The sequence below is a fragment of the Proteiniclasticum sp. C24MP genome (assembly GCF_043951855.1).
Lineage (GTDB): Bacteria > Bacillota > Clostridia > Clostridiales > Clostridiaceae > Proteiniclasticum.
Genome location: NZ_JBINJW010000001.1, coordinates 1 through 115,343, shown reverse-complemented (window position 1 = coordinate 115,343; position 115,343 = coordinate 1). Strand labels below are relative to the sequence as shown.

The window sequence follows — 115,343 nt, the reverse complement described above, 5'->3', positions numbered from 1 at the left end:
GTGCAGGTCCATGGCAAGCGATCTCGGTCTCACGATCACATCCAGGGCGAAATTAGTGGTGCCAAAGACCGAACCTCCGAAGGAAAATAAGTTCTTGGCGAAGTTCGGTGGTGGTTCAGCTGGATAGAGTAACAGAACATGCCTTATCTGTGGTAAGGGGCGAAACTCCTTCTGGAATTCTTCATAAACTTGCCTGTAAAAGGCATCTGAACGACCTGGACAGACAGAAGACGACTAAATTTCCATTTTATTGGGATGTTGAAGCTGCTGAAAGGGTACTTGAATACGCGGAAACCCTGACAATCGCTGAAGGTGATGAGCCCAGACCGGTAAAATTGATTCCGGAGCAGTGTTTTGACATCGGGAGCAGGTTCGGATGGAAAAAATTAAACGGGTATCGTCGATTCAGGCGATCTTATAAGTCTGTAGCAAGGCAGAACGGTAAAACATTTGAGAATGGAATCATGGGGACCTATGTAGCAGGATTTTCAGGATACAATTACGGAAAGCTGTTCACGGTGGCCACGAAGAAACGACAGGCACGACTGGCCTGGGAAGAAATGTCGAAATTCATTAACGTGGATGAAGATCTTGGTCAGATATTTGACGTGAAAGACTATAAGTCACTGATTGAGTGCAGCACGACAAAGTGCACTATAGAGGCACTATCGAAGGAATCTGGACTGGATGACGGTTTCAGATCTTTATTTTCCAGCATAGATGAGCTGCATCAGCACCGAGATAACAGAGTATATAAAGCCATTTATAACGGAACCAGGGCCCTAAATGAAACTTTAGTCTCCATGATCACGACTCGAGGAGACAAACTTAACTCCTTCTGCAAAGATATGGACGATTATTGTGTAAAGATCCTCAAAGGTGTAGCAACCGCAGAGGATTTTTTTGTTGACATTTATTCCCTCGACCCGGAGGACAACCCCTGGGAAGAGGAGAACTGGATCAAAGCCAATCCGTATCTTGCAAGGACAGAACAAGGACTTGAAACTCTACGTACCGATGCGGAAACAGCGAAAGACATGGGAGGAACAGATCTTAGAGACTTTCTTACGAAGGCTTTAAATGTATGGGTCAACAATCCAGAGAATGGATTCATCGATGTGGAAAAATGGGCCGAAAACGGAACCGAGAGGACACTCGAAAGCTTCCGATGCAGACCGTGCTGGGTAGGACTAGACCTCTCCTCCGGAGGGGATTTAACCACTCTTCACCTCGAATTTGAGGAAGAGGGGGAGAAGACATGGAACTACTCGCACAGCTTCATGCCGAGAGGCAGATTGGAAGAACACATTGGAACAGATCTGGCACCTTATGATATCTGGGAATCCATGGAGCTCATTACAGTTACAGGAGGATCCAGTGACTATAAAAATGACTACAAGTTCATAATCAAGCATCTTCGGGATTTACAGAAAGAGTATGATCTCACATTCCTGGGAATCGGAGTCGACCCTCACAATGCCGATGGGATACTAAGCGATCTAGAGGACTTCGGATGTCCTGTGCTGATTGTTACGCAGTCAGCAAGAAATCTGAACGATGCGACGGTAGACATACAGCTTCTGGTCAAATCCAAACAGTACGAATACAACCAGAATAACGAGCTCTTAACCTGGAGCTTCACAAATGCGCGGGTAGTAAAGAACAGCTTTGATGAAATCAAGGTAGACAAAGAGCCACGCGCTAAATTCAAGAGAATTGACCCTGTCGATGCAGCCATTGACGCACACGCCGTGAAACTTAAATTCAAGGAAAAGGAAGTGGTGGATGTTGGAACGGAACTCGACAACTATCTCAAAAAGATGGGATGGGCATAGCCCCAGGAGGTGATCAATTATCTCCCAGTCGCCGGGTGGAGCGACCATCTGTATAACAAGAAACGAGGTGAAACATGAATATTTTTAAAAGATTAAACAAGGCATTCAAGGCTCTCACGACATCCACGGATGACATGACCATGGAACAGCTTCTGGATTTCCTGGGGCTGGCAGACACGCCATCCGACGCTCTGTCAGAGGCCACATACTTCGCCTGCCTCAAAGTATTAGGAGAAGGAGTCGGAAAGCTGCCATTAAAGCTTCTGACATACACCGATAGAAACGGCGTAAGAACCGCCCGTGAACATCCTTTATACAGCGTCCTCAACAGACGACCGAACCCCTATATGACCAGTTCCACTTTCTGGAGCACAGTCGAATACAACCGAAATCACCACGGGAATGCTTATGTTCTGATTTCAGGAGCAGGAAGCAAAACGCAGCTCTGGATACTGGAGAGTGAGAAGGTTACGGTCTGGTATGACGACGCTAAGCTTTTAAACAAAGTCCCTGATATCTACTACGTATACACCAAAGGCGGAAAGAGATACACCTTCTCATCTGAGGAGATTCTCCATTTCAAGACTTCCAACACCTTCGATGGAGTGGTCGGAATATCCGTCAAGGATCAGCTGAAAGCGACAATCTCCGGAAATGCCAAGGCGCAGGAGCTGGTCAATAAAATGTACGACAGTGGATTCACCGCGAAAGCCGTGCTGCAGTATACCGGTTCTCTTTCCGATGACAATGCCAAGAAATTCAGTAAGGGCATTGAGGAATATATGACCGGAAAACTAAGCGCAGAAGGCATCGAGAATATCATCCCTGTTCCTTTAGGTTCCACCCTTACGCCTCTCAACATCAAGCTTGCGGATAACCAGTTCATAGAGGTGAAGCAGTACAGCGCACTGCAGATCGCATCTGCTTTTGGGATAAAGCCATATCAGATTGGCGACTACACCAAAGCGAGTTATGCTTCAGCCGAAGCGCAGCAGCTCTCATTCTATGTTGATACCCTTCTCTTCATCATCAAGCAGTATGAAGAGGAAATCACATACAAGCTTCTCAGCAATGATGAAATCGGTGATGGCTATCACTTTAAATTCAATACAGCTGTCATTTTGAGAGCTGACCAGGAGACTCAGATCAACACATTAAGTACAGCTGTAAACAGCTTTATTTATACACCGAACGAGGCCCGAAATCTGCTCGACCTGGAAGACAGGGACGGCGGCGATCAGCTTCTCGGAAACGGCGCAAGCATACCGATACAGTTTGCAGGCGCTCAATATACAAATATTGATGGAAAGGAGGAAACAAAGGAATGGATAAGGAAAATTCTGAAAGAGATGGCATCGGAATCGAGCACGGCGTAATCATGAAAGCAGCTCAAGTCTCCACACTGGCTGTGACGGACAAAGAGCTGAACAAGATCAATAAGCTGACTCTCGAGCCCCTCAAGGCCGAGGATGTCTTTATTTTCAAAGTGGCCATGTGTGACAACGAAATCGACCGCACAAGTGAAGTCTTTCCACTGGCCAGCCTGAAGAAGATGCAGAAGCTTTTCATCGGAAAGACGATGATCAAGGACCACATGCGAAGATCTGACAACCAAGTCGCACGAATCTACGATACCGAGCTGCAGGCCAGTGACAACGAAGTCACAAAAATCAATGAGGTCTACACTCAGCTCGTGGCCCACTGCTACATGCTCGACAGCGACGCAAACAAAGGACTCATAGCCGACATCAAAGGCGGCATCAAGAAAGAAGTCTCGGTAGGACTTAGAGTCAATAAGGCCCTCTGCTCCATCTGTGGAACGGATAACGCGAAACAGTGGTGTAAGCATTACCCTGGCCAGGAATATGACAAACAGATCTGTCATTTCAGCCTGGAGGACCCTAATGATGCGTATGAGGTTTCATTTGTTGCAGTCCCAGCCCAGCAGAGAGCCGGAACCACTAAAAACTATGGTGGAAAGCCTGTAAAAGAAGCCCCTTCCGACACGTTACCCGAACAGAATACCGACGCTGACGCAGTGGATATCAGGTTCAAGGACCTCGATATCTTTTTATTTATAAATAAAACCACACAAGTGGAAGGAGAGAATGAGTAAATGAACAAGAAAATGAGAGAATTACTTGCAAAAATGGAGCAGAAAAGAACTCTGGCTAAGGCTTTCAGTGAGGGCGAAAACAAAGATCTCGAGAAAGCGAAAGGAGTCTTAGATGAAATCGATGAGCTCAAGAAGGAATACGAGATCGAGAAGCGTCTATTCGAGTCCGAAAAGGCCGACAATGAACCGGATGAAGAAGCGGTTAAAAATTCCACCGTAGATAAATCCAAGGGTGAGCCTGACAAGAAAGACGCCGTGAAGGAATTCGCAGAGGCGGCCAGAATGGGATTCAAGGTCAAAAAGACCATGACCGAAGGCACTCCTGCTGATGGTGGATACACCGTACCCGACGACATCCAGACCAAGATCAACGAGTATAAGACTGCAAAGTCTTCCCTGCTTGACCTGGTAACCGTCGAAAAGGTTTCAACTCCAACCGGATCCAGGACTTTCAAGGCAAGAGCTAATCAGACAGGATTCGCCAAGGTCGGAGAAGGCGGAAAGATCGGTGCTAAGGCAACACCTCAGTTCACCAGACTGTCCTATGAGATTGAAAAGTACGCTGGATACTTCCCAGTAACCAACGAACTTCTGGCGGATTCCGACGCAAATATCGCAAACGCAATCGTGGCATGGATCGGTGATGAATCCAGAGTAACAGCCAACCAGCTGATTCTGGCTGAAATCAACACCAAGGCCGCAGTAGAGCTGGATGGAATCGACGACATCAAGAAGGCTCTGAATGTGACTCTAGGGTCCGCTTTCAAGGCGACTTCCGTAATCGTGACAAACGACGACGGTCTGCAGTACCTTGACACCCTGAAGGATCTGGAAGGAAACTACCTGCTTTCTGCAAACCCATCCAATCCTATGGACCTGAGACTTTCAGCCGGAGCAACGTCCGTACCGGTTAAGGTTTATCCAAATGCGGATCTGCCAACTGCCATCGAGGATGTCACTCTGAACCAGCTGATCCCATTCATCATCGGTGACCTTAAGGAAGGTATCGTGTACTGGGACAGAGCACAGGTATCCATCGCAAGTTCTAATGTTGCAGTAGTCGGAGCAGACGCAACTGCACTGAACGCATTCGAAGAAGATATTACAATCTTCAGAGCAATCGAGCGTGAGGACGTAACCAAGAGAGACGAGGCCGCATATGTAAACGGCTATATCTCCATCGCTCCTGCTCAGGGCTAGTATTTTGAAAGGAGGGATCCGATAAATGCCAACTTTACAAGACGTTAAGGATTACCTCGGGATAGATTACACGGATGCAGCCACGGACCGAAGGCTGACAAAAACCATAAGCGTGGCCGGAAAGTTCCTGGAAGGATCCTTGGGAGTCGGATACCCCCTCGACGACCCTCGGGTCCATGAGCTGGCGCTTATTGTCATCGCTGACCTTTATGACAACCACACTATGACCGAAAAGGTCAGCGGTAATATCCGCCGCCTTGTCGCAGATTTCAGCCTTCAGGTGAAGCTGGATATGAGAGAGGAAAGTGAGACGGTATGATTTACAAGCGTCCTATAAGCATCGAAAAATTGAACCCTGGCACTGAAGAGTGGGAGACTTATCTCCCGCTGCTTCATGCCAACATCAATAAGAAAAAGCCAGACAACGAATATCTGAATGCCGGCGCTCTTCAGAGCCAAGCAGAAAAAGTATTCAGAATCCGATATAATCCAGCTCTGAAAGCCATAGATGGCAACACGCAGCTTTATCGTATTGTTTACGACAATAGACACTATAATATCGTGGATTATGACGATTTCGAAGAAAGACACAAAGAAGTCAGGCTGTTGGGAGTGACGTGATATGGCAAATAAGACCATTAAGCCCTCTCAGCTTGGAGAAGAAATCATGGATCAGCTGGACCTTTATCACCAGGACGTCATCGACACTATGAAAGCCGAAACCACAAAGAGCATGAAAAGCCTTGTCAAGAAGACCAAGGCGCAGAAATACAAGCGTGATTCAGGTAAATTCAGACGCGCGATCACCTCCAGGAAGCTACGAGAAACAGACAAGATGCTAATTGAGGAGTGGTATGTCAGAGCACCCCATTACCGATTGGCACACCTTCTGGAACACGGGCATCTTACGGCTAAAGGAAACCGAACAGTAGCATATGGGTTTATAGGATCAGCGACGGAAGAAGTTACGCAAGAATACCTGAAGAATCTGAAGGAGGCAATCAAAAATGGTAAGTGATATTTTAACAGCAGCAGGAGTGCTGCATAAAGAAGTCCGATTCATACAGCCTCCGGATGGAACATATGCAGTATGGTTTGACACCGTGGAAGCCCGAGGATCCGATGATAAAGTTCTGATATTTGAGCATTCATCGACCATTGAATTGTACGCGGTTCAGATTGATACAGCAGCCGAGAATAACATCGAGAATCAATTCGCACTCAGAGCCTTAGAATACGAAAAATCGGACCGGCTATGGCTCAAGGATGAGATGAGGTTCATGACCATCTACTCATTCGACTATATCGAGAAAAGGAGATAAGCAAAATGGCAAAAAGAGATAAAGAAGTCATCACTCTAGGCTCAGGTAAACTTTATATTTTAGAGTTTGCAAAGGGCGAGACCCTGCCTACAGATGAAGTCCTCGAAGTCGAGGAAAATCGTGTAGGTGAAATCAAAGGAGGAGCTTCTCTGGAGTATACTGCTGAGACGTATACGGCCAAGGACGACCTCGGAAACGTAGAAAAAACCATCGTGACAAATGAAGAAGTTCTTCTCAAGTCCGGGATTATGACCTGGAATGGCCAGACTCTAGCTCAGCTCAGCGCAACTGCCAGAGTAACTGAAGCCGCTGGAAAGAGAACACTGAAAATCGGAGGTCTAAAGAATCAGTCTGGGAAAATGTATCTGGTCAGATTCTTACATGAAGATCCGATTGATGGAGACGTTCGAATTTCAATTGTCGGGCAGAATCAGGCCGGGTTCACTCTCGCGTTTGCAAAAGATGCTGAAACAGTGGTGGATGCCGAGTTCAAAGCGAACCCCGCGGTTGATAATGAGGGAACCCTGGTCATCATTGAAGAGGAAATACCAGTAGCAGCAGGCTAATTTAAGGAGGAATAAACCATGTTCGATATGCGACAACTTAATGTAAGGTACTTCGAGGTACGCCTTCAAAATGGTATGAAGCTAGACGTTGAGCCACCAAAGCTCAAAGTGCTTAAAACGATCAGCGAGATGGCCAAAATAGAAAGAGAAACCATCACGAATGAGGGTGATGTATTCACACGTCTAGCTGAAGCCATATCTAAGGCCCTCAGCAAAAATAAGCAGCAGAAGAAGATCACAACCGATTTCGTCCTGGACACCATGAACATTGACGAAATGCAGGGACTTCTCAAGGCCTATTTTGACTGGGTCGGAAACATACAATATTCAAAAAACTAGAGGTCCCTTATTACCCGAAAACTAGGGAGAATAAGGGACAGCATGAATGGTTCATATATACTATCCAGGAAAAAACAGTGAGCGATTACACCGGGCTCACTTTCAGAGAGATAGAGGATCTCGATATGGTCGAGTTCTACTGCTACGTCAGAGATGCGAGGATCTACAACCTCATGCAGACAGAGGAAGGACAGGAATATCTCGAAAACGCATGGCGCATTAAACAGACTGCTCCCGACAGACAGCGCCTACGCGACAAAAAGAACGGGAAGCAGGGGACATCATGACGGTGTCCTCTTTTTTTATTTTCAACCGAAAAGAGGTGAAATAAATGGCCAAATCAAAAGTATCCGGAATCACCGTCGAGATTGGGGGCGATACCACCAATCTGGGGAAAGCAATCGGATCCGTCAACACGAAAACCAGAGATCTCCAAAGAGAGCTTAAAGGGGTCGAAACGCTTCTGAAAATGGACCCCGGAAACGTGGAGCTCATCGCGCAGAAGCAGGAAATTCTGAATGAAACCATCGAGCAGACCCGAAAAAAGCTGGATGTTCTTAAAACCGCACAGCGTGAAGTCCAGTCGCAGTTTGATAAAGGTGAGATTACAGCGGAACAGTACCGAGACTTTCAGAGAGAGCTTATCGTAACCGAGCAGAAGCTCGGAAAGCTTGAAGAACAGGCGGATGAATTCAATACCACCGGTCAGAAGGCTGAAGATGTAGCCGAAGCCGTCGAAGATGTCGGGAAAGAAGCTAAAGACACCGGAAAAGAGACTCTGAAACTTGGAGATATCATCAAGGCAAACCTCATCAGTGAGGCAATCATCGGCGGGGTCAAAAAGTTAGGTGGAGCCATTAAAGGCTTGGCAACCGGACTATGGGATCTCGGAAAAAGCGCCGTAGAAGGATATGCCGAAACCCAGCAGCTTGTAGGTGGTGTTGAAACCATATTCAAGGACAGCTCGGACGAGGTACAGAAGTACGCCAAAGAGGCTTATAAGACTTCGGGTATTTCAGCGAATGAATACATGGCGCAGGTTACTTCCTTCAGTGCAAGTCTTATTCAGTCTTTGGACGGTGATACGGCAGCCGCGGCAAAAGTGGCCGACATGGCGATTGTTGACATGGCAGACAACGCCAATAAAATGGGTTCGAATATTACGGATATTCAGAACGCTTATCAGGGATTCGCCAAACAGAACTACACTATGCTTGATAACCTGAAGCTCGGCTATGGCGGAACTAAGGGAGAGATGGAAAGGCTCTTGGAAGATGCCACCGCACTCTCAGGGATCGAATATGACATAAGTAATCTCAATGACGTGTATGAAGCGATTCACGTGATACAGACAGAACTTGACATCACCGGTACTACATCAAAAGAAGCCAGTGAAACAATTTCCGGATCCATCACTCAGGCCAAGTCAGCATATACTAACTTTGTGGCAGGCTTAGCCGATGAAAACGCAAATATTGAGGATTTGGCGGTCAGCTTAAGTGAGAGCATCACAGGGGTAATTGCGAATTTAGCGCCAGTCATTGAGAAAATTGTTGAAAGTCTGTTCGATGTTTTACCAACATTGACCGACTCTCTAATGAGCATCGTGGATGAGCTTCTTCCACTGATTCTTGAGTTTATGGCTCAGATCATTCCGAAACTGGCAGACGTTTTATTAGGAGAAATCGGTCTTTTGATTGAAACAGTGTGGCAGATTATAAATACTCTTGTCACGGCAATCATGGACAACCTTCCTGCATTGGTCGCCATCGGGTCAGATCTGCTCATGAACATTATCAGAGGAATAACCGTCATTCTACCCGAGCTTTTAGTCGCAGCACTTGCTATTATTACCTCACTGGCGCAGGCCCTCATAGACGATCTACCGTTTTTATTCACGGTTGCAATCGATATGATAATGACACTAGCGGACGGACTCATAGAGAGTTTACCGACCCTCATTCCCGCTGCTGTTGAAGCCATTCTGACGGTTGTGGAAAGTTTAATAAACAATATCGACATGCTTATAGATGCAGCGATAGAAATCATGATGGCTCTGGCAAACGGACTTATCAGCGCCATGCCGAGACTTATGGAAAAGGCACCTGTGATCATCGCGAAACTTGTGGAGGCCCTCAGTAGAAATATGCCTAAAATAGTAGAAGCTGCCGTCACGATCGTCGTGATGCTTGCCGTCGGACTTATTAAGGCTTTACCCCAGCTTATTGCTCAGATACCGACTTTAATCAGGGCCATTGTCACTGCATTCAAAAATTACAACTGGCTCACGATCGGTTCAGCCATTATTGATGGGATCAAGAAAGGAATCGGAAACGCAGCTAAAGGTCTGGCCAACGCCGCAGTCAATGCTGCAAAAGCCGCCTTTAACGGGATGAAGAAATTTCTTGGAATCCATTCTCCATCGACTAAAGCAAGGGATGAACTCGGTAAAATGCTGCCGCAAGGTATGGCCATCGGTATCAAGGCCGATACCACCAAAGCAGTGGATGCCATGGACGATCTGTCTATGCAGGTTATGGATGCGGGACAGCCGGAAATGGTCAACATGATGAACGGGAATCCGCTTGTCAGTCCAAGTTCACAGCTTGAAAGCGTAAGATCCAGCCTCGGAGACAATGGAAGCCTAGCGGGAAAGATAGACTCCATGATCGCAATTCTGGCTCAATATCTTCCACATCTTGAAGACGAGATGCAGATTGTCATGGACAATGGCGCCTTAGTCGGACAGCTGGCGCCTGGAATAAACCGTGAGCTGGGTAGAAACAGCTCAAGAAGGGAGAGAGGAATCTAAATGGGCAGAGGATTATTCATAGACAACATTCACACTTATACCGACTGGGGTCTCATTCTCACCGCTCAGGAGATGCAGCCTCCCAAAGTTAAAACAAAATACATCGAAAAGCCTCTAGGCGACGGGTCCATCGATTTGACGGAAGCCATAATCGGAGACGTCGCATACGAGGATAGAAAAGGCACTTTCGAGTTTGATCTCCTGGTCCCACCCGAGAACAGAGCCGGCCTGGTTTCCGCCATGGGGTCTTATATCCATGGCAGGAAAAGAAAGCTCATTCTACCGGACGATCTGGATCATTACTACTACGGACGAATGGCCCTCAGCAGTTTTGTAGCGCAAGGGCTGATCGGAAAACTTGAGATAGAGATAGTATGCGACCCTTACAAATACAAGCTGGACCCGACGGTGAAAAGCGGGTCAATCGGAACCGGTGGATCAGTAACCGTGATCTGCACAAACAGTCGAAAACAAGTCATTCCAGAGATAACCGTAAGTGCTGCCGTGACGATTGTTTTTAATGGAAACAGCTATAGTGTAAGTCCTGGAACATGGAAACTCACGAATATAATCTTTGTGGAAGGGCAGAACGAGCTGACGATCACCGGCGCGGCAGGAACAACTTATAGCATCGAGTACCAGGAAGGGGCGATCTAAATGTACACAATAAAACTGGACGGACAGCTTCTATGGGACCCTCGAGTGGAAGAACTCGAAATCGACGAACCCAAAGTGAAACTGGAAGTCAATAAAGCAGGATCTCTCACTTTCAGGATTTATCCCACACATCCTCTATATAATCAGATCGGAAAATTGAAATCAGTCATAGAGGTTTATCAGGACAGCGTTCTCATTTTCCGAGGGCGTCCTCTTGATGACGGACTGGACACATGGAATGTGAAAGAGATCATTTGCGAAGGGGATCTTGCTCTTTTTAATGACAGCATCGTCAGACCTTACGAGTTTAATGGAACCATAATTGATTATTTATCCATGCTTATAACCAATCACAACGCACAGGCGGGGCCCGAAAAACAGTTCAACCTTGGGAATGTCACGGTGACGGATCCGAATAATTACATCGTTCGAGCCAGCTCTGACTACCCCAAGACCTGGAAAGAGATGGAGGATAAACTTCTATCACTTCTTGGGGGGTACCTGATCATACGACGAACAGGAGACCAAAACTATCTTGATTATCTGGAGGATTCAAGCTATCTCAGCGGGCAGGTGATCCAGCTCGGAGAAAATCTTCTGAAGGTCAACCAGGAGCGCAGAGGTGAAGATATCGCAACCGCCATTATTCCGATAGGCGTCGAAATCGAGAACGAGGACGGCAGCAAATACCGGGTGGACATAAAAACAGTAAATAACGACGTGGATTATGTATATAACCAGGAAGCGGTCGACACCTATGGGTGGATATTCAAAAAGGTGGAGTTTCAAGACGTTACAGAGCCCTCAAATCTGCTCACGAAAGCGAATCAGACGCTAGCACAGTCAATACTACTCCTGAACACAATAGAGCTCACAGCGGTCGATTTAAGCATGATGGACGTCAACATAGATGAGATTAGGATATTTGAGTACGTCGAAGTGGCCAGTATTCCGCATCAGCTCGAAGACATGTATCTGGTCAGAAAAATGGATATGGATCTGACCAATCCCGAAAACAACACGATTACCGTAGGAGCCGATTATACGAGCTTAACTGAAAAGCAGTTCCAGACTCAAAAAGCTATCGAGACCATTCAGCTCACACCTGGCCCACCAGGACCTCAAGGTCCAAAAGGGGATCAGGGAGAGCAAGGTCTGCAAGGACTGCAAGGTCCACAAGGCGACCAGGGCATACCTGGCCCAATCGGACCCCAGGGTGAACCCAGTTACACACATATAGCTTATGCAAACAGCGCAGACGGAACGGTGGACTTCTCGACAAGTGACTCTAGTCGTGACTACATTGGTATGTATACAGACTCTATTCCTACAGATAGTTCAAATCCGGCCGTTTACCACTGGACACACGTCAAAGGTGCTGATGGTTCACAAGGTATTCAAGGACCGCAAGGACCAGATGGGCAGACATCTTATTTGCATATAGCATATGCAGACAACGCGACCGGAACATCCGGGTTCTCGACAACTGATAGCGTTGGAAAGACATACATCGGTCAATATACCGACTTCACTGCTGCCGATTCCACGGATCCATCCAAGTACGCGTGGACACTCATCAAGGGAGATAAAGGTGATACTGGAGCTCAAGGTCCTCAAGGAGTCCAAGGTCCATCAGGCCCTACACTTTATACATGGATCAAATATGCTGATACTCCAACAACTGGAATGAGTGACACTCCGACAGGAAAGACGTATATAGGGCTGGCTTATAACAAAACAACCTCGACAGAGAGCAGTAACTATTCCGATTACAGCTGGAGTTTAATCAAGGGAGATCAGGGACCGGAAGGACCTCAAGGGCCTCAAGGGCAGACATTATACACCTGGATCAAATATTCAGCTGCCGCCGATGGAACGAATCTCACAGACAACCCCACCGGAGCAAAATATATAGGTATAGCCTATAACAAGACGAGCCCAACTGAAAGTATAAACAAGGCCGATTATACCTGGAGTCTTATCGAAGGTCCCCAAGGTGACCAGGGACCACAGGGTATCCAGGGACCAGCTGGTCCTACATTATATACTTGGGTCAAGTACGCTGATACACCTACAAGTGGTATGAGCAATTTCCCGGACGGAAAGACGTATATGGGGATTGCCTACAATAAAACCACAGCGACCGAGTCCTCAACTTATGCTGATTACACATGGTCCCTCATAAAAGGCGCACAGGGTGATCAGGGAATCCAAGGACCTACAGGCCCTCAAGGAAATCCAACTTACACATGGGTTAAATATGCCGATACGGATACTGGTTCAGGGATGAGTGACAGCCCAACGGGAAAGAGGTTCTTAGGCTTGGCGCATAACAAGACCACAGCATCGGAAAGCACCAATCCTGCAGACTATAACTGGTCTCCGCTTTATGACAATGTTCAAGTGGGTGGGAGGAATTTAGTCATTAGAAGCGGCGAAATGGAAGATTATTTACTAGGTTTATCAGGCACAATTCAAGCGAGTAATGGAAACGCCGTAATGGCCGAATATATTTCAGTCACACCCGGAGAAGTTTTGACATTTACAAAGCAAACATCGTCTACAACTGATAACTACTGGCGATATGCGTGGTACGATGCCGACAAAGTATATATCGCTCGAACGCCAAACACGTCGAATTTGTTTCAATGGAATGTACCAGCAAATGCTTATTTCATTAGGGCTTCATATCCTATGGACGCCTATCCTAAAATTGAACGAGGCAACATAGCCACGGACTGGACACCAGCACCGGAGGATGAGAGACAACATACGGAAGATGTTGTGAACAGTGCTACAACAGCCCTGAATAACTCAATAACGGAAAGTGCGGAAGAGGTCACACGAACCATGTCAGAGACATACATCAGCCAGTCGGCTTTTGAAACTTATAAGGAAGATGTTTCGTTGGCCATCAGCCAGACAGCTAAAGATTTCAATCTTGAGTTTACAACGTATGAGGAATGGCTTACCACAGTAGACGGAGATACCAAAGCTGAATTTCAGGAGATTAAGAAACACATCCGGTTCGTTGATGGAAAGATCGTACTAGGACAGATGAATAATCCTTTCATCCTGGAAATCAGAAATGACCGAATCAGCTTTGTCCAGAATGGAGTAGAAGTGGCCTATCTCAGCAATGAAGCAGATACACAGAAGCTATTCATAAACGACGGTCAGATACTGAAAAGTTTAAGAATCGGAAACTTCGCATTCGTACCACGAGAAATAGGCAATTTAAGTTTTAGGAAGGTGACGTAATATGGCAAGTATCTTATGGACAAGTGGAATATCAAATGCACCAACGGTAGAACTAATTGTCACTCAGCAGTCCCAGGACATAAGTGGAAACTACTCAGTTCTCGCTTATAGCCTCATTATTCATAGACCTTACAATGTTTCATCAACCGCTTCAAAGTCCTATAGCATTAAAATAAACAATGTTACCGTTGCAAATGGAACAACGACAATAGGTGGAAGCGGTGACAAAACCATTTATTCAGGAACAACGAAGGTCTACCATAATTCGGATGGAACAAAAACAGGTGTGCCTTTAAGTTTTTATATGGATATTGGACTTCAATGGTCAGGTTCTTACACCGGAAACGCCAGTGGATCAGGAACGATGAACCTCACTACAATCCCTCGAGCTTCAACCGGATCCTTGTCTGATGCAACCCCGAACCTTGGTGATGCCATAACGATCAATATCGCCAGAGCATCAACCGCCTTCACCCATGATGTCTATGTCGACTGGTACGCAGGCACTTGGACCAAGCTCACAACAAGCGGAAAAGTTGCCACCTCGCTGGCGTGGACTGTTCCGAAAAACTATGCCAATAGCATCCCGGACAGTACATCAGGAAACGGTCGAATCCTCATAGAGACTTATAACGGCGGCACTCTGATTGGGTCAGATGTTATAAGCTTTACTGCAAGCGTACCAAACACTATCGAGTTCAAACCGACGATCACTCAGGTGGCCATAGCTGAGGCGGTAGCAGGACTGGCGGCTCAATTTGCAGCATATGTTCAGAGCAGATCTAAGTTGGCCATTAATATTGCAGCTTCTGGAGCGTACGGGAGTTCTATTACACACTATAGAACAGCGGTCTTAGGATCGATTTATAATGGGAACCCGGTCACGACGGCGGAGTTGACTTCTGCTGGGACCATTCCCATTGTAGTAACCGTAACCGACAGCCGAGGCAGATCAGCAACATACAACACATCAGTGAGCGTCGTGGAGTACTATACACCAGAAATCGAGAACTTCAATGTATTGAGAGCCACATCTGCTGGAGTAGAGGATGGGGATGATGGAGTTTATCTGAAAGCACTAATGAAATTCAGTGTAGCTCCAGTAGGAAACAAGAACACAAAAAACTATAAACTGGAGTACAAGCTTCAGAATTCTTCAACATGGAGTACACTCACTACCGGGTCGGCTTATGTATTTGATTCATCCTATCTTTCAACAAGTGGGATTTTGAACCTGGACTTCACTTATGATGTAAGACTCACCCTAACCGATTATTTCGGATCAGTGTCACAAATCTTCCAGGTGAGCGCAGGCTTCACCCTTCTAGACTTTGCAGCGAACGGTCGAGGCTTGGCCATAGGTAAAGTTTACGAGGGATTGGCGATGCTGGAACTCTTCGGAGACATGCTCATTCAGAACAGAGGTCTGGACACAAAACTATTACTGGAGCAGCTGCAAGGAAATGCAGGATTAGAAATCGGCAATCCGAATCTGATAGGGTACGCCTATATTGACTTTCACTCTGGAGGACAAGGGACAGACCGTGATGCTCGAATAATTGTCAGCGGTGGAGATGGTGCGGATGAGCAGGGGGCCATGGACATCCGAGTCAAGAATCTAAATCTCACCACAGAATCAGCGAAGGTGAGCGGTAATCCTTTGTGGCATAACGGAGTCATAGAAGAAGGCGAAAACGCCAACGGTAAGTATACGAAGTTTCCTGATGGAACCATGATATGTAGAGGCTCAATAGCCGGTAGTCTTTCCAGTACCAGTGCATTAGGTGGTGGAGGCTACAGGACATCAACGATTGTCAGAAACTTTCCAGCGCTTTTTGCTGAGGAACCTGCGGTCACATGTTCAATGAGAGACGGGAATAACGACTCTGTAGGGGCGATGGTGGCAGCGCATCCTTCAAATCCTTCTGGTCAATGCTATGCCCAGTGGAGAACAGTAAACAGTCAGGCTGCCGTTGTTCGAAGCGTAGATTACATTGCGGTAGGGAGGTGGTTCCTGTGATAAATATAATTCAAAGCCCCCAGAGATCAGAAAAGAAGATCAGTCATATCATAGATGGTGATGTATTAAGCGTGACAATCGATGGTGTGACAGAAGACTTTGATTTCTCAGATCTTCCGGAAGGATACCTTGAAGAGATTGTACCTGAGATTCTACTGACGAATCCTATTTTATCTGCTGAGAAAACAGGAGATAACATCATTATCATACTGACCCGATATTATAGTGAAGATGAGAAGGGAGCGTTTGAAAGTGGCGAAGATCAAATGGAAGGCTAAAGAAGAGAAAGATAAAGATCAGAATGAACGGGATAAATTCAAGGGGAAAGACTTCAAGACTTTATCCCGGAAAGAAAAAGATGAAATACTTGAAAAAATAGCCCGTCAAATGGGGTTATTGTAAGGATCTTCCAAATCGGAAGGTCCTTTTAAAATGCAATACTGGAGGTGGCAAATGGAACACAAATGCAGTAAAGAAGGAGAAATTGCAGCCCTCAAAGAGAACGTGATTAATCTCTATAAAAAACACGATGCGCACGATAAACGGATGGAGAAGATTGAAAACAAGACCGATGCGCAATACGAAATGGCCAAATCCATAGCAGTTATGGCCGAGAAGATGACAACGATCAGCGAGGATGTCAAAGAAGTCAAAGCGGATGTAACTGCACTTAAGAAAGAGGTCAGAGAAAAACGAGAGGGGGCCTTGGAAACAAAGATCAACGTATGGGAAAAGTACAAGTCCCATATCATCACTCTGATTATTACCGCCGTAGTAACTTATTACCTTTTACAGATAGGAGGATAAAACATGGAAGAATTAATGAACCATATCACCCCGTACATCATGATCATACTTACTGCCATCGCAGGATACCTGGCCACGAAAATCAAAGTCTTCTTCGATTCGAAGATCGATAAGGACAACCAGGAAAGACTCCTGGAATTTATCGCGGCCACTGTCGAGTTCGTCGAGCAGATAGGTATTGATCTTCGGCCGGAAGAAAAATTTGAGCTGGCCAAGTCGAAGATTTTAATATGGATCAATCAGAAAGGCATTACCGTAACCGAGGAGGAGCTGGAAGTTTTAATAGAGGCATTCGTCCATAATCTCACGCTCAGCTCTCACAATAAACCAGAGTCGCTACCACTCGAAATCACCAAGGAGGTATAGTCATGGATCTCAGAAAACAGATTCTTACAAAAAACAACTGCTATAAAGCAGGCGTGAAGCAGGAAGTAAAAGGGGTGCTCTGGCACTCCACCGGTGCAAAAAACCCCAAGCTCTCCCGATACGTACCAGACGACGGGAACCTCGGACCAAACCGATACAATAACCACTGGGACCAGCCTAAGCCCGGGAACCGAAATGTCTGCGTCCACGCTTTCATTGGTAAAGACAAGAACGGCGACGTGCAGATCTATCAGACGCTGCCATTCGATATCGAAGCCTGGGGATCAGGAAAAGGAACCAAGGGTTCAGCGAATGAAATGGGATACGTCCAGTTCGAGATCTGTGAGGACGACCTCAAGGATCCGAAATACTTCGCTGAGGTTTACAAACTAGGAGTGGAGTTCACTGCATATTTGGCCAAGATCTACGGCTTCAAGATCACGAACACCAGCGTGCTGGATCACAGCGGCGCTCACAAGCTCGGGATAGCATCAAATCACGGCGATGTCATGCATTGGTTCAAACTTTACGGTAAGACCATGGACGACGTCAGGAAGGACGCGCAAGCACTTCTCTTAGAGAAACCTGCTATAAAACCTTCTTATCCAGCTCTAAAATATGGCAGCAAGGGGGAGGACGTAAAGACGCTTCAGGCTAACCTCATCAAGCTTGGATTCTCACCAGCTGATGGAAAAGTTGACGGTTCCTATGGTGTGCTTACAAGAGCCGCAGTAGTGAAATACCAGAAAGCCAGAAGGATCCTGGTAGATGGCAAGGCAGGACCACAGACTCACGCCAGCATCGAAAAGGACCTGGAAAAGATCAGTGAAAAAGATTTTCTGGCCAGGATTACAGCCGATGCCCTTAATGTCAGAAAAGGCCCTGGAGTCAAGAACCCGGTAAGGACCGTGGTCAGAAAGAACGAGGTCTTCACCATCGTGGATGAGGAAGCTGGATGGGGAAAACTGAAAAGCGGCGCAGGCTGGATATCTCTAGACTTTACCGAGAGAGTATAGCTATGAAAGTAGTAGAGGGTGACAGAGTAAACTACGTAGGAGATGAATACACTGATCTAGGAGTAGGAGAGGTGCAGCACTTGGTTAACTCCGTAATCCTGGTGTACTTTAAAAAACCTAAGCTGCTGCTCAAGCTGAAAGAAGAAGATGTGGCTCTGGTTGAGAAAGTGAGCCTGAATCTGCTTATGGAGGACTTCGACGACCTAGCTCAGGAGGCCTTGGAAAATCTTATGGAGGAGTTCGAAGATCCGATGGTAAACGTTTTTGTGCGATCCACCGGAAATGACCTCATAGACAGAATTAAAGATCTACTGGCTTGGAAAATGGAGGAGAATTGTCCGGAGGATAAATAGAATAGATACAAAGTAAGAAGCACTCCGAAAAGGGTGCTTTTTTTTGTTGACGTGTAGTAGGTACTTGATATATAATAATAAATCGCTTATGCTTAACTAAATACAAAATAATTTATTAATATGGGGGGAATCAATGGATTATAAAATTTATGTTGAGTACTTGCAAAACACAGTTAGGAAATACTCATTTAAACAACTGAAATTTATTCTGAAACAAATGATTAAAGCAGAAATTGCATTTTCAGGTCAAGTTCCAATACAACTAGCAGGTGAGGATGCCCTTGATATTACCGATATGGATTATGAACTTGCACTTCTTAAGATAATACGTGAGAGGAAAAGAGGTGTGAAAGAGTTTGAAAAATGGGAATTTATTAAGGACTATAAGTATTCTATCCCATTCGAGATAGACAACTACAGTAGTACTGTGCCGTCGATTTTAAACCAAATTCCGATTATTGATACAACTGAGGAGAATTATATACATAAGGATTTAGTTTCTCCGGTTAGATATACTGTTGATGACATCGATTTACTTAAGTATAGCTTTTCTTTTTCTGCCTACAACTCGACAACAGGGGAAGAAGAACTTCTGAAATATCCGGTTGTTATTGCATTTCATAATAACCTTGAAGTTATTGAAATAAGATTTGATACTTTGCGAATGCCCTTTAAAGATAATAATCCTATGTTCTATTCAAGTTTGGTAAAGATAATCCGTGATAATTTTAAAAGTACATATGGTTTAGAGTTATCTCCGATAGACCTTATGTTCTTACATACTATTGCCAAAGAAAATGGTGATGTCAAACTAATTGGACAAAGTATGAATTTATCTTCAGGAGGGAGAGCAGAGCTTAATGTTGGTAAAAATGAAGATTATATATTACCTTTTATCGGAGAACTTCAAGATTTAATAAAAGATCATGAAGAAGATTTGCATAAATTTCCAGAGCTTGAAAATGCACTCAATAATTTTATTTTCGAAATAGAAGAAATGTCTGAATATCCATGGTTTGAATTGCTTTGGGAAAACGAGACAAAAACCAGAAGTATCCACGTAAAAATAGTGACTAGATACATGGATGAAAATTATTGTTTGATTCAACATTACTATAGCAATGTTTTGATAGGAATGGAGAGGATGAATAATGTTGTCAAATATATCAGTTCCAATAGAGAGGATTGTAAGTAAGTATATCCAAGACGAAAAGAAAGTTCAAGATATATCTAACTTTCTTAAATTTTATAAAAGTAGAAGCTGGATTTATCCTGGTGTCCTAAAACGCAGGTATGGCATCAGTATTATTGATGTTTATAAGTTCCTAGGTGATTTAGAAGAAGCTGGATACATAAAAGGCTATTACGAAATATATTGCGGCACTTGTAATAGGCATAGTGGATTGGAAGAAGTATTTGAAACTCTCGCTTCAATTCCGGAAACTTTAGAATGTGAAAACTGCGGATCAGAAATTCTCTCGTTACACAATGCGATTTTAATTTATAAAGTCTTGGGTGAAAAATGAATAGTAATGGACTTAATTTTATAGAGATTGCCGAAGAAATAAATGCGCATTTTTCTTATAGAGAAATAAGCAAGATGACTGATGAACAAAAGAAGTTATACATAGAAAAGCTTGAACACTTCAAAAGAGTTAATTCTAGCGCTTGTACTACCACAGAAAAAGGGGAGTCCCTAGAAGATCTTGTTACTTATCTTCTAGAGATATATGATAGATATTTTGATGTGGTTAATAGCGTAAGAACTGGAACAAATGAGATTGATCAGTTTATATCTTCGAAACAATTTATGAAGATGCTAATCTCATATGGTTTGATTGATGCTAGATTAGAGAGTTTTTTATGTGAGTGTAAGAACTATTCAAAGAAAGTTGATGTAACATACGTTGGTAAATTTGCTAGTCTCTTATTAACTTCTTCAAAGAAACTAGGGATTCTTTTCTCATACAAGGGTATCACTGGATCAAAGTGGAGTGATGCAAGCGGTTTAGTTAAAAAATTTTATCTCAGTAAAGAGAATGTTGAGGCTAGGTATTGCATTATAGATTTCAATATATCTGACTTTGAACTAGTTAAAAATGGAGTTCCATTTTTTGAAATTATACATTCCAAAATTGAATCACTTCAAATGGATACTACATTCGCTACATATATAAGCCAGCATCCTGCTGAGTTGAAGTTATAGTTCTTATATTATCATCTAGCCGGTAACCCCGGCTTATTTTTTTGCGTAAAAAACCCCACACTCCATTGTGCAGGGTCTATAGATTACACCAGCATATTTTTATCTCTGTTCACCAATAACCACAGAATGTAGTTATTGAGGGAACGATATTGTTCGTCTGCTTCTTTTCTTAATTCATTCGTGAGATCTTCAGGTAAGGATAAGAGAATCTTGGTAAATTCAGGTTTAGTCATTATGTTCCTCCTCGATGCAATAAAGTAACCCTGCACCAGGATGGTGTTATGCGACGATGCAGGGTGATAGGGGTTGTCTATCAGATAAAATTATAGCATGAGAGGCAAGAGAAATCACCACAAATTAAGAGGTTCTTACCATTAATGATGTAAATTCATTGTTCTCGTCATAATATCCCATTATTATTTTATCGTTCTCATTTAGTTTTTTATTATCAAAGAATTCAAGGACTTGTTTCTTTGAATAGCTCTCAATTAAAGTATCACTCTCAGCCCATTCATTATACTTATCTTTTACCAAAACGGCGTAAGAAGTCAGATTGATCCTGTCGCCAGAACCACCTTCCCATCCAATAATATCCTCGCCTTCATCCAGCATCTTTCTGATGAAATGCATAATATACTGATCTTCTGGGATGATTTCATCTACATCCTCACCAGCAACTACAATAGAGAATTTGTTTAAAGTATTGCTATACTGTCTTTCTTCAATCACATATCCATTTCGATTCCACGTGTTCATTTCTATTCCTCCCTGGCTTATTATGCTTGAAATTGTTCTTTCATATATTTTAACATAAATAGTAATCGATTACGTTTAATGGTATACTATTATAAAAATATATAGGAGGTCATCACGCATGCAATGTCCTAAATGTCACAGTAACGAGGTACATACCCAAGTAGTATCAGAGACTATAACAAAGAAAAAGCACAGCCCTCTCTATTGGATCTTTGTGGGTTGGTGGTGGGAGCCCATCATGTGGATTTTCCTGACAATACCTATGCTGATCTATAAGCTCTTCAGGCCCAGAAAATATAAGACAAAGACGCTCCATAAAACCATGGCTATTTGCCAGGAATGTGGCAACACATGGAAGGTATAAAAGTGTAAAAATAAGACCTCACTCTTGATTGAGTGGGGTCTTTTGATGTCTACGAAGTTAAGCCATTTGTCTCAAGATTTGTCAAATTTTATTGCGGTTTTGCACCATACGATACTTTTGTTATTTTTTAACTATCTAGTGCTTTCAACGGTTTGCAATCTTTCGCCATGAAATGCAACGTCAAAAAAGTTAAATATTTATTAACAGATTATTTCGGGTTAAATGAGTAAATTTTTAGAAAATAAGACTTTTTAGATTCTGCAGGGTGTTTTTTATTGATTTTTAAGAATTAGTGCGTATAATAAGGATTGTACAATACATGGGGATGTATTGGCTTCGACGGGGGTATGAAAGATCTGATAAGCGAGTAGAAGGATGCTATTGACCTGCTTTAAAAAACTATAGCAAAACATAAACGCAGAAGATAATTTTGCACTAGCAGCGTAAGCTGCTACGTTCTACCCGGGATGTCCGCTGCCTGGGACTAGAGCGCCGATTAGCGGAAAAACGAGTCTGAGTAAGCTTTGCCTCAGAAACGGAATAAATGAAGCTACCAATGGCCAAGTCTGCTTGTAAACTAAGCCAAAGGGAATGTTAATTACAAAGCTACACTCGTAGAAAGTCTTATTTTTCGACTTTCGGACAGGGGTTCGACACCCCTCATCTCCACCATTAAAGAGTATAGGGAGCTTCAAAGCCTGCTGATATCAACGGTTGCAGGGTTTTGGAACTTCCTTCTTTTTTTATTTGACGTCTATGTTGACGTCTACGGATGCTAAATATTGATATAACTGGCAAATTTCTGAGCGGTTTCTTCTTTCTTCTTTTCGGTAACATGAGCGTAAATGTTCATGGTTGTCTGAATGTCTGAATGACCTAATCTATCCTGGACTTCTTTGATAGTTGCTCCAGCTTCAAATAGAAGCGAACAATGTGTATGTCTGAAACCATGAGGTGTAATTACCTTGTGGTTTATTTGTTTACAGAATGTTTCTATTCTCTGGCCAATACGCTGGGGATTGATGAACTGATTTTTCAGGTTAGTAAATACCAGTTGATTCTTATTCATGGTATTATGTCCGAGCTTTAGCATATCTTGAGCTTGTCTTTTCTTCCATTCTTTCATGATCTGCATGGTGTTCTCATCCATTCTCAGATTTCTTTTACTCTTCTTTGTTTTGGGTGGCTGGATGATCAGTCTGTTTTCAAGTCCGAGGGTTAAGGTTTTGGTTACACTGATCGTGTTCTTCTTGAAATCAATGTCATTCCAGGTAAGAGCAAGGATCTCTCCTTTTCTGCATCCTGAGAAAGCCAATAACCTGAAAAGGGTATACCATTTAGGATTGTCTGTATTTTCTACATGATCCAGGAACTTGATTAATTCATCCTTAGTGAAGTAATTCTCTGGTTTCTCTTCATCTACATCTTCTTTTCTCACTGGAATAGTGACTAATTGAGTAGGGTTCTCTTTGACAATCCCTAGCTTCATCCCATGCTTGAATACAAGGGAAGCATAGTTATTGACTATACGGTAATTCTTCAATGTCTTATACCATTTATTAATGGCATCCTGGCAGTGAGTAACTTTCACCATATCAACATACATTTTCCCGTAATGGGGGAGAATGTGCTTCTTGAATAGGGTAAGGGTTTTCTGTAGGGTGGACTCTTTGACCGTATTCTTATACTGTTCCAGCCATAGATCATATACTTCCTGGAAGGTGTATTTCTCTTTCTTCTTGAATCCTCCATGTTCAAAATCAAGTTTAAGCTGATAGAAGAGCAATTCACATTCTTTAGGTGAAGAAAGTCCTCTTCTTGTGATTCGGACTCTTTTTCCGGTCGCTGGATCTGTTCCAATGTATCCTTGCAGCGTGTAAGTGGTAATGTCATTCTTAATTATTTTTTTGATTTGCATTTTATTTTTTCCTCCATTCATTTTCCCACGGGCAGAGGGTTACTGAATTGGGGGATGATTTATTTAGTCTGCTTCATCATCATTGATAATGATTGTTTCATCTTGAGTATAAAGCTTTATCATATTTAATTCTCTGACTCTTGAAATAGCAACGTTTTTACCAATATTATTGAGCGTATTAAAGTGATCTAGTAGCGTTCTTTGTAGATTATTATCCTTTATATTATCGATTCTGTCATACAAGCTTTTATATTTAATCAGCTTTATGTACTCTTCTGGATTTTCAGACTTACTGACTCCTTCAATCCTATCTTCAATTTCTTTCTTTACATAATCCTGATAATACGGGAATCTTTCTACTCTGGACAATAACACTGTCATTTCGTTCTCACGTTCATTAATAAAGTTATTGAGATTGTTGCAGTTGTTCTCATGTTCTCGCTTCTGATCTTTTAGCTTTATATTTTCCGGATCTTCTTCCAGCATACTCGTTATTCGAGAAATCTTCTTTTCCTCTTCCTTTAATTGTGATTCAGCATCAGATATTGAGTTATTCAAGGATTCAATCTCTTTCTGAATCTTATCTACAGGAGTTTCTTCCTCAATACCAAGTAATTGATTAATGGAAACTTGAAGAGCTTCAGCTATTTTTAGGAGCATATCATAACTAATATTTATAATGTTTTTCTCATATTGACTGATCGCACTCTGGCCAATTTCAACATCAAATTTTTGCTTCAATAACAATGCTAGTTCTTTTTGAGTTATTTTTTTAGATTTTCTTATTCTCTTGATATTTTCTCCAATATTTTCAGACATTTCTTTCACCTCAATTAAAATATATCATTACCACTGATAAAATACAATAAAAATTAAAAATATCAGTCTAAATATTAGCATAACTGTTGCAAATATAAATTAATCGTGATAATATTAGTGTAAATAATAAATTGAAAGGATGTGAGCATATGAACTTAAAACTTAAATTCAGGCGTATTGAAAAAGGACTTACTCAATTCCAGTTAGCTGAACTAATCGGAGCAACGAATCAGACCATATCTGAGTATGAGCGTGGAAGAGTGAAACCAAGCTATGACAATATGAAGAAAATCTCTGAAATACTCGATACCCCCGTTGGCGAACTATTCTTTGACGAAAAGTAGAAAGGAGCCAGAAAAATGAAACTTAATCGATATGAACTTATTCTTTGTCGGTTGTTTGATTCTATGTATATCGCTGGAGCAGTCCTTCTGATGATCGCTGGAGCAATAGCCTTAGTAAGAGGGTGGTGAAGTTATGGATCATGTGATGAATAAAATTCAAGATTATTATGATCTGTACCTGGAAGATTTCGCAGAAGATTACATAAGAAAAGGCTATAAGAAAATTTCTGATAGTCCAAGACTAGATGAGTTAAAGCTTCTAGCAAAATCAATTAATTTGTACAGAGATTACTTTAAACTTCCACGAATTAATCTCAAGTCAGAAATAATGAATGAGATTGAAAGGAGAAATTATGAACCTACAGATACCTTTTCCAGATGAAGCAAAGCAAGATCTCAGAAAGATGATAACAACACTAGCCAAAGAAGTAATAGAAGAAGTGAAGTTGAGAGAGAAAGAACCGAAAGAGTACATGACAATAAAGGAAACTGAAAAGTATCTGAACGTCAGCTTTGTAACATTACAGAAATATCAGAAGGAATACGGGTTGCCTAGTATAACCATTGAGGGGAAAAGACTCTTCAAGAAGTCAACAATCGATAATTGGATATCACAATTTGAAAATTAAAATCCCACGGGCAGAGGGAACATTGCATGAACAATCTGATTAAAAGGAGAGAACCAACATGAAGAACATGAAAGAGATCTACAAGAATCTGGAATTTGTATACAACAAAGATGAGAACGATGCTGCACTCGAAATTTATAACATGGCCAAGAAACAGTTTCCCGACGATCCGCTTATGGTGGCCATGACCATGTTCACATACGGAAAGCAGGTAGGCAAGGAACGGAATAAGTAAAACAAAACCATGAAAAAGAATCATTTGAAAGTGAGGAAAAACACATGAAAAATACACGAAATATTGAATTAGAACGGAGATTTCTACAGAACCACTTCCCCGAAATGGCAGACAGGACAGCCAAGGCATCAGATGAGGTTATTGCAATCGCATATGACACGCTCCAGCTTGATGATGAAGAGCTTGATGAGTTCATTGAGTACCTGAAAGCCAAGAGTAAGTAGTGGCAGGAATCTTCACGAAAAGAGGTGAAGAACATGACAATGAAGGAACATGGTGGCGAGTATGGCAGGTAAGGGGTGGATAAAGCTTCATAGAGAAATCTTAGATAAAGCAATCTTTCATAATGAGAAGCTATTGAAAGTCTTTATCTGGTGTACTCTCAAAGCTACACATGAGGAATACGATCAATTAATAGGTAGACAATTGGTTCACTTGTTGCCTGGTCAATTTGTAACAGGTAGACATAAAGCAAGTGAAGAACTAAGGCTTAAACCTTCCACAGCATGGGATTATTTAAAGGTCTTAGAATCCAACAACACAATTAACATTCAATCCGACAGCAAATTTTCTGTCATAACCGTTGTAAATTGGGCGTTGTATCAATCAGGAGAATTGATTTCCGACAGCGAATCCGACAGTAGACACGACAACAAATCGACAGCAAATCAACACAAACAAGAACATAAGAACAATAAGAAGAAAGAAATATATCCACCGGAGTTTGAAACCTTCTACAGAATCTATCCAAACAGTAAAGGTAAAGCACAGACTTTCAGAAACTGGAAGAAAGTAACCAAGCAGCATGAACCGGATATCATTCTGGAGAGTGTAAAGAAATATAAAAAGACTGTAGAAGGTACGGAAAAGGAGTTCATCACAGCGAGTTATAACTTTATCGGTCAGAAAGCTGTATACCTGGACTATCTACCCACAGAAGAACCGGAGAAACCAAAGAAGCATCCGAGAGAGGTAAAAGTACTTACAGAATCAGACCAGGCAGAAATGATTAAACGTATGGAACAAGAGCGACAGGATAAAATTAATGCACGTAAGCAGAGAATGAGGGGTGAGGGATGATGAATATACAAGAGTTTAAAGAGTGTATAGGACAAAATGCAGAACACATCATAGCTCAGGGAATGGGGTTAGAAAGAGTAGGCACAAAGTATCGGTGTCCTAACAAATATTCTCATAACAATGGAGATCGTCACCCATCACTCTCATTTGACAAGAAAGCACTTCAGTTTTATTGCTTCACCTGTACCGAGAAAATCGACATCTACACCTACTACACCAATTACAAGGGTATGAGCCATGAGGAAGTGATGCAGATGGAAGAGCCTACAGACAATTACCGTATCGAAATCAAAGAAAAGCCAGAGTTTCACCTGGGGGATCTCAAAGACTTTCAGAGAGATTACTTAATAAAGAGAGGTCTTTCAGATGATACTATCAGAGATTTCATGATCGGAGATCATCAGAATAACATAGGGTTCCCTTATCTGAGTAATGGTGAGATTACAGGTATTAAGCTGAAAAACATGAAGGGTGATAAACCAAAGTATTTATCGGTAACCGGATCAGACTTTGGACTTTATAACAAAGACTTTCTGAACCAGGAAGAACCGCTGGTTATCACAGAGGGCGAAATAGATGCAATCAGTGTATATGAAGCCGGATATAAAAACGTTGTATCAGTTGGAACAGGTGGTTCAAGTCTGGATAAGCTATTCAGAAAAGAAGAGCGATATCTTCAAGGATTCAAGGCACTGATCATCTTCTCTGATGTAGATGAAGTGGGAAAAGCTATGAGAAAAGCATTCCTTGAGAAGTTTGGTTACCTGGTGAAATTCCCTGATGCAGAAGAATACAAGGGTTGCAAAGATGCCAATGAAATTCTATTGCAGCATGGAAAAGAACAGATTCTGAAAATCATCAAGAGTGCATCTGTCAAGGTTGAGGGATTGGTTAATATCAATGATGATGTAGAACTGGATCTAAGCAAACTGGAAGGAAACTATATACCCACAGGTATAGCAAGTGTTGATTTAGCTATAAATGACTTAGGGCCGAAGCAGGTTTCACTCATAACAGGCAGATCTAATTCTGGAAAATCTACAGTAGTGACTCAGATTATCGTAAATGCCATAGACAAGGGTAACAAGGTCTTTCTGGTGGCAGGTGAGGGTATAACATCACTTCTTATCAATAACCTTTACAAGAACTGTATAGGGGCAAATCAGAGGTATTACAACATCACTCAGGTTAACAAGCGTTATTTCAAAATTCCTAAACCGTACGTAATTAAAGCATTGAAGCGGTGGCATAGTGACAGACTTAGCATTTTCAGTAAAGGAGAATCAAAGCTGAGAACCACTTCAGAATTATTAAAACTCATGGCCGAGGAAATCAAACTGAATAAACCTGATCTGGTGGTAATCGACAATTTAATGAGTGTGCTGAGTGTAGATAGCCAGAATGAAAAATGGAATAACCAGGGAGACTTCATGAAAGCTTTATCTGATTTAGCTAAAACAGAGAATGTTCATATCATGCTGGTGCTTCATCCCTCAAAGAGTGCAAGGAAAAATTCTAGTATCGAAATGGAAGATATATCCGGAGCTTCAGAACTGTATAACCTGGCAGATGTGATTCTAGCGGTTAAACGTATTTATGATGAGGATGAGGAACATGATGGGGAAATATCAGTAATCAAAAATAGATATTATCCGGATCTTGTGACAGCTCAGACAACATACGATCATGAAACAGGTATGCTTCTGGAATTAGGGCCAGGCGGAGAGGTCTATAAGTACAATCTATCATGGGAGCGATTCATAGATGCTGATGATCTCATGGAGAATCCGGAGCCAGTCTTTCAGGTAGATTATGAAAAAGCATATGAGCCTAAGACATATAGAAAACCGAAGAAGAAAGTTAAGCCAGAAGAAGCAGCACTAAAGCAAATAAATTAAAGGAAGTGCAGTTAATGAAAAACAAAGCTTTACCAACAGACAATCCGAAAAACTACTATCATGAACCAGTTGAAACTCAGAAGAAACTTCTTGAGTGGATAGCAGCTAATTTAATCGAACGTGGTGGTTCCTGGAGAGGTAGTTATGAGCTGAAAGAAATCTTTGGAAGCGATACCGGAGTGTATGTGAGTAACGGAACCATGAAAACCGCCATGAGGATATCAGGATTCAAAGTCCAGGATGATAGAGAGCTGAAGAATTGGGGGTTCAAAATCAACAAGAGATCTCCAGCAATCAGAAGGTTTTATAACCTGGATAAAAAATAGTTATGCGAAATTCCACAACATGATCCGGCAGAAATCTATAAAGGATTGATGCAAAATGAAAAACAATTTACAAGAACAGATCAAGAGAATCCAGGTACTCTATGAAAAAGCAGACAAGCAGAAAAAAATTGAAATGGGGTGGAAGTTATCAGGTGGAAGGATTGATTAAAAAAACAGACCTATACATTGTACAAGTCTGCTGGAAATAGGGTGTTTAATTTATCGGATATATTATACCACTATAACAATAAATTATAAAGAGGTGAGCTATTGAGAGGTAAAAACAGAAGAATGGGCAGGGTTGTGAAACTCACTGATAAAGGGTATGGGTTCATCATGGAAGATGGATTGGGAAACGTATTCTTTCATCAATCTCAGCTTGTATCTGCCAATTTCAAGGATTTAACAGTGGGTGCAATCCTGGAATATCAGGTCAAGGAAATTGAAGGAAAGCGGCCAGAAGCGAACAGAATTTTAGTGGTACAAGATTACCGAACAGAGAAAGAAGATGCACGAACAACAAATAAGAAGAAGAAAAGGAGATAATAACAATGGCAAAGAATTTAATTTTTATAGGAAAGCTCAATGATAGGAAAATGGAACTTGAATCCCTTAGAACCGCTCAGGCATTAGAAATCGAAAATCTCAAACAGAAACTGGACACCGCTCGTACTCTATCCAGCGAAATGAGCAAAAAGATATCGAGTCTTGAGTTAGTGAAAGAGTATGATCCTGAATATGTAGCATCAGAAATTGCAGCAATGAATCAGTTGAGAACCACTGCGACAGAGAAAACAGTATCGCTCCAAGCTCAATTAAGACATAAGAAAGCCGGACAGGCACTATTGGATGATGAGTATAACATCATAAAGAATAGCTATGACTTAGCTAATTCAGAGAGTATACAGGTTGAATTGTTGCAGACGTCAATAGATGAACTTTAAGGGGGAATAATAACAATGGCAAAAACATTAAAAGCACTGGATCAGAAACTGAATGAACTACAAGCGATTAAAGACAAGGAACTTTCTACACTACAGGCAAAATTGGACGTGACCGAGGAGACAATCAGAACCACCACAGAAGCCATTAACAAGGCCAGAGCAGATGCAGATGAGGAAACCTTCATGAAGGCATCAAAAGAGCGTGAATCAGCTCAGGAGATTGCTAGAATGTATCAGGACAAAATGAAGAAGGTGGAAGCTAAACCGCTTGTAAATGAATCTGAATACCTGGAACTGAAGAAGGAGATCATTGACAGCCTGGATAATGTGGTAAGAGAAAGTTATAAGAAATTGCTTCCGGTCATAGCAGAGATTGAGAATCTAAAAGACAATCTATATTCTGATCTGAACAACGGTAATGAAATGCTGCACAGACTTCAGAGAGATATCTTCAGAGAACCAAAGGTTAAAACATACCCCACCCCCGAAGGAATGACCGGAACTATGGTCCGAGCAGATGATACTTACAGAAATACCGGATCTATGGGTATATTGAATCTCATTCTTGAAAAGAAAGATGCAATCCTTAAAGAGAGCAAGGGGGAATAGTAATGAGTATCGACAAGAACGGACATATTGATTTCAAAGAACTGCACGAAGGAGCAGAAAGAGAAGCTCAGGCGAAGGAAGAAGCCAGGGCGGAATATCGGCAGAAGGAAAGAGAAAGACTTGAAGCCAAGATGAAAGCCACTTCAGAACTCATGGGTAAATTATCCGAAGCCGTCCTCACTGAAAAGAAAGCGAAGTCAGAAGCAAAGCTGAAGGAAGAAACCGAGAAAGCTCAGGCGGATATTAAAGACAGAATCAATAAGGAATATAACCTGGAAGATGAAGCGGAAAAAAATCATTACAGAAATCTTCTGGATGGTTTAATGAAATGAATGCGTTCAAGGAAGGCGAAAGAGTTAAGAGTAATGTGTTTGGTTATTACTTTGGTGAGGAAGGAACAGTAAAGGGTAAAGCTCAGATTCAATATGATAATCATAGAAAATATTTAATTGAATTGGATAATGGAAAAGTAATAGCTCTAAAGGAATACCAGATATCTAGGGTATAGAGTTTATGGTGAGGTATCCCCCTATACCCCTCCCAGGGGGTGTTCCGCCCTTCAAACGCTGTACTGTCCGTTTTTTCTCATGTTCAAACATAGAACGGAAGCCAAAACATAGAATTTTTTCAGAGAAAGGAGTTAATTGTATGGGTTATAAAATCTGTAGCATATGCGGATCTAAATTTAGCAATCCAAAGCATAACGCAAAATACTGTAGTCCAGAATGTAAGCTGGAAGGCCAGAAGCGTAATCGTAAAAACTGGGAACAGAACAATCCTGACTATGACAAGAACCGGATGAAAGAATACAGAGCCAAGCAGAAGAGACAGCTCAACACATGGAAGCCTTAAAGGTGGGTTTCTATGTATGATGATAATGAGAGACTAATCAGGCAGTATCAGGAAGGCCACAAAGAGGTTCTAGGGGTAATAGTAGAGAATAATCAAGGGTTGATTCATACCGCCCTCAAGAGCTTTAAATGGGCATATAATAAGCATCCTAAGTATGATGAGATCATAAATTATGATGATTTCTTTCAGGAAGGGGTATTCGGTTTATGTAATGCAATAGAGAAGTATGATCCAGAGCTGGGAGCATTCTCCACTTATGCAATACTTCGCATCAAACAGAAGATTTATAGATTCTATCATGATAACAGTAGGGTTATACGTGTTCCCTATGAGCCTAGAAAGGCCTATATGGGCCTAAGACGAGCGGAAGAGGAATATATTAAAGAGTACGGTCACGAGCCCAGCACAAAGGAATTGAGCGTATACAGTGGGGTATCCTTTGAAGAGATACTGGAACTGAGAAGAACTTTCTCTAATACGATATCCATTGATTCTCCAGTAGGCAGCATTGAGGATGATTCTGTAACCGTTGGTGATTCGATACCAGACAATACAGACTATTTAGAAGGCATAGAACGAGACATGACTATAAAAGCACTCAGAAGAGATCTGGAACGCATGGCCAAGACCGTACTGAAGGATGATGAAAGGGTGAAGATGCTCTTCTATTACTTTGATAATCTCGATAAGATGCAGGTTAATGAGATATCTGAAGCTTGTGGAATTGCGAGGGGTTCGCTTAACAGAATCATCAATGAATCAGTCGGTAAGATTTCAAGAAGGTATCTGGATGAGTTGATAGAGGGTTATATGGATCTGTTCTCATCCAATGTTAGACGATTGAGAGAGATTGAGTTATATAGAACTCAGGTGAAAAATGCAATTAAGACAGTTGCAGCAAAAACTATTGAAGCCGGAGACAGTATCACAGTAATAACCGGAGCATCTAAGGACGGATTGAAAAAAGCGGTACAGGTTACGGTCAGAGAAGTTGATGATACTGGAATAGTTGTCGCCTTTGTAGGGTATGACTATCTGAAACGGTCATATGATGAACTGGAAAGACATATAGCTTACAGATCTATCATGGACTTCAGGACAGAGAACAAAAAGATAGTTGAAATTGTAAGTATGAGGGGGTTACTGTGATAAGAAAGAAGCTGGAAGCATATCATATGCTAGGGATTGAGATTGATAGCTTCAATGGGATGCTGGATGATTGGGTAGTGAAAAAATATTCTCATCATGAAAGCGTAAGAGAATATAAGGGTATGATCCTAGAGCGTATCGAACAGATTAAGCGGAAGAGGAACGATATTATAAATCTGATTAACAGGCTTGAAGATCCTTTACTCAGAGAAATCTTCTTTATGAGATATATAGATCAGAAATCCAATGATGAAATTGGAAGAAAAGTAGGTTATTCGGTGAATCATCTATCACGCATATTCAGAAAAGGTATAGAAGAATTGGAGAAGCTGGAAGGTTAAACTTCTAGCTTTTTTATTGCGTTACAAGGGTTTTAGCGTTCCATAGAATTGTTTTAACGTGCAATTACCAGGTAAAAGAAAAGCTGATGAAATGATTTTATCGTGTAGAGCATCCCCCAAAATTGGGGAGTGAATACTTTGGTAAGCCACTATTGGATTGCGAACTGAGTGTAAGATGTCACAGCGGAAAAATCCGCCATGAAAAGATTTCCCCAAAATTGGGGAGATGTGCCGAAAATCCGGCCAATCTTACGGTCAGAAATTCGACAGTGAACATTCCACAAAATTGTGGAGTCCTTATCTGGGACTTCATCTTGATGGCGTATCCAAAGGTCGGAAAATGCGACCTTTGAAGGTCAGGGTGAAACATCTCATCCTTAATAGGTAACGAAATGCAATACCCTCATTTAAAATGATGGTAAGATCTAACGCACTATTTTAGTGCATCAGCTGAAGTCGTGATTCACGACGACAGCATGACGGGATGAACCATCCCATCACATAGAGGGAGGTAACGATTCGTTACACCATAGGGTGCACTCAAACTAGAGGACGTCATCAGAGAAAGGGCGAAGAGGAATCAGGAACTATCTGAAGGGCGAGGCAAAAAGGTTACCAAGTGTTTGGAAACCTTAACACCAATCCACACTAACCAGGAACTAGGGAAGATTGCAGGGGTTTCAGACGAGACCATAAGAAAGTACAAGAAGATTCAAGATTGCATTCCAGGATTGGAAAGCAAAGCTATTAGTCAAAAAAGACTAACAGCATACTTTCCGACAAAAAAGTGGAAAAGTCTTTCTAACAAAATCGTGATAAAGTTCTGCCGGATGTGGCAGAAAATTGAACTATCTCAAATAAGAGAAGGTTCAAGATAGTAAGTACACGCTCAAAACTGATCAGATACTTTCACTCAAAAATGAGTAAAAGTCCTGAGTCGGTGATTCACCTGGTCAGGGGTTCCCCAAAATTGCCGATACCTAAGAGCTGCACTATCATAGATTGCGTACATAAATACGGACAGTGAATTACACCTGGTACAGTGATTATAATGTCTGATAGATAGAATGTGTTCATCATGTGGTTTCTGCTTCAATCTCTAAGCGTGTACGGTTTTATATAGCTTGTATGGGTAAATATCCATAATAAGATAAAAGCTCTTACAAAGCGAAATAGAGCCTTGTAGGGGTATGGGTAACAGTGTTAATATATAATTATTATGGTAAAATAAAAAAGAGCCTGAAAGCTCAAAATAATAAATGCCCGTGGGAAATATTCAGTTGGTTTTGACGTCTATATTGATGTCTATTGACGTCTATTTTGACGTCTACATTGTTTTAACAAGAAATAACGTTATTCAATAGAATTGAGTTATATCAACGCTTAGAAGGTTATTTTTTATCGTGATGAAATGGTTGAAAATGCTGAAAATCATTCCCCTCATCTCCACCAGTTAAACTGACCGCTTTATGCGGTCTTTTTTCATTTTAAGACCCATTTGCGGGTAACTGACGTCCTGCTGTCGTAGACATTACAGGTCATTTCATCTATACTATGTTCAAATTACATGAAAACGAGGATGAGTGAAGTTATGAAAACTGATTCGAATAAGATTAAAGCCTTAAGGCTAGATAAGAGCTGGTCACAAGAGCAACTGAGCGAAAGAAGTGGATTAAGTCTTCGTACAATACAACGAATTGAAAATGGAAGTAATATATCAGCTGAGTCGCTTAGACTGATTGCAGAAGCTTTGAGTGCTGATCCAAGTGAACTGATCTTGCAGAAGAAGCTGAAACCACAAACACCGGTTGAGTCCATCAAAAAGAGCTTTATGGAGTATGCCAACTTTTCCGGTAAAGCAACTCGCTATGAATATTGGTGGTTTTTTCTATTTATGGTTCTTGTATTGGCTATAGCAACCATTATTCATGAACAGCTCAATCAAATAGTTGCAATCATATTCCTGGTGCCATTTCTTGCTGTAGGGTCCCGGAGATTGAATGATATCGGTCGCAGTGTCTGGTGGCAGTTATTTTTATTTGTACCATTTGGGCAGATAGTCGTATTATTTATGATGGCTGAAAAGAGTGAAATAACCAGCGTGGCACTAGAAGAATGAATCTGGCGACTTTGATATCAATATAAATCACAAAGCTTATTATGAGGAATCTATTAAGCCATATGTTTTCGATTGAACATATGGCTTAATAGATTTTTTTCTCTTTGCCTGATTGTAACTGGATTGTTGCTGCATAAAAAGCACTATATTGACATCATAAATATACTAAGTTACCATGAAAACGTAATCATTATCTTGACATAACAGATATACGGAGAGATGAAACTGCAAGGGTAAATAAGTGAAGAAAAAGAAAAGAGGTGAGACATATGAACAATCAGATCAGGCATGAAATCAGAGAACTGCTGGATTATTTTCAGGAAGGATACATACAGAGGGACATCAGTAAGGCAGATTCCTTCATGGAAAAATTATTTGATCAGAATGAAAACATCGTACTGATCGGCACAAGCAGCGGTGAATGGTGTATGGGCTTTGATGAGGTGAAAGAACTATTCATCAGTGACTGGAAGTATTGGGGTGACATGAGGATGAATGCCGATGAAGCAGAGATGATTATATTTGGAGAGACTGCCATCGTCTACACAACCGGTTCTGTGAAGTATTCCTTTTCCAGTGACAAGGATGCCTATTCGGGATACCTGGGTTATATCAGAGAATGCTTTGACGGAGTATCTCTGGATAGTAAAAGGCCGGATTGGATGAAGGTCACAGACATCAACTGGGCATTGGCTCATATATTGAGCCAGTGGGAAGACAAGGTGCGAGACTATTTATGGGATCTGCGGATCTCTTTCATCTTGACACAGAATAAGGGTGTCTGGAAAATCAGGCAGCTGCAGTTTTCACTACCAGTAGTCGGTCATCTTCCTGATGTACGGCTTGATGAATATGGGTATGATCAGAAGATTTTTGATCAGGAAACGAGGAAACTGGAGAAATATGCTGAGCATAATGCATCGATGGATGAAAAGGACATACAATCCGTCATTCATGATTTCGGAGAAGATTATTTGGATAAAGAGACTGATCCAAGCACTATAAGAGAGAAGTATTTCAGTTCAGAGGATCTGCTCGTGATTGATACAGATCAGTCTCAATATATGGATCCAGAAGGAATAGACTCTATGATCAGAAAACATAGAAGCTGCTTTGAGGGATTTGAACTCAATCATGACAACTGTCTGGTCAATTCTTCCCATGATGCCATCTGGATTGCCACCCATGGTGTTTTCAGAAAAGTGATCACTGAAAGCGAAGCACTGGAACATCTGGTAGCGTTCATCAAAAAAACCGAAAGTTCTCAGATGGACGATAAGGATAAACTGTTTCGTATCCGTAGGAGTATAGCAGAGATGCTCAAAGAGAATGCCAGAGGAGAAGAGTATAAATGGCCGTTCAGATTTGAAGCCGTACTTGTGAAAGAGAACGGAAAATGGCTTTTCAGATATCTGCAGTTTTCACTCCCGTTCAATTATATTCTGGAAGGGAAGACAGGAGCAGTAGCGCTCCTTTGATCGAATTAATAAGACCACCTGTCATGCGTAGAATTCAGAATAAGGTAGGCCCTTGGTATATCAATCAAAGGATATGCTAGGGGCTTTCTGTTTTGCGTTGGAAGAGAAAAGATATGGAAGCATTCGCTCCAGAAATCGGAAAGGTGACGCCAGTGCATCTGTGAAAAGAATCAGGAAAAATGAAAAAAGTAAATGACATATGTCATAAAAGGTGTATAATGATAGAGTAAATGACATATGTCATAAACTAAAGGGAGGAGAAGAACATGGCAAATAGAGATGGAACAGGCCCCATGGGGGATGGTTCAGTAGAAGGTAGAGGTTTAGGCATCTGCACTGGGATCAACGCCGATAAAAAAGAAGGAGGACCCAGACAGGGACTTGCACGGAAAAAAGGATTCGGCCATGGGCATGGCAGAGGAAATCGATCCAATAGAGGTCAGATCCATACAGAGAACAGATAAAAGCAGGATTATTGTCTCAGAATCTGAGAAATGGTCTGACTTTCTTATGGATCAGGAATGCTCTGTATGCGCTTTGTAATGAAGTAGGAGCAGAAACAGTTAGAGCAGTAGGTGATGGATAAAATAGAATCCATCGGGAACAGAAACAATGAAAAATGAAAGTAAGATAATAATGGAGGTTTCTTAATGAAAATTGCAATTCCAGTTGATGAAAAAAATGCGGATACAGGGGTATGTTCATCCTTTGGACGTACACCCTATTTCCTGATGTATGATACAGAGACAAAACAAAGTGAATTCATTGAAAACAGTGCAGTAGAGAGTACCGGTGGTGCGGGAATAAAAGCGGCTCAGTCTATTGTGGACCAGAAAGCGCACGTTCTTCTTACACCAAGATGCGGAGAAAATGCGGCGGATGTGCTTACCTCATCCGATGTTGCAATCTATCAGACACGCTCAGCATCTGTATCAGATAACATTTCCGCATTTTTAGAAGAAGAGCTGTCACCACTGCATGAAACACATCCTGGATTTCATGGGCATGGAGAAAACTAGAATGAGAATTGCAGTACTAAGCGGAAAAGGCGGCACAGGAAAAACCATGGTATCCGTGAACCTGGCTGCAGCGGCAGATGCGTCCTATGTGGACTGTGATGTGGAAGAACCCAATGGACATCTGTTTTTCAAACCTGAAGGCATTCGGGAGGAAGACGTCTTTGTGAGCATCCCTCAAGTGGATCCCGCATTATGCGATGGATGCAGAAAATGCACAGAATTCTGCAGATTCAATGCCCTTGCCTATGTGAAGGACAGGCTGATTGTTTTTGACGATGTATGTCATTCCTGCGGGGGATGCGTCATGGTCTGTCCTCATCAGGCACTGACAGAAAGAAACAAGATTGTCGGGAGGATCAGTAGAGGAATATCTGATAACGTCAGTGTGCATTCAGGAATGCTGAATGTAGGAGAAGCATCAGGTGTACCCATCATCAAAAGACTTCTGGAAACAAGTGAGGTAAAGGCCGATGAACTCAGCATCATAGACTGTCCTCCGGGCAGCTCCTGTATGGTCATGGAAAGCATCAGAGAAGCGGATTACTGCATTCTTGTGGCAGAACCCACAGTCTTCGGAGTGCATAATCTTAATATGGTGTATGATCTGGTCAAACTGTTTCATAAACCTTTTGGAGCAGTACTGAATAAATGTCTGGAGGATGAGAATCCTGCAGAGAAGTTCTGCAAGGATCATGACATCAAGGTGCTTGGCAGAATTCCCTTCGACAAGCAGCTTGGACTTCTGAATTCCAATGCGGAAGTCGCCGTAAGAAAAGATGAGAAGTATCACCATCTGTTTTCAGAACTGCTGGAAACGGTGAAGGGGGAGGTGCAGTATGAAGCAGCTACTCATTCTTAGCGGTAAAGGGGGAACAGGAAAAACGACTGTAGCCAGTGCATTCATCAAACTATCAGAAGCACAGGCTTACGCGGACTGTGATGTGGATGCACCGAATCTTCATCTCATTACGGAGCAGAGTGTACTTCCTGAGATAAAGGACTATTATGGACTGCCGAAAGCGGAAATTCATCAGGACCTTTGCGTAGGATGTGGTCTATGCAGCAGAAGCTGCAGGTTTGATGCCATATCCTATGATAAGACGTATGAAGTCAATCCCTTCGTATGTGAAGGATGCGGGGTATGCGCTCTGGTGTGTCCGGCTGAAGCGATCACATTAAAACCCGCAGTGGATGGAGAAATGAAGCTTTATCAGAACCAAAATGCGATCTTCTCCACAGCGCAGCTGAAAATGGGCAGCGGAACTTCCGGTATGCTTGTGAGCGAAGTAAAGAAACAGATGAAGTCTGCGGCAGGTAAAGCTGAACTGGCGGTGATTGACGGGTCACCTGGCATAGGATGTCCCGTGATCGCCTCCATCAGCGGAGTGGATATGGTTCTGATTGTTGCGGAACCTTCCATTTCAGGAATCAGCGATCTGGAAAGAATCGTCAAAACGGCAGTGTCATTTGGAACGAAAACCGCTGTATGCATCAATAAGTATGATACAAACGCTGTAAATTCCGAAAGAATTCAGCGGTTCTGCAGAGAAAACAATCTTTCCTTTGCAGGCGTCATACCATACGATCTGGAAGCAGTAAGAGCCATCAACAGCGGGAAGAGCATTGCTGAGGTTTTATGCCCTTCTGGCAACGCGGTACAAGAGGTTTATGCAGAGACTATGAAAATACTTTTTGAGTAGTTCAGAATAGAGAACAAAGACGGGAATAGATGTTTCTGGCAGGAGAGCTGTCAGAAGAAAAATTGGAGGAAGAACAATATGATTAAAATAGCAGTAGCCAGTGAAAATGAAGTAGTTGCAGAGCATTTCGGACATTGCCAGAACTTTACTATCTTTGAAACGGAGTCTGATCAGATCACGAAAAGAGAGTCCATACCCTATCCAGGCCATAGACCAGGATTTCTGCCTAATTTTCTGTATGATCTGGGTGCTCATGTCATCATATCTGGTGGTATGGGTGGTGGTGCCATTGATATTTTCAATGAAAAGAATATTGAAGTGATTGTCGGCGCAAAAGGAAATGTGCAATCCGCTGCCCTTGACTATCTCACGGGAAAGCTGAAATCAACTGGTTCTGTATGCCGGGAGCACCAGCACCATGATGAATGTGGAGAACACTGAAGAGCTGTAATGTATGAGGAGGAAGTGCTAGAATATAAGAGAAGATAGACGTGGAAGCGAGGCTGTGAAGTGATATCACCATGATGGTATGTGGTCAGGAGCTGATTTAAAAATGAACGTACATGAAAAGAAGCTGAAGAGAATTACTGAGCAGCTGAAGATAAGAGAGGGGAAAAAGCCTCTTACGCTGAAAAAGAGAACGGTCTCCCATGTGGTGCCCAAACCAGCAGACAAGAAATATACAGACGAAAAACTGGATATCAGCGATTTTGATGAAATACTGGAAATCGATCCGGAGAAGAGAATCTGCACAGCGGAGCCAGGCGTAACTTTTGAAAAACTCGTCGATGCCCTCATGGAGTATAACCTGGTGCCTCAGGTGGTTTCTGAACTGAAGACCATCACCATCGGAGGTGCCGTAGCAGGCTGCTCCATTGAGTCCATGTCATACAAGTATGGTGGATTTCATGACAGCTGCCTGGAGTACGAAGTGGTCACTGCCAAGGGAGATGTACTGGTCTGTACACCGGAGAACGAGAACAATCTGATTTTCCAGATGATGCACGGAACATTCGGCACCTTAGGCATCATAACAAAGCTGACATTCAGCGTGCTGCCTGCCAAGAAATATGTCAAAGTAACATATCAGAAATACAAAAGTCTGGAAGACTATAAAGCAGCCATATGGGAGCATTATGAAAAGAAGGATCTTGATTTCATGGATGGCATCATCCATTCTCCTGTAGAATATGTGATCAGTGAAGGAAGATTTGTGGATGATGCGCCCTATACCCATAATTACGACTGGACCAGAATCTATTATATAAGCACAAGAGAGCGGACAGAAGATTACCTTACCACGCCGGATTATTTTTTCAGATACAACAATGGGGTCACAAATGTTTATCCGAAGTCCTTTGTTTTCAGGCTGTTTTTCGGAAGAATCACCAGTTCCAATGTCACCTTAAGAGCGGCTTCGATCTTCAGAAAAATCCTGTCAGACAAACAGATTCCGGTCACTGTGGATACGTTCATTCCTTTTTCCAGAATGGAGGATTTCATGGAATGGTACATAAAGGAAGTGAATCATTTTCCTCTATGGTGTGTTCCCTATAAGGTGGTGCATCGATATGAATGGATTGCAGAGGACTTTCTGAAAGATGTGCAGGATGAACTCTTTCTTGATATCGCTTTATACGGGCTGCGCAGAGAGAATCCGGAGTATTATTACAATCTCATTGAAAAGGAGCTGAAAGAGATCGGAGCCATCAAAACACTCATTTCCACGAATCTATATACGGAAGATGAGTTCTGGCAGATCTTCAACAAGGACCATTATGAGGCAGTGAAGAAGAAAACAGATCCGGACAATATATTCAGAGATCTCTATGATAAAACATGCAGAGCAGCAAGGGGCCTAGAGGCAACTTGATCATAAAAATGAGGTGCTTCATGCAGGAAATGGCTGGGATTCTCCACAGCAGACAGTATCTCTTTCGTGAGTTTCGATTGAACTGCTACTATGCGATAATGGAGAAAGAATCATTATGAAGTAGAAGAGGAAATAGAGGGAGAAAAATGTTTGGAAATCAGCTGAAAAAGAAATATACCATGGGGCAGCTTTATGGGGCTTTTGTGAATGGATATCTTTCCATTCCGAAGCTTTCAAAGAACAGAAGGAAGAAGATCGTGGATCAGAAGTTTATCGAAAAGCTCATGCTGGCAACAACGGAAGTCAATGGGTGCGAAGTCTGTTCTTATGCCCATACCCAGATGGCGCTGAAGGAAGGTTTCACCCGAGAGGAAATCAGCTCTTTTCTGTCTGGTTCGGAAGCCTTTGTGAAAGAGGAGGAAGCCATCGGCATCCTCTATGCCCAGCATGTGGCAGACACCATGGGTAATCCTGACCCTGAAACCTATGAGCGGTTAGAAAGGGAGTATGGAGCGGAGAAAGCCCGCATCATGAAAGCTGCAATCACAGTGATGATGATGGGGAATATCTCCGGGATTCCATTAAGTGCTTTACTAAGAAGAGTGAAGGGCCATGCATACGAGAACAGCACTCTGTTTTATGAGATCAGCATGCTTCTTGTGCAGCCTGTCTTCATGGTTTTTGCCTTGCCCCATGCCCTATTGAAAGGATCCTTCGCCAGATGAAGTGGAAGCCCTTCTCTCTGCAAGGGGTCTGTGCAGGCAGGAAATAGGACAGTGCCAATCAGTTAGTAAAGTGAAAAGAACCGGAAACTGCAGTAGGAGTTCCTTGCAGTTTCCGGTTCTTTCGTCGTTTTCAATTATCCTGTACAGGTATTGATGGTTAGAGCATGTCCAGAAAGACCTTTCTGGTCGGAGCAGGAAAGCTGGAATCCAGAAGTCTCAGGTCCGCTTCACCTAATTCAATCTTTAGTGCAACCGCATTTTCTCTAACATGCTGCGGGGAGGAAGCCTTTGGAATGGCACAGACATGCTCCTGTGCCAGCAGAAAGGAGAGCATCAGCTGTTCTGGCGTGATGTCCAGTCTTTCAGAGAGACTCCTGATTTCAGGTTCATTTGTGATTGTTCTTCTGGTTCTGTCATCATGGGCTAAGGGGCAATAGGCCATGAGAGCAATACCCTTGGATCGCATATAGGGAAGCAGATCATATTCCACGCCTCGTGAGCCCAGATTGTACAGCACCTGATTCACTCTGCACTGGTCTCCATGGGGAAGGGAGAGGAGCTCCTTCATATCCGCTGTATCAAAATTCGAGACACCCCAGTTTTTTATGAGTCCTTCCGCTTTCAGCTCTTCCATGCAGTCGACGGTTTCCGACAGAGGTACGCTTCCCCGCCAATGGAGGAGGTAAAGATCCAGGTATAGCGTATCGAGTCTTTCCAGACTCTTTTTCAGGGAGTGAAAGATGTTTTTTCGACCTGCATTGTGCGGATAGACTTTGGATACGAGAAAGAGATCTTCTCGTCTGAATTCTTTGATGGCTTCTCCAACAAGAATCTCTGACAGTCCTTCTCCATACATTTCTGCCGTGTCAATAAGGGTCATGCCGCTTTGGACCCCTAGACGCAGTGCATCGATTTCTTCCTGGCGACGACTGGGGTTCTCGCCCATGTACCAGGCGCCTTGGCCCAGTATGGGCATTACTGTACCATCATTCAGTTTCAGTTTTTTCTCCATTTTCAACCTCCATAGTAAGCGATGTATTTCTATATGTAGTATATCATATACACGGATCAAGATTGGTGCGTCTACAGAGTACAGCTGGGGAGCGTTTTTTCATTCCTTGGATATTCATCCATGGAACTACAACTGGTATACACCAGAACAATACAACGTCTCCACTGGTTATGTATTCTTTCACCCGGTCATTCTTCTTCCATGGGTCCTGTTCATTGTAATTGGAAGAGCTTTGGACAGGATGCTTCGACTGAAATTCTGAAAAAGTTTTCCAGTCATTTGCGCTGCGATTGAATCAGCAGTCCCAGCGGCACAGTGCAAGGTCCACATGAGTATCATCCTTCATGGGCACCTCCTCTTCTTCCAGAAGAAGCTTTTGCTCAGCCCAACTTGGAGCCAGTCTTCCATTATGGTTGACCACTCTGTGGCAGGGATAGCTGCCGTAGAATTCCGACATGCTCAATACTTTTCCTACAAGTCTAGCGTTTTTCTCTCTACCGATTAATCTGGCAATCTGGCCGTAGGTAGCGACTTTTCCTTCAGGAATCTCTTCAACCACTGACAGTATTTCATAAATAAGTGCCTCATCCAAAATACGCTTCATTTCTATCTCCTCCAATACATTAATCATCATTCTTTAATTATACAATACAATGATTATGACGCTACTTCTGGCATGGTTCACCATATCTATTCTATCGGTGAGTCTGCTATGGAGATTTATTGCAGAAAATCTAATCTGGGACTAGGCTGAGTACATCTAAATTAATCAGTACTGGTGGCTCTAAGGTTCCGAATTTATCCATGCATGGAGCAATATGATTGAAACGCCAAAAGTTTTCTGTCAGATGTATCAGCAGGATTCATTCACGAGAGAATTTGTATTCGGCGTGTTCATGAATAGGATCCAGAATGAACGTATTCGCTAGGGCACGCTAAAAATAACGAATGATATAAGTTATGAGAGTGAAAAAATATTGACAAGAACGAACAATAAGTGTTATAAATAGAACATCGTTCAATTTATCGGGTTGATGACTATTTTGAAATCTGTCTGCTAAGGACTGGTATAAATGAGTGAATTGAAGAAATGAAGGTCAGAAGCTCATTTTGTCGGATGATCATATTCTGTAAAATTATGATTCATAGAGCTTGATAATTGTTCAATATATTAACGGGGGAAGTGTGATAATGAAGAAAAATGTAGCCGGAAATACATCTTTGTTTGATTATGAAGGAAAACCTAGTTTGGCCAAGTCAATTCCACTGGGAATTCAGCATGTTCTTGCCATGATTGTCGGTAATGTCACTCCATCGATTATGGTTGCAGCAGCCACAGGAATGACCATGGATGAAAGAACTCTTCTGGTCCAGACAGGGTTACTTATTGCAGGAATCGCAACGTTCATGCAGCTTTTTGCTTTTAAGCAGATTGGTGCCAGGCTTCCAGTCATCATGGGGATATCTTTTTCGTATATTCCAGTGCTTTTAGCCATAGGATCAGAATATGGCATCGCGGCGATTTTTGGTGCTCAGCTCATCGGATCACTTGCAGCTGTTATTATGGGGTTTTTCATTAAGCCTATTAGAAAATACTTTCCACCTATCGTGGCAGGAACGGTGGTACTTACCATTGGGCTTTCCTTGTACCCGATTGGAGTAAACTATATGGCGGGTGGCATTGGTTCACCCACGTATGGTTCACTGTTAAACTGGCTGGTAGCCATTATTGTTTTAGCAACTGTTCTTATCTGTAACAATTATGGTAAAGGGATCTTTAAGCTGGCTTCAATTCTTGTCGGAATTCTTGCGGGGTATCTGTTGGCTTTACCTTTAGGTATGGTGGATTTCACGCCACTGGCTTCTGCTGATTGGGTTGCACTACCCAAACCGTTTCATTTCGGCATAGAGTTTTATCCTACAGCGGCAATTTCCATGGTTGTCATGTATGTTGTGAATGCGATTCAATCTGTAGGGGACTTTTCCTCCACTACTGTGGGTGGGTTCAACAGAGAAGTAACCGATGCAGAGCTTGCTGGGGGAATCAAATCCTATGGGCTTTCAAGTGCCATCGCCTCGATGATCGGAGCTCTACCTACGGCAACGTACAGTCAGAATGTCGGTATCGTTGCAAGCACAAAGGTTGTGGCTAGAAGAGTCTTTGCCATTGCAGCTAGTATAGTTATCGTTGCTGGACTCATTCCGAAGTTTGGTGCTTTTATGACAACTATTCCATACGCAGTTCTTGGTGGAGCAACAATTTCAGTTTTTGGAATGATTACCATGACGGGAATAAAACTTATCACACAAGAGGAAATGTCTAATCGAAACATGTCCATAGTTGGACTTTCCGTTGCTTTGGGAATGGGCATAACTCAAGTACCAGCAGCGCTTGCAAACTTTCCGGACTGGTTCATGATGGTCTTTGGAAGATCCCCTGTGGTCATTGCAACGCTAATGGCTCTTTTCCTGAATGTTGTGATTCCTAAAAAGTCACTGGAAGAGGAGCAGAAGGAACGAGAGAGTTTGGATGAACAAGAACTCATAAAAAGCAGTTGAGTTGTAATTAGCGAAGAAAGCTATCAATAGTAATGACTTTCCAATATATAAAATCTGTCAGGAAATAGTCTGAGGCTCTATTCCATTTATTATAGACTGCAGATGAATGAGAAAGACTGTAATCTGCAAGTAACGATTTATGAATGAGTGGATGAACAAAGGACAAAGTCGTTCTGAATGACTTTGTCCATCCTATTTAAGACAGTATGCTGCGCTTTAGAAGAGGCTGTATTCCATAGAAAGCAGAAAGTGATGCTTAAATCAGCATACTGGAGTGTGATCAGATACGGAATACGAAACTTGAAACAGCTCATAAAGTGATTGTTTGACGTTCGCGATAATACGTACGTTATCTTGAATAATTGAAAAAATGTCTGTATTATTAACATTAAAGACATACAAATTTCTATGTGACTTTCAATCAAATAGATGTATCGGACCATAATCTAACAAAAGAAATCAATAATTCGTTTAGCGGTGGTTAAGTGATGAAGAAAAGAGGAATTATAAGAATGAACAAAAGAATAAAAACCATGGTTTCAGTGCTACTCGTAAGTGTCATGGGAATCACTTTAGGTGCATGTCAACCAAAGGAGATAGAAACGCCCGAAGTAGAGACACCCGTCGTAGAGACACCTGATGAAGCTGAAGGCGTTAAAGTCACGGATCATTTAGACCGAGAAGTGGTTTTTGAAAAAACACCTGAGAGATTAGTCAGTGGGTACTATATAACTTCAAGCATGCTTATGGCGCTAGGTCTTACAGATAAGATGGTCGGAATTGAAGCAAAGGCTGAGAACAGACCTTTGTATTCTCTGGCTGCTCCAGAACTTTTAGACGTGCCAAATGTGGGAACGGCGAAAGAGTTTAACCTGGAAGGCGCTTTGGCGCTGAACCCGGAAATGCTGGTGGTTCCTGTTCGTCTGAAAGACATAGTGGAGACAATGGAGGGTCTAGGAGTGAAAGCCTTAGGCGTTAATCCGGAAAGCTTTACTGAGATGGAAGAAGTGCTGCTCATGCTGGGTGAAGTAACTGGAACTTCAGACAGGGCGAAAGAAATCATTTCTTATAACAAGGAGCTCCTTGCAAAGGCGAAAGCGTTAGCAGGTAAAGGGAGTGAAGAAGAAAAGGTTACGGTTTACTTTGGTGGAAATAGCAGTCTGTTGACCACAGCGGGTGGAAAAATGCATCAGTCTTCCTTGATTGAAGAAGCTGGAGCACTAAATGTAGCAAAGGAGCTGGAAGACAGTTACTGGTCTGAAGTATCTTATGAGCAGATTCTATCCTGGCAGCCAGATTATATTATCATTGCATCTGATGCGAGCTATACGGTGGAGGATGTGTTAAACGATTCTGTTCTTTCTGACCTTAGTGCAATAAAAGAAAAGAAAGTCTATAGACTTCCGTCAAACATCGAGTCTTGGGATTCACCCGTCCCTGCAAGTGCTCTTGGGGTTTTGGCCATATCCTCCTATCTTTATGAAGAGGAATATGATGCGGAAGAGTTCAAGGCGGATGTGGTGTCGTATTATGAAAAGTTCTACGGGTTTACCTTTACGGAAGCGTTAAACTAGATGAGAAGCAACTGAAAGTATGAGGAGGGAAATGACCATGGGGAAAAAGCTTAACAATACTGTGTTTTTTCTTCTTGTTTGCACGGTTTCCCTCCTGTTTCTTTCTCTGGAAGTAGGCAAGTATGACGTGTCTTTGACGCGCATGATCTCAGGAAAGATAACGGATCCTCTGGACTACAAAGTGTTTTATCAGTTAAGACTGCCCAGAACCCTTATGGCGCTCTATGCAGGGTTTGCCCTATCTTTGGTGGGTGCTTTGATGCAGACGATCTTTAAAAATCCACTGGCTTCTCCTGATATTATGGGGGTCTCTAGTGGAGCCGGTGCGGGAGCAGCGTTAGGAATCATTTTAGGTGGTGGGGGCTTTCTTACAGTGACCTCCGGTGCTTTAGTAGGCGCTCTTTTGGCCATTAGCCTGGCAGTATATCTTACTCGAGGCAGATTCAGCCGCCAGCTGGCCTCCTTTGTGGTGGCGGGAGTGGCGGTGAATGCACTCGCCCAGTCCGTTCTCATGCTGATGAAACTCATGGCAGACCCTGAAAATCAGCTGTCTTCCATTGAATTCTGGCTTATGGGAGGCCTTGGGGCAGTCACCTTGGAAAAAGTGTATCTTGGCCTACTTGGAAGTCTCCCGGCGTTAATCCTGCTTCTCTTCCTAGGAAGACAAGTAGGAATCTTATCCTTGTCTGATGGAGAAGCGGAAGCTCTGGGTGTAAACCTGAAAATAATCCGGCCTTTGATATTGTTTTTATCTGCACTGGTGGTGGCATCCTTAATCTCCATTACTGGAATCATTTCCTTCATCGGCCTGGTTGCACCACACCTGGCGAGGCTGATTCTTAAAACCAACAACCGGATCACCTGGATCATCGCAGGACTCATTGGCGGGAATCTTCTATTGGTATCGGATGTTCTAGCGAGAACCTTAACCTACGCGGAGATCCCCGTCAGTATTCTTACATCTCTTATTGGGGCACCCATACTGATCATGCTGATGAGAGGGAAGGGGAAATTATGAGGAAGCTGAGCTTAGAGAATTTTCAATGCGGATATGACCACTGGCAAACAAAAAAAATCAATATGGATCTTGACCCTGGTGAACTGGTGGCTTTAGTGGGGAAGAACGGGTCGGGTAAAAGCACCTTGGTGAAAGGGATGATGTCTCTTCTGAAATCAGAAGGGAAAAAGTCATTGGGGGATATGGATTTAAGTCTGAAAACCACGAAGGAAATGGCGAAGTATATCAGCTTTATGCCTCAGACCTTCAGGGTGACTTATCCCACCTCTGTGGAGGATATTATTCTCATGGGATTTAATCCGGATATGGGGATTTTTGAAAACTACAGTAAGAAGATGAAAGATCGAGTTCGCAGGGAGTTGGATGATTTCGGTCTGCTGGAGTACATTCACAGGGACTTCACATCATTAAGTGAAGGAGAAAAGCAAAAGGTGAGACTGATTCGTTCTCTCATTAGAGAAACGCCCGTGCTTCTATTAGATGAACCAGAGAGTACACTGGATTTCATGGTTCGCCATGAGATGATGGAGCTGGTCCTGACGGAAACCAGAAAGCGAAATTGCATATCCCTTCTAGTGATCCATGATCCCAATTTAGCTTTACGCTATGCAGATCGTATCTGTTTGTTCAAAGAGGGGCAGGTGGTGTCCACGATCAATGTTCATAGGGAGCAGAAAGAGTCCATAGAAGAAAAGATGAGACAGGTCTATGGAGAAGTGGAACTGATTGCGTCTTCTCAGGGAAGACTGCTGGTTGATAAAAAAGACTAGTTGAGAAGAAATCAGCATTGCAGGTGTTGTTAGAAGTTAAGATTACAAGCGGATTAGCGAAAACCGGGAAGAAAGGAAGAGAAACTATGTTTACGATAAAAAATCATATTATGGTAAAAAGCCTAGATGAAGCCTATAAACTAATACAAGAAAGAGGCAGTGTGATTTTAGGTGGAATCATGTGGCTGAAAATGGGGAACAGAAAGATTGAAAATGCCATCGATCTTTCAGCTCTGTCTATAGATCGTATTGATGAAGATGAAAAGTCCTTTACCATTGGAGCCATGACTTCTTTAAGAGAGGTGGAAGTCCATGAAGGATTGAACAGTTATTTTGACGGTTATCTCGCCAAGGCAGTACAAGGAATCGTGGGCGTTCAGTTTCGAAACGGTGCTACCATGGGTGGGTCTGTGGCCTCAAAGCTGGGATTCTCCGATGTGATCACATCATTGCTTGCCTTAAACACTGAGCTGGAGTTTGCTCATGAAGGTAGGCTACCGCTGAAAGACTACTTGGAAATGAAACCGATCAAAGATGTCCTGGTCCGAATTATCATCAAAAAGGACGGTCGAAAAGCGGCTTATGAAACTGTGAGAAAAAGTGCGACAGATTTTCCGATTCTAGCAAGTGCGGTCTCCTACAACGACGGATTATGGTCGGTTGTACTGGGTGCAAGGCCGGGAGTTGCGAAGAGAATGGATTTTATGGGCGGAGCTCATCTTCCTGAACAAGAGATGGAAGAGATGTTAAACAAGATGATGGAAGAGATGACCTTTGGTACTAATTACTTAGGCAGTCAGGAGTACCGAAGCATGCTTGCAAAAGTGCTGACAAAAAGAAATGTAGAGAAGATTTCAGGAGGTTATCATGGAAATTAATATGTGGATCAATGGAAAAGAATTTCATGGAGAGGTGGCACCAGATACGCTGCTCATTGATTTTGTTCGATCTAAAGGTAACTTCAGTGTAAAAAGAGGATGCGAAACCTCCAACTGTGGATTATGCACCGTACCGCTTGAAGGAAAACCCGTCCTTTCCTGCTCTACACTTGTGGCACGAGCTGATGGAAAACATGTAATCACCCTGGAGGGGATTCAAAAGGAAGCGGTGCAAATCGGGGGTTTCATAGCAGATGAGGGAGCAGAACAGTGTGGTTTCTGCAGCCCAGGATTGATTATGAATATGTATGCCATGAAAAACGAGCTGAACAGTCCAAATGATGAAGAAATCAGGAATTACCTCTCTGGCAATCTTTGTCGTTGTACAGGATATATGGGGCATATGAGAGCGATTCGTAGCTATCTGGAGTCCGCTGAGGAGGTAAATCATGAAGACCGTAAATAAGAGTATACGCAAGAAAGATGCGATTCCACTAATTACTGGTAAACCGGTTTTTACGGATGATATTACACCAGAACATTTTCTTACAGTAAAGCTTCTGAGAAGTCCCCATGCTCATGCGAGAGTCTTAAGTGTTTCTAAAGAAGAGGCGATGAAAGTAGACGGAATCGAATGCATCTTAACCCATGAAGAAGCACCAAAAACAAGATTTACCACTGCGGGACAGAGTTATCCTGAACTGAGTCCTTATGACAGGCTCATTTTAGATCCTCTGATTCGTAGTGTGGGAGACCCGGTAGCGATCATCGCTGGATGGGATGAAAAATCCGTTGCTGAAGCCATGGCGCTGATTCAAGTAGAGTATGAAGTGCTTACTCCTTTGCTTGATTTCAGAACAGCCATAGATAGTGATATTATCGTTCATCCAGAAGAAGATTTCCGCTCTTTGGTGGATGTAGGTGCTGACCCAAAGAGAAATATTTGTGCAACGAATTCAGCAGTACTGGGGGATGTGGAGAAGGAACTGGCAGACAGTGCCTATGTGGTATCGGAGAAATATCATACACTGTCGAATAACCAGGCTATGATGGAGACCTTTAGAACACACACCAGTATGGATCCTTACGGTAGACTTGTGGTGACAACGTCAACGCAGGTTCCCTTTCATGTAAGAAGAATTCTATCTACGGCGCTTGAAATTCCTAAATCCAATATTAGAGTCATCAAGCCGAGAATCGGTGGAGGATTTGGAGCGAAACAGACTATAGTCAGTGAGATTTATCCTGCTCTTGTGACCAAGGTCACAGGAAAACCTGCTAAGCTCATCTTCACCAGAGAAGAAAGCATGACTTGTGGACGACCTCGCCATGAGAGTGAGATTACTGTTCGCTTAGGCGCAGATGAGGAAGGGAATATTAAAGTTATTCATATGCATTCTCTGTGGAATGCGGGTGCATACGGAGACCATGGCCCCACCACGGTAGGGCTATCAGGTCATAAGGCTATGACGATATATAATAAAATCAAAGCTTCGAGATTTGACTATGATGTGGTATATACGAATACCATGGCAGGAGGAGCTTTCAGAGGATATGGTGCAACCCAGGGGTTCTTTGCGCTGGAATCAGCAGTCAATGAACTGGCTGCCAAGATGAATATGGACCCGACTGTTCTTCGGATGAAGAATATGCTGGATAAAAATCAGGTCGGAAACACGATGCCTACCTACTACAATGAAATTCTAGGGAGCTGTCACCTGGACAACTGCCTCACGAAAGCAAAAGAGATGATCGACTGGGATAATAAATTCCCGGCTAGAGATATGGGCGATAATAAAGTGCGAAGCGTAGGCTGCGCTGTGGCCATGCAGGGGTCGGGCATCTCCAATGTGGATGTGGGCGCTGTGGAGATCAGGCTTAACGATGATGGTTTCTATACGCTATTGATTGGCGCGTCAGATATGGGGACTGGTTGTGACACGATCTTAGCCCAAATGGCAGCGGAATCATTGGATTGCGACGTAGACAATGTCGTGGTTCATGGCGTAGATACAGATCTCTCACCCTATGATACAGGGTCCTATGCGTCTAGTACCACCTATATCACCGGTATGGCTGTGGTGAAGACCTGCGAGAAACTACGGGTTAAAATTCTTCAAGAGGGGGCAAGACTTCTGGATCTGCCTGTGGAAGAAGTTGAATTTGATGGAGAAAAGGTATTCTCACGAGAACACATCAAAGAAGTTTCGTTACTTGATATTGGGAACAGTTCCTTGGTAGGAACTAATCAGTACCTGACTGCCAGTGAGTCTCACTTTTCAGCTACCAGTCCTCCACCTTTCATGGCTGGTCTTGTAGAAATTGAAGTGGATACACAAACGGGTCAAATTGATTTGATTGACTATGTGGCGGTGGTGGACTGCGGCACTCCAATCAATCCGAACCTCGCTAGAATCCAGGTAGAAGGGGGCATTGTCCAGGGCATAGGGATGGCCTTATACGAGGATGTTACTTATGACAAGAAGGGCAGACTCATACAGGACTCTTTCATGAAGTACAAGATTCCGTCCAGATTAGATGTGGGGAATATACGTGTGGAATTTGAGAGCAGCTATGAACCTTCAGGACCTTTTGGAGCGAAATCCATTGGAGAAATTGTCATTAATACGCCTTCACCTGCCATAGCAAATGCCGTGTATCATGCAACTAAAGTCAATGTGCGCAGCCTGCCAATCACCAGTGAGAAGGTGGCGATGAGTATGCTGGAAAATGAGTTAAATCCTTCATAAGAAACGTTCAAGTACACCCCGATTTTCAGGCATCATGTCCTATCGTCGGGGTGTTTAAAGCATAAAGAGTGACATAGGGGAGGAAGAGACCATGCTGATGATGGTGACAGGTTTGCCGGGTGCTGGTAAATCTACATTGTGCCAGAAAATATTGACTGCTCTACACTGGAAAGCAGGAGGGTTTTGCACGCTTCCAGTGATTCATGAGGGAAAAAGAATAGGGTTTGATATGTTTCCAGTGGAAAAAGGGAAGAGAATCACCCCTGGTATTCCTATGGCCAGGTTTAAGGGAAATGGAGAACTTGTAATCGATCAGGATGCCTTTAGTTTAGTTGGTGTGCGAGCCATAGAGAGAAGTATAAAGCATAAGAGTGATTGCATCTTGATGGACGAGATCGGAAGGTTTGAAAAAGACAACAGGGCTTTTCTTAATACTGTATGGGCCGCAGTTGTGCAAAAAGAGATTCCAGTGCTGGTAGTCCTGAAAAAGGAAGACCTAACGTTTAATTTGAAAGTATGGAACTTAGAAGAGGGGCTCCATATAGATCTGGATTTGCTGGACAGAGAAGAGGCTTATAATAGGGCTCTGAATTATTTTGCGAGGGGGAGGAGGAAGCCATGAAAAGGTATTTAAGAATCATCGTCATGGCTTCGGGATTGAGCAGACGTTTCGGAGAGAACAAACTTCTTGTGGACATAGATGGAAAACCAATGGTTCATCATGTGCTGGAGAATGTCTCTGCTTTTCTTAGGAAGCATCCAGATAAAGGGACAGGAATCGTTGTATCTTCCTATGATGAAATCCTAGACACGGGAAAGCGTTTAGGGCTAAGGTGTGTTCATAATTTGCATTCTGAAAAGGGACAGTCTGAGTCCATCAAACTTGGATTACTGCTTCCTTTAGATGCTGCAGATGAAAAAAGAGAGGCTGCAGTTTTCTTAACCGCGGATCAGCCATGGATGGAGCAAGAGACTTTAGAGAGATTTCTGCTAGAGGCAGCGGAGACGGAAGCGGGTTTTCTCTGTGCGATTAATAACAACATTTCCCAGAGTCCTGTTAGTTTTGACGAAAAGTATTATCCGGAATTACTGAAGCTTCAAGGTGACCAAGGTGGTAAGAGGATTATGAATCAATACCTGGAAGATGTTTCTTATATGGAGATCGACAAAAAAGAACTTAAAGATGTGGATCTGCCTCAAGATATGGGATAGATGCCGGGCGATGCAAAACAAAAAAGGAATCAATTACTGCATACACCGTGCCATATCTATCGGCGTAAAATAATACTGCCTTTCTCTGAATAATAAGGAGGAGAAAAGCAGTATTATTTTTCATGTTATTAATAAAAATGTACAACCAAAACAATATGTATAGAATACTTTATAGTTACTATGAATGAATAGAATAAGAAGTTTTGCTATGTTACAATATTTATAGGATAATTGATATCCTATATGGTAAGATAATTGTAGTATGAGGAATGCATTATAATCAGAAATACTGCTACGGAAGGATGGTAATAATGAAAAAATATACAAAAATAATTATAATTATAATGATGCTATTTATATCATTGTTTGCAACACAATATCTAATGAAATCCCAAAAAGAGTTACCAATTCAATACGTAAGCGGCATGAATGTTATAAATATAGAGAACCCTAAGGAAGTAGTGGGGTTTGGAGATTATGTATTTGTTGCTCGCATTGATGAAGAAATCAAAAACGTGCATAGCAGTGCTGAAGACCTTGACCCTGGAATCCCGATGACTACATATTCTATTACAGTTATTGATAATTTGAAAGGGAAAATAAAGAAAAATACACCTGTAGAACTTAGTAAGATTGGTGGAATATCATCCTCAAGTAATATGGTGACCCTGCTCGAAGGTGATACAATGCTTGAAGAAGATAAATATTACATCCTAGTTGCTGCAGGAAATGATGATGGCTCTATAGTACAGGCGGCTGCAACAGGAGCGGTCAAGTTAGATGTTACAAGTGAAGAAGAAATAGTGTCATCACAAGCATACAAAGATTATGAAAAATACATTGAAGAAGAAGTGGAATATCAAAGACCAAGATTTAAATCAATGTACGAAGAATAACATATTTTCATATGATATCTACCGTTCTGCCTATATATGTGACCAGAAGTCCCGGGAGTTTATATCTATAAATCCTGAAATCCATTGTGAACGCTGGATTTCAGGATTTATTTTGCTTGCAATTACTTCTAAATAGTAAGTGGTTAATAAAGCACGGATTTAAGCGCTTTATCTACTGTGAGATTCTCCTCAGAAAAAGAGGGTTTTAGCGAAATTAAGAAAATATAGCGCTCAAATTTACGGACTGTAAAGTGTAAAGTAAAAGAAGTGAGACCTAAGAGGGAGTTGTGGTCAGAGTTGTCTCTGTCTATATCTGATAGTATAAGATCTAATCGGAGAGGAATATCTTTCATGAATAGACCTTTTATTATTGACATAAACTACAAGTAAATTTCTTTTCAATATGAGGCATATTTTATGGAGCAAAAGAGATAAAGAGTAAGAGTAAGAGTAAGATTCTATTTCTAATACGTAAAGATATCTTTACATAAAACGTATTTCTTGATAGAATGAGTGTAAAGATATCTTTACGTTAAAGGGGGGGTGTACAGTTGGTAGTAATCAATAACATAAAACAAATCCGAACCAATAAAGGGATTACTCAGATAAAAATGGCTGAAGACTTACAAGTAACCCGTCAAACCATAAATGCTATAGAGAAGAATAAATACAACCCAAGCTTAGAGTTAGCCCTGAAACTAGTTAGATATTTTGAACTACCCATTGAAGAGATATTTATTTTGGAGGATGATGAAGAATGAAAAAACAGACTAAAAAGAAACAAAAGTATATGCCGTATTTGATAATTGGGGGTACATTCTTTGGCTTCGTTATTGGATCTATATTAATCTCTTTATATGAGGGTGAATTTAGATATGATGGACTGATTGGAGGAGGGTTATCTTGTTTGATCCTTACAGTCATTGTTGTTATTAAGCAAAAGCGTAAAAACAACAATATTCCAGAAGTGGATGAAAGAGTAAAAAACAACACGATAAGATTCTTTTTTTATGTCTCACAGATATTTTTAGGAATTCTATTTTTATCTTTGGGTCTGATTAGCCTTACGGGAGTAGAATCTATCCGACTGATTTATTTATGGATATTCTTTTTCTCTTACATAGCTGTTGCTGGAATTGGAAGTCTTATTGTAAGAAAAGTATAGCTGGAATTCATAAATTTAGAACTGTAATTTTTATGATTTTATCAGAATGATCGCGAAAAATAAGTCAAAGAGGCTCAGTGCCAAAGCAATCGGTAATCACACGCCGTTACTTATGGTGGGGTTCACCGGACCACATCCTTCGGCGTAAACATTGCACTTTGTAATAATTCAGCTTAGTACTTATGATACAATATAACTGATATAGAACATTAAATATGATTGGAAGTTATTGAAAATACACTTCGCTTTGTCTGAAAGAATTGCTGATGGAGGATGGTCTATTTTGAAAGTTAAAGAGGTAGAAATTCGCTCCGGTATGGATCGTTCTAATATCCGTTTTTATGAGAGAGAAGGATTTATAAATCCCGAACGATTAGAGAATGGATATCGGGAATATACCGAAGATGATTTAAATAAATTAGTATGGATCAAGCTTCTTAGAAGCCTGCAGATTTCACTAGATGAGGTGAAAAGTCTGCTTTCAGACGAAAAGTCACTTCTAGAAGTGCTTAAGGAACAGGTCTCTGATCTGGAGGAGACAAAAGGAGATATTCTCTATGCTCAGCAGATCTGTGAGAAAATCAGACAAAGCGGAAGTCATATCAGTGAGCTGAACCCGTATGAGTATCTGGAACTTTTAGAAAAGAAAGAAGTAGTCTCTAAGCATGATTATTTTACGGTGAAGAAGGACCGGTTACCGCAAGTATTTCTTCCCTGGACCCGTTTTTTTGCAAGAAGCTTAGACCTAGCCTTATATGTTCTTTTATGGGGGAGCATACAGGTATTTTATCTGCATGTTCCACTGGTGAATAAGAGCATACGGGGTCTAATTCTAGACGTTTTGATGATAGTATTTTTTATGATGATCTTTGAGCCGATCTTGATTGCTATAACTGGAACCACCATTGGGAAGTCAGTATTTGGATTAAAAATTAAGACCTTTGAGATGACGAAGCTATCTTATGGGGATGCGTTGAGAAGAACGTATCTTGTTCTTGTGGACGGGATGGGTCTCTTGATACCCATCTATTCGATGATCAGACTCTTCAAAAGCTATAAGTTATGCAGCGACGAGGAGGTCCTTCAGTGGGATGAAGGTCTTGCCTATGATCTTAAAGACAATAATAAACTTCGTTATCTCGCTGCAGGAGGAGTATCAATACTTGTTCTACTGCTGTTTATTCTGACATTTAAAGCACAGGTATTTCCACCTCATAGAGGAAATCTGACGCTGAAAGAATACACGGAGAATTTCCAGTATTATCAGAAGCTGCTTGGTGTTGATTTTTCAGGGTATACTTTGAGTGATACAGGACAATGGACAGAACCATCAGATAAAGAACCCGATCTTCTCATTGGATATGTGGAAAGCCCTATGATGCTTTATTCATTTAAAGATGGAATCGTAGATACGGTTTCTTTCCATATAAACATTCAGAACAAAAGGCAGACACTATATACGTATAATAACCATATGCTGGTTAGCTATCTTTCGATGGCAGGTGCCCAAGAGACTATCGGGCTGTTTTTCAATAAGATGGAAGAGATTACGACTGTAGTTTCCAAAGACGCCTCTGAAGGATTCTCCCATATCATAAATAATGTCAGTGCATCCTCAGAAGTAGAACTGGTAGGATATCAAAACACCTCACCACAGTATGTGGTACCTCTTGATGATGCAAAAGAGTATATCTACAAGGTCAATTTTTCTGTTAAAAAGAATGATTAAGTTTTGGTTTATCCCTACAGTGTTTTATCTGTAGGGATTTTTTTATTTTCCAATGAGCAAGTATAGGGATACCTAAGCAATTTTCCTTTTACTTTATAGAGCCATGCAATTTAAGTCTTATTTAGACCAGTTTCATATAAAACATGATAAAACACAAAGAACCTGTTGACTGTGCACCGAGTGCATGGTTTATAGTAGGTCCAAAGTAGAGAAATAGAATGTCATCAAAATACTATTTGAAGGTTCTCTGATAATCTATTATCTCTACTATATGAGAGGTGATCATATAGATAATAAATGAATCATTGGTGTTGCACACTTTTACAGGGAGGTTTGAAATGAAAAAGTATGAAAGAATGATATTCACAATGTTGTTGCTGATGTTCTCACAAACTGTAGCGTATGGGTACAATTATATCGGACACGGTGTTACTAATACACAATATGGATTTGTAAATGCCTATGACACAAGCAACAGGATATACACATCGTATACTTTAGAAAATATGAATGCTTCAGGTGTTGCAGCTGTAAGAAATGAAGCGGATACATTTTGGGTTGTGAAGAATGTATATAGCTCTCTTAATCCTTCAGATTATCCTAAAGTGGTTATAGCCGATCGTTCTAAGAATGGGAATCATTACCATGCTTTCAGGGAGCAAATTATTACTAAGTAGTTTGAATTTCACTAGGAAAGAAACTTTATCTTAATGAATGGGTTTCTTTCCCAGTGAAATATCTTGACTATCACAAGGGAGGGAATGAACATGAAGCGCTTTACTTATATCTTCATCCTTTTATATACGTTTATTTTGACGCTAGGGATTGTAAATTCATTCAACGAAAGTTACTTCAACCGTCTTCAGTTTTTGCCAGTTGAGTTTAAGAACCAAACTGAAAAAGATTCTCTTGTACTAAATCTATATCTGAAGGAGAATGATCTGTCTGAAAACGATGCTATGAAAAGACTTCTTCATCTTGCTAAAGAGAATAAGCTCGAAGTGATGGTAACCCTTGAACATAAGGATATCTTAGGACGAAGCGTGAAGAGTACATACATATACTCAGATGAATTCAGATTAAATAATGTTTCATACCTTGAAAAGGAGATTGATATCAACTTTTCGGATGATAAACAAAAGGGGTACATCAGTTCTGACCCACTGGATGACAAAAAAATTGGTGGGATTCGTTTTCTGTCATCGAAATATACCAGAGGTAAAGAGTATCCAGTTTTGAGATTTCTTCCGATGCACAGTTTTGATGAGAATAACGAAGCATCTGTAAATTTTTTTGCACCCACTATTGTTTATGACAAAGAGGAAGTAACGAAAAATAATCTGATTAAGAAAATTCAAGAAGAGTATCCATTTTTAAATCCAATGGAAATATATGAATCAGAACAATTTTCAGAGGATATGGAGATGGAAACAGCTTCCTTAACAGATTATCTACCATCTATTATGCTGCTCATCATTCTTTTGACAGCGACGAGTCATGTGAATGGCAGTATCAAAGAAATCAGTATCCGAAAACTTCAAGGCAATTCGTCAAAAATTATATTCATGAGAATTATGACGTCCTATATTCGCTTTATCGTCCTTTATTACATCATCGGGACAGTATTTTCTTATTTTATTCTTGGAGGAGATTTCAGCAGTATTTCATTGAATATTATCCGACCTGTGATTGGAAACATGAGAAACTTTATTTTGATTCTGATCATTTTCATGATGCTGACCTATGGATACATCTATTACATCGGAAATTTCGTAGCATTGAAAAGAAGCAAATCTCGTATGACCACAGTGTATATGAATCTACTTCTTAAAATGATACTGATCATCCTCATTCTGGCACCACTGGCACAAGAAATACAAAGCGGAGCGGATGCTCTGCAAAGAGTTTATCACTATACAAAAGCATCAGAAGATTACGAAGGGAAGTATATGGTGAATTTAGCCACTTCCTTGGACTTCTATGTGGATCCAGAGGATGACAGGCAGAGTGATTTCCAAAAGTTATTATTTAATGAGTTTATTTTGAATAATGAAGGGTTCTATGCAGATTTCTCATCTGCTTACTGGCCTCCTCAAGCGGTGGAGGGATTTCTCGCAGGTGGTTTAGAGGCTCCATATCCAAGTGTTTCTGCAGATTACAATTTTTTGAGGAAGTATAAGATCAGGGATGAAGAAGGGAAGGAAATAGATCTTTCTAGTATCAAAGAAAACACTGTTTTCATTCCGATGAATCTTAAAGATGTGAAGCATCAGATCTACAATCAGACCTACAATCAGATTACACATAGTGTTCCTAATGTGATGTATGTTTCTTTTGACAAGCCATTTCTGCATCCTGATGTGGGAAGCGACAACCTATTCGTAGAAGACCCTGTGGTGAATTACATAGTGGAATACGTAAGAGGGGTGAATGTAACGTACACCAATGCTTTATATTCCTCTCAGACTAAACTTCGGAATATTTTGGATCAAAGTGCGTTTAAAGATTTCTTCCAGGTTGAAGCCTATGAGCCAATTTATGAGTTTTATTTAAATGGTTATTGGGAAACCTTTATGGAGTCGATATTTTTTCTTCTGATGTTCTCCTTGATTCCCTTGATTTTCCTGTATCAGAGTCTGTCATTTCATTTGAGCGAAACAAAGAAGGAAATCGCAGTCAAGTACAGTATGGGATCTTCCTTCATCAAGAGATACAGAGAGATTATATTTCTTCATCTATTGCCCTACGGAGTCTTGATTTTTACCGTGGCCACTTCTCTTAAAATACCCAAAGCCATAGGTGTACAAATGATACTTTACTATATAGTTCTAGATTTGATGTTCATGATGATAATTCTTAGAAAGTTTGAGCGAAAATCGGTGGCGGAAATTCTAAAAGGAGAATAAGTATGGAGAATATTATAGAAATCAGAAACCTGAAAAAAGGATTCAATGATCTTGTCATCTTTGATGAGTATAATCTGGACATTAGAAGAAACAGCTTTACAGTCATCAGTGGGGCATCGGGCTCAGGTAAATCCACACTGCTGAACATGATAGGACTCCTGGACGGTGAAGATGGAGGAACCATTGTAAGGTTTGGCAAGAAAGGAGTAAAGCCTTTTACAAAAGCTTCCGAAATTATCCTGAGTGAAAAAATCGGATATCTCTTTCAGAACTTTGCCCTCATTGATCACAAGTCTGTTCGTTATAACATGGAGATTGCTCTAGAAAATGTCAAATCGGATCAGAAGGGAGAGCTTATCTCGAAAGCTTTGAAAGAAGTAGGTCTGGAAGGGTTTGAAGAGAAGATGATCTACAAGTGCTCTGGCGGAGAGCAGCAGAGAATTGCTTTGGCAAGGCTGATGCTGAAACCCTGTGAACTGATCCTAGCAGATGAGCCCACGGGAAGCCTCGATCATGGCAATAAGATGATCATTCTGGAAGTGCTTAAGAGGCTGCATGGAGAAGGGAAGACCATTCTCATTGTCACCCATGATGAGGAGCTTATGAGTATGGGAGATCCCCATGTAAGACTGGAGAATCTTCATGAAGATACTGCGATGAGGAGGGGAAATTAGTTGGAAAATATAAAGAAACTCAAGGAATTGGCATTTGTTTTCCTGGATTTTTTTTGGGTGATACAGGACAATGGCCAGAACCATTCGTCAATAACATAAAAAAATGTTGACTGTATACTGAGTGCATAGTATAAGGTGGTTTTTAAGAAGGATTCAAATCATGTTTATGTATTTCCACAAGGTGCAGACATCAAGAAGAGGTGTCAACAGAGTCTGCAGGTTTTCTGCAATCTAATTCTTCACTTCAAAAAATATCGGAGGTGATAATTAATGAGACAAATAAACTGATAAAAACTCATCGATTGAATTAATAATTATATGGAAGTTTGAAGTGAAAAAAATCGCAGTTTTATTCCTGACCTTACTCGTAACAGCTCAAGTGACCGCATATGGATATACGATAGTAACGCATGGTATAAGAGATACGTCCTATGGGTATGTGAATGCTAATGACGATTCCGAACGTGCATATACAGTGTTTGTCTTAGAAAACATGAATGCAGGCGGAGTCGTGCAGTGGGAAGCAGCAGTAACAGCAGCTGGGTTACAAAAAGTGTTGCTGGAACACTTAATCCTGGAAATTATCCAATGCCCGCAATGATTTCAATCAATAAAACCACAGGTCATCAGCATGGTTTTAGAGAGTCAATAATTGCTCGATAAAATAGTGATTCCAAACGAACTCTATGGAGTGCAAAAAGACATGGAGTTCGTTCCTGATTAGCCTAGAATTTCCTAAAAGAAAAAAGGAGAATAGCATGAAAAAATTCGCCTATGTATTTATCTTTCTTTATGGATTTATTGTAACCTTTGGCATATTCAATGATTTCAATGAAAGATACTTCACGAGTATGGACAATACAATTCTGGAGTATCATGACTGGACGGATAAGAACGGTGTGATCATCAATCTGTATTTGCAGGAACAAGGCGTGTCCGTTCACGAAGTAACGGATAAACTACTTGAAATGGGGAAAAGCACCTCTCTAGAGATCATGATGAGTCTTAATCATGATGACATTTATCAAAGAAAAGTTCAAAGTCTTTATATTTATTCAGATGAATTTAAGTTTGAAGATTTCTTCTATCTGGAGAAAGGAACTCATGTGGATTTTGGACACCTTGCAAACGATCAGTATATAAGTTCCGATTCTATAAATGATGAAAAAACTGACAGCATCAAATTTCTGTCTGACAAGTACATTATGGGAAACACCTATCCTGTACTTAATTTTATGCCGCTTCATACGGCTGGAAAACACAATGAGGGAGAAGTAAATTTTGTTGGAATCTCTTTTTTCTTTGATAACTCGATGAGTATGGCAGAAATGAAGGCGATGATTCTTGATGCTTTTCCATTCATGTACGAGGTAGATATCTATGATTTAAACAGTCCTATAGAAGAAGAAGTTGAAGATAAGCCGGTGAAGCTTACGGAATTCCTGGCGCCCATCCTCTTACTTGTTATTCTACTTAGTGCCACAAGCTATATTAATGCCAATATGAAAGAAGTAAGCGTAAGAAAGATGCATGGAAATCAAAGTACTGTGATTTTTAAAAGACTTATGAGAAGTTTCATTCTGTTTTCCATCCTCTCCTATAAAATTAGTATTCTTTTCTCGTATTTCATTTTAGGTGGAGATTTCACGCTCATTTCGCTTAATGTAGTGAAACCCATGGCCATGAATCTTCTGATGTTTACTGGAGTAATCTTGATTTTTGCAATCCTCAGTTATCTCTATGTGAGATATGTTGCTTCTTATGTTGCACTAAAGAGAAGTATTGTGAATATGAAAATGGTGTATGGAAACATAATTATAAAAACAGTACTTCTTCTTATTGTACTGACGCCACTGGTTCATGAGATTTCTACAGGTGTTGAAGCGTTTCGCAAAATATACCATTATGGTTCCCGCACAGAAGAACATTACAATTATAACCTGTTTACAAACCAGTCTATGATGACTTCTCTGCCAGGAGAGATTGGAGAGAATCTAAACATGAATCAGATCCTGTTTGAGGAGATGATTCTAAGGGGAAAAGGCATGTATGCGGACTTTTCACATGCTCACCTGGATCGGCAGATGATTGAATTTTATGAAACCATAGGTATGGAGATTCCTTATCCAAGCATCATCGTAGATTATCAGTATCTGAAAGAATATTCCATCAGAAATGAAGACGGAGAAGTTCTGAATCTATCTCAAATCACTGAGAACACTGTCTTCGTGCCTCTTCATCTCAAAGGAGAGATATTTCAAACCTATACTGGGCTAGATCAGAATGGAAAGAATACCTACTATGTCAATTATGAGGGTGGATTTTTAGCCCCCGATATTTCATGGCCGAAAATACTAATAGAAAACCCGGTGGTGTATTTTATCACTAAGTATCGAAGCGAGATTCAACCCGTATATAGGAGTGCCTTTTATTCTTCGTATGATGATCTTTCTTTAGTACTTTCAAAGTACCAGATGGAAGCCTATTTTAATATTGAAAATTATGTGATCAAGCATAACTATTATCTAGAGAGTTACATGAAAGAGTTCATCACCGCCATGGGATATCTGATGCTTTTTACCATCATCCCAATGATTTTTCTGTATCAGGGATTGTCCTTTCACTTTAACGAAAGAAGGAAAGAAATTGCACTGAAATACAGCATGGGGAGCAGCTTCCTCAGTAGATACAGAGAAATGATTCTGATGCACCTTTTACCTTATTTTGCGATTCTATTGACCGTCTGGACCACGACGAATGACAACAAGGCATTAGCCACCAAACTGGCTCTTTACTTTATAGTCATAGACCTACTGTTTATGAGCTGGATTGTCAGAAGGTTTGAGAAAAAGTCTATTTCTTTAGTATTGAAAGGAGAATAAGTATGGAGAATATTATAGAAATCAGAAACCTGAAAAAAGGATTCAATGATCTTGTCATCTTTGATGAGTATGATCTGGACATCAGAAGAAACAGCTTTACAGTCATCAGTGGGGCATCAGGTTCAGGTAAATCCACACTGCTGAACATGATAGGGTTATTGGACCGAGAAGATGGTGGAACCATCGTAAGATTTGGCAAGAAAGGGTTAAAGCCTTTTACAAAAGCATCCGAAATCCTTCTGAGAGAAAAAATCGGATATCTCTTTCAGAACTTTGCACTCATTGATCATAAGTCTGTTCGTTATAACCTGGAGATTGCTCTTGAAAATGTCAAATCGGATCAGAAGGGAGAGCTTATCTCGAAAGCTTTGAAAGAGGTTGGTCTGGAAGGGTTTGAAGAGAAGATGATCTACAAGTGCTCTGGCGGAGAGCAGCAGAGAATTGCTTTGGCAAGGCTGATGCTGAAGCCCTGTGAGCTGATCCTAGCAGATGAGCCCACGGGAAGCCTCGATCATGGCAATAAGATGATCATCCTGGAAGTGCTTAAGAGGCTGCATGGTGAAGGGAAGACCATTCTCATTGTCACCCATGATGAGGAGCTTATGAGTATGGGAGATCCCCATGTAAGACTGGAGAATCTTCATGAAGATGCTGCGATGAGGAGGGGAAATTAGTTGGAAAATATAAAGAAACTCAAGGAAACTGTGGTTCAGAACGTAAGAAAGGGAATCATCGGAAAAGATCCGGTGATTGAGCTTCTTCTGATTGCTTTTCTATCAGAAGGACATATTCTATTGGAAGATCTGCCTGGTATGGGAAAAACCATGCTGGTTCGGTCTTTCTCCAAAACCCTGGATTTGCCATTTAAGAGAATTCAGTTCACACCGGATCTTCTTCCAGGCGATATAACAGGAGTCAGTTTTTATAATCAGAAAGAAAGAGAATTTGAGTTCAGAGAAGGTCCACTCTTCTCTCATGTCATTCTGGCGGATGAGATCAATCGGGCAACACCAAGGACACAATCGGCTCTTTTAGAGGCCATGGAGGAACGACAGATTACGGTGGACGGTGAGACAAGAATGCTGGATAGGCCTTTTATGGTGCTGGCCACCCAGAATCCAATAGAATCCTATGGTACCTTTCCGTTACCTGAAGCTCAGATGGATCGTTTTCTCATGAGACTTTCCATGGGCTATCCTTCAAAGGAAGAAGAAAGAAGGATTCTTCTCAATACTCTGGAGGATGTCTTTGATACCATCCATGCGGTTTTTGAGAAACAAGAACTCCTCAGCTATATCGAGGAGATGAAGAAAGTCAGAGCCAAAAAGGATGTGATGGATTATCTCCTGGATCTTGTGGAGAAAACGAGAGATCACGACAAGATTAGTGTTGGCGTTAGTCCCAGAGGTTCCATAGCTCTTTTTAGAGCCTCTCAAGCCAAGGCAGCGGTAGAGGGGAGATCCTTTATGCTCCCGGAAGATATTCAGTATATGGCACCATTTGTACTGAATCACAGGATTTCATCGGGGATGGGGCAGTCTCTTGAAGAGAGTATGGAGATCATTTCTGAGATTGTAAAAGAGACAAAAGTTCCGCTGGAAGATCTGGAGGCGCTCTGATGCTGTGGGCATTTTTCGGCATGCTCATTGCCATCATCGTTCTGAATGAAGTGCTGTTTTATTATGGGGACAAGAAGCTTTCCTACGGGGTACAGACGGATAAGAATGTGTATGAAATTGGAGAGGAGATTACCCTTACACCGGTGATTGAAAACAGAAAAATCCTTTCCATTCCTTTCCTAAACGTGACGGAATACTATGGAGAGAAGTTTTCAGAAAGTCAAAATACGTATCATCTTTTTGTCATGCCTTTGCAGAGGATTACGCTGGAACATAAAATCTATGGAAAAAAACGAGGACTTCACACCTTCGATGGAGCTCAGCTCAAGATGACAGATCTTCTGGGATTCCATAATAAATTTCTGGAGAAAGCCATAAACCAGGAAGTGGTCATTCTTCCAAGGAAAGAGGAGCTAAGGGAACTCATTCTGCCTTTTGACAGTCTTCATGGCGCGGTTTCTGTGAAAAGGTGGATTGTGGATGATCCTCTGATGCTTAGAGGCGTAAGAGAATATACGGGAAGAGAGTCCCAGAGATATATTCACTGGCCTTCTTCATTAAAACACCATCGTATTCTAGTGAAGAAGTTTGATTTTACTGCAGATCAGAGCGCCATGGTCTTTCTCAGCATGGAAAGCAGCAAGCCTTACTGGAAAGATCCCGATGTGGAAGCATTAGAGGAAAGCATCATCACAGCCAGAGCTGTACTGGAGGAGCTTATGAAGGAAAAGATCCCTGCAGGCTTCTCCAGTAATGGATACAATGCTAAAACAGACAATGGGGGAGTCAGTTTTCCACCTGGACTTTCTCCGAAGAATCTTGAAAAGTATACGATGCTTTTAGGGAAAATGGGAGGCATGGTATCGGATAGCCTGGAAAACAGCTTAAAGAAGCTTTCCAGAAACAGAAGCTCATTTCAGGTGGTGGTGCTGATTGTGCCAAAAGTTCTGAAGGAGCATGTGTTGCCCATAAATGAGTTTTCAAAAAACGGTAAACTCGTGCTCATTGCCATGAGGGAAGACCATCTTACAGAAATATCCAGAAATGTCAGGATTTATAAAGGGAGGGATTTTTTGTGCAGCTGATGATACTTGAAGTTTTGTCTTTTGTTTCCCTTTACCTGATGATGCTACTTGTTTTCTTTCAGGTGGAAGTAGTTTGGAGTATTCCCATCTATCTCTACAGTGCTCTGGTTCTGCTTTTCTTTCAAGGGAAGTGTGAAAAGAGAAACTGGAAGACCACAGTTCTGCTGGGGGTTTCACTTTCTCTGCCAATGCTTCTTTATTTTACCTTGGAGAGAGTTCTTTTTACGCTTCTATTTGCTATAGGATGTATGTACTACTATGAGAAATTTATGGGAAGACTGGAGATGGAAGAGCGCGCAAGCAGGTTTAAAGTGTATTACAGCATCATGACAGTTCTTGTTTTTGCAGGCATTCTCGTAAAGCCAGTTCAGGAGAAAATGTTAAGTATACTTCCGTTTATGATGTTCTACCTGTTTTCGGAAATTCTTTTAAGTGTAACTTTAAGGCAATCCGCTTATGGAACTACATCGAAGAAAAATAACAGACGAATCTATGTTTTCTTCATTTTAGCCATGGTGCTTTCCCTTATCATCAGTGTTGAAGGGATCCGAATACAGCTTCTTTATGGCGCTAGTATCATCTTCGGTTTATTACAGAAGGCACTGTTCTTTCTTCTCTATCCGTTACTGTATGTGGGTCTATGGATTTTCACAGCTTCTGGCAGAAGACTAATGGAGGTTTTCAGTGACAGTTATGTAGAACAGGAAATACCCGGCGCATCCCCGGGCATAGGGGAAAAGATCAAGATGGCTCAGAACAGTGACCTATGGGGATTTGTTTTAGGTGCTGGATTGTTAGTGGTAATTATGGTTATTGGTTACTTTGTATATAAGAAACGAAGAGTGGATAACTACAGTAGAAGACCTCTCAATGAAAAAAGAGAATATCTGATCTCAAAAGAGACTCTTTTTAACAGAAAAAAAAGAGACCGATTTCCTTCAGGATATAACGAACAGATCAGGTACTACTACAGAAAATACCTTCGAAAACTAAAAAAGAGCAGAATGCTTGAAGTGAGTGATACATCCCAGAGCATCAGCATAAAAGGTGATGGAGTTACTCAAAATAACGATGAAATTAGAGATCTCTATATTCAGTTCAGATACGGTGGAGAGTCTGCGGACAGAAATTCGGTGGATTTCATGAAGAAATTCACATTCAAACCTTTAAAGAAGGATTGAAAGAGGAGGTGTTATTTTAGTGATATGTGATATATGAGAAATCAACATCCATTGTAATTCGAGTTAATTCTTTTATGATATCTAACAACAAATAACGGCGTAAATCATATAAGCTTTGAGACTCATATTAAGAACATGCAAATTGAAATAATAAGTAGATTTGAAGAATGGTAAGTTTTCAATATTTTAAATATTCGAATTTAGTGTTGAACTACAATAATATTAATGCTAATATATATATATATATATATATATTGATAATATTAGGAAAGGTATAGTTGGAAAAATATAGGGATTCTATTTTTTAAGGTAAGGAGTGTTTTATGAAGAAAATCAGCTATTTTCTCGTCATACAGTTGGCGATTGCGACCACTTACCTGATTGTCACAACCTTCAATGTCAGATATACATTTAACCTGGAAAATTTTTTGCATCCCGACTTTGATGACCAGAGCACATATAGTTTCATGTTTGATGAGAGTATGTTCACTGCCGTTTCATCGGAAGAGTTTATGGAAACGATAAAAAATAGTTCAGATGAGAACGAAGTGACCTTTCGTGTGATTGTAGGTTATTCTGACGAGGTGAACAGAAATGTCATGGAGAACTATATCTATTCTTCTTCAGTGGAGATAGAAGATCTCTTTTATACTCAAAACGGTAGTAGAATTTCCTGGAGTGACAGCAGTGAGTCCACTTTTTATTCAACCAATAAGGAGGATTCCTCAGCAGTGACGATACAGATGCTCGATGAGAGCTACGCATCAGGGCTCCTATATCCTCTATTATATTTCCGTCCTCTTCATCAGATTTATGAAAGTCCGCAAAAAGATCCTTATTATGTGGTTTATTTCTATGGGGAAGGTAGCGATATCAGAAAAGTCCGAGACGAAGTAGTTGATACCCATGGGCAGATCCAGGCTTCACAATTTCTCAAGGTGGACGGCAAGACGTTTATGCCTGACGACTCTATTCGTCAAGGCACCTACCTCTCCGCAGGGATTGCGCTGATTCTTCTCATCATTCTTATTGGCATCATCAATCAGCACCTCAAGGAAGTGAGCGTAAGAAAAATGATGGGACATTCCGATGTGCGGATACAGTGGCGTCTTTTAGGGATATTTTTCCTGTCACTTCTACTTGTTTATGTAATTACACTAGGAATAGCGTACTGGATTTTTGTGGGCGATGCGGGAAGCATCGGTACGGCTATTTATAAAGGTCAGCTTATGATTTTAGCATATTTTGCTGCAGGTCTACTGGCCGTGTTTGCAGGTTCCTACGTCTATATCAGATATATTTCCTCTGCCATGTATCTCAAGAGAAAATCCACATACAAGATGCTTCTCTATGGAAACCTTTCAGTGAAGATCCTGATCTTTATACTGGTCATCACCCCACTTCTGACGAAGCTGGAAAGTGGATATCGCTCCTTCAGAGATGTAAACTACAGGGAGAGAAAACACGATGCTGATCTATATAGATACAATGTGAGTCTCGACATTCCAATGTCAGATTTTGATCGAATCATGAAAATGTTTGGAGATGCATTTGAGATTTCAGAAAAAGAGAATGCGGTACTCGCTGATTTCAGTGATGCAGACTTGAGTCTGTTTGAAGAATTTGATGTGGAGCTTGCACCGAATACGGTATCCTCAATCGTGGTCAATACAGAGTATCTAAAGGACTACAAGATTCTTCGTGAAGATGGAACTGCTCTTGATCTGGAGACCTTACAGGGGAATACCATGCTGGTTCCACTTGAACTGAAGGGAAAACCTTTTATAACCATATCTCAGAAGGAATATCCAAAAGTTTATGTAGAATTCCAGGACTCTTTCTATAATCCGGATATCAGTAAAAGAGATCACTTTAAAGTGAACGATCCCATTGTATTCTATATGAAGGAATATGATGCTTCCGGCATGCAGACGCTTTATGGAGCTGTCTATTATAGTGATCTGGAAGGGCTTAGAGAGTCCTTTGACGAAGCTGGTTATGGAGACGCTCTGCGGGTAACGGATCTTCGTCCGGTATATGATTTCTACATGGGTGAGTATAAGCAGGAAGCACTGGAAAGTCTCTATATTTTCGCACTATATCTTTCGGTGGTTCTGATTCTTCTTTATGAAATCATTTATCTTCAACTGGAAGAGAAAAGGCAGCTGATTTCGATTCAGTATCTGCTTGGAAAGTCCTATGGTGAGCGTTACAGGAATCTCTACCTGATGAGTCTTGTGTCCTATGCAGTACTGATCCCATACAGTCTGATCTTGCTGAAAGTATCAACAGTCAGTTTGCTAGTGCTATTCAGTATCCTGATTCTTCTGGAAATGATTCTGGTATCAGGTCTGATCAAACGTTTTGAATCAGCGGATATGGTGAAAACCATAAAAGGGGCGTAGTTATGGAAAATGTAATTTCAATTCAGGGATTAGAAAAGAATTTCGGTAAAAAGACGGTCTTTTCCAGGTTCAACCTAGAAATTCCAGAAGGCAGTTTTACGGTGATTTCTGGCGCTTCAGGATCTGGAAAGTCCACGCTTCTCAATATCATCGGGTTACTGGAGAAGAAAGACAAAGGCGAAATGGTGCACTTTGGACAGAAGAATATCAAGCCCTTTTCAACAAAAGCGACGAATCTTCTGAAGGATAAAATCGGTTACCTTTTTCAGAACTATGCTTTAGTCGATAATGCCACAGTAGAGTATAACCTGAAGCTTGCCATGGAAGGTCATGACACGAGCAAAGAAAATAACCGAGTAAAGGAAGTTCTGGAGGTAGTGGGACTCGCCGGATTTGAAAAGAAGAAAGTATATCAGTGTTCTGGAGGAGAGCAGCAGAGAGTGGCCATTGCAAGGCTGATGTTGAAGCCCTGTGAACTGATTCTGGCCGATGAACCTACAGGAAGCCTAGATCATGAGAATAAAATGAAAGTTGTAGATCTCTTGAAGGGATTTCAAAGAGCAGGTAAGACAGTGGTTCTTGTAACTCATGATGAGGATCTGATGCACTTAGGAGAACCTCTCATACGGATTGATCAAGTACCATAAAATAAGGCGAAATAAAAATCCATCTTTAAGGCTATAAAATGTCTTAAGGTGGATTTTTCGTTAAAACAATTAAATTCTACCGATACCGGCTAAATCAAAATACACATTTCTCGCTCTAAAGGGACCGGGATTAGTCATTTGCAGTTTGAATTTTTCAAAATCGCTGATTCTTTTTGAATGATAGTAGGGGACTTCGAACCGAAGTATATTACTTCTAAGCCATTCAGGAACGGCTATCTTGTGAATCTGAAGATTGTAGTCGATAAGGGCTGCGACTTTTGTCAAAAAGTTCAGTTCATCTTCACTGCAAAGTGATAAGTCCACAGGAATGAAAAGACTGTCTATGAAGTCTTTGTTTTTGTATTTAAGTAGTTCAAGAAGCTGATTTAAACTTGCATCAATATCCGGGTAATCATATAATTGCTGTAAATATTTATTTCCAATCATAACCCAAATCCTCTCCTAAATACCTTATAAAGTTTTGTTGTCTCTCACCAATGAGTGTCAATGGGATATACTCTTCACATAGATGAAGTAATTCTTCTTTTGTCTTGATAGATAGGTCCTAGCACAGAAGATAGGCATCGATGAAATCCTTTGCTGGTTCTGGTCTTGCTGCCAGGATTTTCATAGCAAGAAGCTGTTTAGCAGAAGGTTTGAGAATCTTTAGGTTTGAGTAAACCTTATAGGTTTCTTTGTCCTCTTTTAGAATGGACTTCAGAGGTTCCTTAATTTCTTCGTTGATCCATCCTTCAGATAGACTAAATGCATATTTTGTCAATTCAAGAATATAGTTAAATAATTTTTGATTAACATCTGAAAAAACGCAGTCAATATCTCTTGTAGCGGGTCTGTTGTCATAGACCATTGTCATTATTGAACCATCGTAAACTGTAATCTCGAGTTGAAGCTGGTTTTCTAGTAAAAGTTCATTCATATATTCGAAAATATCCAGCAGTTTCTTTTTATCCATCATCTCTATGTTGTCCATCATCAGGGTGAATCCCCCTTTCTAATAAAGTTATTTATATCTTTATTATATCATATCCGGAAAGAGTAGAGTATTAATGTCCTTTATTTATGGTACGGTTCACCGTACACTACATAACAGCGTCAGAGAAGAAATTCAGTATATCATGTCAGAGTATTGACATATTAGTCTATTTCCAATAGACTAAAGTATATGATCTATTGGAAATAGACTGAGGTGATAAAATTGGACTTTTATAAATTTGGAGACATAGAGGAAAGATTTGCAGAGTTGATATGGAAACATGAACCTATCAGTTCTGGAGAACTGGTAAAGTTATGTGAAAATGAGCTGAATTGGAAAAAATCAACAACATATACAGTGTTAAAAAAGCTGTCAGAGAAAGGTATATTCCAAAATATAAAATCAGAAGTAACCTCTCTCATAACCAGAGATGAATATTATTCCATGCAAAGCAGATATTTTGTGGAGGACACCTTTGGTGGTTCATTACCGAAATTTCTTAGCGCGTTCTTTAATGGAAAGAAAATCAGTGAAAGGAAGATGAAGGAACTGGAGAGGCTTATTGAAGAGTATGATGAGGTGGAGAAATGAGCAGCATATTTTTAACCGTTCTACAAATGAGTCTAACAGGATCCTATGCAATCATTGTGGTTCTATTGATAAGATTGCTATTACGAAATTTCCCGAAGACTTTGATTTTTCCAATTTGGAGTGTTGTTGCATTTAGACTGATGGGTCCATTTACACTAAAGGGAAAGTTCAGTTTAATGCCATCAGCAGAAGGCTTCGACGGAGGATTTACGTTGCTTGAGAAGGGTGCAGCACAAAGTTCCCTGGCTTTACTTAGCAGGTATGATTCTATCAGAATAGCATCCTACATCTGGGCTATGGGTTTTGTATCTCTAATGATATACACTTCAGTTTCTATGCTTCTTTTAAAAGGAAAACTGAAAAATGCGAGTCTGTATCATGATAATATATATGAGGCTTCTCATCTTAAAACTCCATTTGTTATAGGGTTCATTAGACCAAAGGTTTATATTCCTGCTGGAATCGCACATGATGAAAAAAATATCATCATACTTCATGAAAGATCACATATAAAAAGAAAAGACCATATAATAAAGACTTTGGCATTTTTCATTTTATCCGTTCACTGGTTCAATCCTATTGTTTGGTTTGCATTCAAAAAAATGACAGATGATATGGAAATTTCATGTGACGAGACTGCTCTAAATCACTGTAAAACTGACATGAGGAAAACCTATGCGAATACTTTGGTTCGATTTGCCTACAAAATGCATCCAGTTAACGAGAGAATAACAGCTTTCGGTGAAGGAAATCTGGAAGTAAGAGTTCAGCACATTTTAGGATTTCGAAAACCCAAGATAACTAAGACAATCTCAACACTAATCATCATCATCGCAGCAAGTATTGGTCTGATGACGGATCCTATAGATATTATGAGTAATGAAGATTTATCGCCTTATATAGCTGAGTCAAAAAACCAGGACTCGGATGTAAACGAAGTGAAATTAGAGGTGCAAAAGCAAGTGCGACTACAGAGTGAGCATTTGGATAAGATATTTGATTAGAATGAACCATGGAATCTTCACAAGAAAAGGAACGGAGCGTCATAAACTCATCGATATTTCCATTTGCCTTATATGCAGATTTTTTTCGTAGGAGGATATATGAAACGGGTTGCTTATTTATTGACTATATTTACGGCAGTTTTTATTTTTCTTTATTTATATCAGAATATTTCGCTAAATCATTTCAATGCAATGAATAGCCTGGAAAGCAGTTTTTCTCAAGCAACGGGTAAAGACCATGAAACGATTGAATTAAGTTTACTTAATGATCAGGGTTCCCCGGTTTTGTCTGAACTTACGGATTTTCTCGAATCTAAAAACTACGATGCGATAACTTTCGTGCAGACAAGGAGACATGACTTCATAATTGATACTACAGCTTACTTGTATTCAGATCTAAAATTGAATGAGTTGGAATTTTTCAAAACTGTCCAAGGCAAAAACTTAGACTTTACAATAGAAGAGAATAACTACTATTCTTCCTATTTGGGTGATACAAAAGCATATGATGTCATTGATTATGTAAACTCGAGCTATCAAAAAGACTATCAGCCTAGACTTCTTGTAAAGCCATTAACACTTCTTGACAGCGAACATCCTGAAAAGAAGACGGCATTGGTTTTCATCTATGGAGAAGATAGAGTGCAGATCAAAAATGACATTATAGATAGTGAGATAAATAAGTACGTCGTATCTAATGAATCTTCACTCACCTTCGAATTTTCGACTCCAGATGATCTTCAAGTCGGCTCAATTCATATCCTTCTTATTTTGACGATTGCATCCTTGGTGGTGATCACAATTTGTGAATCAATCGCTTTGAAAAAAGAAATTACAATACGGAAACTCTTCGGAGAAAGCGATACCAGTATTTACTGGGACCTCTTTGCAAAAAGGTACTTGATCAACATGGTCTTATACATTTTCTCCCAGATAACTCTATATTTTCTCATTGTGAAAAATTTCAGACCCATTCACCTTCTGCTGCTGAAGCCTCTTTTAGTGGCTTTTGGGCTGTATTTACTTTTTTGGATTGCAGCAAATGCATTGAGCTATATTATGCTGACAGTGACTGGAAGGCCGTCGAATATCAAAAATAATAGTACGCTGAAATTTTCAGGGGGTGTCGCTGTAGTACTGAAGCTATTGCTGTTAATTCTAATCGTTACACCATTTATTGCTTTGATTAAAACTGCCCCTTTAATGATGGAAGAAAATAGTATTCTTAGAAAGAATAAATTGCTTATGCAAAACAACCTGGTAATTGAAGGGATACTTCTTGACAATACCGTGACGAGTCTCGAAAGTTGGGAGCCGCTTCAACAAACGTTAAAAGTTGTAGAGTCCCAGGAATGGATGTACCATGATTTTTCCAGTAATTTTCTCCCTGATGAAATAAAAGAAACGATTCCTGAAGAAGTCTATAAACGTCAGTTTGTACAACATCCATATATTGTTGCAAATGAGAGGTATCTGAAAAACTATAATATCAGGGACTTAAACAATAATCTAATAAATTTCCGAAGTATCGAGCAGAATACCTTGCTTGTGCCTGAAAGATATAAGGATGAAAAGTTTACTGATGTTTATTTTGGTGGCGGAGATGGAGAAATTCTTTATATAAAAAATCCAGGAACGATCTATAATCTAGCACCGTTGTCTCCGGATTTATCACTTAAGAAACAGAAAGACCCGGTGATTCTTTTTAAAAAAGGATTAGATGCGAATATGCAATGGAATGGAAGCTCTCTTACCATAAAGGATGGCGAAGATACTCGGACGGTGATTACAGATTTTTTGGCAACCAATGGTTTAAACAATCGGATATTTATATCAAATACGAACCAAGAATATGATACTGCGCTTTCTAGAAGCAATGATCAAGTAAGAGCATTTATTCTCGTTCTTGGTCTATACATTCTGATGATTTATATTTTTCAGTATCAGTCCGTGTTTATTTACTTCTATGAGAACAAGGAAAAAGTGGCAGTAAATTATCTTTTTGGGAAATCCTATTTTCAGCGCTATGGCTATATGTTTATAAGCAGTTTGGCTGTATATTTTCTCTCTCTTGTTCTGGGCATGGAGTTCATGGAGCTGGACAGAAAGTATCTTATTGTATTCATACTCCTTGGCATATTTTTTGACTTTATGATTGCCGGGATAATGATTAAGTCCTTTGAAAAAAAGAGAACACTGTCAGTGCTAAAGGGGGAATAGCTTGTGGAAGAGGTTATAGTAAATATTAAGAATATTAAGAAGAAGTATGATGAACAAGTAGTATTCAATAATTTCAGTATGGAAGTTAAAAAAGGAGAATTTGTTTCTGTCATTGGTGAATCTGGAAGCGGAAAATCTACACTGCTGAATATGATAGGTCTACTGGATACTTATGATGGGGGCGAGATCAGTCTTTTTGGGGAGAAAAATATCAGACCCTTTTCCTCCAAAGCCAATAGAATTTTGAGAGATAAAATCGGATATCTGTTTCAGAATTTTGCGCTCATCAGCAATGAAAGTGTATATTACAATATGCATATTGCCATAAAACATCATAGACTACCTGATGAAGACAAGTTGATTCGAAATGCTCTGGAAGAGGTTGGATTAAAGGGTGAAGAAAATAAAAAAGTATATATATGCTCCGGTGGGGAACAACAGAGAATTGCGATTGCAAGGCTTTTGATTAAACCTTGTGAACTGATCCTTGCTGATGAACCTACAGGAAGTCTAGATGAGAAAAATAAAGAGGAGATTTTTAATTTACTGCTTTCAATGAAAAGAAAAGGAAAGACGCTGCTTGTTGTTACTCATGATCCGTCGCTTGTTTCACTTTCTGATCGACATGTCAGAATCAAGTAAAACCTATCTTAGAAGGAGTGAAGATATTCATGTTAAAAAAGAGTTTGATGGTATTTCTAATATTACTGATGACCTCTAGTGTTGTCACTCTACTAACGGGTTGTCAGGAAAAGACAATCTATCAAGAAAAAATAGCAGTTGATTTGGTATCACTTCCTTTCTATGAGAGTACATTAAAATATAATGCTGAACCCAGCACGGAAATGCAAAGTAAATTGTATGATTATTTTTTCAATGACAAAGAAGAGAAAGAGTACATTATTGTAACTAATGATGGAAAAGAAATAGGAGAGAAGATTATAGATGTTCTTCCAGAATCTGGTAGTGATTTATACCCCATAGTTGAGAAAATAAAAGAATCGGGCTATAAAGTTCTATATCGAGATTATTATTATGTTACAACTGTTGAAGATGAAATAATTGCAACGTTTAACGGAGAGAGAGAATTATATCCGAATAATAAATATTTCAAGTTTATAGAAGATAATACAGGTGCATATAAGAATAAAGATTATAGTACAATCAATGATTATATTATAAAAAATAATATCATGATTTTCTCGAAAACTATTACAGAAGAAAGAAAGACGAATCCGTAGTTTTGCATGGTTTAAAAGTATAGTGTAAGCGGTCTTTAATCGGATGGATGTAACCATCAAGGGAAGTATGGGATAATTTTTAGAGAGAAAACAAAAGGTGGCCTCACGGCCGCCGGTGTGACTGTTATACCGAACATTCTTTCTTGACCTGAGGATTCCAGGGTAGGAGATGTTCGATGCCCTCGGACCTTTCTTCCAAAGAGAACCGGGGAAGAATCCCCATAAGTATTCGCAGAAGCTACTTGAAGAACTGCCTCCGATGAAAGAATCTGGTGAAACCGATCTTGAACTGGTAATGCCATGGAATGAAAAAATTCAAAAAACTTATTCATTATGAACGTAATGCGGGGCCGAGAGGTCGCTTTCTTTTACACTAATTATCGCATTAGAGCACTGTGGTTTCTATACGGTGCTTTATTGTCCGTTTACGTTCTTTTGAAGGTTTTTTCCCATGAGAAACAATCATCAAAATTAGCGCAACCTCTATCAGGGCAAGGTAAAGTTAAGATTTACGCCGTTACTTGTGGTACGGTTCACCGTGCTATATTCATCGGCGTAGAAAAATACTGTTTTTCTCTTATCATAGAATTGAGAAAAGCAGTTTTTTTCATGTTCTCAAGAATAGATTAAGACTATTTAAGTGTAATATTTCAAATATGATTTACATACTATTTTCAAGTGGAGTTGTAATCATTAAACAGCAAATAAAATCAGGGACTTAAAGCGGTGTCAATCCATGAGACTAAAATATTGGGAATCATCTTATGGTTCAATCTTTTTATTTGTATATTTGATTGAGGTGTCAAAAATACTTTTTTGAGCCTCGATTAAAGATTGGTTGCTGATTTTTAAACCTTTGATTTCTATTTTTGAGATTTTTGTTGTAGCCACTTGTCTCAAATGCGGTGTTTCACAGCCTGGGGCTATGTCATTATCGGATTGAAGGCAGACTGCGCCCTTGGTGCAGGAAGATGTTTCAGCAGCTTCTTAATATTGTATGCGCCTACTTTCAATAGAAAGAAGGTCTTCGATTTCAGCAATCCCCTGACGGGAATATTGTCCACATTATACTTGCACCGGAGTACGGAAGGAATCCCTTCCACTCCGTTTCGCTGTCTGCTTAATTTCTGGTATTCCTCAGATGACAGACGCTTGACATATTCTGCCCGGATCACCATTTTTCTTGAAACCATGACGATAGCCGGTTTACGTTGAATCTTGACTTTGCAGCTTTTGGATGAGGACATCTTTCACAGTGTTTTTTCTCAAAGATAACTCGGCAACTCTCGATTTTATCGTAGTAGGTGCATTTAATCGGTTCATGATTCATGGGACAATGAAGAACCTGACGTCCGTCTTCAGTGAGCTTAAAGCTCGCAATGACAGGATCAGGTTTTGCACCTAAGAGCGCTGTAGTAATCAATTCAATCCCCTTATCTTTGGCTAACTTGGTATTTTCACTGCCGCTGTAGGCTCCATCGGTAAGCATAATTTCCTTGGATGTGCCATCATGCTGGTCTATGTACTCTTTGCAAAAAGCACTATCGCTATGACTGTTCGTTGCATAACTGACATCCTTAATCAAAGTGCAGCCTTTTTCTCCGACACTTTCAACGATGTTGCCCACATATCCCTTATGGTCTTTACCGTCTTTACGTCGGTAAGTAGCGTCCGGGTCCGACGGATTTTGAAGACTATCAGGGCGGATGTTGGCCGTGTCTTTTGGTTTCAGCGTACCCGTGGAGTCTTCGCTAGTCTGCTCTATTAATACACGGATAAGAAGCCTTCGCTCCTCAAACTCCTGCCATTGATCATCAGCCATAATTTCACGCAGGGCTGCGGCATCTGAGATGGTTTGCTCCAGATGTCCCAGAACATCATCCGATTTACGATAGTAGATGACATCATTGTGATCATCTGCCTGAAGATAATGCTTCATCTTTGAAGGGATAAGTTCATGCATCCCCAATCTGTCAAAAAGCCTCACGGCCTTGGCCGCAACGGTATATACAATTTCAAGTCGTGACATGCGTTTGGCGTTGGACGCAATCATCAGACTATCCATCCGTTTCAGGTTGGAATTCAGCTTTAGGTATTTGCCATAGACATCTGACAAGTCCATCATATCAGCTTCAGAATATCTATTACATATTCCACTTCATAATTGTACAGTCGCTCTCTGAGACGACTGAAGGTACGGTCACTAACAGGTTGTTCGTTGAAACTTGTCGTGTGAAGAGCATATTGGAATCGGATATCACAGCAGATGGAAGACAACAGCTCATCGTCAGATAAACCGAGCATCTCTTCAAGCATTAATGCGCCGATGAAGACATTGATGGGTGTATTGGGTCTTGAGGCAGAGCGCTCGCTATAAAGAACAGCAAAACGTTCCTCATTAATCGCCGGAAAAACTATTTCAGCAAAAGTTTTTGCCCAAGAATTAAGAACAATCCGTTGTGTCCTGGGACTTAAGGAACTGAATCGGTCATCCATGGTGATTTGCTGAAATTCATTAGTCTTGAAAGCCATATCTTTCTACCTAGCAAATATATTTGCTTCAATTTTACCATCAACCAACCGCAATGTAACCCTGAGGTGAATTTACTTTTGACACCTCAATCATATTTAGTTCAGCAATCGGTACTCTTAAATAGATTTACCATTAATCAAAATATAAAAATTCACCAAAAAGCTCTAAAATCCCGAAGAAGTTCGGGGTTTTAGAGCTTTTTGTTATGATAATATATTTATATAGTAAAGCAAAAACAATAAAATAGTAAAATAATCCAGGAGCAATTGTAAAAATAAATAAATAATTATATTGAAATCGTTATTCTTAAGAAATATAATACATATATTATATTCTTGACGTTGTTTCTGTGAAGTCGAGATAGAATATATTATAGTAATTCAATTTTACAATCGGCTTTTATAAAATACATTAAAAATATAGAAAATAAATCTTTAGAGTAAAGTTGAAATCCTCATGTTTAGAGTCGAGTATATACCAGACTTGGTGTTTGTGTGAATATAAAATAGTGTATCATTAATAATATATATAGAGGGATTTAAATGAAAAAACTACTATCTACTTTACTGATTTCTATTTTGGGTTTATCAAGTCTTTCAACTGCAAGAGTTTCTGGGTTGGAGTTAGAAAGGACACCCATTGGTGAGCAAAAAATTATTTTAAATCAAGAAAGTATCCCCAGTGTTTCAGCGGAACTTGTAGAATCTATCACATCAATACGGAAGGCTCCACAAATTTTCTCTGATGAAGTTGCACGCTCTACAGACGATATGCTTGAAAAACTAAGTGTCTTATATCTCGCGGTTGAGAGAGCGGAAAATGATCTTAAAGATAATAACGATATTCATTTATCTAAAGCAATTGATGAGATGAAACTCGATATAAGTTTACTTGAAAGTGATATAATAAAAAATGGGGCAATTGAACTTACAGCAGACCAGGTCATAACTATGTTTGACGAAGTAAACACTGGATCAGTTTCAACACTAAGTGTAATTGGTCAACCTAAAGATACCGTAAATACGAAATATTTCATGTACGGACCGTACACTATAGCGACAAGTGCTGGAAATTGTACATATTATTATGTTACAGCGACGGCTATGTCTACAAAATCAAGTATGTATACCTCGCAACTTGTCGAAATGAAAGGGAACAAAGTTTCGACTTATTTAAATGCTGTTGTTGATGTTTATGTTCAAAAAGCTATTGGAGCAACTGTTGGTGCTCTTGGGTGGTGGACTAACTTTTTGCCGTGGGAATTATTATTCCAATCACCACCATCAACGCATTACAATATTACAGCGGATTATACAATAAGGGGAGACTATGTAACCAATGTTAAGTTTATATGGTGTTATTCACCAACGATAAATAACTATTATTTAGGTGTTGTTTTAAACTCAACATCAGTAAGAGAAGAGCATGATGAGAAATACGTATATAATGGTAAGCCTTACACAAATAAGAAAATAAAAAATTATACTGTAAATTGTGATAATTATAGTAATGTGACTGCTATTACAAAAAAGTATTGGGAAGGAAACGAAAATGTTAGAGTTGAGTATATTAAAAAAATAGATTACAGATTAAATAAGAATTATGTAAAAAGTGTTTATCCCAAATATGCTCAAGCGTATTATAATATGAATTAACCTACTAAAATCTGCGTAGTATCGAAGGAGCTGAATTTCTGATATGAAGAAAAAAGTCATGATAGCAAGTATACTTTTATGCTTTATCGTAGGGTTAGGTATTGCTTATGTTTTTCCGTATGAGAAAGAGATTAACTCTACATTGGATGGACTTCAGTTAGATTTTTATAATGAAGAGACACAGAGTCCGGTTAAGGTTTCAATTAGGGGAACAGCAGAATACCGCTATTTTACACTAAGGGAGTTTGATGGGCAGATTAAGTTTTCAGATACACGTATTCCATGGAACGAGAAATCGGTCCATATTCAATTCCAGAGAGGTTTAGGGCATGCACGTACATATAATAAAGAAAATCAGCTCAACTCTTTGCAGTCCGTTGGCTATGTCTTTACAGATGATTTTGATGAAATCGTGATTCTCTTGCATGGTGAAGAAGGAACAACGAAAATTCGTGAGTATATTGTAGCTCCTGTAAAGAATCGTCAGCAGAGTGCAGAACTTGCCGGGAAACTTAGTAAAAATACTAGTTTTTCTGAGATTGAATGGGGTAATTAAGTCAGTATGAGCAATAAACTTTAAGCTCATATTATGTTGATATTAGTAGATCTGCTATATCTAATTGTAATCGAAAGATTGAATTGCGTAGGGAAACAAGGAATGGTGATAAATATGATCGAAAAGCTAACTAGTTTAGATATAGCAATATCCAAAACGAAGGAATTCATGAAGCGATTATATTAGAAGAACTCTTTAATAAGGTTCAGTATTTAATTGAAGCTAAAGGCGGTAAGTCCAAGAGAACATTTGATGGTGCTTTTCCTTTAACAGGATTACTGAGGTGCCAGAGTGTGGTTCAGGAATGGTTGCAGGAAGAGTTACAAGGAATAGAAAATATGGGACAAAATTCATTAATAGATATTACTACTGTGGAGCATGGAGAAATAAAGGTTCAGGTGTTTGTCATTCGAACGGTATAAGAGCTGATGATGTCGAAAAACATGTTTTTAGCAAGATTGAGAAACGGAAAGATTGTATCCTACTAGCGGATAATAAAGCTTATAAACTGGAAGAGAAGATAAAGGTGCTGGAAGATAACCGAGTTAGTTATCTCAAGTTGATGAAAATAAAGTAATGAAGGCTGAGGAATTAATTCCGAAGCTAAAAGACATAGGTGAGAAGCTTACTATTCTTGAAAAGGGGTTGAAAAAGCAGGAGAGATTTCAAGATCAGGATAGTTTCGAAGAAATTCCATACGACCTCATAAAGAAAACGTTGTAAAAGTTTGAAGAGTTGCTTAATAAGTCCAGTGGAAACGAAGAGCGAAAGACACTATTGAACCTGATGATTGATGAGATTAACATTGGGAAGAATAAACGTGCTAGTTTTTGCAATATAAACATGTCAGTATAAAGAACTGTTTGGGTTTTGGTACGGTTCAGATCCTAAAATGAAATGGAAAGAGCCTTGAAATTCCAAGGCTAATGTAAAAGGAAAAACTAAGTCGAGAGCTTCGAGCTGCGACAACATTGTCTGAGAAGCGGAAACCTAGGAAAAAAGATACTTTTCACAGTGACGTCTGAAAAATGTTGTAGTTAATGTGTGCCAAGAAGTCCGTGCCCTACTTAACAGCAAAACCGACGCCGTTACTTATGGTAGGGTTCACCGTACCATATCTATCGGCGTAAAAATAGTACTGCCTTTCTCTGAACAATAAGGAGGAGAAAAGCAGTATTATTTTTCATGATATTAATAAAAATGCACAATCAAAACAATATGTATAGAATACTTTATAATTACTATGAATGAATAGAATAAGAAGTTCTGCTATGTTACAATATTTAGTGGATAATTAAAATGATAAATAAATGCACTTTTGTAGCAATCTGAATTAATTCTCAGAGAGAGAGGGAAGTATGATTAAGAAATTTTGCGGCTTATTAATGCTTATAGGGATATCTGTTGGTATTCTATCCGGTTGTAGTTCATCGAAAATCGAAAAACACTCAATCCGAATGGTTGAAGATCATATGTTTGATACCGTAGTTACTTTCATCGTGTATACTGATGACGAGGAAGAGTTTTCTTACTTTACAAAAGAGCTTAAAGAACAGTATGCGTATTATCATAAGTTGTATGATAAATATAATTCCTATCCGGGACTCAATAATATCAAATCAATTAACGAGGCGGCAGGAACAGCTGAAATAGAAGTGAGTCAGGATATTATAGATTTACTATCCTATGCAAAAGAAATGCATTATGAAACCGGTGGTAAGAATAATATTGCTTTAGGAGCTGTGCTGGAAGTTTGGCACGATTACAGAGATCTTTATTCCGATCCTTTTGAGTACCCCAAAGAAAATATTTCAAGTGAGATACCACCAGAAGATTTGCTGGAAAGTAAAAGAGAACATATTGACATAGAAAATGTTATTATTGACGATATTAGTAATACTGTATTTCTGAAAGATCCTGAAATGTCTATCGACGTAGGTGGTGTTGCAAAAGGATTTGCAACAGAGAAAATTGCGCAGCATCTGATTGAAAAAGGGTTGGAAAATTTTGCAATCAGTGCTGGTGGAAATGTAAGAGTACACGGGTATTCGTTCGGAGAAAATGGTGAGAAAAGACCATGGAATACAGGTATTACAGATCCGATAGACAGATCAAATCCTTCTATTGCAAATGTGATTACTACAAGTGGATCAGTAGTATCATCAGGAGATTATGAAAGGTTCTATTGGTATGATCAGAAAAGATACTCTCATATAATAGACGGAGACACCCTGCTTCCGGGACTGAACTATGCACAAATCACGGTATACACTGAAGATTCTGGTCTTGCCGATTATTTGAGCACTGAGATATTCCTCTTGCCTAAAGAAGAAGGTGAGAAGATTGCGGAAAAATTCAATGCTGAAGTATTGTGGGTGTATCACGACGGAACTATAGAACAGACCTCAGATTTCTTCAAAGTGAAATAGTGATCTGTGTTTAACACTAATAATTGCGATCTTACAATACGAGGATTGAACTCACATGACAATGAGGGACAAAAATACTGCCTTTCTTCGAACTAAAAAGTCGAGAAAGGCAGTATTTTTTTGGCTCTGTATGTAATAGTGTTGAAAACAAGCTATCAAAAATAGGCTCTGTATGTGAATAATGTTGAAAACAAGATAACAATTAGGGATTCTTATGAATCCCTTAATTTAATTTCACTTGAACTTTATTCTTTCAATTCAAATTCATTTGAAATACTATATTCTTCTGTTTCAGACGCTGGTCTATTTGCATCTGTAGAGTAGTACTTTTTATACATTCTGAAAATACCCTTTTTAGTTACATCCCAGTTGTCTAATTTTACGGTTTGTGTGAATTCTTTGTTAGGTTCCAATATATTAGACTCATCAGCGTAGGCAGCTATTTCAGGAATCATATACCAAGTTCCGTCAATCTTTTTTTCGAGATAAATAGCATGACTATGGTCAATATTCTCTGAACTTTCATTCTTAAAACTTACCAATAATTCTCCATCTCCACTTACATCAACAGAAAGATTTACGTCCTTAGATATCTTAGATTCATCATTCATGATATCTGACACGATAAATTTAGAAGTGTCCTCAATAGATGCATCTGAACCAATTGAAGCACATCCTACTGTAAATAATAGAGTACAAAGGATGATGGATATAAATTTGTTAATCTTCATTTTTGCCTCCTCAGAAATTATGATTTTGATATGTTAATTTTGATGAATACTAGCCCCCTTCCTTGAAAATCTTTAATTCTGATATTGTAGTTCGAGGAATGTGCATGTATTAAAGAATATTAAAAATGCACCTGAAATGGTGACAAAATACTTTGATGTAAAATAGGCTCTTTTCGACTGTCTAGTCAAAAGATAAGGGAATGTCTTGAAGTTCACATCGTCAAGATAGGAAAAGACAAAGGGGAAAACCACTAGAATTGGCATAAGGATCTTAAAATAACTATGAAATCTTCCCAAATCATTGAGCATAAATAACGATGAAGCGGATCTCATTAAAGTGATATCTGTATTCCTATATTGAAAGAGCGGGTAAAGATATGAAACCATAGCCATAACAAAAATCAATGTAAAAGAGACTTTGAATGTTCTTGTTGTTATCATTAACTTAAACTGTGATGTCAGATTTTTCCTATACATATTTACCTCTTTAGATTTTTATTATTATATTTATTGTATATTTCATATTATAACACCTAAAAAGATAGATGGGTATATAAAAAGTAAGCTAGTATTTAATTCATAAGAGAGTAATTGTTCAAATTCAAGTATTGCTTTTGTAATATTTACACCTCATCTGTATTATCCATTTAGATTGGGATTCTATTCACTAATGCAATATATTTTTTGAAGATAATTGTGCGTATCAAATGAAATCTGTAAAGATATATTATAGTCATGATAAAGTAGTCCTAAAATTGAATATATGATTACTGAGGAGAAACTGTCTATTACGGTTTCTCCTTTAGCTTCGACTTAAAAATAGTCTGATGTGAAGAAAGCGGAACTTCATGAGCACTTACATATAACGAAATAGGAAGTAGTGAGTTAGGATCAGTTAATGAAATTCAAGTGAGGTAAGGAACTAAGGAACGTATACACAACTAAAAAATGTAGGAGGTCGAAGATAATGGATCAATTTTTTACGCAGAAACACTGTGACAGATGTCAAAAAGAACTCAAAGATGGGAGGATTATGTCCATGTTTAACACGGATTGCATATGCTTAGAGTGTGCTGAGAAAGAAAGCAAGGAGGAAGGATACGAGGAGGCAGTGAAAGCGGAGCATGAAGAAATAATAAAAAGGTATTACAATTTCAAAGGAATTGGAAGGAAAAAATCTTGAAATAATGAAAGGGATGAGTAAATTGTTAAGACTAGGAAAAGTAACTGATCTGGTGATGATTCAAAGTTATCCGGTCGAGTTGCAGACTGCACTATTAGCTGAGTTAAAAATACTGGACGATAACTACGGATCTAATAGAGATGTGATGCGAGATTACGGAGGGTATATCATTCTTTCTGAATCGGAAGACGATCTTCCTGAAATTGAAATGGAAATGAATATTAGAATAACGGTGGACGGTATTCCAGAATATGTGGATGTCATCAGATGTAGTAATAGGAAAGTATACACCAGTACATTGTTCTTATTAGGTAGCGACAATGGGATAGTCCTTGTGCTACCGTATGACATAACGCCACAAAATATATTAAACTATACTGAATAGCACCATAACTCGAACAAAAGGGTTATGGTGCTTCTTTTTACGTACGAAAGAACTAAAGTGGAGGAGATATCATGAGAAAGGAAAAAGTAATCAAGGAGACTAAGTATTGCCAGATATTGGCTCAGAGCAAGGTGTCAGACGGAGCTTACACTTATTGTATCGAGAAAGTTTTTGTCAAGGAGATGAATAGACCGGAAATAAGATTCTGCCTCTATAAAGATGTAAATAACCAGCTGGAGAAATATGTTCCTAGATCACTGGATGTCACTGAACTAGAATTACTAGATTTAATGAAGGGGGCAATCAGTCTAGGTATCTTCTCAAAAGAACTCATAGAGGGTATAAGGGGTGCAATTACTCATAAGAAGTCGAAAGATACAATGAGTCTAAATGAAAAGAACAAAGAGGAGGGTGAAGAGAATGACAAATAGTAAATCTTATCCTATGGGTGGTAGATCCAAAAGAAACAAGGAACAGATCATGGAGAGTAAGTATAATCACCAGGCTAAAAGAGTGGATTTTGTATCGGTAAAACTTGTGAAGGAGAAGAGTTTTCTCTATAAGCAGAGAACTGTAACTGATCCGAGAGCGGCATACGAGCTCATTAAAGATATGCTGGAGAGTGAAGATCGTGAGAAACTGATAGCGTGCTTCCTCAATACCAAGAATCAGCCAGTTGCTATTAATATCGTTTCTATTGGATCTCTAAACAGTTCTATCATACATCCTAGGGAGATCTTCAAGGTAGCAGTGCTAAGCAATGCAGCTTCTATAATCCTCTATCACAATCATCCATCAGGAGACCCCACCCCATCGACTGAAGATTTCAGTGCAACAGAGAGAATAAAAGAATGTGGGGAACTCATGGGTATAGATTTACTGGATCATATAATAGTGGGTTCTGATAGTTATCACAGCATGAGAGCAAAGGGGGAAATATAATGAGTACTATGTTTAGAGGACAACGTTATCTGACAAGAGGGATAAGAGACCAAATAGATATTAATCTACAGGTTGCCATGTGGAGAATGATAGAAAACTTAAAATGTGAAGTAGACTACCTGCAGATTTTCGAAATCGAGCAGATGCGAGATAATCAGGTAAGAATCACTCATTCACAGGAAGAACCTGAATACAAATCAATAATAGTTCTTTCAGGTGAAATTAGACTAAATAAAGTCAAAGTATATGTGATTGATGAACAAGATTTTGCAACGATGCTTCTTGCTGATGAATATTAATTGCTAATTAATGCTCTTGAGGAGAATGAAATGCATTAAGTGCTATCGAGAAACGGAAACTTTTGATATCCGTGACATCCAGTTGTTTTATTGTTGTGGTCTATGGCAAATAAATAAAGAGTCGCTACGACCAAGTGTCAAATTATATCTCAAAAAACTAAATAAATAAGTCTGACATGACAGTAAAGTTAATCAAAAAAAGAATCCCCATGGATCAATGTCACTAAGTTAATTAATCCTAAATAGATGACCGGATTCTGGATTTGGACAAAATACAGAATCCGGCGTTTATTTTACAAGGAAAACGTAGCTCTCAGTTTTTTATTGCATGGCAAACAGGCGGGTTCACCCCGCCGGATTTTGACTTTATTAGAATTTACGCTATTCTATAATTAAAGCTGACAAAAGTCCTGAACTTGACCTTTCGAGGGGAAGTTCGTCCTCTCCGAATGGGGAGAATATACTTTTGAATCAGCTTGCAGATGTCTAAGAAAGCATTGTTCTCCTTGAAATAATGTTTGCAAATACTAATGGCTTTTGAAAAATTGACTTGATAGTCATATTTTCGGTCATCTTTCTGAATCACTACGTGCGAGGTAATGATGGAACAGAAGTTGTACATTGTCATTTTTGCAAAGATTTCTTGCGCAATGCTTTCTTTCTTTTTGGAATGAAGATGTGTTAAAGCCAAAGTGTGCTTCAATTCCCGGAATGAAGTTTCGATTCCCCAACGCAGATAGTATAAGGATTTGATGACTTCCGGGGGGAAGATATCGTCATCCAGGTTCGTGATAAAACATTGATACGAGCCATCTTCCAGCTGCACTCTTACTGCTCGTAATGAAATAGGATAGAACTCTGTGTTCTCATTAAGAAAATCAAAAGTAACGCTGGTAGGTAAGAATTTATAGCGATCCGGATTTTGTCGAACTTGCTTGGTTTGCTTCCGTGTCAGTTCACGATGGACTATCTGATCGAATTCCCCGCTTGCGGGGGTATTGAATGTTCCCAGCATGCTTCTTGTAGACTTATCTTTCACACGGATCAAGAATTTCCATCCCTTCGCCATCATGTGGGCAAAGACGTTGTAGCTTTCATATCCACGATCAGCAATCAGCAGGACCGGTGAGTCCAGATCAGATCTCCTCATCATCTCTAAAAGAGCTTGTCGTTCATGCGCTTTTCTGCCCGGCTGTATTTCTCCGTCCAGATACACTCGGTTAAGAAGATCATAGAGAGCATTGACACGTAGGAGATTAAATCCTTTCGTTCCAGGAACTGACTGAAAATAGGTTTCTGCATCTCGAGGATTGTGTGGAATATGCAGATCTGAACCGTCGACAGCTACCAGTCGGTACCCATTCATGGATTTGAAATGGGCAAAACTATGGGTGAACTGATGGAAGATTGATTTGAAAATCGTATCAGACAATTTATCACGCTGCTGAGTAAACGCGGAAGCGGTGACGGTATCAGGCTGATAATCAAAGTATTCCAGCATTTCTTTATCGATGCTGCCAGATCCAAGGAGCATCGTAGCTTTAATCATATTGTCTAGAGACAGTTTACGGCGGCGTGTAAAATCTCGTTCTGGATTAGAGAGAAACTCATGTTTCCGTACGACATGATCATCAATAATAGTAAATAACTTTTTTCGGATAACTGCGGGAAAATTGTGTTTCGGCATATTAGGCCTCCTTCGAATTTCTATATTCAAAGGGCTTCGCCGCATTATTACTGGTGATTGTCAAGCTTTTTCTTGAAATTTACGTCAAAAAAATCAGTGTATGATTTCCATACACTGATTTCTTAACTTAATGACATTGCCCCATGGATTCTTTTTTTTTTGATTCCTGAGTAATGATCCTCCACTTGTTCGGCTGCTACTACACTAAAGGGGAATGAAGAGTTGTTGTTGTTCAAAGAAAACTAGAACCTCCCACGCTACCCACTCGTAAATCGGGTAGATCTTCTAAATCTACGGGGGTACAAGGGGGATGAAGAAAATTCTAGGAGTTTCAACGGAAATCAGCTCCCCTGATCGTGGCAATGCAGCCAATGGGAAATCCAAAGGGGGAGTGAAAATTCTCTCTAACAAATTTAATTACTCTTTAGCAATAAATTTACCTATTTTCATATCATCATAGAAAGAGTTTTCAATTTCACCATTTTTATTGTCAGTAATAAGAAGTAGTAAGTTGTTCGATGTCATATAACCCATGAAAGAGGAAGGATAAAGCTCTACAAATTTTGTTCCTAAAAAATCTGCATACCCACCATTTACAGATATTGCTAAAAAGCTCAAATCTCGTTTAAATCCGCCTGTCGTGTAAGTATTAAGTATGCTGTTTAATTGGGATAGATTGTATTTTCTTGTATCTTCTTGAGATAACACGTATCTCTTATTGCCATTTTCAAGAGTAATGAGTTCAATTCCTAATTCATTAAAATCACGGTTAATAGTAGCTATTGAAACATCAATCAAATGTTCGAGAAATAAGGTTGTTTTTGCAACGGACTGAGAATCAATACTTACCTCTCTAATTATTCTTTTAAGTTTTTCTCTTCTATCTTCTATTTCTTCTATTGTTCCTTTGTGATATGGTTTGCGATATTTTGACATATGTAATCTCCTTCGATTTTTTTCATGTACATGTAATACATACATTATTATACCCTTTTAAAAACAGTTTTAACAGGTTTTGAGATGGATAAGTTCAAAGACCGCACTGTTATACGTAGGTTGTTCAATAATATTTCATGTGTAGTTTCATGTAGCAAAAAACCTGAAAGATGTTCAGCTTGACCGATTATAGAGGATAACGTAATATAAGAACACGGCGTATAAACAAGAAAAATTTCATATATGCAGAGAAAGGAAGATGTGATTATGAGTGATACTGATGAAGTTGAATATGTGGGGAGGTTCACCAATATTCGAAAAAAAGGGAACGTACTTTACTTTCCTGATAAAGAGGGGAAGACTTGGTACGAATTATGTGAAGAAGTAGATATCGAGAAAAGATCGATGAATCTTATAACGGGTGAGGTTAAGACTCATCTCCGTTACTGGCTCAATAACGAGTACCATTCAATTGTCATTGACCGAAAGGACTTCACCAAAAATGGTCTGGTCGGAGTGTTGCCTGCAAGAGGGATACAGATCACAGAGGCTTCTGCTGGGCTTCTGCTGGACTATCTGCTGTATAGGGAGAAGCGAACCAGAATCCAGTTTATCCACGATCGGGTTGGATTCTTCGTCATCAATGGAGAAAGATGCTATTTACATGACCAAGCATATTCAAAGAGTGGTGTAATCAAATCATCCTATTGTGGAAATCTGGAGATTTCACCTAAGGGTAGTGTTGATGGAGAACTTAAACTTGTGAAGGATGAGGTTCTTGGGTGGATCCCCTTAGAGTGCGCTTGGACCCTCGGATTTGCTGCTCCTATATTATGTCTCCTACGAGATATGATTGCATTGGACAACTGTATAATTCATTCCTACGGGGCATCATCTAGCGGCAAGAGCACCAGTTCTTTGCTCAGCATCTCTATGTTCGGGATGCCTTCAAAGAATTGTAGTTCCGGACTATATGGATCATGGGCCAGTACGGCTAATGCCTTGGTGGGAAGGGCTGCTCACATCATGGGGGTTCCTATGGTATTCGATGAAGCGGGGATACTTGACCGTCGAGTCTATGGGAAGATAATCTATCAATTTTCTCAGGGATTGGATAAAACCAGGCTTACTGCTGACTCCACACTAAGAGAGAAAGCTCGATTCTCTAGTCTTTTCATCAGTAATGGTGAGAACGCATTGCTCAATGATAGCAATCGTAATAATGGGCTAAAGGTTAGAGTGCTCCAGTTTGCTAATGTTGTTTGGACCAAGGATTCACGCAATAGTACTCAGATAACTGAGAGACTAATGGACAACTATGGTAACTCAGGGTGTCATTTCGTGAAGAGTATATTGAAGTATTCAGATGATGATCTGTTGCTTCAGTTTAAGGAAGCTAAAGAGCATGTGATGAAGTCTTTGGTTAAAATTGACAATTTCAGTTCGAGATCATCTGACAAGATTGCGGTTATATACCTCACTGCTAAGCTCATAAATAAGGTTTTTGGTATTGGATTGGATGAAGAAGGTATACTAAGGTTTCTCATCAAGGCAGATGAAAGTCAGGTTGAATGTCGTAACTTGGGCTACCAAGCCTACACGGCCGTTAAGGAAAGTATTACGTCAAATATGAACAAGTTTGTCTTCAAAGATAACTCTTTGGGCCATCAAATATTCTCTGCTCAGTCCGACTATGCAGAACTCCCGAGAAACGAGATCATCGGTCGTATAATTACAGATTCGAGTAAGGTTCCGACTGAGGCGTGGATTCTTCGTAGTAAGTTGGATAAGATCCTTTCGCAAGCTGGGTTTGCAGATGCTGATGTCGTTCTTTCAGAATGGCGTGATAAAGGGATCATAGATACTGACAAGCAAAAATTTACCAGAAAACGCTCTCTGTACCACAACGGGGATACCGTGAGAGTGGTCATTCTGAAACTTAATGGGACGGAATATGATGCTTTGGATGTTGAAATAGATGATACAGCAGAAGCTATTAGAACGTTAAGGGGTATTCATGTTCGTGAAACGTTAGAAGAAGTCGTAGAAGAAGATATTATATAAAGGAGGGTCATATACATGGCTATTAAAAAACTACCAAAAAGAACAGAAGAGAATACAGTGGTGAGGAAATCATTCCAAGAAAGAGCAGCAGAAAGCAGGTTAATTAGGATCCAGCAAAAAACACTTGCTGAACTTAATGACTCGACCAATAAAGAAGATGATGACATAGCAGAACAGACTAGTGGTGGTGTTTCAAGTGATAGTGAAGAGATGAAAGGGGTAAGAGAAATGAAGAGTGATATGAATTTTAGTGAGAAAGATGTAATCAGGGTGGTTGATGATGTAGAAGTAATAGAGGTAGTTGAAGCAGATTTGACTGAAAAGGAATCCGGTGTCCAGGAAGTTATAAAGGAGGATGATGAGATGATTAAAAATGAGATGGCTAAAGAAGAAACTGTAGCAGAAGACTATGATGCGGAGGATATTGCTCAGTCTATAGACCCTCCACAAAATTCTGATGAGTTTAAGACATCGGAAGAGGAGACATCAGGAACCGCAACGAAACTGATATTCGAATTGGCAGATAGTAGAGGTTCTACTAGAACCTCATATAGCAATATTGTAATGTCGTTGGTTAACTCACCAAAGAGTAGTATGAGGATGACACTAGATAAAGACATGATAAGTAAAGTCGGATCACCTTCTTCTATACAGGTTGGGTTTACAACTGAGGGAATCCTTATAGGGAAGCTCCTGAGTAGTAACAAAAAAGAAGATGGTTATTTCATCCTAAAACCCAGTGGTGGAAAGTATGTGGTGTACTCGTCTCCACTTGTAAGAGAAATAACTGAAAAGTTCAGTCTTGATTTTAGCCAGAGAGTCTCACGTTCTTTTGATAAGGTAGATTATGTAAAGGTGGGGAAGTATACAGTAGCCCATATTAAGGTAGCCTAGTATGAATGATGATGTGTTAATGATGGTAGATATAATAGCCTCATTGGTTATCAAAAAGCTGATGGGTGATGGAGTTGACGAGGGGGAAGAGCAATCTTCCCCTCAACCATCTCGAGAGACACACATCGTTTTATGAGTATATATTATAACTATGAGAATGAATTAAAGGAGTGAATGTAATGATAAGAGAGAAAATCGAAAAAATTGCAGCCATATACACAAGAGTAAGTACTAGAGAACAGGCAGAAGCCGGCTACAGTATAGAGGAACAGGAAAAGTTGATTAAAGCACACTGTGTAGAAAATAACATAAGGGCTCATAAGGTGTACTCAGACAAAGGTATCAGTGGTAAGTCGATCAAAGGTAGACCGGGGTTAATATCACTCCTGGCAGATGCTGAGGCGGGAAAGTTCAACATGGTTATAGTGTGGAAGATCAACAGATTGTCAAGAAAACTGAAAGACACGCTGGAGATTGTAGAAAAACTCAGTTACTACAATGTAGAGATGAAGAGTATAACGGAAAAGATGGAACTGAACACACCTGAAGGCAGACTTCACCTACATATAATGAGTAGCCTTGGTGAGTTCGAGAGAGGGCAGATCGCAGAGAATGTGAAGATGGGTATGAAGGCGAGAGCAAAAGAAGGCAGATGGAACGGGGGAAGTGTACTAGGCTATGATCTAGTGAAAATGACTGATTCTACCCGTAAGAGTGGTGAGAATATGCTTGTCATCAACAAAGAGGAAGCAAAGGTAGTAAGGCACATATTCGATCTTTACTACAACGGAAAAGGCTATAAGGCGATAGCCAATCAGGTAAATAAAGAAGGTCATAAGACAAAGAAAGGGAATCACTTTTCCACTACATCCATCAAGGATATAGTGAACAACCCCTTATATGCAGGGATGATAAGGTATGATGTCAGAAGCAACTGGGCAACACAAAGACGAAAAGGAATCAATCCTGATCCGATACTTGTAGAAGGGATACATGAACCGATAATCAGCAGAGAAAAGTTCAAAAGTGTTCAGGAGTTAGTGAAGACAAAAAGCTTCAAGCCGAATAGAACCTATGCTGGCGGTTTTCCGCTCACGGGGATTCTGAGATGTCCTGTGTGCAACTCTGGAATGGTAGCAGGAAGGGTGGTATCTACGAGGAAGAGTGGTGAGAAGCATGTGCTAAAGTACTACTACTGTGGTGCGTGGAGAAGCAAAGGCACAGGTGTCTGCAGATCAAACTCTATCAGAGCAGATGATGTGGAGAAGTATGTGTTCCAGAAGCTTAACAGGCTTGTGACAAGCGATGCTTTTCTAAAAGCTACACTATCCAAGGTGAACAATAAAAGGAAAAACATGCTTAGACCTGCGGAAGAAAACATCAAGCTAATCGATAAAGAACTGCAGGATCTCACAAAAAATCGGAATCAGTATTTCAGTCTGATGGAAAAGAAGGTAATAGATGAGAATGTACTAGTACAAAAGCTACAGGAGATCTCCGATAAGATCGCCAAGCTAAACAAAGAGAAAGAGGTCCAGGAGAAATATCTGAATGTAGGAGAGGTACAGGATATACCCTATGACCTCGTAAAAGTTACACTGCTGGAGTTTGGTGAATTACTTAAGATGACTGCATCAGTAGAGGAGAAGAAAACACTGCTCCATTTACTGATCGAGGAAATAAGGTTAGATGATAACCGAAGACCGGAGAATGTTAAGATAAGGTTCAACAAAGGTCTAGTAGACTATATCAACGCAAACGGAGGATTGCCCAAGGAGGGTAATCCTCTTTCTCGTTTCGAGAATCTTCTGAGTCTAAGCAGTTATGACTTCAAAGCTACTATATAAGGAGGTGTGTTATGGGAGTAATAAAAGTACTTAAGGTAGGAGCAATCCTGCTGTTGAGGACAGGGATAGTTGTAGGCATAGAGGTATATAAGATCATGAATAATAAGAAATAGGAGGGGATAAAAATGTGGCAATTTGTATTAGGTGTAGCTATAGGACTTACTTCAGCTATTGGGACAAAAGTTGTAGAGATCGTTGTGAAAAAACTATAGGAAGAATAAATAAAAAGTAAAAAGGTGTTTTTGTTTCAGTATGTGATACGGATGTCAAAAACGTGAATCTGGCTGGTAATCAACAAAAAAAGTAAATAAACCGAATGGAAGGAGTCTGTAAAATCTCAAGAATCAAGAGCTGAGAGGGAGTTGTGGTAAGGGTTTTCTCTATCTACATCAGAAATGTATGCCGGTATCTATGGTAAGGGACTCCCCACCATACCTATCGGCATAATTTACGCCGTTACTTATGGTAGGGTTCACCGTACCATATCCTAAACACCTATTGAGTCTGCGGAGCAGTACAGAAAAACAGCAGTTGACTCAAAATAAATCAGAATATAAATTCTGAATAGGATTTCAGGCTCTTGTCAATTCTCAAATAGTAAGTTAGAATAAAGACTAATTCAAAAAATCAATAACTCGTATAATCTTGGAGATATGGTCCATAAGTTTCTACCAGACCACCGTAAACGGTCTGACTACGGGAGTGCGTTCCTTATGTGGGCTTCATGTAATAATTTGAAGCTGCTGATTAGGTGCATTTCCCCGTGGTGAAAACCGCGGGTTTTTTTATTGGAGAAAATTGATGAAAGCCTTCTGAAAAGAGTAGGAGTAAAGGAGAGAAAATTGGATAAACTGAAAACGAAAATAATAGAAGAGGGAAGAGTATTGGGTTCATCTGTCCTGAAAGTGGACAGCTTTCTGAATCATCAGCTGGATGTAGCATTTCTTAATGAGATCGGGAAAGAATTCAAAGAAGTATTTAAGGATAAAGAGATCACAAAGATTCTTACGGCAGAAGTATCAGGTATAGCCATTGCAGCTATCGCTGGCCTTCATTTCCAGGTTCCTGTGGTATTCGCAAAGAAGACGCAGTCTCTGAACCTGGACAAAGATACCTATGAAGGAGAGGTCTACTCCTACACGAAGGAGCAGCATTTCAAGATCCGTGTTTCCAGACGTTACCTGGATAAAGAGGATAAGGTGCTGATTCTGGATGATTTTCTGGCCAATGGAGAAGCATTAAAAGGGCTTCGGGAAATTGTGGAGGCTGCCGGTGCAACCCTGCAAGGAGCGGGTGTGGTGATCGAAAAAGGATTTCAGAAAGGAGGAGATCAGCTGAGAGCAGAGGGAATGGATATCCGCGCTCTGGCCACCATCTCATCCATGGAGGAAGGAAACATCACATTCAGATAATCGCTTTCGATACGTTCTTTTATGAATAAGTTCACCAGCATACAAAAATCATAGAGTCCCAATTATGTTATACATCTGCACTGAACATTCTGCTGATGCACCTGACAACATGCAAACAAGGAGAGATCGATTTTGGAGAAACATTATTATCCCTGGTTCAAAAGAGAAGATATTGACGGATTCTTTGCCCTTTTTCAGAACAACCTGGCAAACTTTGTGCTCATCGCCGTGTCCATGACCGCCATGGGCTTTCCCGGCAGCATCGTATACGGACGTGTCATTCCTGGCGTGGCCATGGCAGTTCTGTTCGGCAATCTCTATTATGCCAGAATGGCCGAGAAGCTGGCAGCCAAGGAAAATCGAAGTGATGTGACGGCCCTGGCCTACGGCGTCTCAACTCCTGTCATGTTCATCTATCTTTTCGCCGTACTTCGACCTGCTCTTCAGCTCACAGGAGATCCCGAACTCGCCTGGAAGATCGGCCTTGCGGCCTGTTTTCTTGGTGGCGTGGTTGAAGTTCTGGGGAGCTTCATCGGCAGATGGGTTCATCGTCATCTTCCCCGGGCAGCCATGATGGGCGCTCTGGCTGGCGTAGCCTTTGCCTTCGTAGGCGGGGAAATGTTCTTCATGACCTATGAGATGCCCATCGCAGGCATGGCGGTTCTCATCATCATTCTCCTAGGCATGGTAGTGAAGAAACCCATGCCCTTCAAGATTCCCGCGTCCCTTTTTGCCATCATCATCGGTACATTTCTTGCCTACACCATAGGTGGTCAGGATGCAGGGATGATTACAGAAGGACTGAGCGTCATGGGATTCTATCTGCCCAGACCGACCTTGGGTCTGGTGGAAGGAATTCTCTTCATCGGAAGAAACATGATCGGCCTCTTTGCGGTGCTTCTGCCCATCTCCATCTACAATTTCGTGGAGACCATGAATAACGTGGAAGCCATGGCTTCAGCAGGTGATGAATACAGCGTATCAGAAGCGCAGCTGGCTGATGGACTGGGCACACTCTTCGGAACCTTCTTCGGAGGAGTCTTTCCAACCACCGTATACATCGCTTCCATCGGATCCAAACTGATGAATGCAGGAAGAGGATACTCCATACTAAACGGCATGGTCTTCTTCATTGCCTCCACATTTGGTGTCATCGCAGCTCTATCCAAAGTGATCCCCATGTCCGTCATCGCACCGATTCTGGTGTTTGTGGGCATCTCCATGGTGACACAGACCTTCGGCACAGTGGAGAAAAAGCATTATCCTGCAGTGGTTCTGGCCATGTTCCCGTATTTTGCGAATTATCTCATGACAAGGTTCAACGGCAGTGCAGGAGAAGTGGTTGCCAACCTATCCAGCGGTATTGTTCCACTGGGCCAGGGAGCCATGTTCACAGGACTCCTCTGGGGAGCGATCCTTGTGTTTCTTCTGGACGGTTCCTATCGGAAGGCTTCCTATGCTGCAGGAGCGGCTGCAGTGCTTACTGCAACAGGCTTCATGCATGCACCGAATCTTACACTGCTGTATGATGTGAGATTTGTCATCGGATATCTTCTTGTGGGGGCGATGATCGAAGGATATCGCCGTTACGAGAAAAACATGGAGAAGAAAGCGGCAGACCACTCAGTGATCAAGCTTAAATCTGCATAGCAGGCTGGGTCTCGCAGCGAATATGAAAGCATGAAAAATCAGCTGAGCATGTCCACTTCAGTGGAATACATCAGCTGATTTTCAGTGTGCGCAAAAAAGGTGGTCTCCTCTGCTAGAAGAGTGTTATTCTTAGGAATCCAGAGGGTTTAAAGATCTCCACAGGCGCGATATGCTTCTGGATTTCAACGAAACGAAGGTGCTAAAGAATGTCCGCTTTCAGTGCTTCTTCTTCAGTGTAGCCATCTTCAATCCCTTTGACGATACGCGTTGAGCGCTTGGTATCTCCTAAGAGAATTCCGGCCACCAGCTTGTCGTCACGGAAGAAAAGCTTCTTGTATTCCCCTTTCTTTACACTCTTATGTTCAAGAATGTCCAGACCAGGATCGCAGAAGTCCACATTTCCGGCAGAGAACACCTTCGCATTCATGGATGTGAACATGGTGGACAGGACCATAGGCGGGAACTTCAGATCTCCACCAGCGGCATTGGTGCCGGCTACTCTTCCCATGTTCAGTGCCGATGGCCAGGTGCCATAGACGAAATTATTGATTTCAGCCACATCGCCACAGGCATAGATATCCTCTGCACTTGTTTCCATCCTGGTATTCACCACAATGCCTTTGTTCACTTCAATGCCCGCTTCAGCAGCCAGTGCTGCTCTGGACCGGACACCTACGCTGAACAGCACAATCTGGCAATCCAGAGTATCTCCGCCTTGAAGCCTTACACTGGCAAGATTCTGATTTCCATCCTCATCTTCTTCGATGGTGATGGATTCCAGTGAGTCTTCGAGAATCAGCTTCACACCTGATGCCAGAGCCATGTTCTTCAGTACTTCAGAAGACTCCTCATCCAGCTGTCTTGGCAGTAGTCTGTTGAAAAATTCAATGACGGTGACATCCAGTCCGCACTTCTTCAGAGACCATGCAGCCTCAAGGCCCAATAAGCCCCCTCCGATGACTACAGCCTGTTTGGATGCTCGGATTCTTTTCTGCAGGGCTATGGTGTCATGATGCTCTCTGATGCTGAAGAGGCCATCATAATTTCTGAAGTTCGTGCGATCCACTTTCATCACATCCACAGTTTTTCCGTTTCTTCTTATTTCCACATCCACTGGCGGAATAAAGTTGTAGCTGCCCGTGGCAATGATGAGTTTATCGTAATGAATCTGGCTGCCATCCTTGAAGGTGACGACCTTGTCCTCTTTATCAATGGAAGAAGCTTCCATCGACAAGATCTGCTCCACTTCGTTCTTTTCATACCATTCTTCTTTTACCATATAGAACTTATCTTCCGGAAGCTCAGCACTGAAGCATTCAGCCAGCTGGGTACGAAGATAAGTTCTTTCTTTTTCTCTTCCTGTAATGATGATTCTCCCGTCTGGATCCTTCTTCCGTATTTCACCCGCTGCGAAGTGCCCTGCGGGTCCATTACCTATTATAAGATAGACTTTTCCATCTTTCTGATATACCGACATGATTTCCTCCTTGAAGTGGATGCGTATTTGCTTCATTCTCATGAACACGACTACAGCGCTGCGTTCAGTGGTCAATGCCTTAAATGGAGCATCATCCAGTCAGATTATAGCGCTAATGAGAATGAATATCAATTAGCTTGTTGTAAAGATTTCATGAATGGTGGGAACTCCACACAGTGGTTGCGGGAGGATAATTTTAAGAAGCTGTGATCTTATGAAGAATGGCAAGGGGAGAAAAAGCGCTGCAAAAGATCACTGAAATCATAGTCGGTCAGTTTCATATTACGGTGAGAAATGATCCTGAGAACAGAGAAGGTTATGGATACCAGGTATGGAAATGTACGCCAGAAGATACCTATCGGGCAGATGAGATGTATGAGCAGCTCTGTATCATTCTGAGATCATATAACGCAGTTGTTACGATTACCGCTCATAATGAGCCAGAACATAAGGATATTTTACGTGCCATTTGGAAAGATCTGCTTCCGAAGCTAGAGAGTAGCATTCATGACAAAGATAGAAAACAGGAAAAGAGGGGAAATTCTCTGAAACCATTGTGATAGAAAAAATCTCCCCTTAAGCCGCTGTGGCTGTTTATCGGGAGATTCTGTGTTTTTCATTCATAGGAATCAGATTCAGATTTTTCTACTCGATAGGCTGATGGTTCTCCTGGAGAATCTTCAGCGCTGCATTGATTTCCGAGGCTGTCTTCTGATCATGGATCCAAAGAACCAGATGAACAAAAAGATTGATGAGGAGGATCATGAGAGCCAAGGACACCGTCATGGAGACACTTTCAAGAAGGCCTGACACATAGAGAAAGGAAAGGATTGTGGCCTCCAGCAGAATGAAATGCAGAACATTTCTAGCTATAGCTTCCCGAAGGGTGAGCTCATGACTGGAGTACTTCACAATGAGCGACAGCGAGCCGATGAAAGCGAAAATCAGCGGGGAGAAGAATGCTTCATAACCAAACCTGGCCTGGGGCTGGAAAAGAAGACCTAAGACAGCCATGCCCAGAATGATGCCTGTGACGGAAACGCAGAAGCTGAGTACGACTTTTCTGACAAAAAATGTTCTGAAATCCATATCAGACACCTCCTAATACTTGACGCTTGATGAGGGGAACATACTGTCTGGAGATGATGATCTTTTCCCCGTTTTTCATGTGGGCATAGAACCTTCCGTTTAAGGCAGGAGCGATGCTCTCCAGCTTCATGAGATTGAGGAGAAAGGATTTTGAGCAGCGGATGAACATCTTGTCTTTATAGGCATCCTCCAGCTCGTAGAGCCTGCTTTTCAGTTCATAGGTCTTCGTCTTTGTATAGGCGAAGACTTTCTCATCCACCGCTTCGAAGTAGAGTACAGAGGCCAGGCTGAACTGATAATAGCGCTCAGAAATTCTGCCTGTCAGAACCGTTCCTCTGGAAAGGGCATAGGAACGGATGCTTTCCACATCAGGCGTGATTTCAACACATTCGATGGTCAGGCATTCATCGGCTTTTTCACTGATTTTTCTGATCTTCACTTTCATACATCAATATTCCTTTTTGATTATTGGTCTGCCTTCTCCTTTCAGACAGCTGTCGAAAAAGTCCAGCACAACCTGATTCATGGTATTTATACATTCCCTGCTATCCGCATCTCCCACACCCAAAGCTTTGGCCAGAATAGGAGAGAACAGGGGCAGGTCTGTGAAGTTGAGATGTCCGGTATCCTCAAATACCGTTTCATAGGCATCCAGGGCATGGGCGGAAGCGTAAAAGTTGCTGTAGGTGTTCTCCTTAAGGGTCAGAGCGTTTCTGTAGTGGTCTTCAGCATAGATGTTCAGAAGCGGAACCGGATAAGGTGTGCTGTCAAGGACCATACTGCCATTTTCAAAACGCTCTTCCTCTCCCAGCATGGTGCCATCCAGCACGATCACCGCATCGATATCAGGGCGCAATCTTCCGATCTCTGCAGAAGTGGCTCCGCCAAGGGAGTGCCCCATGAGACCGATGTTTTCGCAGTCGATGAGGGAGAAAACCGTTCCTTTCTCAGCGGAACTGGCTTCTTCAAGAATCCTCTCCAGAACAAAATGCTCATCTTCCACACGAAGTTTCAGCCAGCTCTGGGTTGTTTCAAAGATTTCAGCCTCATGCTGGGTATCCGTGATACCGTTGATTTCAGCAGCCTTACTGATGAAATCAGGATCCACTGTTGTGAGTGTTCCACTGGTATCTAAGGTGTAGAAGGCATGTCCTGTATGTCCGATGCTTGCCACCACATAGCCATGAGAAGCAAGCTCTGCAAAGGTTGAGTAGTTGCTGCCGCTGAAACCGAAAGCCCCATGGGAGAAAACCACAAGAGGGTAGTTCCCTTCCGCAGTTTCAGGATAGTAAAGCTCCACAGTGAGTCTTCTGCTGTCTTCTGTTGAGAAGGCATCTTTCCGGTCTTCATCGATCCAGGTATACTTTTCCGTCTTCACCTCAAAGGTACCGGTGACCTCGGGCTGCAGATAGGGTGGAAACAGAATCAGTACAGAGGCCGCTGTGATGTAAAGAAGAAGACTTACGGCAGCTTTCAGGATGGTCTTTCCTTTTCTGAAAGACTTTTCCCGTCTTCTTAGTAATCCTACAAGACTCACAAGAGACTTGATGGCAACAAGAAGCATGATGGGCATGAAGCGGAAGCTCCAGGTAAGGACTCCGGTAAGAAAGAACAGAATCAGAAGAAGCAGAATGGAGAAATTCAGTATCCCTCTTTCTTCCTCGAAATTTCTCTTTCCATGGAGCGCAAGATAAAGAAGCGTTGACTCCATAAGTGTAAGCAGCAGGATGAATAAGATTCCCATAATTATTACCTCCAGATTTGTTTTATGGTCCAAGTATAGGAGGCTGCTTCTATTGAAGCAACGAATTATGGATGAGATGCAGATTCTGCGGATAAGCTGCATGAACCATACAGAAACTGAACTATGAGAAGACTATTGACGGAAACTATGTCACAGGATGGAATCCATCAGCCTGTGACTTTGTTTCTTCCGTTCTGTTTTGATGCATAGAGGTTCTGGTCAGCTTTGTCGATGAAATCAAGCAGTTCCATCCCTTTATACTCTGCTGCGCCGCCACTGATGGTGACGCGGACGTCATCGGGGAAAGCTGCTTCTGCCACTTTCCTGCGTATGCGTTCTGCCACCTGGAGTGCACTCTTTCTGGAAGTGTTGGGCAGAATGAGCAGAAACTCTTCTCCGCCGTAGCGTCCCAGAGTATCCAGGCCTCGGATTTCCTCGTTGATGATCTTCGCCACTTGTTTCAGTACAAGATCCCCGAAGACGTGTCCTTTGGTGTCATTAATGGGTTTGAAGTGGTCAATGTCAAACATCACGATGGATAGAGGAGATTTATAAATCGCAGATTTTTCCATTCGGCTTTTCAGCTCATCCATGATGGCGCCACGATTTCTTATGCCCGTCAGTGCATCCGTCATGGATTCAACTGTGAGCATTCTGTTTTCCATTTCCAGCTCTTCCAGTTTCGCCTTACGTTCCGTGATGTCGAAGACGATGCCTGCGGCAAACAGGGGTTTACCCTGGAGGTCCCTCTTTGTGACCTGACCGCGATCATAGAACCACTTCCAGGAACCGTCCTTTGCCTGGATCCGGTATTCGCATTCATAGACAGGTGTCAGACCCATCATGTTCTTTCTCATGGCATCCATGGTAGGCTCATAGTCTTCAGGATGCAGTCTTTCCGTGAAGAACTGATAGGGCACTTCTTCAGGGAGGTCCTCCATGGAATAGCCCAGCGCTTCCACCTTTAGTGGATTGAATACGACCTTGTTTGCCCTGATATTGTAGTACCAGTGTCCCAGATTGCCTGTCCAGGCGAAATCCAGCCTGTCTTCATTTTCTTTCTCTTCCAGGAGTGCTTCATTGAGAAGCTTCAGCTCCTCGATGATCTCAATCAGTTGATTTCTCGAATATTTCTCATAATCCATTGCATACCCCACACATTCTTCTTCAGTTTGACATTTATTTATAATACTTTCCATTTCTCGATATTTCCATATCTTCATGATATAGGAAACCCCGTAGGATTGCCATATGGTCTGCATTGGGATTGGATGTTTATTTCAGGATTCTGAGATTTTTCTCTATGAAAAGACTTGTCATCTGATGAGAAGGTTGGTATACTAAGTAAGTGCTTACTTACATAAGGAGGTCCAAATGGGAACAAGAACAAGAATGACCAGAGAAGATCGAAGAAAACAGATTATAGAAAGTGCCATGAATGTGTTTAAGGAGAAAGGCTTTAAGGGAACCACCACAGCGGAGATTGCTGATTCCGCAGAAATCACGGAAGTGACACTCTTCCGGTACTTCACCAGCAAGCAGGAAATCTACCTGGAAGGAGTCAGACCTTTCATTGTGAAGACACTGGAGGAAGTGGTGGAAACATCCGCAGGCATGACACCCAGAGAAAGGCTGCAGGCGATTCTTCTGGACCGCATCACCTTCATATCCGAGAATTACGAAACCATAAAACTGATTCTCAATGAATCTCCGGAGCTCAGCGGCATGGGGGTGGATTTATCCAGCGAAATCAGAAGAATCATTGAAAAGAGCATCGGACAGGCCCCCATCAGAGAAGATATGCGCCCCATGGCCGTGAGAATGATTATGGGTTCTCTGCTTTCATTTCTTTATATGCCTGAACAGAATGCGAAGTCCATCAGGAATTACGTGTATCAGATTACCGATCTACTACTTGAGACCATGCAAGGGGATAGACTATGACCAGATTATTTGAGAAAATCGGAAGACTTATTGAAAACCATCCCTTCAAGGTGCTTTTAACAGCACTGTTTCTGGTGGTGGTTATGCTCATCGGTGCCAGAAACATCTATATGGCCACAGGAAATGACACCTTGGTGGATGCGGAAACGGAAGTCTACAAGCGGCACGAGGAGATGGAGGACACCTTTGGCGGAGATTCCATCCTTGTGGTCTTTGAGGCTTCTACGGAAGAGGAGCTCCTATCCGTGGAGAATCTCACTAAAATGTGGAATGTGGAAAAGAGAATGGCTTATGATGCGGACATCTATTCCATCATGAGTCCCGCCACACTTCTGCACCAGATGACCATCCGTCAGTCGGATGTCATGGAAGAAAATGTACTGGAGCTAAGCGGCGGTCTATCTGAGATGGGCTCAAAACTCAGTGAAATCGGAAATACGCTGCTGCTGAAGGAAGTGCCTGATCCCAAGGAGATGGAAGAGAAGCTTCAAGGCTTCACCCAAGCCACTTCCAATTTCGATAAGCTCATAGACGGTCAGAACAATATCGCCACTGGGATCGGTGGTCTTTCCGACGGTACATGGAATGCGGCGGAAGGGATTTCCACCATCAGCGGAAAACTGAAGGAGCTGGGAAACACTGCTGCGGGGAATCCGCAGATGAGCATGCAGCTCACAGCACTGGCCGAGAATCTCGATAAAAGTGCTTCAGGTCTGAAAGAGATGTCTGCCAGAGCAAAGCAGCTGGAAGGGGGACCCCGGGAAACCGCAACTGCCCTTGATGGTATCAAAGACCGCCTCGGAAGCGAAACCGAAGCCATGAAAGACAGCCTGAAGGGCGGTATCTCCCCGGAAGAGCTGAAGACCATGGCAGAAGGCTTCATCACCATGGGAGGAAGCTTCACGGAGATTTCAGGCGCACTGGCCATGTTTCATGAAAAATCGGACATGATGGAAGCGTCGCTGCCAAAGTCTCAGGAAGAAGCGGATCTGCTTCTTTATGAAGAGGGCAACCTGAGAACGGTCTTCTCCGATGTGGTCAAAGAAGGGACCACCGGTATGATGATCGTGAAGCTTGATGGAGGCGTATCCGATGCCAGAAAAGTGGAGATCATAGAGGAGCTCAATCAGGGGCTCTCCGGTGAAAACTTCGATACCCTTACCTACATGGTTTCGGGTAAACCCGTACTGGATACCTCCCTTCAGTCCGAGATGAAAGTCAACATGATGATCATGGTGGGCTCTGCCCTTGTCATCATGCTGCTGGTACTGGCACTGGTGTTCAAGGTCCAGTGGAGAATGCTGAGTCTGGCGGTGATCCTGGTATCGGTCATTGCCACTCTGGGATTCATGGGACACATCAGTGTTCCCGTCACCATGGTTTCCATGGCAGTGTTTCCCATCCTCATAGGCCTTGGCATCGATTATTCCATCCAGTTCCACAACCGATATGAGGAAGAGGGCTCTGTGGTATCCACAGTGAAGCATGTGGGCAAAGCGGTGTTCATCGCGGTCCTTGCCACCATACTGGGCTTTTTGTCCCTCTATATTTCGCCTGTACCTATGATCCAGGATTTCGGGAAAATGCTGACCCTGGGCGTATTCATCAGCTTCCTGGGCAGTCTGTTCATTCTGCTGCCGATTCTTCATATCAGAAACACCATCGGAAAGCCTTCCAGCGTGCAGCAGAAAAGTGCAGGAGCTGAGGCGGGAAGTAGAGTGAAGTCCGTCTTAGGGGCCATGACAGGATTCATCCTGAAGCTGAAATACCCCATTCTGATTTTCTTTCTTCTGCTATCCGTGGCGGGATTCTCCAGAGACTCCAGCATCGGCATCGAAACAGACATGGAATCCTTCATGCCCCAGGAAATGCCTGCACTGGTGGACCTTCATACGGTACGAGACGTCATGGGTTCCACAGACCAGGTGATCCTGTATCTTACAGGAACGGACCTGGACAAGGCGGCAAGCCTTGAAAGCATCAAGGAGACAGGAGATTATCTGGAGGCGAAGTATCCTGATGTCATCACGGATGTGAAGTCCCTTGCTGGCAGCGCCATGCTCTTTTCCGGAGATGAGACTCTTTCTTTCAAAGACTACGCGGAAACAGTCAGCGATCTGCCCGTATCCATGTCGAGCATGTTCATCACGGAAGACGCTACAAAAAGTGCACTGATCTTAAACATCAGGCATCTGCCAACCAGCGAGCTGGAAGAGTTTGTCACATCGCTCAAGGAAACCATGAATGAAAGTGACCTGAATGCCGCTGTCACCGGTAAAAGCATTCTGGATATCGAAATGGTCAAAGGCCTGACCAGCGGGAGACTGGCTATGACCGGTCTGGGCCTCATACTCGTATTCGCGGCGCTGCTTCTGATCTACAGAAACCCTGTGAAGGCGCTGATTCCGATCCTGCCTGTGGTCAGCATCATTGGTCTATCCAGTGGTATCATGTATCTGGCTGGAATCAGCTATACACCCATCACAGCCACACTCGGTGCACTGGTCCTGGGCATGGGTACGGAAATGACCATCATGCTCATGGAGAGATACACAGAGGAAAGAAGAAAAGGAGAAGGTAGAGAAGCGTCCATGAAAAACGCCGTGGGCTCCATCGGCGTCGCCATCCTTGCATCCGGTCTCACCACTGTGGGCGGGTTCTCCGTGCTGATGCTTTCAGACTTTGTGATCCTGAGAGACTTCGGTCTCATGACCGTGGTCAATATCTCCCTGGCACTGCTGTCCACCTTCGTGCTGCTTCCCCCCATTCTGAATCTGATGGACAGATTCCTGCTGTCAGGAAAGGAAAAGAAGGCTTTAGCGATTCTTTCTGAAAAGGAGGAAATGACAGCTTAGAAGAATATTTAACTGTGATTAGGGCTGCTGTCCTGCTGAAATGTTCAGTAAGGATAGCGGCTCTTTTATTGAGCTCTTCCGAGTTCAGGAAAGGGCAAACTTTTTCTGCAGAAATAACGTAAAATGCGTTTCTTCCTCTATAATTAAGAAGTATAATAGATACCTAAAGGAAAGGGGTGAGCATCATGAAGGAACTGAAAAGTGTGGAAGAGAGAATACTGGACAAGACACTTTATCTCATCGGCAAGCAGGGAAGCGTGCACGTACCTGTGAGAACCATCGTGAAGGAAGCGGACGTGAACATCGGTGCCATCAATTATTACTTCGGCACAAAAGAGAATATGCTCCGTCAGGTGAAGAAGTTCTACATGGAGAATCTCATTTCCACCGTCGTCCCGCTGGATGACGAATCTCTGGAGGATGAAGAGAAGCTGAAAAGATATGCGGCGATGTCCATGGAATACAGCATGCGTTTTCCTGGGGCCATCGCTCTGGTCAAGGATGCCTTCGAAACGAAAGACCATGATGAGATGTCCCAGAAGATCGTCGAAGAGACCATGCTTATGGAAGAGAAACTAAACAAGGTGATGAAGCGTTATCTGAAGGATGTGGAAGACGAATTCAGTATCAGAAAAACGATTTTCCTCTCTTCCATCATCTATCCTACTCTGGAATTCAATGAGCTCAATGGAACCGCTTTTCTTAGTGAGGAAAAGCAGAGGATGTATTATATTGAAAAAGTCGTGAAGCTCATCAGCCAAGGGGTGTAGTGACGAAATAGACTGAGATGAGGAAATTATACTGCGTGAATGAATAAAGTGAGGTTTTATATTGAGTACCTATTATAAAGAGCTGATCAGAGCCTACAGACCCAAGGACGAGATGGACCATCAGGTGAAGGAGAATATGATCTCCCTCATTGACCTGCACGGAGATACTCTACTGACCCGTGAAAATCCCATAGCCCATATGACGGCATCCTCTGTCATCGTCAACGAAGAAAGAACGAAAATGCTGATGATCCACCATAAGATCTATGACACCTGGACCTGGCAAGGAGGGCACACCGACGGAGAGAAGGATCTGCTTCAGGTCGCCCTGAAAGAGGCGGAGGAAGAGACCGGTCTCAAAAGCTTCAAGGTGCTGGAAAATGAAGATGGGCTGATCAGAAAGCTGGATATCCTGACGGTGAAGGCCCACTTCAAAAGAGAAAAGCCCATCACCGCCCACCTGCATCTGAACGCCGCATTTCTTCTGGAAGCCAAGGAAGAGGATACGCTGCTTCAGAACAAGGATGAGACCAACGGTATCAGATGGGTACCTGTTTTGGAAATCGATGCTCTGGCAAAGGAGCCGGAAATCACACCCATCTATCATGATCTGATCAGAAGAGCGAAATAATATCAGAGAGAGATTCCAGAGCGGATGGCTCATGCTCTGGAGTCTTTTATTGTCCTGGGTGAAGCCGGGGAGAAAGAACGCAGACCTTTTGGATGACCTGAAGAAATACTGTATACATCTCTATAAATATATGCTATGCTATGCATGTACAATTCAATAAAGTTTCTTATGAAGAGTGATGGTAGAGAATTAGCTCTGTGACCACACACCAACCTGCAGATGCTGTAAGGTGGTAAAGCTAATATCAATGAGGAGATCTTTTGCAAGCTCCTTCAAGGGCTTTTTTTGTTGCCTTGACTTGAGAAGAAACAGAATGAAAATGAAGGAGGGAATTTAGATGTACGACTACAAAGAAAAAAGAATTAGAGGAGGGTCATCCTACGCGGATGCCATGTACCGATTTGGTGCCTCTCCTGAGCATTACGCCAGAAGGATGACAGAGCGCATCATAGAGAAGGAATGGGGCATAGAGTCTCCCTTCAGGTATTTCGGTTCAGAAGGATTCTTCATCATTTCAGAAAATGATGTGCCTGTGATCATCAAAGACTATGAATTTGTGGAGATCCACAGATGCACAGCGGTTCATTCCTTTGAGAACTGGGTGCAGGAGCTGGTGAAGAAGGGCTGAGCTGTGATCAGGGAAGAAGACAGGATGAAGCGGGCTGAAAGAAGAATAGAAAAGAAGAATTGAAAAAGCCTGTCTCAAGGAATGTGCATCCGTAAAGGTGCCATCCCATGAGGCAGGCTTTTTCATGACGAGGTGATCGCGGTGAGCATACTGAAATTGTTTCTCCACCGGATACGCATGAAGACGGCGCGAAAGACCTCATCCAGACCCAGGGCCAGCCAGATGCCGGGCAGTCCCATGGACAGAGAAAAGGTGAAGACGTAGGATAGAAGCACACCGATGCTCCACATGGAGATTACAGACATGTAGAAGGGAAACCGGACATCTCCCGATGCTCTCAGGGCATTGACGAAGATGAGATTCTGACTTCTTCCCGCTTCCACGACGAAGTTGAAGAGAAGAACGGTGCTGGCCAGAGCGATGATGTCCCTGTTTTCTGACAGAATGCCGAGAAGAGGCACCCTGAAAAGAACAAGGATGGAGCAGAAAGCCATGCTCACCAGAAAGGACACTCTAGCGGAGTAGAGGGTGAGCGCATTGGCTTTGTCTCTCTCCTTTGCGCCCATATGCCATCCCACCATGATGGAAGTGCCCTGCCCCAGGGAAACGGCAAACACATAGACGAAACTCACCAGGGTATTGCTGTAGGCGTAGGCTGTGATGGCATCTTTTCCCAGTTTCGTGATGAAGATCATCATGATGAATTTCGCCAGGGTATAGGAGATCTGCTCTCCTGCAGCGGGTGCACCGTAATGAAGAATTCTAGGCAGAACCGTCTTGAAATCCTGTCTGCCGTAGTGCACAGGAAGATCCTTGAATGCCATCTTGTAGACAATGGAGCCAAGGATCACAAGTCCAATACCCTTGCTGATCACCGTGGCCCAGGCGGCACCTTCCACCCCCATGGAAGGCAGTCCCAGTTTTCCATAGATGAGCACATAGTTCAGAAGCACATTGATGAGGTTCATGAGAAAGGAGACCTTGAAGGTGGTCCTGGTCTTTCCGTGAGCCCGAAGAAACATGGAAAAGGTGATGGAGATAAGCTGCAGGAAAAGGAAACTTCCGATGATCACCATATAGTCCCTGGCAAAGGTGAGCATCTGTCCATCAATGTTCAGGAAGGATAAAATGGTGGGATGGAGCACCACGATGAGACCGCTGAAAAGGATGCCCAGGATGAGATTGATGAAAAGAGCTGAAAGGGTGAGTTTCTGGATCTCTCCTCTGGATTTTCTTGCCCCGATATATTGGGCCAGAAGAATACCGGTCCCTGCTATGATGATGTTTCCTGCAATCTGAATGAGAAAGAGGAACTGGTTGACGACGCCAACGGCGCCTACAGCCATATCACTGTATTTTGACAGCATCAGGGTATCCATGCTCCCGATGATGGAAAAGAGCAGGCTTTCGAAATAAATGGGATAACTGAGTTTAAGCAGTTTTGTACGATCACTCATGATGAATTCAACTTCCTTTTTCTGATATAATGACTATTATACAATCCTGACACAACTGAAATCTTGCAGAATTGAGGTGTAAAGTAGCACAAATGAATCATATCGGAATAGATTATTATGAAACAAAGAAACACGGTACGGAATATCTGCCTTTTGCAGTATATCTTTCAAAGATTCCTGAAAAGCTGTCCTATTACCCTATGCACTGGCATGAAGAAATGGAAATCATCTATGTGGAATCCGGAGCATGCCTGATCACCATAGATGGGGAAAGAGTTCATGCAGGGAAAGATGATCTCATTCTCATATCTCCGGGCATGACACATGCCATTGATCAGGTGGAGGGCTGTTCTTCAGTCTACTACAATATCATCTTTCATCTGGAAATGCTTATGACAAAAGAAGGGAAAGACATACTCACAGAAAATTATCTTTCTCCACTTCTGAGAGGAGAAAGAATATTCAAGGTGAAAACGGATAGGAAGAATTCTGAGGCGGACAAAATGAAAGCACTGGTGGATAAGCTGGTCTACTTCAGAGGCAGCATGAGAGAAGAGGGGCTGGGCTTGCTTGTGAAGGCGGCCCTTCTGGAGCTGTTTTATCATTTGAGGGTGTATCTTCAGGATAGTGAAAAGAAAATGGTGAGTCTGCATCAGATCGAAAAGATGAAGGAGCTTACAGCGTGGCTGCACGAGACATCAGCAGAGGAAATCAGTCTGAAGGATGCTGCAGAATTCTGCGGTTACAGCAGCTCCTATTTCACAAAGTTTTTCAAAAATTACACAGGGGCCAGCTTTGTGTCCTACAGGAACCTGATTCGCCTGGAAAAGGCCAAAAAGCTTCTTGAATCAGGAGAACATACAGGCCTTGAAGTTTCGGGGAAATGCGGCTTTGAAAACTACTCCTATTTCATCCGGGCATTCAGAAAGCAGTATGAAATCACCCCGAAACAGTATCAGCTCCATGCGAGGAGGAACCTCATCTGATTTCCGTTAGAAGCGTGCATGGAAATACTGGATGAAGTTAAGAAAATAGTGCTATCATAAAGGTATAGATGAAACTTAAAAGAAACGATGAAAAGCAAGGGATGGTAAGAATGAAAAAAGTCGTGATACTCAGCGCTTCCATAGGCGGAGGACATAATGCAGCTTCCAATGCCATCAGAATGTATGCAGAAGAATTAAAGGAGGAGTACCAGGTTACCGTTATTGATGTCCTGGAATATATCCGGCCCATTCTATCGAAGGTCGCCGAAAAGACCTACGAGATCAATGTGAAGAACTTTCCGGAATTCTACGGATGGCAGTATGACCTGAATAATTCCATGGATGGTAAAATTTCCAGGAATATTCTTCCTTTTCACTCCAAGCTGAAAGAACTGGTCAATGAATATAATCCGGATGTCATCATCTGCATGCATCCCGTATCCGTCACCAGCATCATTCGTGTACGGGAAAAATACGGATTCACATTCAAGGTATTCGTAGTGGTGACAGATTACGATTATCATGCCAGCTGGATTCACAAGGATGTGGATATGTTCTTTGTGTCCAGTAATTTCATGAAGCTGAAGCTCTTAGAAGATCATATACCAGAAACGAGAATCAGAGACACTGGTATTCCCACCAGTCATGAGCTGCAGGTGAAGCTTGACAAATTCAAAGCGAGATATCTGCTGGACCTCAAGGACAAGAAGACCATCCTCATCATGGGCGGGAGCTTCGGTGCAGGAAATCTCATAAAACTGGTGAACTCCATGATGAAATCGAATCTTGACCTGCAGGTCATTGTCATCACTGGAAGCAACAAGAAAGTGAAGAAAGATCTGGATAAGTTAAGCGATGAGGTGGAGAAAGATCTGATCATTCTAGGATACACGGAGAAAATCTCCCTCTACATGGATGCTGCAGACATTCTGGTGACTAAACCGGGTGGTCTTACCGTTACAGAAGCGCTCATCAAGCGTCTGCCTCTGGTGATCACCAGGCCCATCCCAGGACAGGAGGAAGAGAACGCTACGTATCTGCTCAACCACGGAATCGGAGTAAGGCTGGACCAGGATGAGGAGCTTCATATACTCATTGAGGATCTGATTCAGGATGAAACGAGACTGAAGCACATGAAGGAGCTTCAGGAGCACTATGCGAAACCCGATGCGACAAAAGATCTGTTCGCTGTGATGGATGAACTGCTGGAAAACACATGACTGAAACGATAAGACCTGGAAAAGAAGCATATCACTTCTTTTCCAGGTCTTTGCACGTGAAGTCATTGAAAATCGATTTCGGCCTTTTTCAGGATGTTCTCTTCAAAATCGTGCAGCAGTGCATCCGATTTTGCCAGTGTATAGAAGACCAGATTGAGATCCAGATCCTTGAAATAATACAGATAGACTCTTCCTTTCATCTCATGAAGTGGATAGTTCACAGGAGATGGAGGCGATGTGCCGAAGAGGAGATCACCAGCAGCAAAGGCTACTCCATGATGCTCTGGACCATTGGTGACTACAGAGCTTTCATAGGACGTGAAAGTATAAGATGAAATGATGACATCCTTCTGCTTTTCATGTGCCAGAATCTCAAAGGCGGCTTCTTCAACAGGCAGTCCTACTGCCGGAAGAGCCAGATGCAGCATGTCATACTCAGAAAGGAGCATCAGGTCTTCTTCGGTGATCTTTCTTTCGAATCCCGTAATACTGTAGTAGCCCAGGTACGCATTATACAGGGGGTCTGTATCATCATAGATCCGGCTGTATCCTTTGCCCTTCTGAAAGTCTCCAAAGGTATAATCCACCGTGAAGTGAAGGGGTTTTCCAAGATAACGGGAGAGATTCTTGTCATTGTAGGTGACAAGCAGCGGGAAAAGATCCGTATCCTCCAGGTGCAAATGGATATCCATACCCAGGTTCTTCGCAACGCTCTGTTCTTCCTGATAGCGATCATAAATGCGGACCACAAGAAGGGCTCTGTCCTTTCCGAAATAGGGCGCCTTGATGAAAACCAGTGCGCAGAGAACAAGCAGCGCTCCTGCTGCTATGCTCCATCTTCTTCTCATCTCAGACGCCCCCTTCCGCTTCAGATTGAATCCATATCGTTATGATGATTGTATCATCAAATTCTGAACTGGATTAAAAGTTAGAGGGAAGAAAGATGAGTCTCATATTCCGATAGATCCTTAAACCTTCTGATCGGGACATGATGGGCCTTGAGAAAGTCCTCAAAGGTGTGTTTATGCTTTTCTGCAGAAATCACCAGGGAACGCAGATCATCCGGGTCATAGGCCTTGGCCAGATCCGGGAAATCCGGTTCTTTCAGATCCATGTACTGGAAGACATCCGCGATTTCTTGCTGGAGTTCACAGGCCGCAAAAAGGGCTGTATAGGGGTCGTTGACTTCAGCGGCGTGATAGATCTTGTTGTAGCTTGTGATGAGCTCTTCGTAAAAGCCGGATAAGACATTTTCTGCAGAGCCTTTCTCTCGATACCGGTCAAGTTCTGCATGAATGAGTTTTTCGGTGTTTTTCAGCAGACAGGAAAGATCTTTTTTCATGGTTTCCATGTCATCTGAAAGAAACAGCGTATCATAGCATGATGCAAAATTCTCCGGGACCAGGCGATTGTCCAGAAGCTCTTTCTTCAGTCTGCCACGTCCTCTTTTCACTGTATTGCAGTTCAGAAGAGAAAGGGCATAACCGAGATGATTGATGAAGCGTATACCGTGTTGTCTGAGTTCACTGATTGTTTCCGCTTCCTGGATCTGATAAATGAGCTTGTAGCTTCCTTCGAAAACTTCTTTTGCTTTTTTCGCAAAATCAGACTTTCTACTTAGATCGAGGGCGATTGTTTTCATTTTTTCAAAACGGTCCAGGTCTTCCTGGGAAGCGGAGTATATAACTTTTCCTTCCGTCACAATGGATGTGATCCGTTCCTCGTGTCTGGCGATGCTTTCCAGTCGCTGCCAGGAAATGGGCCACAGATCAAACCCGATCTCTTCCAGAATAAAGGTGAATCCCAGCTGATATCCTTTCTCTGTCTTTGGCACGAAATAGAGATCCAGATCGGATCTGTCATGGGTAGCCTTGTAGATATAGGAACCCATGACCACAACAAGTGCCACATCATCAGCGTAGTCCTTTCTGATTTTCTCGATAAACAGTTCTGCAATTTTTTCTAAATTCATAATTACCTCCATAAAAAAACACCATGTCCGGCGATTTCTTTACATCACAGAAAATGGAGTGGCACATACGTATGGATATTCTCATGAACAGGAGAACATGCAGCGATGCAGGGACCGGTTAATCGGTCCTTCCAATCCAAAATTTCTGAAGACAAAGAAAAGCCTGCTTCTGCCGGCTGCAACTTGACCATCAGTTCCTTCGGATTATAGAATCATCACTGCACCTCATTAAATATATTTCCATAATAGTATACGATTCATTGTCATATGTCAATAGTAAATCATAAGATAGAGAAAGTGA

The 115,343-nt window shown here is 41.4% G+C and carries 122 protein-coding genes, 1 other RNA gene and 1 riboswitch (1 of these 124 running past the window's edge); of the genes, 101 read left to right on the top strand and 22 right to left on the bottom strand.

Annotation, left to right across the window (positions count from 1 at the left end; genetic code table 11):
• The 25 genes from ACHAL6_RS00615 to ACHAL6_RS00495 all read left to right on the top strand — a co-directional run.
• Positions 1-127, top strand: the 3' end of a protein-coding gene (locus tag ACHAL6_RS00615; protein WP_395268174.1) for a phage terminase small subunit P27 family. It extends 353 nt beyond the left edge of the window; 127 of the gene's 480 nt are visible here — the last part of the coding sequence; the start codon falls outside the window, past its left edge; it ends in the stop codon at positions 125-127.
• The gene (locus ACHAL6_RS00610; RefSeq protein WP_395268173.1) at positions 111-1,835 is read left to right on the top strand and encodes a terminase large subunit; all 1,725 of its coding nucleotides are present in this window, start codon (positions 111-113) and stop codon (positions 1,833-1,835) included. The genes ACHAL6_RS00615 and ACHAL6_RS00610 overlap by 17 nt, the downstream gene beginning before the upstream one ends.
• 74 nt (positions 1,836-1,909) lie before the next feature.
• The gene (locus ACHAL6_RS00605; protein ID WP_395268172.1) at positions 1,910-3,211 is read left to right on the top strand and encodes a phage portal protein; all 1,302 of its coding nucleotides are present in this window, start codon (positions 1,910-1,912) and stop codon (positions 3,209-3,211) included.
• On the top strand, positions 3,160-3,951 hold the full coding sequence (locus ACHAL6_RS00600) for a hypothetical protein (RefSeq protein WP_395268170.1): 792 nt from the start codon (positions 3,160-3,162) through the stop codon (positions 3,949-3,951). Before ACHAL6_RS00605 ends, ACHAL6_RS00600 begins: the two co-directional genes overlap by 52 nt.
• Positions 3,952-5,151, top strand: a complete 1,200-nt coding sequence (locus ACHAL6_RS00595; protein ID WP_395268168.1) for a phage major capsid protein — start codon at positions 3,952-3,954, stop codon at positions 5,149-5,151. It begins immediately after the preceding gene.
• Positions 5,152-5,176: 25 nt separating this feature from the next.
• Positions 5,177-5,470: a hypothetical protein gene (locus tag ACHAL6_RS00590; protein WP_395268167.1), complete on the top strand. Its 294-nt coding sequence runs from the start codon at positions 5,177-5,179 to the stop codon at positions 5,468-5,470.
• Complete coding sequence (locus tag ACHAL6_RS00585) at positions 5,467-5,772, top strand: phage head closure protein (RefSeq protein ID WP_395268166.1); 306 nt, start codon at positions 5,467-5,469, stop codon at positions 5,770-5,772. The genes ACHAL6_RS00590 and ACHAL6_RS00585 overlap by 4 nt, the downstream gene beginning before the upstream one ends.
• A gap of 1 nt (position 5,773) precedes the next feature.
• Positions 5,774-6,169, top strand: a complete 396-nt coding sequence (locus ACHAL6_RS00580) for an HK97 gp10 family phage protein (RefSeq protein WP_395268165.1) — start codon at positions 5,774-5,776, stop codon at positions 6,167-6,169.
• Complete coding sequence (locus ACHAL6_RS00575) at positions 6,159-6,473, top strand: hypothetical protein (protein ID WP_395268164.1); 315 nt, start codon at positions 6,159-6,161, stop codon at positions 6,471-6,473. Before ACHAL6_RS00580 ends, ACHAL6_RS00575 begins: the two co-directional genes overlap by 11 nt.
• A 5-nt stretch (positions 6,474-6,478) precedes the next feature.
• Complete coding sequence (locus ACHAL6_RS00570) at positions 6,479-7,039, top strand: hypothetical protein (RefSeq protein WP_395268163.1); 561 nt, start codon at positions 6,479-6,481, stop codon at positions 7,037-7,039.
• Positions 7,040-7,057: 18 nt separating this feature from the next.
• Positions 7,058-7,378, top strand: coding sequence for a hypothetical protein (locus tag ACHAL6_RS00565; RefSeq protein WP_395268162.1), 321 nt, complete (start codon positions 7,058-7,060; stop codon positions 7,376-7,378).
• 77 nt (positions 7,379-7,455) lie between these two features.
• Positions 7,456-7,665, top strand: a complete 210-nt coding sequence (locus ACHAL6_RS00560; protein WP_395268161.1) for a hypothetical protein — start codon at positions 7,456-7,458, stop codon at positions 7,663-7,665.
• Positions 7,666-7,709: 44 nt separating this feature from the next.
• The gene (locus ACHAL6_RS00555) at positions 7,710-10,190 is read left to right on the top strand and encodes a hypothetical protein (RefSeq protein WP_395268160.1); all 2,481 of its coding nucleotides are present in this window, start codon (positions 7,710-7,712) and stop codon (positions 10,188-10,190) included.
• Entirely contained in the window at positions 10,191-10,847 is a 657-nt protein-coding gene (locus ACHAL6_RS00550; RefSeq protein ID WP_395268158.1) for a hypothetical protein, read from the top strand.
• On the top strand, positions 10,848-14,108 hold the full coding sequence (locus ACHAL6_RS00545) for a phage tail spike protein (RefSeq protein WP_395268157.1): 3,261 nt from the start codon (positions 10,848-10,850) through the stop codon (positions 14,106-14,108).
• A gap of 1 nt (position 14,109) precedes the next feature.
• Positions 14,110-16,128: a DUF859 family phage minor structural protein gene (locus tag ACHAL6_RS00540; RefSeq protein ID WP_395268156.1), complete on the top strand. Its 2,019-nt coding sequence runs from the start codon at positions 14,110-14,112 to the stop codon at positions 16,126-16,128.
• A complete protein-coding gene (locus tag ACHAL6_RS00535) occupies positions 16,125-16,406 on the top strand; it encodes a hypothetical protein (protein WP_395268155.1) in 282 nt (93 codons plus the stop codon). Before ACHAL6_RS00540 ends, ACHAL6_RS00535 begins: the two co-directional genes overlap by 4 nt.
• A complete protein-coding gene (locus ACHAL6_RS00530; protein ID WP_395268154.1) occupies positions 16,381-16,530 on the top strand; it encodes a hypothetical protein in 150 nt (49 codons plus the stop codon). Before ACHAL6_RS00535 ends, ACHAL6_RS00530 begins: the two co-directional genes overlap by 26 nt.
• Positions 16,531-16,581: 51 nt before the next feature.
• Positions 16,582-16,935, top strand: a complete 354-nt coding sequence (locus tag ACHAL6_RS00525) for a hypothetical protein (protein ID WP_395268153.1) — start codon at positions 16,582-16,584, stop codon at positions 16,933-16,935.
• Between the two features lie 3 nt (positions 16,936-16,938).
• Entirely contained in the window at positions 16,939-17,301 is a 363-nt protein-coding gene (locus ACHAL6_RS00520; protein ID WP_395268152.1) for a phage holin, LLH family, read from the top strand.
• A 2-nt stretch (positions 17,302-17,303) separates the two neighbouring features.
• The gene (locus ACHAL6_RS00515; RefSeq protein ID WP_395268151.1) at positions 17,304-18,317 is read left to right on the top strand and encodes a peptidoglycan-binding protein; all 1,014 of its coding nucleotides are present in this window, start codon (positions 17,304-17,306) and stop codon (positions 18,315-18,317) included.
• A 2-nt stretch (positions 18,318-18,319) separates the two neighbouring features.
• On the top strand, positions 18,320-18,670 hold the full coding sequence (locus ACHAL6_RS00510; RefSeq protein WP_395268150.1) for a hypothetical protein: 351 nt from the start codon (positions 18,320-18,322) through the stop codon (positions 18,668-18,670).
• A gap of 133 nt (positions 18,671-18,803) precedes the next feature.
• On the top strand, positions 18,804-19,865 hold the full coding sequence (locus ACHAL6_RS00505) for a hypothetical protein (RefSeq protein WP_395268149.1): 1,062 nt from the start codon (positions 18,804-18,806) through the stop codon (positions 19,863-19,865).
• On the top strand, positions 19,822-20,196 hold the full coding sequence (locus tag ACHAL6_RS00500) for a hypothetical protein (protein WP_395268148.1): 375 nt from the start codon (positions 19,822-19,824) through the stop codon (positions 20,194-20,196). The genes ACHAL6_RS00505 and ACHAL6_RS00500 overlap by 44 nt, the downstream gene beginning before the upstream one ends.
• Complete coding sequence (locus ACHAL6_RS00495; RefSeq protein ID WP_395268147.1) at positions 20,193-20,876, top strand: acetylglutamate semialdehyde dehydrogenase; 684 nt, start codon at positions 20,193-20,195, stop codon at positions 20,874-20,876. Before ACHAL6_RS00500 ends, ACHAL6_RS00495 begins: the two co-directional genes overlap by 4 nt.
• 83 nt (positions 20,877-20,959) lie before the next feature.
• Here ACHAL6_RS00495 and ACHAL6_RS00490 read toward each other — a convergent pair whose 3' ends face one another.
• Together ACHAL6_RS00490 and ACHAL6_RS00485 are read right to left on the bottom strand one after the other, a co-directional pair.
• Complete coding sequence (locus tag ACHAL6_RS00490; protein ID WP_395268146.1) at positions 20,960-21,109, bottom strand: hypothetical protein; 150 nt, start codon at positions 21,107-21,109, stop codon at positions 20,960-20,962.
• A gap of 124 nt (positions 21,110-21,233) precedes the next feature.
• Positions 21,234-21,632, bottom strand: a complete 399-nt coding sequence (locus ACHAL6_RS00485; RefSeq protein WP_395268145.1) for a hypothetical protein — start codon at positions 21,630-21,632, stop codon at positions 21,234-21,236.
• A gap of 685 nt (positions 21,633-22,317) precedes the next feature.
• On the opposite strand from ACHAL6_RS00485, the gene ssrA reads away from it, so the two are divergent.
• Positions 22,318-22,668, top strand: a transfer-messenger RNA (tmRNA) gene (ssrA, locus tag ACHAL6_RS00480).
• A gap of 103 nt (positions 22,669-22,771) precedes the next feature.
• Here ssrA and ACHAL6_RS00475 read toward each other — a convergent pair.
• Positions 22,772-23,935 carry a tyrosine-type recombinase/integrase gene (locus tag ACHAL6_RS00475; protein WP_395268144.1) on the bottom strand — a complete coding sequence of 388 codons (1,164 nt, stop codon included), beginning with the start codon at positions 23,933-23,935 and terminating at the stop codon, positions 22,772-22,774.
• Positions 23,936-23,977: 42 nt separating this feature from the next.
• On the bottom strand, positions 23,978-24,733 hold the full coding sequence (locus tag ACHAL6_RS00470) for a helix-turn-helix domain-containing protein (protein ID WP_395268143.1): 756 nt from the start codon (positions 24,731-24,733) through the stop codon (positions 23,978-23,980).
• A 149-nt stretch (positions 24,734-24,882) separates the two neighbouring features.
• Between ACHAL6_RS00470 and ACHAL6_RS00465 the strand changes: the two genes are divergently transcribed.
• From ACHAL6_RS00465 to ACHAL6_RS00350, 24 genes are all read left to right on the top strand, one after another.
• The gene (locus ACHAL6_RS00465; protein ID WP_395268142.1) at positions 24,883-25,077 is read left to right on the top strand and encodes a helix-turn-helix transcriptional regulator; all 195 of its coding nucleotides are present in this window, start codon (positions 24,883-24,885) and stop codon (positions 25,075-25,077) included.
• Positions 25,078-25,210: 133 nt separating this feature from the next.
• On the top strand, positions 25,211-25,459 hold the full coding sequence (locus ACHAL6_RS00460) for a hypothetical protein (protein WP_395268141.1): 249 nt from the start codon (positions 25,211-25,213) through the stop codon (positions 25,457-25,459).
• Positions 25,431-25,706, top strand: coding sequence for a helix-turn-helix domain-containing protein (locus ACHAL6_RS00455; RefSeq protein ID WP_395268140.1), 276 nt, complete (start codon positions 25,431-25,433; stop codon positions 25,704-25,706). The genes ACHAL6_RS00460 and ACHAL6_RS00455 overlap by 29 nt, the downstream gene beginning before the upstream one ends.
• Positions 25,707-25,764: 58 nt before the next feature.
• The gene (locus ACHAL6_RS00450) at positions 25,765-25,941 is read left to right on the top strand and encodes a hypothetical protein (protein ID WP_395268139.1); all 177 of its coding nucleotides are present in this window, start codon (positions 25,765-25,767) and stop codon (positions 25,939-25,941) included.
• Between the two features lie 44 nt (positions 25,942-25,985).
• Entirely contained in the window at positions 25,986-26,165 is a 180-nt protein-coding gene (locus ACHAL6_RS00445) for a hypothetical protein (protein WP_395268138.1), read from the top strand.
• 61 nt (positions 26,166-26,226) lie between these two features.
• Positions 26,227-27,021, top strand: coding sequence for a hypothetical protein (locus ACHAL6_RS00440; protein WP_395268137.1), 795 nt, complete (start codon positions 26,227-26,229; stop codon positions 27,019-27,021).
• Positions 27,018-28,919, top strand: coding sequence for an AAA family ATPase (locus ACHAL6_RS00435; protein ID WP_395268136.1), 1,902 nt, complete (start codon positions 27,018-27,020; stop codon positions 28,917-28,919). The genes ACHAL6_RS00440 and ACHAL6_RS00435 overlap by 4 nt, the downstream gene beginning before the upstream one ends.
• A 14-nt stretch (positions 28,920-28,933) precedes the next feature.
• Entirely contained in the window at positions 28,934-29,245 is a 312-nt protein-coding gene (locus ACHAL6_RS00430; protein ID WP_395268135.1) for a hypothetical protein, read from the top strand.
• Between the two features lie 270 nt (positions 29,246-29,515).
• The gene (locus tag ACHAL6_RS00425) at positions 29,516-29,791 is read left to right on the top strand and encodes a cold-shock protein (protein ID WP_395268134.1); all 276 of its coding nucleotides are present in this window, start codon (positions 29,516-29,518) and stop codon (positions 29,789-29,791) included.
• 5 nt (positions 29,792-29,796) lie between these two features.
• On the top strand, positions 29,797-30,189 hold the full coding sequence (locus ACHAL6_RS00420) for a hypothetical protein (RefSeq protein WP_395268133.1): 393 nt from the start codon (positions 29,797-29,799) through the stop codon (positions 30,187-30,189).
• 15 nt (positions 30,190-30,204) lie between these two features.
• Positions 30,205-30,798 (top strand): hypothetical protein, encoded by a 594-nt coding sequence (locus ACHAL6_RS00415; RefSeq protein WP_395268131.1) that lies wholly within the window; start codon positions 30,205-30,207, stop codon positions 30,796-30,798.
• A gap of 2 nt (positions 30,799-30,800) precedes the next feature.
• A complete protein-coding gene (locus ACHAL6_RS00410) occupies positions 30,801-31,130 on the top strand; it encodes a hypothetical protein (RefSeq protein WP_395268130.1) in 330 nt (109 codons plus the stop codon).
• Positions 31,127-31,306, top strand: coding sequence for a hypothetical protein (locus tag ACHAL6_RS00405; RefSeq protein ID WP_395268129.1), 180 nt, complete (start codon positions 31,127-31,129; stop codon positions 31,304-31,306). Before ACHAL6_RS00410 ends, ACHAL6_RS00405 begins: the two co-directional genes overlap by 4 nt.
• Before the next feature lie 356 nt (positions 31,307-31,662).
• A complete protein-coding gene (locus tag ACHAL6_RS00400) occupies positions 31,663-32,799 on the top strand; it encodes a sigma-70 family RNA polymerase sigma factor (RefSeq protein WP_395268128.1) in 1,137 nt (378 codons plus the stop codon).
• Positions 32,796-33,140 (top strand): DUF1492 domain-containing protein, encoded by a 345-nt coding sequence (locus ACHAL6_RS00395; RefSeq protein WP_395268126.1) that lies wholly within the window; start codon positions 32,796-32,798, stop codon positions 33,138-33,140. Before ACHAL6_RS00400 ends, ACHAL6_RS00395 begins: the two co-directional genes overlap by 4 nt.
• Before the next feature lie 1,579 nt (positions 33,141-34,719).
• The gene (locus ACHAL6_RS00390; RefSeq protein ID WP_395268124.1) at positions 34,720-35,259 is read left to right on the top strand and encodes a DUF805 domain-containing protein; all 540 of its coding nucleotides are present in this window, start codon (positions 34,720-34,722) and stop codon (positions 35,257-35,259) included.
• A 269-nt stretch (positions 35,260-35,528) separates the two neighbouring features.
• Positions 35,529-36,737, top strand: a complete 1,209-nt coding sequence (locus tag ACHAL6_RS00385) for a hypothetical protein (RefSeq protein ID WP_395268123.1) — start codon at positions 35,529-35,531, stop codon at positions 36,735-36,737.
• Between the two features lie 266 nt (positions 36,738-37,003).
• Positions 37,004-37,201, top strand: coding sequence for a DUF5320 domain-containing protein (locus ACHAL6_RS00380; RefSeq protein ID WP_395268122.1), 198 nt, complete (start codon positions 37,004-37,006; stop codon positions 37,199-37,201).
• A gap of 186 nt (positions 37,202-37,387) precedes the next feature.
• Positions 37,388-37,756 carry a NifB/NifX family molybdenum-iron cluster-binding protein gene (locus ACHAL6_RS00375; protein WP_395268120.1) on the top strand — a complete coding sequence of 123 codons (369 nt, stop codon included), beginning with the start codon at positions 37,388-37,390 and terminating at the stop codon, positions 37,754-37,756.
• A gap of 1 nt (position 37,757) precedes the next feature.
• Positions 37,758-38,615 (top strand): 4Fe-4S binding protein, encoded by an 858-nt coding sequence (locus ACHAL6_RS00370; RefSeq protein ID WP_395268119.1) that lies wholly within the window; start codon positions 37,758-37,760, stop codon positions 38,613-38,615.
• Positions 38,593-39,456, top strand: a complete 864-nt coding sequence (locus tag ACHAL6_RS00365; RefSeq protein WP_395268117.1) for an ATP-binding protein — start codon at positions 38,593-38,595, stop codon at positions 39,454-39,456. Before ACHAL6_RS00370 ends, ACHAL6_RS00365 begins: the two co-directional genes overlap by 23 nt.
• 78 nt (positions 39,457-39,534) lie before the next feature.
• On the top strand, positions 39,535-39,897 hold the full coding sequence (locus ACHAL6_RS00360; RefSeq protein WP_395268116.1) for a NifB/NifX family molybdenum-iron cluster-binding protein: 363 nt from the start codon (positions 39,535-39,537) through the stop codon (positions 39,895-39,897).
• A gap of 112 nt (positions 39,898-40,009) precedes the next feature.
• The gene (locus ACHAL6_RS00355; RefSeq protein WP_395268115.1) at positions 40,010-41,329 is read left to right on the top strand and encodes an FAD-binding oxidoreductase; all 1,320 of its coding nucleotides are present in this window, start codon (positions 40,010-40,012) and stop codon (positions 41,327-41,329) included.
• Between the two features lie 146 nt (positions 41,330-41,475).
• Positions 41,476-42,054, top strand: coding sequence for a carboxymuconolactone decarboxylase family protein (locus tag ACHAL6_RS00350; RefSeq protein ID WP_395268114.1), 579 nt, complete (start codon positions 41,476-41,478; stop codon positions 42,052-42,054).
• Between the two features lie 157 nt (positions 42,055-42,211).
• On the opposite strand, the gene ACHAL6_RS00345 is transcribed toward ACHAL6_RS00350, so the two are convergent.
• Positions 42,212-43,066 (bottom strand): aldo/keto reductase, encoded by an 855-nt coding sequence (locus tag ACHAL6_RS00345; protein ID WP_395268113.1) that lies wholly within the window; start codon positions 43,064-43,066, stop codon positions 42,212-42,214.
• A 295-nt stretch (positions 43,067-43,361) separates the two neighbouring features.
• Positions 43,362-43,670 (bottom strand): MGMT family protein, encoded by a 309-nt coding sequence (locus ACHAL6_RS00340; RefSeq protein ID WP_395268112.1) that lies wholly within the window; start codon positions 43,668-43,670, stop codon positions 43,362-43,364.
• A gap of 587 nt (positions 43,671-44,257) precedes the next feature.
• Between ACHAL6_RS00340 and ACHAL6_RS00335 the strand changes: the two genes are divergently transcribed.
• The 24 genes from ACHAL6_RS00335 (at position 44,258) to ACHAL6_RS00220 (ending at position 71,016) form a co-directional block, all read left to right on the top strand.
• A complete protein-coding gene (locus ACHAL6_RS00335) occupies positions 44,258-45,625 on the top strand; it encodes a uracil-xanthine permease family protein (protein ID WP_395268111.1) in 1,368 nt (455 codons plus the stop codon).
• A gap of 512 nt (positions 45,626-46,137) precedes the next feature.
• On the top strand, positions 46,138-47,199 hold the full coding sequence (locus ACHAL6_RS00330; protein WP_395268110.1) for an ABC transporter substrate-binding protein: 1,062 nt from the start codon (positions 46,138-46,140) through the stop codon (positions 47,197-47,199).
• 37 nt (positions 47,200-47,236) lie between these two features.
• Positions 47,237-48,217 carry a FecCD family ABC transporter permease gene (locus ACHAL6_RS00325; protein ID WP_395268109.1) on the top strand — a complete coding sequence of 327 codons (981 nt, stop codon included), beginning with the start codon at positions 47,237-47,239 and terminating at the stop codon, positions 48,215-48,217.
• Positions 48,214-48,987: an ABC transporter ATP-binding protein gene (locus ACHAL6_RS00320; protein WP_395268108.1), complete on the top strand. Its 774-nt coding sequence runs from the start codon at positions 48,214-48,216 to the stop codon at positions 48,985-48,987. The genes ACHAL6_RS00325 and ACHAL6_RS00320 overlap by 4 nt, the downstream gene beginning before the upstream one ends.
• 86 nt (positions 48,988-49,073) lie before the next feature.
• Positions 49,074-49,865, top strand: a complete 792-nt coding sequence (locus ACHAL6_RS00315; protein WP_395268107.1) for an FAD binding domain-containing protein — start codon at positions 49,074-49,076, stop codon at positions 49,863-49,865.
• Positions 49,855-50,331 (top strand): (2Fe-2S)-binding protein, encoded by a 477-nt coding sequence (locus tag ACHAL6_RS00310; RefSeq protein WP_395268106.1) that lies wholly within the window; start codon positions 49,855-49,857, stop codon positions 50,329-50,331. The genes ACHAL6_RS00315 and ACHAL6_RS00310 overlap by 11 nt, the downstream gene beginning before the upstream one ends.
• A complete protein-coding gene (locus ACHAL6_RS00305) occupies positions 50,315-52,615 on the top strand; it encodes a xanthine dehydrogenase family protein molybdopterin-binding subunit (protein WP_395268105.1) in 2,301 nt (766 codons plus the stop codon). The genes ACHAL6_RS00310 and ACHAL6_RS00305 overlap by 17 nt, the downstream gene beginning before the upstream one ends.
• A 91-nt stretch (positions 52,616-52,706) precedes the next feature.
• On the top strand, positions 52,707-53,237 hold the full coding sequence (locus ACHAL6_RS00300; protein WP_395268103.1) for a nucleoside-triphosphatase: 531 nt from the start codon (positions 52,707-52,709) through the stop codon (positions 53,235-53,237).
• Entirely contained in the window at positions 53,234-53,827 is a 594-nt protein-coding gene (locus ACHAL6_RS00295; RefSeq protein ID WP_395268102.1) for a nucleotidyltransferase family protein, read from the top strand. Before ACHAL6_RS00300 ends, ACHAL6_RS00295 begins: the two co-directional genes overlap by 4 nt.
• 311 nt (positions 53,828-54,138) lie before the next feature.
• Positions 54,139-54,723, top strand: coding sequence for a hypothetical protein (locus ACHAL6_RS00290; protein WP_395268101.1), 585 nt, complete (start codon positions 54,139-54,141; stop codon positions 54,721-54,723).
• 551 nt (positions 54,724-55,274) lie between these two features.
• The gene (locus ACHAL6_RS00285; RefSeq protein ID WP_395268100.1) at positions 55,275-55,484 is read left to right on the top strand and encodes a helix-turn-helix transcriptional regulator; all 210 of its coding nucleotides are present in this window, start codon (positions 55,275-55,277) and stop codon (positions 55,482-55,484) included.
• Entirely contained in the window at positions 55,481-55,888 is a 408-nt protein-coding gene (locus tag ACHAL6_RS00280; protein ID WP_395268099.1) for a hypothetical protein, read from the top strand. The genes ACHAL6_RS00285 and ACHAL6_RS00280 overlap by 4 nt, the downstream gene beginning before the upstream one ends.
• A gap of 229 nt (positions 55,889-56,117) precedes the next feature.
• Positions 56,118-57,617 carry a MerR family transcriptional regulator gene (locus tag ACHAL6_RS00275; protein WP_395268098.1) on the top strand — a complete coding sequence of 500 codons (1,500 nt, stop codon included), beginning with the start codon at positions 56,118-56,120 and terminating at the stop codon, positions 57,615-57,617.
• A 338-nt stretch (positions 57,618-57,955) separates the two neighbouring features.
• The gene (locus tag ACHAL6_RS00270) at positions 57,956-58,294 is read left to right on the top strand and encodes a hypothetical protein (RefSeq protein WP_395268097.1); all 339 of its coding nucleotides are present in this window, start codon (positions 57,956-57,958) and stop codon (positions 58,292-58,294) included.
• A 90-nt stretch (positions 58,295-58,384) separates the two neighbouring features.
• The gene (locus ACHAL6_RS00265) at positions 58,385-60,523 is read left to right on the top strand and encodes a hypothetical protein (RefSeq protein ID WP_395268096.1); all 2,139 of its coding nucleotides are present in this window, start codon (positions 58,385-58,387) and stop codon (positions 60,521-60,523) included.
• Positions 60,524-60,525: 2 nt separating this feature from the next.
• The gene (locus ACHAL6_RS00260) at positions 60,526-61,197 is read left to right on the top strand and encodes an ATP-binding cassette domain-containing protein (protein ID WP_395268095.1); all 672 of its coding nucleotides are present in this window, start codon (positions 60,526-60,528) and stop codon (positions 61,195-61,197) included.
• Positions 61,198-61,528: 331 nt separating this feature from the next.
• Positions 61,529-61,798, top strand: coding sequence for a hypothetical protein (locus ACHAL6_RS00255; RefSeq protein ID WP_395268093.1), 270 nt, complete (start codon positions 61,529-61,531; stop codon positions 61,796-61,798).
• A 157-nt stretch (positions 61,799-61,955) separates the two neighbouring features.
• Positions 61,956-64,079, top strand: a complete 2,124-nt coding sequence (locus tag ACHAL6_RS00250) for a DUF1430 domain-containing protein (protein WP_395268092.1) — start codon at positions 61,956-61,958, stop codon at positions 64,077-64,079.
• A gap of 2 nt (positions 64,080-64,081) precedes the next feature.
• On the top strand, positions 64,082-64,753 hold the full coding sequence (locus tag ACHAL6_RS00245) for an ATP-binding cassette domain-containing protein (protein WP_395268091.1): 672 nt from the start codon (positions 64,082-64,084) through the stop codon (positions 64,751-64,753).
• On the top strand, positions 64,754-65,698 hold the full coding sequence (locus ACHAL6_RS00240) for an AAA family ATPase (RefSeq protein WP_395268090.1): 945 nt from the start codon (positions 64,754-64,756) through the stop codon (positions 65,696-65,698).
• A complete protein-coding gene (locus ACHAL6_RS00235) occupies positions 65,698-66,783 on the top strand; it encodes a DUF58 domain-containing protein (RefSeq protein ID WP_395268089.1) in 1,086 nt (361 codons plus the stop codon). The genes ACHAL6_RS00240 and ACHAL6_RS00235 overlap by 1 nt, the downstream gene beginning before the upstream one ends.
• On the top strand, positions 66,774-67,964 hold the full coding sequence (locus ACHAL6_RS00230) for a hypothetical protein (RefSeq protein ID WP_395268088.1): 1,191 nt from the start codon (positions 66,774-66,776) through the stop codon (positions 67,962-67,964). Before ACHAL6_RS00235 ends, ACHAL6_RS00230 begins: the two co-directional genes overlap by 10 nt.
• A 323-nt stretch (positions 67,965-68,287) precedes the next feature.
• Entirely contained in the window at positions 68,288-70,369 is a 2,082-nt protein-coding gene (locus tag ACHAL6_RS00225; protein WP_395268087.1) for a hypothetical protein, read from the top strand.
• Between the two features lie 2 nt (positions 70,370-70,371).
• Positions 70,372-71,016 (top strand): ATP-binding cassette domain-containing protein, encoded by a 645-nt coding sequence (locus ACHAL6_RS00220; RefSeq protein ID WP_207600681.1) that lies wholly within the window; start codon positions 70,372-70,374, stop codon positions 71,014-71,016.
• Positions 71,017-71,085: 69 nt separating this feature from the next.
• Here the strand turns inward: ACHAL6_RS00220 and ACHAL6_RS00215 are convergent, their stop codons facing one another.
• Complete coding sequence (locus ACHAL6_RS00215) at positions 71,086-71,463, bottom strand: hypothetical protein (protein WP_312654480.1); 378 nt, start codon at positions 71,461-71,463, stop codon at positions 71,086-71,088.
• A 118-nt stretch (positions 71,464-71,581) separates the two neighbouring features.
• Entirely contained in the window at positions 71,582-72,010 is a 429-nt protein-coding gene (locus tag ACHAL6_RS00210; RefSeq protein WP_395268086.1) for a hypothetical protein, read from the bottom strand.
• Positions 72,011-72,232: 222 nt separating this feature from the next.
• Between ACHAL6_RS00210 and ACHAL6_RS00205 the strand changes: the two genes are divergently transcribed.
• The 5 genes from ACHAL6_RS00205 (at position 72,233) to ACHAL6_RS00185 (ending at position 77,066) form a co-directional block, all read left to right on the top strand.
• Entirely contained in the window at positions 72,233-72,601 is a 369-nt protein-coding gene (locus ACHAL6_RS00205) for a BlaI/MecI/CopY family transcriptional regulator (RefSeq protein WP_395268085.1), read from the top strand.
• Positions 72,598-73,605: a M56 family metallopeptidase gene (locus tag ACHAL6_RS00200; RefSeq protein ID WP_395268084.1), complete on the top strand. Its 1,008-nt coding sequence runs from the start codon at positions 72,598-72,600 to the stop codon at positions 73,603-73,605. Before ACHAL6_RS00205 ends, ACHAL6_RS00200 begins: the two co-directional genes overlap by 4 nt.
• A gap of 99 nt (positions 73,606-73,704) precedes the next feature.
• A complete protein-coding gene (locus ACHAL6_RS00195; protein WP_395268083.1) occupies positions 73,705-75,825 on the top strand; it encodes a DUF1430 domain-containing protein in 2,121 nt (706 codons plus the stop codon).
• Between the two features lie 3 nt (positions 75,826-75,828).
• Positions 75,829-76,467, top strand: a complete 639-nt coding sequence (locus ACHAL6_RS00190; RefSeq protein ID WP_395268082.1) for a putative bacteriocin export ABC transporter — start codon at positions 75,829-75,831, stop codon at positions 76,465-76,467.
• 29 nt (positions 76,468-76,496) lie between these two features.
• Positions 76,497-77,066, top strand: a complete 570-nt coding sequence (locus tag ACHAL6_RS00185; RefSeq protein ID WP_395268081.1) for a hypothetical protein — start codon at positions 76,497-76,499, stop codon at positions 77,064-77,066.
• 923 nt (positions 77,067-77,989) lie between these two features.
• On the opposite strand, the gene ACHAL6_RS00180 is transcribed toward ACHAL6_RS00185, so the two are convergent.
• The 3 genes from ACHAL6_RS00180 to ACHAL6_RS00170 are packed head-to-tail and all read right to left on the bottom strand — an operon-like array spanning position 77,990 to position 79,598.
• A complete protein-coding gene (locus ACHAL6_RS00180) occupies positions 77,990-78,259 on the bottom strand; it encodes a transposase (RefSeq protein WP_395268079.1) in 270 nt (89 codons plus the stop codon).
• Positions 78,238-79,191, bottom strand: coding sequence for a hypothetical protein (locus tag ACHAL6_RS00175; RefSeq protein ID WP_395268078.1), 954 nt, complete (start codon positions 79,189-79,191; stop codon positions 78,238-78,240). The genes ACHAL6_RS00180 and ACHAL6_RS00175 overlap by 22 nt, the downstream gene beginning before the upstream one ends.
• The gene (locus ACHAL6_RS00170) at positions 79,188-79,598 is read right to left on the bottom strand and encodes a transposase (protein ID WP_395268077.1); all 411 of its coding nucleotides are present in this window, start codon (positions 79,596-79,598) and stop codon (positions 79,188-79,190) included. The genes ACHAL6_RS00175 and ACHAL6_RS00170 overlap by 4 nt, the downstream gene beginning before the upstream one ends.
• Positions 79,599-80,141: 543 nt before the next feature.
• Here ACHAL6_RS00170 and ACHAL6_RS00165 point away from each other — a divergent pair.
• The 5 genes from ACHAL6_RS00165 to ACHAL6_RS00145 all read left to right on the top strand — a co-directional run bounded on the left by ACHAL6_RS00165 (position 80,142) and on the right by ACHAL6_RS00145 (position 84,239).
• Positions 80,142-81,254, top strand: coding sequence for a hypothetical protein (locus ACHAL6_RS00165; protein ID WP_395268075.1), 1,113 nt, complete (start codon positions 80,142-80,144; stop codon positions 81,252-81,254).
• A 43-nt stretch (positions 81,255-81,297) separates the two neighbouring features.
• Positions 81,298-81,810, top strand: a complete 513-nt coding sequence (locus ACHAL6_RS00160; RefSeq protein WP_395268074.1) for a hypothetical protein — start codon at positions 81,298-81,300, stop codon at positions 81,808-81,810.
• 283 nt (positions 81,811-82,093) lie between these two features.
• Positions 82,094-82,387: a zinc ribbon domain-containing protein gene (locus ACHAL6_RS00155; RefSeq protein WP_395268073.1), complete on the top strand. Its 294-nt coding sequence runs from the start codon at positions 82,094-82,096 to the stop codon at positions 82,385-82,387.
• Positions 82,387-82,533 (top strand): hypothetical protein, encoded by a 147-nt coding sequence (locus ACHAL6_RS00150; protein ID WP_395268072.1) that lies wholly within the window; start codon positions 82,387-82,389, stop codon positions 82,531-82,533. Before ACHAL6_RS00155 ends, ACHAL6_RS00150 begins: the two co-directional genes overlap by 1 nt.
• A 635-nt stretch (positions 82,534-83,168) precedes the next feature.
• Positions 83,169-84,239 carry an FAD:protein FMN transferase gene (locus tag ACHAL6_RS00145; RefSeq protein ID WP_395268071.1) on the top strand — a complete coding sequence of 357 codons (1,071 nt, stop codon included), beginning with the start codon at positions 83,169-83,171 and terminating at the stop codon, positions 84,237-84,239.
• A gap of 245 nt (positions 84,240-84,484) precedes the next feature.
• Here ACHAL6_RS00145 and ACHAL6_RS00140 read toward each other — a convergent pair whose 3' ends face one another.
• Positions 84,485-84,970: an immunoglobulin-like domain-containing protein gene (locus ACHAL6_RS00140; protein WP_395268070.1), complete on the bottom strand. Its 486-nt coding sequence runs from the start codon at positions 84,968-84,970 to the stop codon at positions 84,485-84,487.
• Positions 84,971-85,937: 967 nt separating this feature from the next.
• Between ACHAL6_RS00140 and ACHAL6_RS00135 the strand changes: the two genes are divergently transcribed.
• The 5 genes from ACHAL6_RS00135 to ACHAL6_RS00115 all read left to right on the top strand — a co-directional run bounded on the left by ACHAL6_RS00135 (position 85,938) and on the right by ACHAL6_RS00115 (position 87,779).
• Entirely contained in the window at positions 85,938-86,153 is a 216-nt protein-coding gene (locus tag ACHAL6_RS00135) for a gamma-glutamylcyclotransferase (protein WP_395268069.1), read from the top strand.
• Positions 86,154-86,175: 22 nt separating this feature from the next.
• Positions 86,176-86,538: a hypothetical protein gene (locus tag ACHAL6_RS00130; RefSeq protein ID WP_395268068.1), complete on the top strand. Its 363-nt coding sequence runs from the start codon at positions 86,176-86,178 to the stop codon at positions 86,536-86,538.
• Positions 86,539-86,609: 71 nt separating this feature from the next.
• Entirely contained in the window at positions 86,610-86,969 is a 360-nt protein-coding gene (locus tag ACHAL6_RS00125) for a hypothetical protein (protein ID WP_395268067.1), read from the top strand.
• Entirely contained in the window at positions 86,959-87,480 is a 522-nt protein-coding gene (radC, locus tag ACHAL6_RS00120; RefSeq protein WP_395268066.1) for a DNA repair protein RadC, read from the top strand. The genes ACHAL6_RS00125 and radC overlap by 11 nt, the downstream gene beginning before the upstream one ends.
• Positions 87,480-87,779 carry a DUF960 family protein gene (locus ACHAL6_RS00115; RefSeq protein ID WP_395268065.1) on the top strand — a complete coding sequence of 100 codons (300 nt, stop codon included), beginning with the start codon at positions 87,480-87,482 and terminating at the stop codon, positions 87,777-87,779. The genes radC and ACHAL6_RS00115 overlap by 1 nt, the downstream gene beginning before the upstream one ends.
• Before the next feature lie 376 nt (positions 87,780-88,155).
• Here the strand turns inward: ACHAL6_RS00115 and ACHAL6_RS00110 are convergent, their stop codons facing one another.
• On the bottom strand, positions 88,156-89,466 hold the full coding sequence (locus ACHAL6_RS00110) for an IS4 family transposase (RefSeq protein WP_395268064.1): 1,311 nt from the start codon (positions 89,464-89,466) through the stop codon (positions 88,156-88,158).
• 417 nt (positions 89,467-89,883) lie between these two features.
• Positions 89,884-90,402, bottom strand: a complete 519-nt coding sequence (locus ACHAL6_RS00105) for a hypothetical protein (protein ID WP_395268063.1) — start codon at positions 90,400-90,402, stop codon at positions 89,884-89,886.
• Between the two features lie 267 nt (positions 90,403-90,669).
• Here ACHAL6_RS00105 and ACHAL6_RS00100 point away from each other — a divergent pair, with 267 nt between their 5' ends.
• From ACHAL6_RS00100 to ACHAL6_RS00080, 5 genes are all read left to right on the top strand, one after another.
• Complete coding sequence (locus tag ACHAL6_RS00100) at positions 90,670-92,466, top strand: DUF927 domain-containing protein (protein ID WP_395268062.1); 1,797 nt, start codon at positions 90,670-90,672, stop codon at positions 92,464-92,466.
• Positions 92,467-92,481: 15 nt separating this feature from the next.
• The gene (locus ACHAL6_RS00095) at positions 92,482-93,360 is read left to right on the top strand and encodes a hypothetical protein (RefSeq protein ID WP_395268061.1); all 879 of its coding nucleotides are present in this window, start codon (positions 92,482-92,484) and stop codon (positions 93,358-93,360) included.
• A 179-nt stretch (positions 93,361-93,539) separates the two neighbouring features.
• Positions 93,540-95,207 (top strand): recombinase family protein, encoded by a 1,668-nt coding sequence (locus ACHAL6_RS00090; protein ID WP_395268060.1) that lies wholly within the window; start codon positions 93,540-93,542, stop codon positions 95,205-95,207.
• A gap of 615 nt (positions 95,208-95,822) precedes the next feature.
• Positions 95,823-95,924: riboswitch (purine riboswitch) on the top strand.
• A gap of 125 nt (positions 95,925-96,049) precedes the next feature.
• A complete protein-coding gene (locus ACHAL6_RS00085; protein ID WP_395268059.1) occupies positions 96,050-96,619 on the top strand; it encodes a xanthine phosphoribosyltransferase in 570 nt (189 codons plus the stop codon).
• A 132-nt stretch (positions 96,620-96,751) separates the two neighbouring features.
• The gene (locus tag ACHAL6_RS00080) at positions 96,752-98,269 is read left to right on the top strand and encodes a hypothetical protein (protein WP_395268057.1); all 1,518 of its coding nucleotides are present in this window, start codon (positions 96,752-96,754) and stop codon (positions 98,267-98,269) included.
• Between the two features lie 199 nt (positions 98,270-98,468).
• Here the strand turns inward: ACHAL6_RS00080 and ACHAL6_RS00075 are convergent, their stop codons facing one another.
• From ACHAL6_RS00075 to ACHAL6_RS00055, 5 genes are all read right to left on the bottom strand, one after another.
• The gene (locus tag ACHAL6_RS00075) at positions 98,469-99,746 is read right to left on the bottom strand and encodes an NAD(P)/FAD-dependent oxidoreductase (RefSeq protein WP_395268056.1); all 1,278 of its coding nucleotides are present in this window, start codon (positions 99,744-99,746) and stop codon (positions 98,469-98,471) included.
• 645 nt (positions 99,747-100,391) lie between these two features.
• Positions 100,392-100,835 carry a hypothetical protein gene (locus ACHAL6_RS00070; RefSeq protein ID WP_395268054.1) on the bottom strand — a complete coding sequence of 148 codons (444 nt, stop codon included), beginning with the start codon at positions 100,833-100,835 and terminating at the stop codon, positions 100,392-100,394.
• A 1-nt stretch (position 100,836) separates the two neighbouring features.
• Positions 100,837-101,280 carry a LytTR family DNA-binding domain-containing protein gene (locus tag ACHAL6_RS00065; RefSeq protein ID WP_395268052.1) on the bottom strand — a complete coding sequence of 148 codons (444 nt, stop codon included), beginning with the start codon at positions 101,278-101,280 and terminating at the stop codon, positions 100,837-100,839.
• Between the two features lie 3 nt (positions 101,281-101,283).
• Entirely contained in the window at positions 101,284-102,579 is a 1,296-nt protein-coding gene (locus ACHAL6_RS00060) for an alpha/beta hydrolase family protein (protein WP_395268051.1), read from the bottom strand.
• 167 nt (positions 102,580-102,746) lie between these two features.
• On the bottom strand, positions 102,747-103,724 hold the full coding sequence (locus ACHAL6_RS00055) for a GGDEF domain-containing protein (protein ID WP_395268050.1): 978 nt from the start codon (positions 103,722-103,724) through the stop codon (positions 102,747-102,749).
• Positions 103,725-103,953: 229 nt separating this feature from the next.
• Between ACHAL6_RS00055 and ACHAL6_RS00050 the strand changes: the two genes are divergently transcribed.
• The 5 genes from ACHAL6_RS00050 to ACHAL6_RS00030 all read left to right on the top strand — a co-directional run bounded on the left by ACHAL6_RS00050 (position 103,954) and on the right by ACHAL6_RS00030 (position 109,407).
• Positions 103,954-104,523, top strand: coding sequence for a TetR/AcrR family transcriptional regulator (locus ACHAL6_RS00050; RefSeq protein WP_395268049.1), 570 nt, complete (start codon positions 103,954-103,956; stop codon positions 104,521-104,523).
• Positions 104,520-107,378, top strand: coding sequence for a hydrophobe/amphiphile efflux-3 (HAE3) family transporter (locus ACHAL6_RS00045; protein WP_395268048.1), 2,859 nt, complete (start codon positions 104,520-104,522; stop codon positions 107,376-107,378). The genes ACHAL6_RS00050 and ACHAL6_RS00045 overlap by 4 nt, the downstream gene beginning before the upstream one ends.
• 185 nt (positions 107,379-107,563) lie before the next feature.
• Positions 107,564-108,148 carry a TetR/AcrR family transcriptional regulator gene (locus tag ACHAL6_RS00040; protein ID WP_395268047.1) on the top strand — a complete coding sequence of 195 codons (585 nt, stop codon included), beginning with the start codon at positions 107,564-107,566 and terminating at the stop codon, positions 108,146-108,148.
• A 61-nt stretch (positions 108,149-108,209) separates the two neighbouring features.
• Positions 108,210-108,779 carry an NUDIX hydrolase gene (locus tag ACHAL6_RS00035; protein WP_395268046.1) on the top strand — a complete coding sequence of 190 codons (570 nt, stop codon included), beginning with the start codon at positions 108,210-108,212 and terminating at the stop codon, positions 108,777-108,779.
• Between the two features lie 337 nt (positions 108,780-109,116).
• Complete coding sequence (locus ACHAL6_RS00030; protein ID WP_395268045.1) at positions 109,117-109,407, top strand: hypothetical protein; 291 nt, start codon at positions 109,117-109,119, stop codon at positions 109,405-109,407.
• Between the two features lie 122 nt (positions 109,408-109,529).
• Here ACHAL6_RS00030 and ACHAL6_RS00025 read toward each other — a convergent pair whose 3' ends face one another.
• Entirely contained in the window at positions 109,530-110,864 is a 1,335-nt protein-coding gene (locus tag ACHAL6_RS00025; protein ID WP_395268044.1) for an MATE family efflux transporter, read from the bottom strand.
• A gap of 92 nt (positions 110,865-110,956) precedes the next feature.
• On the opposite strand from ACHAL6_RS00025, the gene ACHAL6_RS00020 reads away from it, so the two are divergent.
• Together ACHAL6_RS00020 and ACHAL6_RS00015 are read left to right on the top strand one after the other, a co-directional pair.
• On the top strand, positions 110,957-111,850 hold the full coding sequence (locus ACHAL6_RS00020; RefSeq protein ID WP_395268043.1) for an AraC family transcriptional regulator: 894 nt from the start codon (positions 110,957-110,959) through the stop codon (positions 111,848-111,850).
• A gap of 110 nt (positions 111,851-111,960) precedes the next feature.
• Positions 111,961-113,070, top strand: a complete 1,110-nt coding sequence (locus ACHAL6_RS00015; RefSeq protein WP_395268042.1) for a glycosyltransferase — start codon at positions 111,961-111,963, stop codon at positions 113,068-113,070.
• A 62-nt stretch (positions 113,071-113,132) separates the two neighbouring features.
• Here ACHAL6_RS00015 and ACHAL6_RS00010 read toward each other — a convergent pair whose 3' ends face one another.
• Complete coding sequence (locus tag ACHAL6_RS00010) at positions 113,133-113,918, bottom strand: hypothetical protein (protein WP_395268041.1); 786 nt, start codon at positions 113,916-113,918, stop codon at positions 113,133-113,135.
• A gap of 80 nt (positions 113,919-113,998) precedes the next feature.
• Entirely contained in the window at positions 113,999-115,042 is a 1,044-nt protein-coding gene (locus ACHAL6_RS00005) for a hypothetical protein (protein WP_395268040.1), read from the bottom strand.
• Positions 115,043-115,343 lie beyond the last annotated feature (301 nt).

Excerpts from the sequence above, each read along its gene's own strand:
- ACHAL6_RS00010 (WP_395268041.1), bottom strand. The coding sequence starts at position 113,918 with ATGAGAAGAAGATGGAGCATAGCAGCAGGAGCGCTGCTTGTTCTCTGC.
- ACHAL6_RS00135 (WP_395268069.1), top strand. The coding sequence starts at position 85,938 with ATGGATCAATTTTTTACGCAGAAACACTGTGACAGATGTCAAAAAGAA.
- ACHAL6_RS00175 (WP_395268078.1), bottom strand. The coding sequence starts at position 79,191 with ATGATGGACTTGTCAGATGTCTATGGCAAATACCTAAAGCTGAATTCC.
- ACHAL6_RS00180 (WP_395268079.1), bottom strand. The coding sequence starts at position 78,259 with ATGGTTTCAAGAAAAATGGTGATCCGGGCAGAATATGTCAAGCGTCTG.
- radC (WP_395268066.1), top strand. The coding sequence starts at position 86,959 with ATGACAAATAGTAAATCTTATCCTATGGGTGGTAGATCCAAAAGAAAC.
- ACHAL6_RS00160 (WP_395268074.1), top strand. The coding sequence starts at position 81,298 with ATGAAGAAAAAAGTCATGATAGCAAGTATACTTTTATGCTTTATCGTA.
- ACHAL6_RS00505 (WP_395268149.1), top strand. The coding sequence starts at position 18,804 with ATGGATTATAAAATTTATGTTGAGTACTTGCAAAACACAGTTAGGAAA.
- ACHAL6_RS00420 (WP_395268133.1), top strand. The coding sequence starts at position 29,797 with ATGGCAAAGAATTTAATTTTTATAGGAAAGCTCAATGATAGGAAAATG.
- ACHAL6_RS00305 (WP_395268105.1), top strand. The coding sequence starts at position 50,315 with ATGAAGACCGTAAATAAGAGTATACGCAAGAAAGATGCGATTCCACTA.
- ACHAL6_RS00315 (WP_395268107.1), top strand. The coding sequence starts at position 49,074 with ATGTTTACGATAAAAAATCATATTATGGTAAAAAGCCTAGATGAAGCC.
- ACHAL6_RS00450 (WP_395268139.1), top strand. The coding sequence starts at position 25,765 with ATGAAGAACATGAAAGAGATCTACAAGAATCTGGAATTTGTATACAAC.
- ACHAL6_RS00435 (WP_395268136.1), top strand. The coding sequence starts at position 27,018 with ATGATGAATATACAAGAGTTTAAAGAGTGTATAGGACAAAATGCAGAA.
- ACHAL6_RS00245 (WP_395268091.1), top strand. The coding sequence starts at position 64,082 with ATGGAGAATATTATAGAAATCAGAAACCTGAAAAAAGGATTCAATGAT.
- ACHAL6_RS00520 (WP_395268152.1), top strand. The coding sequence starts at position 16,939 with ATGGAAGAATTAATGAACCATATCACCCCGTACATCATGATCATACTT.
- ACHAL6_RS00265 (WP_395268096.1), top strand. The coding sequence starts at position 58,385 with ATGAAGCGCTTTACTTATATCTTCATCCTTTTATATACGTTTATTTTG.
- ACHAL6_RS00545 (WP_395268157.1), top strand. The coding sequence starts at position 10,848 with ATGTACACAATAAAACTGGACGGACAGCTTCTATGGGACCCTCGAGTG.
- ACHAL6_RS00015 (WP_395268042.1), top strand. The coding sequence starts at position 111,961 with ATGAAAAAAGTCGTGATACTCAGCGCTTCCATAGGCGGAGGACATAAT.
- ACHAL6_RS00325 (WP_395268109.1), top strand. The coding sequence starts at position 47,237 with ATGGGGAAAAAGCTTAACAATACTGTGTTTTTTCTTCTTGTTTGCACG.
- ACHAL6_RS00540 (WP_395268156.1), top strand. The coding sequence starts at position 14,110 with ATGGCAAGTATCTTATGGACAAGTGGAATATCAAATGCACCAACGGTA.
- ACHAL6_RS00385 (WP_395268123.1), top strand. The coding sequence starts at position 35,529 with ATGAACAATCAGATCAGGCATGAAATCAGAGAACTGCTGGATTATTTT.
- ACHAL6_RS00335 (WP_395268111.1), top strand. The coding sequence starts at position 44,258 with ATGAAGAAAAATGTAGCCGGAAATACATCTTTGTTTGATTATGAAGGA.
- ACHAL6_RS00330 (WP_395268110.1), top strand. The coding sequence starts at position 46,138 with ATGAACAAAAGAATAAAAACCATGGTTTCAGTGCTACTCGTAAGTGTC.
- ACHAL6_RS00055 (WP_395268050.1), bottom strand. The coding sequence starts at position 103,724 with ATGGATTATGAGAAATATTCGAGAAATCAACTGATTGAGATCATCGAG.
- ACHAL6_RS00370 (WP_395268119.1), top strand. The coding sequence starts at position 37,758 with ATGAGAATTGCAGTACTAAGCGGAAAAGGCGGCACAGGAAAAACCATG.
- ACHAL6_RS00110 (WP_395268064.1), bottom strand. The coding sequence starts at position 89,466 with ATGCCGAAACACAATTTTCCCGCAGTTATCCGAAAAAAGTTATTTACT.
- ACHAL6_RS00605 (WP_395268172.1), top strand. The coding sequence starts at position 1,910 with ATGAATATTTTTAAAAGATTAAACAAGGCATTCAAGGCTCTCACGACA.
- ACHAL6_RS00025 (WP_395268044.1), bottom strand. The coding sequence starts at position 110,864 with ATGAGTGATCGTACAAAACTGCTTAAACTCAGTTATCCCATTTATTTC.
- ACHAL6_RS00555 (WP_395268160.1), top strand. The coding sequence starts at position 7,710 with ATGGCCAAATCAAAAGTATCCGGAATCACCGTCGAGATTGGGGGCGAT.
- ACHAL6_RS00100 (WP_395268062.1), top strand. The coding sequence starts at position 90,670 with ATGAGTGATACTGATGAAGTTGAATATGTGGGGAGGTTCACCAATATT.
- ACHAL6_RS00415 (WP_395268131.1), top strand. The coding sequence starts at position 30,205 with ATGGCAAAAACATTAAAAGCACTGGATCAGAAACTGAATGAACTACAA.
- ACHAL6_RS00300 (WP_395268103.1), top strand. The coding sequence starts at position 52,707 with ATGCTGATGATGGTGACAGGTTTGCCGGGTGCTGGTAAATCTACATTG.
- ACHAL6_RS00145 (WP_395268071.1), top strand. The coding sequence starts at position 83,169 with ATGATTAAGAAATTTTGCGGCTTATTAATGCTTATAGGGATATCTGTT.
- ACHAL6_RS00460 (WP_395268141.1), top strand. The coding sequence starts at position 25,211 with ATGGATCATGTGATGAATAAAATTCAAGATTATTATGATCTGTACCTG.
- ACHAL6_RS00390 (WP_395268124.1), top strand. The coding sequence starts at position 34,720 with ATGAGTGAAGTTATGAAAACTGATTCGAATAAGATTAAAGCCTTAAGG.
- ACHAL6_RS00495 (WP_395268147.1), top strand. The coding sequence starts at position 20,193 with ATGAATAGTAATGGACTTAATTTTATAGAGATTGCCGAAGAAATAAAT.
- ACHAL6_RS00570 (WP_395268163.1), top strand. The coding sequence starts at position 6,479 with ATGGCAAAAAGAGATAAAGAAGTCATCACTCTAGGCTCAGGTAAACTT.
- ACHAL6_RS00345 (WP_395268113.1), bottom strand. The coding sequence starts at position 43,066 with ATGGAGAAAAAACTGAAACTGAATGATGGTACAGTAATGCCCATACTG.
- ACHAL6_RS00475 (WP_395268144.1), bottom strand. The coding sequence starts at position 23,935 with ATGAATGGAGGAAAAAATAAAATGCAAATCAAAAAAATAATTAAGAAT.
- ACHAL6_RS00310 (WP_395268106.1), top strand. The coding sequence starts at position 49,855 with ATGGAAATTAATATGTGGATCAATGGAAAAGAATTTCATGGAGAGGTG.
- ACHAL6_RS00600 (WP_395268170.1), top strand. The coding sequence starts at position 3,160 with ATGGATAAGGAAAATTCTGAAAGAGATGGCATCGGAATCGAGCACGGC.
- ACHAL6_RS00270 (WP_395268097.1), top strand. The coding sequence starts at position 57,956 with ATGAAAAAGTATGAAAGAATGATATTCACAATGTTGTTGCTGATGTTC.
- ACHAL6_RS00590 (WP_395268167.1), top strand. The coding sequence starts at position 5,177 with ATGCCAACTTTACAAGACGTTAAGGATTACCTCGGGATAGATTACACG.
- ACHAL6_RS00485 (WP_395268145.1), bottom strand. The coding sequence starts at position 21,632 with ATGAACACGTGGAATCGAAATGGATATGTGATTGAAGAAAGACAGTAT.
- ACHAL6_RS00005 (WP_395268040.1), bottom strand. The coding sequence starts at position 115,042 with ATGAATTTAGAAAAAATTGCAGAACTGTTTATCGAGAAAATCAGAAAG.
- ACHAL6_RS00525 (WP_395268153.1), top strand. The coding sequence starts at position 16,582 with ATGGAACACAAATGCAGTAAAGAAGGAGAAATTGCAGCCCTCAAAGAG.
- ACHAL6_RS00125 (WP_395268067.1), top strand. The coding sequence starts at position 86,610 with ATGAGAAAGGAAAAAGTAATCAAGGAGACTAAGTATTGCCAGATATTG.
- ACHAL6_RS00500 (WP_395268148.1), top strand. The coding sequence starts at position 19,822 with ATGTTGTCAAATATATCAGTTCCAATAGAGAGGATTGTAAGTAAGTAT.
- ACHAL6_RS00365 (WP_395268117.1), top strand. The coding sequence starts at position 38,593 with ATGAAGCAGCTACTCATTCTTAGCGGTAAAGGGGGAACAGGAAAAACG.
- ACHAL6_RS00295 (WP_395268102.1), top strand. The coding sequence starts at position 53,234 with ATGAAAAGGTATTTAAGAATCATCGTCATGGCTTCGGGATTGAGCAGA.
- ACHAL6_RS00470 (WP_395268143.1), bottom strand. The coding sequence starts at position 24,733 with ATGTCTGAAAATATTGGAGAAAATATCAAGAGAATAAGAAAATCTAAA.
- ACHAL6_RS00090 (WP_395268060.1), top strand. The coding sequence starts at position 93,540 with ATGATAAGAGAGAAAATCGAAAAAATTGCAGCCATATACACAAGAGTA.
- ACHAL6_RS00045 (WP_395268048.1), top strand. The coding sequence starts at position 104,520 with ATGACCAGATTATTTGAGAAAATCGGAAGACTTATTGAAAACCATCCC.
- ACHAL6_RS00095 (WP_395268061.1), top strand. The coding sequence starts at position 92,482 with ATGGCTATTAAAAAACTACCAAAAAGAACAGAAGAGAATACAGTGGTG.
- ACHAL6_RS00355 (WP_395268115.1), top strand. The coding sequence starts at position 40,010 with ATGAACGTACATGAAAAGAAGCTGAAGAGAATTACTGAGCAGCTGAAG.
- ACHAL6_RS00350 (WP_395268114.1), top strand. The coding sequence starts at position 41,476 with ATGTTTGGAAATCAGCTGAAAAAGAAATATACCATGGGGCAGCTTTAT.
- ACHAL6_RS00575 (WP_395268164.1), top strand. The coding sequence starts at position 6,159 with ATGGTAAGTGATATTTTAACAGCAGCAGGAGTGCTGCATAAAGAAGTC.
- ACHAL6_RS00065 (WP_395268052.1), bottom strand. The coding sequence starts at position 101,280 with ATGAAAGTGAAGATCAGAAAAATCAGTGAAAAAGCCGATGAATGCCTG.
- ACHAL6_RS00195 (WP_395268083.1), top strand. The coding sequence starts at position 73,705 with ATGAAACGGGTTGCTTATTTATTGACTATATTTACGGCAGTTTTTATT.
- ACHAL6_RS00360 (WP_395268116.1), top strand. The coding sequence starts at position 39,535 with ATGATTAAAATAGCAGTAGCCAGTGAAAATGAAGTAGTTGCAGAGCAT.
- ACHAL6_RS00440 (WP_395268137.1), top strand. The coding sequence starts at position 26,227 with ATGGCAGGTAAGGGGTGGATAAAGCTTCATAGAGAAATCTTAGATAAA.
- ACHAL6_RS00550 (WP_395268158.1), top strand. The coding sequence starts at position 10,191 with ATGGGCAGAGGATTATTCATAGACAACATTCACACTTATACCGACTGG.
- ACHAL6_RS00105 (WP_395268063.1), bottom strand. The coding sequence starts at position 90,402 with ATGTCAAAATATCGCAAACCATATCACAAAGGAACAATAGAAGAAATA.
- ACHAL6_RS00165 (WP_395268075.1), top strand. The coding sequence starts at position 80,142 with ATGAAAAAACTACTATCTACTTTACTGATTTCTATTTTGGGTTTATCA.
- ACHAL6_RS00445 (WP_395268138.1), top strand. The coding sequence starts at position 25,986 with ATGAAAAATACACGAAATATTGAATTAGAACGGAGATTTCTACAGAAC.
- ACHAL6_RS00515 (WP_395268151.1), top strand. The coding sequence starts at position 17,304 with ATGGATCTCAGAAAACAGATTCTTACAAAAAACAACTGCTATAAAGCA.
- ACHAL6_RS00040 (WP_395268047.1), top strand. The coding sequence starts at position 107,564 with ATGAAGGAACTGAAAAGTGTGGAAGAGAGAATACTGGACAAGACACTT.
- ACHAL6_RS00595 (WP_395268168.1), top strand. The coding sequence starts at position 3,952 with ATGAACAAGAAAATGAGAGAATTACTTGCAAAAATGGAGCAGAAAAGA.
- ACHAL6_RS00060 (WP_395268051.1), bottom strand. The coding sequence starts at position 102,579 with ATGGGAATCTTATTCATCCTGCTGCTTACACTTATGGAGTCAACGCTT.
- ACHAL6_RS00170 (WP_395268077.1), bottom strand. The coding sequence starts at position 79,598 with ATGGCTTTCAAGACTAATGAATTTCAGCAAATCACCATGGATGACCGA.
- ACHAL6_RS00405 (WP_395268129.1), top strand. The coding sequence starts at position 31,127 with ATGAATGCGTTCAAGGAAGGCGAAAGAGTTAAGAGTAATGTGTTTGGT.
- ACHAL6_RS00565 (WP_395268162.1), top strand. The coding sequence starts at position 7,058 with ATGTTCGATATGCGACAACTTAATGTAAGGTACTTCGAGGTACGCCTT.
- ACHAL6_RS00185 (WP_395268081.1), top strand. The coding sequence starts at position 76,497 with ATGTTAAAAAAGAGTTTGATGGTATTTCTAATATTACTGATGACCTCT.
- ACHAL6_RS00585 (WP_395268166.1), top strand. The coding sequence starts at position 5,467 with ATGATTTACAAGCGTCCTATAAGCATCGAAAAATTGAACCCTGGCACT.
- ACHAL6_RS00465 (WP_395268142.1), top strand. The coding sequence starts at position 24,883 with ATGAACTTAAAACTTAAATTCAGGCGTATTGAAAAAGGACTTACTCAA.
- ACHAL6_RS00430 (WP_395268135.1), top strand. The coding sequence starts at position 28,934 with ATGAAAAACAAAGCTTTACCAACAGACAATCCGAAAAACTACTATCAT.
- ACHAL6_RS00455 (WP_395268140.1), top strand. The coding sequence starts at position 25,431 with ATGAACCTACAGATACCTTTTCCAGATGAAGCAAAGCAAGATCTCAGA.
- ACHAL6_RS00140 (WP_395268070.1), bottom strand. The coding sequence starts at position 84,970 with ATGAAGATTAACAAATTTATATCCATCATCCTTTGTACTCTATTATTT.
- ACHAL6_RS00020 (WP_395268043.1), top strand. The coding sequence starts at position 110,957 with ATGAATCATATCGGAATAGATTATTATGAAACAAAGAAACACGGTACG.
- ACHAL6_RS00410 (WP_395268130.1), top strand. The coding sequence starts at position 30,801 with ATGAGTATCGACAAGAACGGACATATTGATTTCAAAGAACTGCACGAA.
- ACHAL6_RS00220 (WP_207600681.1), top strand. The coding sequence starts at position 70,372 with ATGGAAAATGTAATTTCAATTCAGGGATTAGAAAAGAATTTCGGTAAA.
- ACHAL6_RS00400 (WP_395268128.1), top strand. The coding sequence starts at position 31,663 with ATGTATGATGATAATGAGAGACTAATCAGGCAGTATCAGGAAGGCCAC.
- ACHAL6_RS00050 (WP_395268049.1), top strand. The coding sequence starts at position 103,954 with ATGGGAACAAGAACAAGAATGACCAGAGAAGATCGAAGAAAACAGATT.
- ACHAL6_RS00375 (WP_395268120.1), top strand. The coding sequence starts at position 37,388 with ATGAAAATTGCAATTCCAGTTGATGAAAAAAATGCGGATACAGGGGTA.
- ACHAL6_RS00225 (WP_395268087.1), top strand. The coding sequence starts at position 68,288 with ATGAAGAAAATCAGCTATTTTCTCGTCATACAGTTGGCGATTGCGACC.
- ACHAL6_RS00490 (WP_395268146.1), bottom strand. The coding sequence starts at position 21,109 with ATGACTAAACCTGAATTTACCAAGATTCTCTTATCCTTACCTGAAGAT.
- ACHAL6_RS00340 (WP_395268112.1), bottom strand. The coding sequence starts at position 43,670 with ATGAAGCGTATTTTGGATGAGGCACTTATTTATGAAATACTGTCAGTG.
- ACHAL6_RS00235 (WP_395268089.1), top strand. The coding sequence starts at position 65,698 with ATGCTGTGGGCATTTTTCGGCATGCTCATTGCCATCATCGTTCTGAAT.
- ACHAL6_RS00210 (WP_395268086.1), bottom strand. The coding sequence starts at position 72,010 with ATGATGGACAACATAGAGATGATGGATAAAAAGAAACTGCTGGATATT.
- ACHAL6_RS00070 (WP_395268054.1), bottom strand. The coding sequence starts at position 100,835 with ATGGATTTCAGAACATTTTTTGTCAGAAAAGTCGTACTCAGCTTCTGC.
- ACHAL6_RS00075 (WP_395268056.1), bottom strand. The coding sequence starts at position 99,746 with ATGTCGGTATATCAGAAAGATGGAAAAGTCTATCTTATAATAGGTAAT.
- ACHAL6_RS00510 (WP_395268150.1), top strand. The coding sequence starts at position 18,320 with ATGAAAGTAGTAGAGGGTGACAGAGTAAACTACGTAGGAGATGAATAC.
- ACHAL6_RS00150 (WP_395268072.1), top strand. The coding sequence starts at position 82,387 with ATGAAGGCTGAGGAATTAATTCCGAAGCTAAAAGACATAGGTGAGAAG.
- ACHAL6_RS00030 (WP_395268045.1), top strand. The coding sequence starts at position 109,117 with ATGTACGACTACAAAGAAAAAAGAATTAGAGGAGGGTCATCCTACGCG.
- ACHAL6_RS00380 (WP_395268122.1), top strand. The coding sequence starts at position 37,004 with ATGGCAAATAGAGATGGAACAGGCCCCATGGGGGATGGTTCAGTAGAA.
- ACHAL6_RS00280 (WP_395268099.1), top strand. The coding sequence starts at position 55,481 with ATGAAAAAACAGACTAAAAAGAAACAAAAGTATATGCCGTATTTGATA.
- ACHAL6_RS00580 (WP_395268165.1), top strand. The coding sequence starts at position 5,774 with ATGGCAAATAAGACCATTAAGCCCTCTCAGCTTGGAGAAGAAATCATG.
- ACHAL6_RS00290 (WP_395268101.1), top strand. The coding sequence starts at position 54,139 with ATGAAAAAATATACAAAAATAATTATAATTATAATGATGCTATTTATA.
- ACHAL6_RS00200 (WP_395268084.1), top strand. The coding sequence starts at position 72,598 with ATGAGCAGCATATTTTTAACCGTTCTACAAATGAGTCTAACAGGATCC.
- ACHAL6_RS00260 (WP_395268095.1), top strand. The coding sequence starts at position 60,526 with ATGGAGAATATTATAGAAATCAGAAACCTGAAAAAAGGATTCAATGAT.
- ACHAL6_RS00115 (WP_395268065.1), top strand. The coding sequence starts at position 87,480 with ATGAGTACTATGTTTAGAGGACAACGTTATCTGACAAGAGGGATAAGA.
- ACHAL6_RS00250 (WP_395268092.1), top strand. The coding sequence starts at position 61,956 with ATGAAAAAATTCGCCTATGTATTTATCTTTCTTTATGGATTTATTGTA.
- ACHAL6_RS00215 (WP_312654480.1), bottom strand. The coding sequence starts at position 71,463 with ATGATTGGAAATAAATATTTACAGCAATTATATGATTACCCGGATATT.
- ACHAL6_RS00320 (WP_395268108.1), top strand. The coding sequence starts at position 48,214 with ATGAGGAAGCTGAGCTTAGAGAATTTTCAATGCGGATATGACCACTGG.